The sequence below is a fragment of the Mesorhizobium sp. B2-3-15 genome, assembly GCF_006442875.1.
Taxonomy (GTDB): Bacteria; Pseudomonadota; Alphaproteobacteria; order Rhizobiales; family Rhizobiaceae; genus Mesorhizobium; species Mesorhizobium australicum.
Genome location: NZ_VFVO01000007.1, coordinates 168,990 through 282,357 on the forward strand (window position 1 = coordinate 168,990; position 113,368 = coordinate 282,357).

107 protein-coding genes, 3 tRNA genes and 1 pseudogene (1 of these 111 running past the window's edge) are annotated in these 113,368 nt (G+C 60.6%); 64 read left to right on the forward strand and 47 right to left on the reverse strand.

Translation table 11 applies throughout. The features are described from left to right. The first annotated feature begins 225 nt into the window (after positions 1-225). The 5 genes from FJ954_RS16150 to FJ954_RS16170 all read left to right on the forward strand — a co-directional run bounded on the left by FJ954_RS16150 (position 226) and on the right by FJ954_RS16170 (position 6,390). Positions 226-1,104, forward strand: coding sequence for an ABC transporter substrate-binding protein (locus FJ954_RS16150; protein WP_280739579.1), 879 nt, complete (start codon positions 226-228; stop codon positions 1,102-1,104). Positions 1,105-1,140: 36 nt separating this feature from the next. After that, positions 1,141-2,304 carry an ABC transporter permease gene (locus tag FJ954_RS16155; protein WP_140661947.1) on the forward strand — a complete coding sequence of 388 codons (1,164 nt, stop codon included), beginning with the start codon at positions 1,141-1,143 and terminating at the stop codon, positions 2,302-2,304. After that, positions 2,301-3,239: an ABC transporter ATP-binding protein gene (locus FJ954_RS16160; RefSeq protein WP_140661948.1), complete on the forward strand. Its 939-nt coding sequence runs from the start codon at positions 2,301-2,303 to the stop codon at positions 3,237-3,239. Before FJ954_RS16155 ends, FJ954_RS16160 begins: the two co-directional genes overlap by 4 nt. After that, positions 3,236-3,985, forward strand: a complete 750-nt coding sequence (locus tag FJ954_RS16165; RefSeq protein WP_015318237.1) for an ABC transporter permease — start codon at positions 3,236-3,238, stop codon at positions 3,983-3,985. Before FJ954_RS16160 ends, FJ954_RS16165 begins: the two co-directional genes overlap by 4 nt. Positions 3,986-4,248: 263 nt before the next feature. Then, positions 4,249-6,390, forward strand: coding sequence for a sodium-translocating pyrophosphatase (locus FJ954_RS16170; RefSeq protein WP_140661949.1), 2,142 nt, complete (start codon positions 4,249-4,251; stop codon positions 6,388-6,390). Between the two features lie 106 nt (positions 6,391-6,496). Here FJ954_RS16170 and FJ954_RS16175 read toward each other — a convergent pair whose 3' ends face one another. From FJ954_RS16175 to FJ954_RS16185, 3 genes are all read right to left on the reverse strand, one after another. Beyond that, a complete protein-coding gene (locus tag FJ954_RS16175; protein ID WP_140617050.1) occupies positions 6,497-7,480 on the reverse strand; it encodes a glycosyltransferase family 2 protein in 984 nt (327 codons plus the stop codon). A 16-nt stretch (positions 7,481-7,496) separates the two neighbouring features. Further along, positions 7,497-8,042, reverse strand: coding sequence for a dTDP-4-dehydrorhamnose 3,5-epimerase family protein (locus FJ954_RS16180; RefSeq protein ID WP_015318234.1), 546 nt, complete (start codon positions 8,040-8,042; stop codon positions 7,497-7,499). 154 nt (positions 8,043-8,196) lie between these two features. Next, positions 8,197-8,712 carry an outer membrane protein assembly factor BamE gene (locus FJ954_RS16185; RefSeq protein WP_140661950.1) on the reverse strand — a complete coding sequence of 172 codons (516 nt, stop codon included), beginning with the start codon at positions 8,710-8,712 and terminating at the stop codon, positions 8,197-8,199. Positions 8,713-8,826: 114 nt separating this feature from the next. On the opposite strand from FJ954_RS16185, the gene FJ954_RS16190 reads away from it, so the two are divergent. The 8 genes from FJ954_RS16190 (at position 8,827) to FJ954_RS31575 (ending at position 14,050) form a co-directional block, all read left to right on the forward strand. After that, complete coding sequence (locus FJ954_RS16190; protein WP_140661951.1) at positions 8,827-9,369, forward strand: ubiquinol-cytochrome C chaperone family protein; 543 nt, start codon at positions 8,827-8,829, stop codon at positions 9,367-9,369. A gap of 3 nt (positions 9,370-9,372) precedes the next feature. Further along, the gene (locus FJ954_RS16195) at positions 9,373-9,921 is read left to right on the forward strand and encodes a DUF177 domain-containing protein (RefSeq protein ID WP_015318231.1); all 549 of its coding nucleotides are present in this window, start codon (positions 9,373-9,375) and stop codon (positions 9,919-9,921) included. Positions 9,922-10,034: 113 nt separating this feature from the next. After that, complete coding sequence (gene plsX / locus FJ954_RS16200) at positions 10,035-11,105, forward strand: phosphate acyltransferase PlsX (RefSeq protein WP_041163469.1); 1,071 nt, start codon at positions 10,035-10,037, stop codon at positions 11,103-11,105. 9 nt (positions 11,106-11,114) lie between these two features. Further along, complete coding sequence (locus FJ954_RS16205) at positions 11,115-12,086, forward strand: beta-ketoacyl-ACP synthase III (protein ID WP_015318229.1); 972 nt, start codon at positions 11,115-11,117, stop codon at positions 12,084-12,086. 101 nt (positions 12,087-12,187) lie between these two features. Beyond that, positions 12,188-12,511, forward strand: coding sequence for an integration host factor subunit alpha (locus FJ954_RS16210; protein WP_010915609.1), 324 nt, complete (start codon positions 12,188-12,190; stop codon positions 12,509-12,511). Between the two features lie 215 nt (positions 12,512-12,726). Beyond that, positions 12,727-13,266, forward strand: coding sequence for a MerR family transcriptional regulator (locus FJ954_RS16215; protein ID WP_015318228.1), 540 nt, complete (start codon positions 12,727-12,729; stop codon positions 13,264-13,266). Positions 13,267-13,354: 88 nt separating this feature from the next. Beyond that, positions 13,355-13,657 (forward strand): hypothetical protein, encoded by a 303-nt coding sequence (locus FJ954_RS16220; protein ID WP_015318227.1) that lies wholly within the window; start codon positions 13,355-13,357, stop codon positions 13,655-13,657. Positions 13,658-13,912: 255 nt separating this feature from the next. Further along, positions 13,913-14,050, forward strand: coding sequence for a hypothetical protein (locus FJ954_RS31575; RefSeq protein ID WP_157163662.1), 138 nt, complete (start codon positions 13,913-13,915; stop codon positions 14,048-14,050). 272 nt (positions 14,051-14,322) lie between these two features. Here the strand turns inward: FJ954_RS31575 and FJ954_RS16225 are convergent, their stop codons facing one another. Then, positions 14,323-14,937 (reverse strand): hypothetical protein, encoded by a 615-nt coding sequence (locus FJ954_RS16225; RefSeq protein ID WP_140661952.1) that lies wholly within the window; start codon positions 14,935-14,937, stop codon positions 14,323-14,325. A gap of 273 nt (positions 14,938-15,210) precedes the next feature. Between FJ954_RS16225 and FJ954_RS16230 the strand changes: the two genes are divergently transcribed. Next, positions 15,211-15,495, forward strand: coding sequence for a helix-turn-helix transcriptional regulator (locus FJ954_RS16230; protein WP_015318224.1), 285 nt, complete (start codon positions 15,211-15,213; stop codon positions 15,493-15,495). 201 nt (positions 15,496-15,696) lie between these two features. Continuing rightward, positions 15,697-16,158, forward strand: coding sequence for a YbaK/EbsC family protein (locus FJ954_RS16235; protein WP_140617044.1), 462 nt, complete (start codon positions 15,697-15,699; stop codon positions 16,156-16,158). Positions 16,159-16,257: 99 nt separating this feature from the next. Here the strand turns inward: FJ954_RS16235 and FJ954_RS16240 are convergent. The 5 genes from FJ954_RS16240 to FJ954_RS16260 form a co-directional block, all read right to left on the reverse strand. Next, a tRNA-Pro gene (locus FJ954_RS16240) sits at positions 16,258-16,334 on the reverse strand. Positions 16,335-16,370: 36 nt separating this feature from the next. Next, positions 16,371-17,660 (reverse strand): O-antigen ligase family protein, encoded by a 1,290-nt coding sequence (locus tag FJ954_RS16245; protein WP_140661953.1) that lies wholly within the window; start codon positions 17,658-17,660, stop codon positions 16,371-16,373. After that, on the reverse strand, positions 17,657-19,192 hold the full coding sequence (locus tag FJ954_RS16250) for an undecaprenyl-phosphate glucose phosphotransferase (protein WP_140617042.1): 1,536 nt from the start codon (positions 19,190-19,192) through the stop codon (positions 17,657-17,659). Before FJ954_RS16250 ends, FJ954_RS16245 begins: the two co-directional genes overlap by 4 nt. Positions 19,193-19,278: 86 nt before the next feature. Continuing rightward, on the reverse strand, positions 19,279-20,409 hold the full coding sequence (locus FJ954_RS16255; protein WP_140661954.1) for a glycosyltransferase: 1,131 nt from the start codon (positions 20,407-20,409) through the stop codon (positions 19,279-19,281). Between the two features lie 10 nt (positions 20,410-20,419). Next, positions 20,420-20,983: a polysaccharide biosynthesis/export family protein gene (locus FJ954_RS16260; RefSeq protein WP_041163468.1), complete on the reverse strand. Its 564-nt coding sequence runs from the start codon at positions 20,981-20,983 to the stop codon at positions 20,420-20,422. Between the two features lie 253 nt (positions 20,984-21,236). Here FJ954_RS16260 and FJ954_RS16265 point away from each other — a divergent pair, with 253 nt between their 5' ends. Then, positions 21,237-23,555: an exopolysaccharide transport family protein gene (locus tag FJ954_RS16265; RefSeq protein ID WP_140661955.1), complete on the forward strand. Its 2,319-nt coding sequence runs from the start codon at positions 21,237-21,239 to the stop codon at positions 23,553-23,555. 80 nt (positions 23,556-23,635) lie between these two features. Here the strand turns inward: FJ954_RS16265 and FJ954_RS16270 are convergent, their stop codons facing one another. Then, entirely contained in the window at positions 23,636-24,865 is a 1,230-nt protein-coding gene (locus tag FJ954_RS16270) for a GNAT family N-acetyltransferase (RefSeq protein ID WP_140661956.1), read from the reverse strand. 89 nt (positions 24,866-24,954) lie between these two features. Here FJ954_RS16270 and FJ954_RS16275 point away from each other — a divergent pair, with 89 nt between their 5' ends. Further along, a complete protein-coding gene (locus FJ954_RS16275; RefSeq protein ID WP_140661957.1) occupies positions 24,955-26,013 on the forward strand; it encodes a polysaccharide deacetylase family protein in 1,059 nt (352 codons plus the stop codon). Between the two features lie 23 nt (positions 26,014-26,036). Here the strand turns inward: FJ954_RS16275 and FJ954_RS16280 are convergent, their stop codons facing one another. Further along, the gene (locus FJ954_RS16280) at positions 26,037-26,252 is read right to left on the reverse strand and encodes a DUF2842 domain-containing protein (RefSeq protein WP_015318215.1); all 216 of its coding nucleotides are present in this window, start codon (positions 26,250-26,252) and stop codon (positions 26,037-26,039) included. Between the two features lie 153 nt (positions 26,253-26,405). Between FJ954_RS16280 and FJ954_RS16285 the strand changes: the two genes are divergently transcribed. Next, positions 26,406-27,497, forward strand: a complete 1,092-nt coding sequence (locus tag FJ954_RS16285) for a COX15/CtaA family protein (RefSeq protein ID WP_140661958.1) — start codon at positions 26,406-26,408, stop codon at positions 27,495-27,497. 201 nt (positions 27,498-27,698) lie between these two features. On the opposite strand, the pseudogene FJ954_RS32370 reads toward FJ954_RS16285, so the two are convergent. The 3 genes and pseudogenes from FJ954_RS32370 to speB all read right to left on the reverse strand — a co-directional run. Beyond that, positions 27,699-27,806: pseudogene (locus FJ954_RS32370) on the reverse strand (3'-kinase); the annotation flags it as partial. Beyond that, the gene (gene argC, locus FJ954_RS16295; protein ID WP_140661959.1) at positions 27,806-28,732 is read right to left on the reverse strand and encodes an N-acetyl-gamma-glutamyl-phosphate reductase; all 927 of its coding nucleotides are present in this window, start codon (positions 28,730-28,732) and stop codon (positions 27,806-27,808) included. The pseudogene FJ954_RS32370 and the gene argC, both read right to left, overlap by 1 nt. A gap of 30 nt (positions 28,733-28,762) precedes the next feature. Further along, complete coding sequence (gene speB, locus FJ954_RS16300; RefSeq protein WP_015318212.1) at positions 28,763-29,770, reverse strand: agmatinase; 1,008 nt, start codon at positions 29,768-29,770, stop codon at positions 28,763-28,765. A 123-nt stretch (positions 29,771-29,893) separates the two neighbouring features. Between speB and FJ954_RS16305 the strand changes: the two genes are divergently transcribed. Next, complete coding sequence (locus FJ954_RS16305) at positions 29,894-31,102, forward strand: acyltransferase (RefSeq protein WP_140661960.1); 1,209 nt, start codon at positions 29,894-29,896, stop codon at positions 31,100-31,102. A 95-nt stretch (positions 31,103-31,197) separates the two neighbouring features. Further along, positions 31,198-32,256, forward strand: a complete 1,059-nt coding sequence (locus FJ954_RS16310) for a glycerophosphodiester phosphodiesterase family protein (RefSeq protein ID WP_140661961.1) — start codon at positions 31,198-31,200, stop codon at positions 32,254-32,256. A 66-nt stretch (positions 32,257-32,322) separates the two neighbouring features. Here the strand turns inward: FJ954_RS16310 and rpsI are convergent, their stop codons facing one another. From rpsI to FJ954_RS16325, 3 genes are all read right to left on the reverse strand, one after another. Beyond that, positions 32,323-32,805, reverse strand: a complete 483-nt coding sequence (rpsI, locus tag FJ954_RS16315; RefSeq protein WP_015318209.1) for a 30S ribosomal protein S9 — start codon at positions 32,803-32,805, stop codon at positions 32,323-32,325. 1 nt (position 32,806) lies between these two features. Continuing rightward, positions 32,807-33,271: a 50S ribosomal protein L13 gene (gene rplM / locus FJ954_RS16320; protein ID WP_010915638.1), complete on the reverse strand. Its 465-nt coding sequence runs from the start codon at positions 33,269-33,271 to the stop codon at positions 32,807-32,809. Between the two features lie 215 nt (positions 33,272-33,486). Next, positions 33,487-33,951, reverse strand: coding sequence for a PaaI family thioesterase (locus FJ954_RS16325; protein WP_140661962.1), 465 nt, complete (start codon positions 33,949-33,951; stop codon positions 33,487-33,489). A 154-nt stretch (positions 33,952-34,105) separates the two neighbouring features. Here FJ954_RS16325 and FJ954_RS16330 point away from each other — a divergent pair, with 154 nt between their 5' ends. The 6 genes from FJ954_RS16330 (at position 34,106) to FJ954_RS16355 (ending at position 38,445) form a co-directional block, all read left to right on the forward strand. Further along, on the forward strand, positions 34,106-34,930 hold the full coding sequence (locus tag FJ954_RS16330; protein ID WP_140661963.1) for an enoyl-CoA hydratase: 825 nt from the start codon (positions 34,106-34,108) through the stop codon (positions 34,928-34,930). A 4-nt stretch (positions 34,931-34,934) separates the two neighbouring features. Beyond that, positions 34,935-35,357 carry a VOC family protein gene (locus FJ954_RS16335; protein ID WP_140661964.1) on the forward strand — a complete coding sequence of 141 codons (423 nt, stop codon included), beginning with the start codon at positions 34,935-34,937 and terminating at the stop codon, positions 35,355-35,357. Further along, positions 35,357-36,139 carry an AAA family ATPase gene (locus tag FJ954_RS16340; RefSeq protein WP_140661965.1) on the forward strand — a complete coding sequence of 261 codons (783 nt, stop codon included), beginning with the start codon at positions 35,357-35,359 and terminating at the stop codon, positions 36,137-36,139. The genes FJ954_RS16335 and FJ954_RS16340 overlap by 1 nt, the downstream gene beginning before the upstream one ends. Continuing rightward, positions 36,136-36,657: a CoA-binding protein gene (locus tag FJ954_RS16345; RefSeq protein ID WP_140661966.1), complete on the forward strand. Its 522-nt coding sequence runs from the start codon at positions 36,136-36,138 to the stop codon at positions 36,655-36,657. The genes FJ954_RS16340 and FJ954_RS16345 overlap by 4 nt, the downstream gene beginning before the upstream one ends. 156 nt (positions 36,658-36,813) lie before the next feature. After that, the gene (locus tag FJ954_RS16350; protein WP_140661967.1) at positions 36,814-38,094 is read left to right on the forward strand and encodes an O-acetylhomoserine aminocarboxypropyltransferase; all 1,281 of its coding nucleotides are present in this window, start codon (positions 36,814-36,816) and stop codon (positions 38,092-38,094) included. 6 nt (positions 38,095-38,100) lie between these two features. After that, positions 38,101-38,445 (forward strand): cupin domain-containing protein, encoded by a 345-nt coding sequence (locus tag FJ954_RS16355; RefSeq protein ID WP_140661968.1) that lies wholly within the window; start codon positions 38,101-38,103, stop codon positions 38,443-38,445. Between the two features lie 50 nt (positions 38,446-38,495). Here the strand turns inward: FJ954_RS16355 and FJ954_RS16360 are convergent, their stop codons facing one another. Beyond that, on the reverse strand, positions 38,496-39,746 hold the full coding sequence (locus FJ954_RS16360; protein WP_140661969.1) for a cytochrome P450: 1,251 nt from the start codon (positions 39,744-39,746) through the stop codon (positions 38,496-38,498). 104 nt (positions 39,747-39,850) lie between these two features. Here FJ954_RS16360 and FJ954_RS16365 point away from each other — a divergent pair, with 104 nt between their 5' ends. Further along, positions 39,851-40,954 (forward strand): FAD-dependent oxidoreductase, encoded by a 1,104-nt coding sequence (locus tag FJ954_RS16365; protein ID WP_140661970.1) that lies wholly within the window; start codon positions 39,851-39,853, stop codon positions 40,952-40,954. A gap of 2 nt (positions 40,955-40,956) precedes the next feature. On the opposite strand, the gene FJ954_RS16370 is transcribed toward FJ954_RS16365, so the two are convergent. Then, positions 40,957-41,550, reverse strand: a complete 594-nt coding sequence (locus tag FJ954_RS16370) for a hypothetical protein (protein WP_140661971.1) — start codon at positions 41,548-41,550, stop codon at positions 40,957-40,959. A gap of 333 nt (positions 41,551-41,883) precedes the next feature. On the opposite strand from FJ954_RS16370, the gene clpP reads away from it, so the two are divergent. The 4 genes from clpP to FJ954_RS16390 all read left to right on the forward strand — a co-directional run bounded on the left by clpP (position 41,884) and on the right by FJ954_RS16390 (position 47,238). After that, entirely contained in the window at positions 41,884-42,513 is a 630-nt protein-coding gene (gene clpP, locus FJ954_RS16375; protein ID WP_015318198.1) for an ATP-dependent Clp endopeptidase proteolytic subunit ClpP, read from the forward strand. A 295-nt stretch (positions 42,514-42,808) separates the two neighbouring features. Then, positions 42,809-44,083, forward strand: coding sequence for an ATP-dependent Clp protease ATP-binding subunit ClpX (clpX, locus tag FJ954_RS16380; protein ID WP_013532190.1), 1,275 nt, complete (start codon positions 42,809-42,811; stop codon positions 44,081-44,083). A gap of 274 nt (positions 44,084-44,357) precedes the next feature. Then, on the forward strand, positions 44,358-46,769 hold the full coding sequence (gene lon / locus FJ954_RS16385; protein WP_015318197.1) for an endopeptidase La: 2,412 nt from the start codon (positions 44,358-44,360) through the stop codon (positions 46,767-46,769). Between the two features lie 196 nt (positions 46,770-46,965). Beyond that, entirely contained in the window at positions 46,966-47,238 is a 273-nt protein-coding gene (locus FJ954_RS16390; protein ID WP_015318196.1) for an HU family DNA-binding protein, read from the forward strand. 85 nt (positions 47,239-47,323) lie between these two features. Here FJ954_RS16390 and FJ954_RS16395 read toward each other — a convergent pair whose 3' ends face one another. Beyond that, on the reverse strand, positions 47,324-48,346 hold the full coding sequence (locus FJ954_RS16395; RefSeq protein ID WP_140661972.1) for an aldo/keto reductase: 1,023 nt from the start codon (positions 48,344-48,346) through the stop codon (positions 47,324-47,326). Between the two features lie 186 nt (positions 48,347-48,532). Here FJ954_RS16395 and FJ954_RS16400 point away from each other — a divergent pair, with 186 nt between their 5' ends. Both FJ954_RS16400 and FJ954_RS16405 read left to right on the forward strand, forming a co-directional pair. Then, the gene (locus FJ954_RS16400) at positions 48,533-49,099 is read left to right on the forward strand and encodes an SIS domain-containing protein (RefSeq protein ID WP_140661973.1); all 567 of its coding nucleotides are present in this window, start codon (positions 48,533-48,535) and stop codon (positions 49,097-49,099) included. Between the two features lie 3 nt (positions 49,100-49,102). Further along, on the forward strand, positions 49,103-49,846 hold the full coding sequence (locus tag FJ954_RS16405) for a creatininase family protein (RefSeq protein ID WP_015318193.1): 744 nt from the start codon (positions 49,103-49,105) through the stop codon (positions 49,844-49,846). 45 nt (positions 49,847-49,891) lie between these two features. On the opposite strand, the gene FJ954_RS16410 is transcribed toward FJ954_RS16405, so the two are convergent. The 3 genes from FJ954_RS16410 to FJ954_RS16420 all read right to left on the reverse strand — a co-directional run bounded on the left by FJ954_RS16410 (position 49,892) and on the right by FJ954_RS16420 (position 53,670). After that, positions 49,892-50,809: a carbohydrate ABC transporter permease gene (locus FJ954_RS16410; RefSeq protein WP_023773222.1), complete on the reverse strand. Its 918-nt coding sequence runs from the start codon at positions 50,807-50,809 to the stop codon at positions 49,892-49,894. Between the two features lie 6 nt (positions 50,810-50,815). Beyond that, on the reverse strand, positions 50,816-51,937 hold the full coding sequence (locus FJ954_RS16415) for a sugar ABC transporter permease (RefSeq protein WP_015318191.1): 1,122 nt from the start codon (positions 51,935-51,937) through the stop codon (positions 50,816-50,818). A gap of 68 nt (positions 51,938-52,005) precedes the next feature. Then, entirely contained in the window at positions 52,006-53,670 is a 1,665-nt protein-coding gene (locus FJ954_RS16420; RefSeq protein WP_015318190.1) for a sugar ABC transporter substrate-binding protein, read from the reverse strand. Between the two features lie 276 nt (positions 53,671-53,946). On the opposite strand from FJ954_RS16420, the gene ugpC reads away from it, so the two are divergent. Genes ugpC through rbsK form a run of 3 tightly spaced genes read left to right on the forward strand, consistent with a single transcriptional unit; the run spans position 53,947 to position 56,410 of the window. Next, entirely contained in the window at positions 53,947-54,996 is a 1,050-nt protein-coding gene (gene ugpC / locus FJ954_RS16425; protein ID WP_015318189.1) for a sn-glycerol-3-phosphate ABC transporter ATP-binding protein UgpC, read from the forward strand. A 27-nt stretch (positions 54,997-55,023) separates the two neighbouring features. Then, positions 55,024-55,476 carry an RbsD/FucU family protein gene (locus FJ954_RS16430; protein ID WP_140617019.1) on the forward strand — a complete coding sequence of 151 codons (453 nt, stop codon included), beginning with the start codon at positions 55,024-55,026 and terminating at the stop codon, positions 55,474-55,476. Between the two features lie 4 nt (positions 55,477-55,480). Further along, positions 55,481-56,410, forward strand: coding sequence for a ribokinase (rbsK, locus tag FJ954_RS16435; RefSeq protein WP_140661974.1), 930 nt, complete (start codon positions 55,481-55,483; stop codon positions 56,408-56,410). A gap of 70 nt (positions 56,411-56,480) precedes the next feature. Here the strand turns inward: rbsK and FJ954_RS16440 are convergent, their stop codons facing one another. After that, entirely contained in the window at positions 56,481-56,996 is a 516-nt protein-coding gene (locus tag FJ954_RS16440; protein WP_015318186.1) for a hypothetical protein, read from the reverse strand. 312 nt (positions 56,997-57,308) lie between these two features. Continuing rightward, positions 57,309-57,385: transfer RNA gene (locus tag FJ954_RS16445), tRNA-Asp, on the reverse strand. 217 nt (positions 57,386-57,602) lie between these two features. Between FJ954_RS16445 and FJ954_RS16450 the strand changes: the two genes are divergently transcribed. The 7 genes from FJ954_RS16450 to FJ954_RS16480 all read left to right on the forward strand — a co-directional run bounded on the left by FJ954_RS16450 (position 57,603) and on the right by FJ954_RS16480 (position 67,587). Further along, positions 57,603-57,678: transfer RNA gene (locus FJ954_RS16450), tRNA-Val, on the forward strand. 285 nt (positions 57,679-57,963) lie between these two features. After that, entirely contained in the window at positions 57,964-59,529 is a 1,566-nt protein-coding gene (locus FJ954_RS16455) for a type I restriction-modification system subunit M (protein WP_140661975.1), read from the forward strand. Beyond that, positions 59,526-60,782, forward strand: a complete 1,257-nt coding sequence (locus FJ954_RS16460) for a restriction endonuclease subunit S (RefSeq protein ID WP_140661976.1) — start codon at positions 59,526-59,528, stop codon at positions 60,780-60,782. The genes FJ954_RS16455 and FJ954_RS16460 overlap by 4 nt, the downstream gene beginning before the upstream one ends. Before the next feature lie 6 nt (positions 60,783-60,788). Beyond that, a complete protein-coding gene (locus FJ954_RS16465; RefSeq protein ID WP_140661977.1) occupies positions 60,789-61,478 on the forward strand; it encodes an abortive infection family protein in 690 nt (229 codons plus the stop codon). Continuing rightward, complete coding sequence (locus FJ954_RS16470; RefSeq protein WP_140661978.1) at positions 61,462-64,338, forward strand: type I restriction endonuclease subunit R; 2,877 nt, start codon at positions 61,462-61,464, stop codon at positions 64,336-64,338. The genes FJ954_RS16465 and FJ954_RS16470 overlap by 17 nt, the downstream gene beginning before the upstream one ends. A 63-nt stretch (positions 64,339-64,401) precedes the next feature. After that, a complete protein-coding gene (locus tag FJ954_RS16475; RefSeq protein ID WP_140661979.1) occupies positions 64,402-65,340 on the forward strand; it encodes a restriction endonuclease in 939 nt (312 codons plus the stop codon). Between the two features lie 231 nt (positions 65,341-65,571). Beyond that, the gene (locus FJ954_RS16480) at positions 65,572-67,587 is read left to right on the forward strand and encodes a hypothetical protein (protein WP_140661980.1); all 2,016 of its coding nucleotides are present in this window, start codon (positions 65,572-65,574) and stop codon (positions 67,585-67,587) included. A gap of 279 nt (positions 67,588-67,866) precedes the next feature. Here FJ954_RS16480 and FJ954_RS16485 read toward each other — a convergent pair whose 3' ends face one another. After that, a complete protein-coding gene (locus FJ954_RS16485; protein ID WP_181177827.1) occupies positions 67,867-68,817 on the reverse strand; it encodes an ABC transporter substrate-binding protein in 951 nt (316 codons plus the stop codon). Between the two features lie 221 nt (positions 68,818-69,038). Between FJ954_RS16485 and FJ954_RS16490 the strand changes: the two genes are divergently transcribed. From FJ954_RS16490 to FJ954_RS16515, 5 genes are all read left to right on the forward strand, one after another. Then, complete coding sequence (locus FJ954_RS16490) at positions 69,039-70,007, forward strand: Rieske 2Fe-2S domain-containing protein (protein WP_140661982.1); 969 nt, start codon at positions 69,039-69,041, stop codon at positions 70,005-70,007. Between the two features lie 14 nt (positions 70,008-70,021). Next, the gene (locus FJ954_RS16495; RefSeq protein ID WP_140661983.1) at positions 70,022-70,912 is read left to right on the forward strand and encodes a hypothetical protein; all 891 of its coding nucleotides are present in this window, start codon (positions 70,022-70,024) and stop codon (positions 70,910-70,912) included. After that, positions 70,913-72,379, forward strand: a complete 1,467-nt coding sequence (locus tag FJ954_RS16500; RefSeq protein ID WP_140661984.1) for a hypothetical protein — start codon at positions 70,913-70,915, stop codon at positions 72,377-72,379. It abuts the gene before it with no gap. 980 nt (positions 72,380-73,359) lie between these two features. Beyond that, on the forward strand, positions 73,360-73,911 hold the full coding sequence (locus FJ954_RS16510; protein ID WP_140661986.1) for a recombinase family protein: 552 nt from the start codon (positions 73,360-73,362) through the stop codon (positions 73,909-73,911). Between the two features lie 553 nt (positions 73,912-74,464). After that, on the forward strand, positions 74,465-74,989 hold the full coding sequence (locus FJ954_RS16515; RefSeq protein WP_140661987.1) for a hypothetical protein: 525 nt from the start codon (positions 74,465-74,467) through the stop codon (positions 74,987-74,989). Positions 74,990-75,019: 30 nt separating this feature from the next. On the opposite strand, the gene FJ954_RS16520 is transcribed toward FJ954_RS16515, so the two are convergent. Next, on the reverse strand, positions 75,020-76,282 hold the full coding sequence (locus FJ954_RS16520; RefSeq protein WP_140661988.1) for a hypothetical protein: 1,263 nt from the start codon (positions 76,280-76,282) through the stop codon (positions 75,020-75,022). Positions 76,283-76,937: 655 nt separating this feature from the next. On the opposite strand from FJ954_RS16520, the gene FJ954_RS16530 reads away from it, so the two are divergent. After that, entirely contained in the window at positions 76,938-77,384 is a 447-nt protein-coding gene (locus FJ954_RS16530; protein WP_140661990.1) for a MucR family transcriptional regulator, read from the forward strand. 145 nt (positions 77,385-77,529) lie between these two features. After that, positions 77,530-79,551 carry an acyltransferase family protein gene (locus tag FJ954_RS16535; protein WP_140661991.1) on the forward strand — a complete coding sequence of 674 codons (2,022 nt, stop codon included), beginning with the start codon at positions 77,530-77,532 and terminating at the stop codon, positions 79,549-79,551. Between the two features lie 478 nt (positions 79,552-80,029). Here the strand turns inward: FJ954_RS16535 and FJ954_RS16540 are convergent, their stop codons facing one another. Next, positions 80,030-80,545: a superinfection immunity protein gene (locus tag FJ954_RS16540; protein WP_140661992.1), complete on the reverse strand. Its 516-nt coding sequence runs from the start codon at positions 80,543-80,545 to the stop codon at positions 80,030-80,032. After that, positions 80,542-81,165, reverse strand: coding sequence for a DUF4339 domain-containing protein (locus FJ954_RS16545; RefSeq protein ID WP_181177829.1), 624 nt, complete (start codon positions 81,163-81,165; stop codon positions 80,542-80,544). Before FJ954_RS16545 ends, FJ954_RS16540 begins: the two co-directional genes overlap by 4 nt. An 83-nt stretch (positions 81,166-81,248) precedes the next feature. On the opposite strand from FJ954_RS16545, the gene FJ954_RS16550 reads away from it, so the two are divergent. Then, entirely contained in the window at positions 81,249-81,509 is a 261-nt protein-coding gene (locus FJ954_RS16550; RefSeq protein WP_140661994.1) for a helix-turn-helix transcriptional regulator, read from the forward strand. Here FJ954_RS16550 and FJ954_RS31580 read toward each other — a convergent pair. From FJ954_RS31580 to FJ954_RS16615, 14 genes are all read right to left on the reverse strand, one after another. Next, positions 81,445-81,915 (reverse strand): hypothetical protein, encoded by a 471-nt coding sequence (locus FJ954_RS31580; protein WP_181177838.1) that lies wholly within the window; start codon positions 81,913-81,915, stop codon positions 81,445-81,447. The two genes, FJ954_RS16550 and FJ954_RS31580, sit on opposite strands and share 65 nt — an antisense overlap. Beyond that, a complete protein-coding gene (locus FJ954_RS16555) occupies positions 81,915-82,280 on the reverse strand; it encodes a DUF3768 domain-containing protein (RefSeq protein WP_140661995.1) in 366 nt (121 codons plus the stop codon). The genes FJ954_RS31580 and FJ954_RS16555 overlap by 1 nt, the downstream gene beginning before the upstream one ends. Before the next feature lie 100 nt (positions 82,281-82,380). Further along, entirely contained in the window at positions 82,381-82,989 is a 609-nt protein-coding gene (locus FJ954_RS16560; RefSeq protein WP_140661996.1) for a hypothetical protein, read from the reverse strand. Positions 82,990-83,369: 380 nt separating this feature from the next. Next, positions 83,370-83,891: a hypothetical protein gene (locus tag FJ954_RS16565; RefSeq protein ID WP_140661997.1), complete on the reverse strand. Its 522-nt coding sequence runs from the start codon at positions 83,889-83,891 to the stop codon at positions 83,370-83,372. A 64-nt stretch (positions 83,892-83,955) separates the two neighbouring features. Further along, positions 83,956-84,600 carry a hypothetical protein gene (locus FJ954_RS16570; protein ID WP_140661998.1) on the reverse strand — a complete coding sequence of 215 codons (645 nt, stop codon included), beginning with the start codon at positions 84,598-84,600 and terminating at the stop codon, positions 83,956-83,958. Between the two features lie 354 nt (positions 84,601-84,954). Further along, the gene (locus tag FJ954_RS16575; protein WP_140661999.1) at positions 84,955-85,980 is read right to left on the reverse strand and encodes a hypothetical protein; all 1,026 of its coding nucleotides are present in this window, start codon (positions 85,978-85,980) and stop codon (positions 84,955-84,957) included. Next, positions 85,977-86,318 carry a helix-turn-helix domain-containing protein gene (locus tag FJ954_RS16580; RefSeq protein WP_210242401.1) on the reverse strand — a complete coding sequence of 114 codons (342 nt, stop codon included), beginning with the start codon at positions 86,316-86,318 and terminating at the stop codon, positions 85,977-85,979. The genes FJ954_RS16575 and FJ954_RS16580 overlap by 4 nt, the downstream gene beginning before the upstream one ends. Before the next feature lie 256 nt (positions 86,319-86,574). Beyond that, positions 86,575-87,615, reverse strand: coding sequence for a site-specific integrase (locus FJ954_RS16585; RefSeq protein ID WP_246681075.1), 1,041 nt, complete (start codon positions 87,613-87,615; stop codon positions 86,575-86,577). A gap of 509 nt (positions 87,616-88,124) precedes the next feature. After that, complete coding sequence (locus FJ954_RS16590) at positions 88,125-88,895, reverse strand: SDR family NAD(P)-dependent oxidoreductase (protein WP_140662001.1); 771 nt, start codon at positions 88,893-88,895, stop codon at positions 88,125-88,127. Between the two features lie 30 nt (positions 88,896-88,925). Further along, positions 88,926-89,921 carry an ABC transporter permease gene (locus FJ954_RS16595; protein WP_140617016.1) on the reverse strand — a complete coding sequence of 332 codons (996 nt, stop codon included), beginning with the start codon at positions 89,919-89,921 and terminating at the stop codon, positions 88,926-88,928. A 117-nt stretch (positions 89,922-90,038) separates the two neighbouring features. After that, positions 90,039-91,079, reverse strand: coding sequence for a sugar ABC transporter substrate-binding protein (locus FJ954_RS16600; RefSeq protein WP_140662002.1), 1,041 nt, complete (start codon positions 91,077-91,079; stop codon positions 90,039-90,041). Positions 91,080-91,118: 39 nt separating this feature from the next. Then, complete coding sequence (locus FJ954_RS16605) at positions 91,119-91,883, reverse strand: ATP-binding cassette domain-containing protein (RefSeq protein ID WP_140662003.1); 765 nt, start codon at positions 91,881-91,883, stop codon at positions 91,119-91,121. Continuing rightward, positions 91,880-93,046 carry an ROK family transcriptional regulator gene (locus tag FJ954_RS16610; protein ID WP_140617015.1) on the reverse strand — a complete coding sequence of 389 codons (1,167 nt, stop codon included), beginning with the start codon at positions 93,044-93,046 and terminating at the stop codon, positions 91,880-91,882. Before FJ954_RS16610 ends, FJ954_RS16605 begins: the two co-directional genes overlap by 4 nt. 192 nt (positions 93,047-93,238) lie before the next feature. Continuing rightward, positions 93,239-94,543, reverse strand: a complete 1,305-nt coding sequence (locus FJ954_RS16615) for a M23 family metallopeptidase (RefSeq protein ID WP_140662004.1) — start codon at positions 94,541-94,543, stop codon at positions 93,239-93,241. Between the two features lie 301 nt (positions 94,544-94,844). On the opposite strand from FJ954_RS16615, the gene FJ954_RS16620 reads away from it, so the two are divergent. Both FJ954_RS16620 and FJ954_RS16625 read left to right on the forward strand, forming a co-directional pair. Then, positions 94,845-95,846 (forward strand): sterol desaturase family protein, encoded by a 1,002-nt coding sequence (locus tag FJ954_RS16620; protein WP_140662005.1) that lies wholly within the window; start codon positions 94,845-94,847, stop codon positions 95,844-95,846. Continuing rightward, entirely contained in the window at positions 95,843-96,982 is a 1,140-nt protein-coding gene (locus tag FJ954_RS16625) for a GNAT family N-acetyltransferase (protein ID WP_140662006.1), read from the forward strand. The genes FJ954_RS16620 and FJ954_RS16625 overlap by 4 nt, the downstream gene beginning before the upstream one ends. Before the next feature lie 39 nt (positions 96,983-97,021). Here FJ954_RS16625 and FJ954_RS16630 read toward each other — a convergent pair whose 3' ends face one another. Then, a complete protein-coding gene (locus tag FJ954_RS16630; protein ID WP_015318177.1) occupies positions 97,022-97,489 on the reverse strand; it encodes a peroxiredoxin in 468 nt (155 codons plus the stop codon). Between the two features lie 95 nt (positions 97,490-97,584). Here FJ954_RS16630 and FJ954_RS16635 point away from each other — a divergent pair, with 95 nt between their 5' ends. Next, the gene (locus tag FJ954_RS16635) at positions 97,585-100,965 is read left to right on the forward strand and encodes a DUF3971 domain-containing protein (protein WP_140662007.1); all 3,381 of its coding nucleotides are present in this window, start codon (positions 97,585-97,587) and stop codon (positions 100,963-100,965) included. A gap of 76 nt (positions 100,966-101,041) precedes the next feature. Here the strand turns inward: FJ954_RS16635 and tyrS are convergent, their stop codons facing one another. Then, entirely contained in the window at positions 101,042-102,295 is a 1,254-nt protein-coding gene (gene tyrS / locus FJ954_RS16640; protein ID WP_140662008.1) for a tyrosine--tRNA ligase, read from the reverse strand. Positions 102,296-102,637: 342 nt separating this feature from the next. On the opposite strand from tyrS, the gene FJ954_RS16645 reads away from it, so the two are divergent. Together FJ954_RS16645 and FJ954_RS16650 are read left to right on the forward strand one after the other, a co-directional pair. Beyond that, positions 102,638-104,281, forward strand: coding sequence for a glycosyltransferase family 39 protein (locus tag FJ954_RS16645; RefSeq protein ID WP_140662009.1), 1,644 nt, complete (start codon positions 102,638-102,640; stop codon positions 104,279-104,281). 31 nt (positions 104,282-104,312) lie between these two features. Beyond that, entirely contained in the window at positions 104,313-105,134 is an 822-nt protein-coding gene (locus FJ954_RS16650) for a phosphatase PAP2 family protein (RefSeq protein WP_140662010.1), read from the forward strand. 83 nt (positions 105,135-105,217) lie between these two features. Here the strand turns inward: FJ954_RS16650 and FJ954_RS16655 are convergent, their stop codons facing one another. Continuing rightward, positions 105,218-105,892 (reverse strand): alpha/beta hydrolase, encoded by a 675-nt coding sequence (locus FJ954_RS16655; RefSeq protein ID WP_015318172.1) that lies wholly within the window; start codon positions 105,890-105,892, stop codon positions 105,218-105,220. Positions 105,893-106,146: 254 nt separating this feature from the next. Between FJ954_RS16655 and FJ954_RS16660 the strand changes: the two genes are divergently transcribed. The 8 genes from FJ954_RS16660 (at position 106,147) to sufA (ending at position 113,286) form a co-directional block, all read left to right on the forward strand. Then, complete coding sequence (locus FJ954_RS16660; protein ID WP_140662011.1) at positions 106,147-107,307, forward strand: cysteine desulfurase family protein; 1,161 nt, start codon at positions 106,147-106,149, stop codon at positions 107,305-107,307. 28 nt (positions 107,308-107,335) lie between these two features. Then, complete coding sequence (locus FJ954_RS31820) at positions 107,336-107,485, forward strand: hypothetical protein (protein WP_181171053.1); 150 nt, start codon at positions 107,336-107,338, stop codon at positions 107,483-107,485. Between the two features lie 41 nt (positions 107,486-107,526). Further along, positions 107,527-109,044, forward strand: coding sequence for a Fe-S cluster assembly protein SufB (gene sufB, locus FJ954_RS16665; protein WP_140662012.1), 1,518 nt, complete (start codon positions 107,527-107,529; stop codon positions 109,042-109,044). A gap of 31 nt (positions 109,045-109,075) precedes the next feature. After that, on the forward strand, positions 109,076-109,831 hold the full coding sequence (gene sufC, locus FJ954_RS16670) for a Fe-S cluster assembly ATPase SufC (protein WP_015318168.1): 756 nt from the start codon (positions 109,076-109,078) through the stop codon (positions 109,829-109,831). A 40-nt stretch (positions 109,832-109,871) separates the two neighbouring features. Continuing rightward, positions 109,872-111,140, forward strand: coding sequence for a Fe-S cluster assembly protein SufD (gene sufD / locus FJ954_RS16675; RefSeq protein ID WP_140662013.1), 1,269 nt, complete (start codon positions 109,872-109,874; stop codon positions 111,138-111,140). A gap of 5 nt (positions 111,141-111,145) precedes the next feature. Further along, on the forward strand, positions 111,146-112,390 hold the full coding sequence (locus tag FJ954_RS16680; protein ID WP_140662014.1) for a cysteine desulfurase: 1,245 nt from the start codon (positions 111,146-111,148) through the stop codon (positions 112,388-112,390). A gap of 21 nt (positions 112,391-112,411) precedes the next feature. Next, positions 112,412-112,804, forward strand: a complete 393-nt coding sequence (locus FJ954_RS16685) for an SUF system Fe-S cluster assembly protein (RefSeq protein ID WP_140662015.1) — start codon at positions 112,412-112,414, stop codon at positions 112,802-112,804. A 101-nt stretch (positions 112,805-112,905) separates the two neighbouring features. Beyond that, positions 112,906-113,286 (forward strand): Fe-S cluster assembly scaffold SufA, encoded by a 381-nt coding sequence (sufA, locus tag FJ954_RS16690; protein ID WP_140662016.1) that lies wholly within the window; start codon positions 112,906-112,908, stop codon positions 113,284-113,286. A gap of 33 nt (positions 113,287-113,319) precedes the next feature. Here the strand turns inward: sufA and FJ954_RS16695 are convergent, their stop codons facing one another. Continuing rightward, a protein-coding gene (locus FJ954_RS16695; protein WP_140662017.1) for a GFA family protein crosses the window boundary here: on the reverse strand, positions 113,320-113,368 show its end. Its footprint extends 449 nt past the window's final position; only the last 49 of its 498 coding nucleotides appear in the window; its start codon lies beyond the right edge, outside the window — the gene reads right to left on this strand; it ends in the stop codon at positions 113,320-113,322.

Sequence of the window (113,368 nt, forward strand, 5' to 3'; positions counted from 1 at the left end):
CACCCTCGTGGCATTATTCACCCGATAGCGGCCAATCGCCAGCCCGCTGTTGCCGCCAGGCCCAAATCGGCGCGTCCGGAACAAAAATATTGCGCTGGTCCCCCTTCTTATGAAACCGTGTGCCCCGACTGGCCGTTGAAGCCATGCTCATATGCGGCCACCGCATTCCGGTTTACAGCAAGGGGTTTCACAATGTTTTCAGTCAAGGTTCTGGCCAGCGCGGCGATGGCGCTCGCCATCACGGCGGCTTCCGCGAGCGCTCAGGTCGTCGTCTCCTCGAAGATTGACACCGAGGGTGGCGTGCTCGGCAACATTATCCAGCTCGTCCTCAACGCCAACAATATCAAGACCACGGACCGCATCCAGCTCGGCGGCACGCCCGTGGTGCGCAAGGCGATCACCGCCGGTGAGATCGACATCTATCCCGAATACACCGGCAACGCCGCCTTCTTCTTCGAGAAGGCCGATGATCCCGTGTGGAAGGATGCCGCCAAGGCCTATGAGACGGCCAAGAAGCTTGACTACGACGCCAACAAGATCGTCTGGCTGTCACCGGCACCGGCCAACAACACCTGGGCGATCGCCCTGCGCAAGGAAGTGACGGACGAGAACAAGCTCGTCACGCTGTCGGACTTCGGCAAATATGTCGCCGGCGGCGGCAAGGTGGTCCTGGCGGCCTCCGCCGAGTTCGTCAATTCGGCGGCAGCCCTTCCGGCCTTCCAGACTACCTACGGCTTTACGTTGAAGCCGGACCAGCTGATCACCCTCTCTGGTGGCGATACGGCGGCAACCATCGCGGCCGCCGCCAACCAGACCAGCGGCGCCAATGCTGCCATGGTCTACGGCACCGACGGGGGCATCGCGCCATCGGGCCTCGTGGTGCTGACTGACGACAAAGGCGTGCAGCCGGTCTATCAGCCGGCGCCGATCATCCGCGAGGCGGTGCTGAAGGAGCATCCCGAGATCGAAACGCTGCTGAAGCCGGTCTTCGCCAAGCTCGATCTCGTCACGCTGCAGGAGCTGAACGGCCGCGTGCAGGTCGGCGGCGAGCCGGTCAAGGGCGTCGCCGAGGACTTTTTGAAGAAGAACGGGTTTTTGAAATAGCGACGCGTCGATAGCGACGTCAGGGCGAGGCGCCTTATGGCCCCGCGTTTCGATAAGCTCGGCGTGGTCATCGCTGCACTCGCTGCTTACGCCGCGTCTCTCGCGCCGTTCGCCACCTTCCGCGCGAACCGCATCGTTCCCGGCCAGGCACGCTCTATCGTCGAGGCGCTGCCGCAGGCTATAGGGCCGTTGCTGCTCGCAATCATTGTCGCGGCGGCAATCATCGCGCTCCTCAAAACGCCGCTCGTCTTGCGCCTTGCGGCGAGCGTCGTGACGCTTGTCGCGCTGGCGCTGCTCATCGGCGTCGCCGGCACATTCCTCACTCCAGCCGGGAATACCTTTGCTCGGGTCTCGCCGGCATCCGGCTTCTGGATTCTCATCTTCGCCTTCACGCTGTTGCTCGCCGACGTGCTGACCCGGCTCAACCTGTCGCCCTCGGCGCGCGTCGGCGTGCTTGTCGTTGCGGCGCTGGCCATCGGCTTGCTGCTGATTTCGGGACGCTGGGACAGCCTCTCGATCCTCAAGGAATACTCCAACCGCGCCGACAGCTTTTGGGCCGAAGGCTCCAAGCATGTGACCCTTGCTCTCGGCTCGTTGCTTGCCGCCGTGATCGTCGGCCTGCCGCTCGGCATCCTGTGCCACCGTGTCGAGAGCCTGCGGGCCGGCGTCCTCAACGTCTTGAACATCATCCAGACCATTCCCTCGATCGCGCTGTTCGGGCTGCTGATCGCGCCGCTTGGCTGGGTCGCGGCCCACGTTCCGGGGGCCGCCGCGCTCGGTATCAGGGGCATCGGCACGGCGCCCGCCTTCGTCGCCCTGTTCCTCTATTCGCTGCTGCCGGTGGTGGCCAACACCGTGGTCGGCCTTGCCGGCGTGCCGCGTGCCGCCAATGACGCGGCGCGGGGCATGGGCATGACGGACCGCCAGCGCCTGTTCGGTGTGGAGTTTCCGCTGGCCTTTCCGGTGATCCTCACCGGCATCCGCATTGTGCTGGTGCAGAATATAGGCCTTGCCACCATCGCCGCGCTGATCGGCGGCGGCGGTTTCGGCGTGTTCGTCTTCCAGGGGGTCGGCCAGACGGCGATGGACCTGGTGCTGCTTGGCGCAGTGCCGACCGTGGCACTCGCCTTTGCCGCCGCCATCATCCTCGACGCCGTGATCGAAATGACCGCCACCAAGCGCAGGGTTGAAACGGCATGATCGAAATCGAAGGCATCACCAAGCGCTATGACGCGACCACTGTCGTCGACGACGTCTCGATGGTCGTCGAGCCGCGCACGGTCTGTGTCATTGTCGGCACCTCGGGCTCCGGCAAGACGACTCTGCTGCGCATGATCAACCGGCTGGTCGAACCGACCGCCGGCGTCATCAAGCTCGATGGTGCCGACAATCGATCGGTGCCGGGGTACGAACTGCGCCGCAGCATCGGCTACGCCATCCAGGGCCACGGCCTGTTTCCGCATCGCACGGTGGCGCAGAACATCGCTACCGTGCCGGTGCTGCTTGGTTGGGACAAGGCACGCATCAAGTCCCGCGTCGACGAGCTGATGACGCTCTACCAACTCGACCCCCAGGAATTTGGGCCGCGCTACCCGCATGAACTGTCCGGCGGCCAGCAGCAGCGCGTCGGCGTTGCCCGCGCGCTCGCCGCCGAACCCAACGTGCTGTTGATGGACGAGCCGTTCGGCGCACTCGACCCGATCATCCGTACCAAGGCGCAAGAAGATCTGCTGGCAATCCAGAAGCGCTTCGGCACCACCATCATCCTCGTCACTCATGACATGGAGGAGGCCGTGCACATGGGGGACAAGATCGCGGTGATGGATGCCGGCAAGCTCGTGCAATATGCAAGGCCGGCGGAGATCCTGGCGAACCCAGCCAGCAGCTTTGTCGAAACCCTGGTCGGAGCCAGCGAAAAACCATTCAGGCTACTGTCGCTGGGGCGGGTACGCGATGCGGTGGAGCAGGGCGGCGCCGAAGGCGAGGCGATCCCCGGCGACGCCAGCCAGCGTGACGCGCTCGCGGAACTTCTCTGGTCCGGCAGGCCGGCGCTGCCGGTGAAGGGTGCCGACGGCAAGCCGATCGGCCGCGTCACCGTCGACGGACTGATCAAGCGCGCGGCGAGGCCGGCATGAAGGCCTGGCTGCCGCTGCTGCTCAGGCTTGCGCTGGTGGTGTTGCTTGTTGCCTTCATCACCAGTCCGGGGTGGTTCGAGCCGTTGCTGAAGCCGCTGACCGAAAACAACGCTCCCGTAATCTACAATCAGGGCAGCCTGCTAACGCTGACGCTGCTGCATCTGCGCACCGTGTTGATCGCGACCGTCGCCGCCACCATCGTCGCGGTGGCGCTCGCCATCCTCGTCACCCGGCCGGCTGGCGTCGAATTTCTGCCGTTGTCGCGCAGCCTGGTCAACATCGGCCAGACCTTTCCGCCCGTGGCGGTGCTGGCGCTCGCCGTGCCGGCAGTCGGCTTCGGCGAGAAGCCGACGCTGATCGCGCTGTTTCTCTATGGACTGCTGCCTATCTTCGAGAACGCACTGACCGGGTTGACGACGCTGCCGGCTAACGTCGTCGAGGCGGCGCGTGGCGCCGGCATGACCGGCTGGCAAAGGCTCACCAAGGTCGAGTTGCCGCTCAGTGCACCGATCATCCTTGGCGGCATAAGGCTCTCCGTGGTGATCAGCCTGGCCACGGCCACCATCGGCTCGACGGTGGCCGCCAAGACACTCGGTGAGGTGATCATCGCCGGCCTGCTATCCAACAATCTCGCCTTCATCCTGCAGGGCGGCCTGATCGTGGCGGCCCTTGCCGTGCTGATCTATGACGGACTGTCGGCGGTAGAGCGCTACACGGCGCGCCGGATGGGTCGCGAAGCGGAATGATCCTCGGGGAGACGGAGGTCTTGCCTCGGATGGTTCCCTAGCGTGATTTCAATCGATCTAAATCGAAGGCCCTTTCGGCTCTGCCGTCGCGGGTTTTGCCTTTTGGACGAAAGCCGGGCAAAAACTGAACAATATCTTGACGTTCGCGGCCCTGTTTCGCATACACCGATGCGAAGAGGTGGATTCCGCGCGCGGAATCCGGTCTTTGTCTCAACGGCCCAGGGAGGGGTTCTTTTGGGCCAACAATCGAGGAAAATTCGGCAATGACCATTATTTCCGCCGTCATCGCCTGCGGCCTGCTTTCAATCCTATACGCCATCTGGGCGACACGTTCGGTCCTCGCGGCCGATCAGGGCAATGCACGCATGCAGGAAATCTCCGCCGCCATCCGCGAAGGCGCCCAGGCCTATCTGGCGCGCCAATACACCACCATCGCCATCGTCGGCGTGGTCGTGCTCGTGCTCGCCTGGTGGCTGCTGTCGATCACCGCCGCCATCGGCTTCCTGATCGGCGCCGTTCTGTCGGGTGCCGCCGGCTTCATCGGCATGCATGTTTCGGTGCGGGCCAATGTACGCACCGCGCAAGCGGCTTCCAACAGCCTCGCCGCCGGCCTCGACATCGCTTTCAAGTCGGGCGCCATCACCGGCATGCTGGTGGCCGGCCTCGCTCTGCTGGGCGTTTCCATCTATTATCTCGTCCTGACCCATTTCATGGGTCTTCAGCCAAACGATCGTATCGTCATCGATTCGTTGGTCTCGCTCGGCTTCGGCGCCTCGCTGATCTCGATCTTCGCCCGTCTCGGCGGCGGCATCTTCACCAAGGGTGCCGATGTCGGCGGCGATCTGGTCGGCAAGGTCGAAGCCGGTATTCCGGAGGATGATCCGCGCAACCCGGCCACCATCGCCGACAATGTCGGCGACAATGTCGGCGATTGCGCCGGCATGGCCGCCGACCTGTTCGAAACCTATGCGGTGACGGTTGTCGCCACCATGGTTCTCGCCGCCATTTTCTTCGGCGGCACCGCTGTCCTCGGTGCGGCGATGCTGTATCCGCTCGCCATCTGCGGCGCCTGTATCCTGACCTCGATCGTCGGCACCTTCTTCGTCAAGCTCGGCTCCAACGGCTCGATCATGGGCGCGCTCTACAAGGGCCTGATCGTGACCGGCCTGCTGTCGATCGTCGGCCTCGGCGTCGCCACCTCGGCCACGCTCGGCTGGGGCGAGGTCGGCACCGTCGCCGGCATGACGATCACCGGCAAGAACCTGTTTATCTGCGGCCTGATCGGCCTCGTGGTGACCGGGTTGATCGTGGTGATCACCGAGTACTACACCGGCACCAACAAGCGCCCGGTCAACTCCATCGCCCAGGCGTCGGTGACCGGCCACGGCACCAACGTCATCCAGGGCCTCGCGGTCTCGCTGGAATCGACGGCACTTCCGGCAATCGTCATCGTCGGCGGCATCATCGCCACCTACCAGCTCGGCGGCTTGTTCGGCACGGCGATCGCCGTCACCACCATGCTCGGCCTCGCCGGCATGATCGTGGCGCTCGACGCCTTCGGCCCGGTCACCGACAATGCCGGCGGCATTGCCGAAATGGCGGGCCTTCCCAAGGAAGTGCGCCGCTCCACCGACGCGCTCGACGCGGTCGGCAACACCACCAAGGCGGTAACCAAGGGCTACGCCATCGGTTCGGCCGGCCTCGGCGCGCTGGTGCTTTTCGCGGCCTACTCGAACGACCTGAAGTTCTTTGCCGCCAATGGCGACAAATATCCCTACTTCCAGGGCATGGGCGAAATCTCCTTCGATCTCTCCAACCCTTACGTCGTCGCCGGCCTGATCTTCGGTGGCCTGATCCCCTATCTGTTCGGCGGCATCGCCATGACGGCGGTCGGCCGCGCGGCGGGCGCCATCGTCGAGGAGGTGCGCAAGCAGTTCCGCGAGGATCCGGGCATCATGGCCGGCACGTCCAAGCCGAACTATGCGCGTGCGGTCGATCTCCTGACCAAGGCGGCGATCCGGGAGATGATCATCCCGTCGCTGCTGCCTGTGCTGGCGCCGCTCGTCGTCTATTTCGGCGTGCTGCTGATCTCGGGCTCGAAGGCGTCCGCCTTCGCCGCGCTCGGCGCCTCGCTGCTCGGCGTCATCGTCAATGGCCTGTTCGTCGCCATCTCGATGACCTCGGGCGGCGGCGCCTGGGACAACGCCAAGAAGTCGTTCGAGGACGGGTTCACCGACAAGGACGGCGTCAAGCACCTCAAGGGCTCCGAGGCACACAAGGCTTCGGTGACCGGCGACACCGTCGGTGATCCCTACAAGGACACCGCCGGCCCGGCGGTCAACCCGGCGATCAAGATCACCAACATCGTGGCGCTCCTGTTGCTGGCCGTGCTCGCGCACGGCTGAGCGGGAGCGGTTGAAAAAACCCGCGGGGAGCGATCCCCGCGGGTTTTTTCATGTCAGCTGACTGGTCGCTTGGTCCGGCATCTGGGCGCCGCGTGCGCGACAGCCGCTATTCTCCGGTTTCTTCCCGCTTGCTGCCTCTGCGGTACATAGCCAACAGATCATCCACGGTCGGCTCCCGTTCAGGCATGGGCGGCAGGCCGCGTACCTTTCGAAGCATGGAGACAAAAGCACCGCGTTGGTATTTGCGGCGAAACTCGACGGATCTCGGATGAACGCCGCATGCAGCCCAAACCCTGCGTTTCAGATAACTGGATTTCTTCAGGCGAGACGGCACCGCCGCCGCGGCAAGAACGTTGACACGCAGGTCGTCCGGTATGCGCATGCGGTCGATGAGTTCCTCCTGCTCCATTGCCGTGTCTTCGAGATAACTGCCGCTGCGCTGGCCGGAGAAGATACTCAGCACCGTCAGGTGCGGCATGGTCGCGATCACGGCTCCCTTTCGCCAGGCCCGGAAGAGCCAGTCCTGCGAACTTTCGCATGAGCATTCGCTGGCAGGCCGCCAGGGGCCGAGCCAGTCCAGCGACGCCCGCCTGACCACCTGTGCCGATCCGTATCCGGCCGTGACGACGGGATCGTAAAAACCGTCTTTGCCCATTCCGTAAATCGAGGTCTTGAGAGCATCGTCTCTCGTCCGCACCGGTTCGATGATGGCGCCACGAGCGATGACGACATCCGCGCCGGTCGCATCGATCCATCCCGTGGTTGCCGCCAGATGATCCGGAAACCAGAGGTCGTCGTGATTGAGCACGGCGACAAGCCGGCCGCGCGCCCTGGCAAAACCGATATTATTGGGGCCGGATTGCTCGCCGAAATTGACGGGCAGGTCGATATAGAAGATGCGCGGATCGGCGAATTCGGCGATGATCGCCGGTGTCTCAGGGCGACAGTCGTCGCCGATCACCAGAATTTCAAAATCCTGCAGCGTCTGGCGCAAGACGCTGAACAGCGTCTGTCGCAAGGCTGCGGGACGATTGTGGGTGGCGATCACCACCGAGACGAGCGGCACGCGCTGCCCTGTTGCATCGAACAAGCGCGATCCTTCCACGCTACACCAGCTTGTAGGGGATTTGTTCGGTGTCCGGTGGCAGGCGCCAATGGTCGGGCGCGTCGTAGGCATAGGCCTTGTCGACGAGATTGAGCAGCAGGGCGATCTCCGGCCCGAGTGCCGTCACGCCGTGCCACACGCCTGGCGGGATTATGACGATCGCCGGCCGCAACGCGCCGAGTATCTTGTGCCACACCGTGCCGAAACTGGGCGAAGCCTTCCGGCCGTCATAGAGCGATATGCGGACGCTGCCGGCACAGCAGAAGAGCCGATCCAGCGTCACCCTGTGCGCATGCCAGCCGGTTACCGCGCCTGGATACATCGTGCGTTGAAACACCTGGCCGACAGGCGATGGATCAAGTCCCCACTCATCCCGAAAGACCTCGGTCAGATAGCCGTTGGATGTAGCGACCGGCCTGATTTCCTTGATTGTGACGCCATCGATCGACGGCGGATCGATGGCAAGCCAGTCTGATGTCACCGTCTGCCGGTCGGGTGTCCCGGTCGCCATCCAGCCAACCGGCATCGCATGGTCGTCACTGCTCATGTCCAAATCCCCCAGCCTGACGGTTTGATATGGGTTTGCCCCATCACTGGCAAGCCGGGCCCCGTTAACAAAAACCCGTGGGATCGCTCCCACGGGTTTTTGGTCGCCTGAGACATTTCTGTTCCCCAAAGTCAGGGAAGCAGGATTCTAGGGATCAGGGGGTGCCGCCGCCGGGAATGCCGGGCGCCAGCTTGCTGGCGCCGTTGATGATCTGGCTGAGGAAGTTCTGGTCCTTGCCGCCGGTTGGCGTGGTGCGCGAAATGAAGTCGAAGATCTTGCCGTCCTTCAAGCCGTAATTGGCGATCTGGGTGACGCGGCTGTCCGGGCCGAAATAGACCGCCAGCACTTTCTGGTCGACCAGCCTCGGCTTGTCGAACGCGACGTAGCGCTTGCGCGTCTGCGAAATATAGTAAAACGCCTCATTGTCGAAAGTCGCCGTGGTCGACGGCGTGCCGAGTGCAAGGAGCACCTGCTCGCGGCTGGAACCGACCGGCACGGAATCGATCGCCTGCTGATCGAGGACATAGCCTTGCGTGAACGTCTCGCTCGGATTGAGGTCGCCGATCATCTTGTTGGTGTGGCATGCCGACAGCGCCGCTACGATAGCCAGCAGCGAGATCGCGCCGGCAGCCCTGGAATTGAAACCCAACTTGAAATTCAGCGCGCGCAACAACAATTCTCCATTATATCGCCGCAACTTGCGCTGGGCCGCAAAACCGGTAAACCAGCTTGCTTGCCGATGCAACAAGGCCAATTCAACAAACGGTCCCCGGAGACCATCCCCATGTTCCAGCGCCTTTTTGGCCGCGAACGCCACGCCAACCGCGCCATCACCGACGCGCTTTACGCACAAATCGTGGCGGCGGCGCGGCAGACTGGTTTTTATTCCCACTGGAATGTGCCGGACACGCCGCTTGGCCGTTTCGAGATGCTTTCGCTGCACATGTTCCTGGTCCAGCACCGCTTGCGCGGAGAGGACGGCGTGGCGCAAGAGATCGCGCAGGTGCTGATCGACGAATTCTTTCTCGACGTCGATCATTCGCTGCGGGAACTGGGCATTGGTGACGTGGGTGTGCCAAAACGCATGAAGAAGCTGGCGAAGATGTTCTATGGCCGCACCGCCGCCTATGATGATGCGCTGGAACGAAACGACCATGACGGTCTGACCGCGGCACTTGCCCGCAATGTCCGTCCCGACGCCGGCGGCTGGCCGGAAGCGTCACGTTTGGCCGGGTATGTCGCCGACGCCAGCCGGCAACTGAGTGCGCAGCCGACCGAATCGATCGTTGCCGGCACTGTGGCGTTTCCCGTAGCCAACGGAGGCTGATCGATGAAACACGTGGATATGCAAAGTCCGGTATCCTTTTTCGCCAATGTCGCGCGTCTGCCGCACAAAGGGCTGCCGGTTGTGATCGAGGCCGATGCCGCGCAGCGCGCGGCACTTGCCGAGACCCATGGGCTGCTGTCGGTCGAAGCCTATCGCGCCGAACTGCTGGTTACGTCATGGAAGCGCAACGGCGTTAAGGTCAGCGGCCGTGTCGAGGCGGACATTACCCAGGCCTGCATCGTCACGCTCGACCCCATCGAAGCGCATGTTGAAGAGCCGTTCGAGGCGCTGCTCTTGCCCGAGGACTCCAAACTCGGACGGCAGGGATTCGAAGGTGGCGGCGAAATCCTGCTCGATGCCGACGGCCCCGACAGTCCCGAGACATTTTCGGGCGACACCATCGATGTCGGGGCACTTGCCGAACAGTTCTTCGGCTTGGCCATCGATCCGTATCCGCGCAAGCCTGGCGCCTCGATTGGCACCGATGACGACACCGGACCGGCCGAGAATGAATTTCAGCAAAAACTGCGATCCTTGCTGCGAAAATCCTGAAAACCTCGCTCCCGACGGAAAAGTCGGTTGTGCGACAGCCTAAAACCGCTATTTTCGCCGAACCTTTGCGATCACTAAAACGACTTGCCGCCTAACCGTGAGATGAATACCGCGTGATCAGGATTTCCATCGATGCCATGGGCGGCGATCACGGACCAGCCGTGGTCATTCCGGCGCTCATGACGGTCGCGACCCGCCGTCCCGACATCCGCTTCGTCATCTACGGACGTGAGGAACTGGTGCGCCCGGAACTCGCCAAATTCCCCAAATTGGCTGAGGTCAGCGAGTTCTTCCACTGCGAGATCGCGGTCAGGATGGATGACAAGCCGAGCCAGGCGCTGCGCCATGGCCGCTGGAAATCGTCGATGTGGAAGGCGGTCGAGGCGGTAAAGTCGGGCGCTGCGGATGCATGCATCTCCGCCGGCAATACCGGTGCGCTGATGGCGATGTCTAAATTCTGCCTGCGCACCATGGCGACCATCGACCGCCCGGCGATCGCGGCATTATGGCCGACATTGCGCGGCGAAAGCGTGGTTCTGGACGTCGGCGCCACCATCGGCGCCGACGCGCACCAGCTCATTGATTTTGCCATTCTCGGCACCGGCATGGCGCGTTCCGTGTTCGGCATCGCCCGACCCACGGTTGGCCTGCTCAATGTCGGTGTGGAGGAGATCAAGGGCCAGGAAGAGGTCAAGGAGGCGGGACGCATGTTGCGCGAAGCCAATATGGCCTCGATGAATTACCATGGCTTTGTCGAAGGCGACGATATCGGCAAGGGTACGGTCGACGTCGTCGTGACGGAAGGCTTTGCCGGCAATATTGCTCTCAAGACGGCGGAAGGCACCGCGCGCCAGATAGCTGGCTATCTACGCGCCGCGATGAGCCGCACCCTGATGGCCAAGATCGGCTATGTCTTTGCCAAGGGCGCCTTCGACCGTCTGCGCGAAAAGATGGATGTCGGCCGCTCCAATGGCGGCGTCTTCCTGGGGCTGAACGGCATCGTCGTCAAAAGCCATGGCGGTGCCGACTCGGACGGTTTCGCCGCGGCGATCGAACTCGGCTATGACATGGTGCGCAACAATCTGCTTGATCGCATCGAGGCCGACCTCGACCTGTTTCATGCGCGCAACCCGCATGCCCTGACATCAAGGAAATCCGACGTCGTTACCGACGCAAGGGAATAGGAAAGAATTTTGATCAGATCAGTTGTGCGCGGCACGGGCGCCGCGCTGCCCCGCCGCATCATGAAGAATGCCGATTTTGAAGGTATGGTCGAGACCTCCGACGAGTGGATCGCTCAGCGCACCGGCATCCGCCAGCGCCATATCGCGGCTGATGACGAGACGACGGCTTCGCTGGGCGAGGCCGCGGCGCGTGCCGCCCTTGCTGATGCGGGATTGACCCCGGGCGACATCGATCTGGTCGTGCTGGCGACCTCGACCCCCAACAACACGTTCCCGGCTACCGCGGTCGAGATCCAGAACCGGCTCGGCATGCAGCACGGTTTTGCCTTCGACATGCAGGCGGTATGCTCGGGTTTCGTCTATGCGGTGACGACAGCCGATCTCTACATCCGCGGTGGCCTTGCAAAGCGCGTGCTGGTGATAGGCTCGGAGACCTTCTCACGCATCCTCGACTGGAGCGATCGCTCGACCTGCGTGCTGTTCGGCGATGGCGCCGGTGCGGTCGTTCTGGAAGCCGGTGAGGGGGCCGGCACGATCGCCGATCGCGGCGTCCTGGCGGCCAGCCTGCGTTCCGACGGCTCGCACAAGGAAAAGCTTTTCGTCGACGGCGGACCGTCGACGACGGGCACGGTCGGTCATCTGCGCATGGAGGGACGCGAGGTCTTCAAGCACGCGGTCGGCATGATCACCGATGTCATCGAGGCGACCTTCTCGGCCGCCGGTATTACCGCCGACGATCTCGACTGGTTCGTGCCTCACCAGGCCAATAAACGGATTATTGACGCTTCAGCCAAAAAGCTCGGGATAGCTGAGCAAAAGGTGGTGGTGACCGTCGATTTGCACGGTAACACGTCGGCTGCTTCCGTACCGCTGGCGCTGTCGGTGGCCGTCGCCGACGGCCGCATCAAGAAGGGAGATCTGGTGCTCCTGGAGGCGATGGGCGGCGGCTTCACCTGGGGCGCCGTTCTGGTTCGCTGGTAAGTGCAGAACGGTCCGGTTTCGGTCCTTGACCTTGCCGGATCAATTACTTAGGCTCTGCCGTTGTTGTGCCGATTTTATGTTTGAGCTGATGGGACGGTCGCATGGGGGGAAAGACACTTACGCGCGCCGACCTTGCCGAGGCCGTCTACCGAAAGGTCGGTCTGTCGCGCACTGAATCCGCCGAACTCGTCGAGGCGGTGCTGGATGAAATCTGCGAAGCGATCGTGCGCGGCGAGACGGTGAAGCTGTCGTCCTTCGCGACATTTCATGTCCGCTCCAAGAATGAGCGGATCGGGCGCAATCCCAAGACCGGGGAGGAAGTACCGATCCTGCCGCGCCGGGTGATGACCTTCAAATCGTCCAACGTCCTGAAGAACCGCATCCTGCGTTCCCACCAGAACAGCAAGGCCAAGGGCGGCAAATAGCCTCCATTGCACGGTTGAAAACCGGCTCCGCGACAACGGCGGACTTGAATATTGCTTCACAAACCGCTGAAATAAGACCCGATTCGGCAGCATGGCCGGATGGGTGTTCTGGCTTGTGATCGATTCCGCACCTGCGGAACAAGCTCTTCTCATTGTTGAGCGGGATCTCGTCGGAGCACCGTTCCGGGCTACACGCCAGCGTGAGGATTTCGCCCATGGACAAGAGCCCTGACGCCTTCCGCACCATCAGCGAGGTCGCTGAAGATCTCGACCTGCCACAGCATGTGCTGCGTTTCTGGGAGACGCGCTTCAACCAGATCAAGCCGATGAAGCGTGGCGGCGGCCGCCGCTACTACCGGCCGCAGGATGTCGAACTGATCAAGGGCATCCGCCATATGCTCTATGACCAGGGCTACACCATCAAGGGCGTGCAAAAGCTGCTGCGGGAAAACGGCAATCATTTCCTGGTCGCCATCGGCAATGGCGACATGGCCGCCGTCGAGGCGATCTCGCAGCGCAAGCAGGCCGATCAGGTGCCGTTGACGCCGGCAGCCCAGCCGCGCGGCGGAGATGACGAACTGGTTGGCCAGCCAAGGGTCAAGCCCAGCCGCCGCTTTTTCGGCCTGGGCAAGGGCGACGAGGAAGGTCCGGTTGCGCCGGACGCGTCGAAGCTCTCGCGTGACAACCGCGCGCTGCTGCAGGAAGCGCTGTTTGACCTCCTGGAATGCAAGCGCCTGCTCGACCAGGTGCGCTGACCGCCGCGAAGCGCTTTAAAGCCTCGAAACTGGAACTCGCTTTGGGGTGAGGCGTTACGTTTCCTTCTGCAAGACAAGGAAACGCATGATGGCATCATTTTCGACCCTTTCGGACATCGACCTCGAAAAGCAGGTCGCGGCTCTCTCGAGGGAACTCGCCGCGTTGCGCAAGGCAGTGTCGAAGCGGGGTGGCGCTTACTATGAAGACGGCCGTGATGCTGCTCTTGATACGTATTCGGATCTTGCGGAGCGTCTGCGCGATGCCATGCCGGCAATCCGCAAACAGGGCAGGGTGATCGAGAAATCGGCACGCGAACATCCGGCGGCGGCCGCAGCGGTCGGCCTTGTCGTACTCGGTCTGGTCGCCAGCCTGCTGTTCAGCCGGCGCTGACTGCTACCCAAGAATTTCCAGAGAGAAAATGGCGGCTCGCCCTCCGGCGCGGCCGCTATTCCCATTGACGTCAGCGGTTTGCGATACCGCTCCGGAATCTGGCCGAAGCGCGTCGGCGTAGAGGCGCACGGCACCGCTGTGCTGCCGGTGCAGAAAGGCGGATCGATCGATCCGCCACAGCCGCTCGATTCCGCGGCGATGGCCGGGTTTGTCCAGTAGTCCCGGCCTGGCATTGTGACCAGGAGAAAACCAGCCTTGGACAAGAAGCCAGGGCTGGTCTTCTCGTTGCGGTGCTTAGGCCTTGTTGCCCATCTTCTTCATGTGATGATGGTGGTGGCGATGATGGTGACGGTGATGATGGTGGTGACGATGGTGATGATGCTTTGCCATTGAGGCCGCGTCCGCGCTTGTCGCGCCGACCACCGGCACCGCGAAAGCGATTGCAGCTGCAAGCCCGAGGGCCGAGAGGAGGGATTTCTTCATTGGATCGTTTCCTTTTTTGCAAGCAGGTACGATCGGGCCGATATCCCGACCGCCGCGAACGGAATTACGCTCCTGAATTTTTTCGTCAGTATTTCCCGATTGTAGAATCTTGTTTCTGAACTGTTTCCCAGGAACCGGCTTCCTGCCCCATGATTGCCAGGGCCGAAGCCGGCTGCTTTGGCTTACATGGGCGGGATCACACCATTGTTTCCGACCACGACGCGGCTGGAACTCAGCGTGCCGTCCGCCTCGCGCTGAGCGGTAACGAAGACCGTCGCACTTGGTTTGAGATCGGTCGGGGCGGCCGGCGCGAAAGTCACGACAGGCGTTCCGTCGGGGATCGAGATATTCTTCGTCTGCCCATTGTCATAGGTCAGCGTCACGGCACGCCCGTTTATGTCGGTGACGTCCGCGACGGTGCCGTTGGTCATGCGGCTGTTCGGCTCCAGGTCCCAGGGGCGATCACCCTCTCCAGTGCCTTTCAAGGCCGCTGGAAAGACCACCACTTCCAGCGCGCCGCTGCCGCCGTCAGCCTTGGAGACGGAGGCGATGCCGACGAAATCGCCCTGCTTGATGTCTTTTACCGATGCGTTGGCGACGCCTGAAAGCTTCCAGCCGTCTTTCAGCTTGATCGCGGCCGTGTCGCCTTGACGGGTTTTCACGGTCAGCAGCGACGGCTCGAAACTGACCACCGTGCCGCGCACGCGCAATGTGTCCGCCGCCTGCGCGCTGGCCATGACGATGCCGGAAAGCATGGAAATCGTGCCGAGCACGAGGAGAGGTGTCTTGAGGCTCATTGGAGTATCCTTTGGGAAAGGCTGGCTGGAAGGAATGGTTCACGCCAGCGACGTCGAGATAACGAACGGGTGGGGCGAAACTGCCGGGCAAAACCCGCTCGCGCGTTCAAAACAACTTGATCGGGACAGGGCGTGGCAGCCCCATGGCATCCGGGTCACGATGCCGTGACGGCCAGATTGGCGCTTGGCAAATCGCTGGCGAGAGGGCATCTTCCTGCTCGTCTCAGGCAACATCCCATTTTGATCAAACGCTTTCAGCCAACGGAGTTGCCAATGCCCAACAATGCAAAAAGCCACGCCCCCTCCGAACCATTAGCCAACGAGATCGGACCGGACTACAACGCCCTCAGGGCAATGCGGGAAACGCGCGGGTACAGCCTCGAAGCGCTTTCGCTGACCTGCGGCCTCTCGGTCGAAGAAATCGAGGATATCGAGAGCGGCCGGGCGGCCGACCCGGCGAAGCTGCGTCGTATTGCGTCCGCGCTTCGTCTGCCGCAGGAAGCTCCTATTGCTTCCGCCGTACCGACGCTGGCCGCACAAGGCCGGCCTCAGGCATAGAATCGGCGCCAGGCATGCGCGAGAAACCCGCCAAGGTCCGCTTGGCGGGCTTCTTGTGGATGCCATGGCGTTCGCCTGCAGGCCGGGCTTGCCGATTTGCAGAACTTGCCGGTTTGCAGATTGCACGTGTCCATATGCGCGGCACCCATCCGCGCCAATCGCATCCGCCGTGCAGCGGGTCTGAACCGTGAGTTTTTCGACATGAGCCTGGATTCCGTCGGTGCCTTCTTCGCGGCTCGCGCGCCTGATATCGAGGTCGTCGTCACGCAATCAAGTTCGGCGACGGTGGCGCTGGCGGCGGAGGCGCATGGTGTGTTGCCGGCGCAGATCGCCAAGACGATCTGCCTTCGCGTCGGCGAGCGCACCATGCTGGTCGTGACCAGCGGCATCGCCAGGCTCGACAACCGCAAGTTCAAGGACCAGTTTGGCGGCAAGCCACGCATGCTGGACGCGCAAGAGGTTGTCGCTGCCACGAGTCATCCGGTCGGCGGTGTCTGCCCGTTCGGCCTGCCGTCGCCGCTGCCGGTTTATTGCGACGTCTCGCTGCGCCAATTCGACGAAGTCGTCCCCGCCGCCGGCGCCACCAATGCCGCTGTCCGGATTGTACCACAGCGCATGGCCGATCTTACCGGTGCCGAGTGGGTCGATGTGTGCCAAGCGTAGCGCCGGATCCAATCCAGAGCCGGCGGGCAAAGGAACACGCGATTCGAAAATTGGGTGATGCGGCAGGGCGGACTTTTGGGGGCAAGTCCTGCTTCAAAATGGTCGGAGTGGCCGGATTCGAACCGACGACCCCTTGACCCCCAGTCAAGTGCGCTACCGGGCTGCGCTACACTCCGGACCGGTCGCGATGTATCGTGATAACCCGGCTCGGGTCAACCGAAATTCGGCGTTAATCGTGCCGGTGCCGATGTGATGGCTGGTGGACCCGGCAATACCGGCCGCAATAGCCGCTGATGGCGGTATTCGAGCGCTATGGCGCCCCAGATCAAGCCGAGCAGTAGATACATATGGCGCCAGTGGTCGATGTCGATGAAGGTGCCGAGCCCGACATTGCCGATGAAGGCGACGTAGGCGCATAGGAGGTAAGGCTGCCATGGCCGGTCACGCAGCAGGATGCGGAATCCGGCTGAGATCGTCCAGATGACCAGCGTCAGGAACGAGACGAAGCCGAGCCAGCCATAGTCCATCAGCATCTTCAGCCAGATGTCGTGTGTGTCCTCGCCGAAGATCGTGCCGAAGACCAGCGGCCCGATGCCGAACGGGTGCTCCATCGCCATCTGGAAACCGAGCGTGTAGCGGGCAAAGCGGCCCAGGCGTGCGGTGTCGTAGCTCTGTTCCAGATGCGCGCGGTTGGAGAACATCTCCGACACGCCGGGCAGTTGCAAGATGACGACGATGGCGATGGCCAGCAGCGACAGCGCGGCGATCGTCATGATCACCACCCGGAGCCGGAAAATGCCGCTGGCGCTCTGCAGGAACAGGCAGCCGGTGAGCAGGATGGCCGAGACCGCGAACATGCCCCAGGCACCACGCGAGAAGGAGAAGAAGATGCCGGCGCTGATGATCAGCAGCGGCACAGCCAGCAGCGGCATGCGCGTGACTGGGCCCGTCAGCAGCAAATAGAGCAGATAGATGCCGGGCAGCACCAGGAACGGCCCGAACACATTCGGGTCCTGGAAGGCGCCGGCGGCGCGGTCGTATTTGGTGAAAATTTCGGCACCGGGGAAGGCGTGGAAATAGCCCGCTATGCCAAGCAGCGACGTCGCCACCGCCGAAACGACATAGGCATTGAAGATCAGCCGGTAGAGGTTCGGCTGCGTGGCCGTAACCGATGCGAAAAACACCGCGCTGAAAGCGAGAAACAGCGACACGGCAAGATAAAGCGGGGTGTTGGCGAGATCCGCCATCTGCGTCATGGAAATCATGCCGCCGATGTTCATCGTCACCAGCAGCACCAGAAGCGGCATGGCCGCGCGCGATATCCTCAGGCCGAACAGCGCCCAGATGGCGATCAGCGCGGCCATGTAGATTTCGTAAGGCGCCGGCTCGCTGATGACGAAGCCCGACAGAAGAATGCCGAGCACGACCGCGCTCGAGGAGATCAGCGTGATCAGCTTGGCGTTGACCGCCGCACGCGGCAGATCATGGCTGATCGCGCTCAATAGGCGTTTTCCGTGTTCAAGAGCCGGACCGGCGTCAGGAACAGGATCCGCAGGTCGAAAAGCAGCGACCAGTTCTCGATGTAGTAGAGGTCGTATTCCGTCCGCATGCGGATCTTTTCATTGGTGTCCATCTCGCCGCGCCAGCCATTGATCTGCGCCCAGCCGGTGACCCCGGGCTTGACCTTGTGGCGCGCGAAATAGCCGTCGACCACCTCGTTGTAGAGCAGGTTGTGCGACTGCGCGGCAATGGCGTGCGGGCGCGGACCGATGAGCGACAGTGAGCCCAGCAGCGAGTTGAAGAACTGCGGCAGTTCGTCGATAGAGGTCTTGCGGATGAAGCGGCCGACACGGGTGACGCGCGGATCGTTCTTGGTCACCGTCTGCTTGGCGGTCGGATCCGACCGGTCGGTGTACATGGAGCGGAACTTGTAGACCTCGATGATCTCGTTGTTGAAGCCATGCCGCTTCTGCTTGAACAGCACCGGTCCCTTGCTGTCGAGCTTGATGGCGATCGCGGCGGCCAGCATGACAGGCGAGAACACGACGATGCCGATGAGGCTGAAGATGATGTCGAAGGCGCGCTTGGCGACCGAATCCCAATCGTTGATCGGCTTGTCGAAGATGTCGAGCATCGGTACTGAACCGATGTAAGAATAGGCGCGCGGACGGAATTGCAGCGCGTTGGAATGCGCCGACAGCCGGATGTCGACCGGCAGCACCCACAGTTTCTTCAGCAATTGCAGCACGCGCGATTCGGCGGTTAGCGGCAACGACACGATCAGCATGTCGATGCGGGCAATGCGGGCGAATTCGATCAGTTCCGAAATCGTGCCGAGCTTGGGATAACCGGCGACGAGGGATGGCGAACGCTTGTCGTTGCGATCATCGAAGATGCCGCAGATGCGGATGTCGTTGTAAGGCTGCTTTTCCACCGAGCGGATAAGCACTTCCGCCGCCTTGCCGCCGCCGACGATGACGGCGCGCCGTTCCATGCTGCCATCGCGCGCCCAGCGCCGGATCAGCCTCGACATCACCAGCCTGAGACCGTAGAGGCAGATGAAGGCGACGACGAACCAGGTGCCGAACAGCAGGCGCGAATAGTCTTGCGACATCTTCATGGCGAATGCCGTCAGCGCCATCAGCGCGAAGGTGCCGGCCCAGACCAGCAGGATGCGCCCAAAATTGGCGAGCGGCCGCATCAGGGACACCACCTGGTAGCAATCGGTGACATCGAGCAGCACCACGGCGAGGAACGATGCGGCGGCGATCGTCAGCGGATATTGCCAGGCGAGATAATTGAAGAATCCGACATAGTAGAAATAGACGCCGAGCCCCGAAACGAACAGCACCGCGAATTCGACCATGCGCAGCACGCCGCTGACCATGATCGGCGACATCGTATCGCGCCGGTATTGCGACGCGACCTGCCGGGCAACGTCGTTCATGCCGCCGGGCTTGTCGCCATCGGCAGGCCCGTCGAAGTGACGCACCGCTTCTGATGAAAAGCGGTGCGCGGGGTCGATCTCGTTCATGGAACAGTCCGCAAGCTTCCCAAGGTGATTAGCAAAAGAGAGCTAAGAAACCCTTGAAACAACCTGTGGCTTTGGAAGGGCCCGAGCTAACTTGCGAGCGCGGCGAAGTAGGCCTTCTCGATTTCGGCGGCCATGACGTCGGCGCCGAAGCGCGCCCTGAGCGTGGATTCGTCAGGCATCAATCGGCGATAGGTGGCAAGGTCGCCCAGCGCCTGGCTCATTTTGTCGGCGAGCTCGGCCGGATCCGGGCGAATCAGGGCGGGGGAGCTTGGACCGAAAATCTCCGGTATGCCGCCGACCGAGGTCGCGATAACAGGTCTTGCCGCGGCAAGTGCCTCCAGCACGGTATAGGGCATGGCTTCCGCGCGCGAGGGAACGACGACGAGCGCCCCCAGCACAAAGGCCTCCCGGGCCGGCATTGGCGGCAGGAAACGGACATTGTCTTCAAGCCCGAGGCGTTTCACCTGCGCGTGGTAGCGGGGCAGGTCGTCGCCGTCGCCGACCATCACCGCACTCGGTGCGCGGCCGAGCCGGGGAGCGGCGGCGGCCAGGGCATCGATGAAGATATCCGGGCCCTTGAGGTCCCGCATCATGCCAATATAGAGCAAATCAGCCGCATCGGCCCTGGCCGCTACAGGCTCGAATTCGGTGGTGCGAAGTCCATTGTAGACCAGCGTGTTCGGGATCGGCGGTTCGCCCACCTTCCTGCGGTAGGTCCGCCGCTCGTAGTCGGAGACGAACAGCAGGCAATCGGTGAAGCGCGCCATGAGATACTCGAGCGCGAAGAACAGCTTTCCGGTGGCTGTGTTCTCGTCATAGTGGAGAGAGCCGCCATGCGGCGAATAGAGGCGGGCTACGCGAGACCTTGATACCCGCAACAATGAGCCGAACAGACGGGCATAGGCGCCACCCTTGGCGCCATGTCCGTGCAGCACGTCCGGCCGCAATTCCTTGATGATCCTGTAGGTGCGCCGGGCCGAGGCGAGGTCGCCCGGGCCGACGTGACGCTGCATTGGCGTACGATGAACGCCGAGCGCCAGCATGTCCTTCATCTGCCCGAAAAGATGCTCCTCGAATTCACCGCCGGTGGTCGAGTCGCAGACGATGCCGACCATGTGGCCGGCGGCGACCTGCGCTTCCGCCAGGTCGCGCACGTGCCGGAAAATTCCTCCCACCGGTGAGCGAAAGCAGTGGACGATCCTGAGCTTGTCCGCCACGAGGTGTCTGTCAGAACAGACGTTCGCGGACGTAGACGGTATCTCCCGGCAGCAGGGGATCGGAGGTGACCACACGGCCAGTTATCACCTTGCCGTTGATATCGCGGGTGATGTCGACGCTCTCCTGGTTGGCGCGTGGCGTGAAGCCCCCGGCAATGGCGATGGCCTTCTGCACCGTCAGGCCGGGCACGTAGGAATACTGGCCGGCGGCGCCCACTTCGCCCATGACGAAGATCGGCCGGTAACGATCGATCTCGACCGAGACGTCGGGGTCGCGCAGATAGCCCTGCCGCAATTTGTCGGCGATCTCCTTTTCCATCTGCTGGGCGGTATGGCCCCGTGCCGGTATGGCGCCGACGAGCGGGAAGGAGATATAACCGGATTGGTCGACGCTGTAGCTGTTGGTCAGGCCCTCCTGTTCGAACACAGTGACGCGGACCCGGTCGCCTGCGCCGAGGCGATAGGGCTGTTCGAGGACCTCGTGGAAGGCGGCCGGCGTCGGCCGGTAGCTGGAACAGCCGGCGAGCATCGAAACGGCAAGCAGTGCGCGAAACAGGGAAGCAGTGCTTTTCATGACCGGACAGGTACCTTCGACTGGCCGCTGCGATGTCGCAGCAAACATCTGGGATCGGGTCCGTTATCATCCTGTTAGGGTTAATGGCCGGTAAAGGAGCGCGCCAATAGCGTTTTAGCAGGCAAGGTTTTGCTATTTTATCGATTTTTTGTCGGCCCCGGCAAAATCCTAACGGAAGCTTACCGTGGTCTTAACGGCTGGGTTACCATAGTTGTTTACGGTGCATGCTGATCCAGTTTCGGAGTAGGGATGCATGTCCGTTCAATCCGCGGCCGCAGACGTCGACGTTGATCTTAGGCAGCTCTTCGCCAGCCTGGGACGCAACTGGCTGCGGATTCTGGTCTTCGTTCTGGTGGTGACTGGGCTTGCCTTCGTGGCTGCATCGTTCGCGACCCGCCATTACAAGGCCCAGACGCAGGTGGAGATCGCCCCGCGAGAATCGGTCTACACGCGGCCCGCCAGCAGCAATCCAGACAGCGACAAGCCGATCCTCGACGAGCAGGGCGTTGCTACCCAGGTCCAGATAATTTCGTCCAACGAGATCCTCAAGCAGGTCGCGCAGAAGCTCGGCCTGTCGCGACTGCCCGAGTTTGACGAGACGATCAACATGTCGTCGCTGAGGCGCGTGCTGATCCTGCTTGGCCTTAAGAACGACCCGATGGATGTTCCGGCCGATGAACGTGTCCTGAAGAAGATGCGCGAGAAGCTCAACGTCTACGGCGTTGAAAAGACTCGCATCATTGCCATCGAGTTCTCCTCGGAAGATCCGAAGCTCGCGGCCGCCATCCCCGATGCCATTGCCGCCGCGTACATTGCGGGGCAGGGCGCGGCCAAGAGCGAATCGAACACCGCCGCCGCCGACTTCCTGGCGCCCGAGATCGCCGACCTGTCCAAGCAGGTCAGGGATGCCGAAGCCAAGGTCGCGGCTTACCGCTCGCAGTCCGACCTCCTGATGGGCGGCAACAATTCCACCCTGGCCACCCAGCAATTGGCCGAGCTGTCGACCGAGTTGTCGCGGGTGCGGGCCAACCGGGCCGCGGCCGAAGGCACGGCCGAGAGCGTGCGCAAGGCGCTGCAGAACGGCGGATCGCTGGATTCGCTGCCGGAAGTGCTGTCTTCCGATCTGATCCAGCGCTTGCGGGAGCGCCAGGTCGAGCTGCGCGCCAACATCGCCGATCTGTCGACGACGCTGCTCGACAATCATCCGCGTGTTCGCGCGGCCAAATCGCAACTGGCCGATCTCGACGCGCAGATCCGCAGCGAAGCCCAGAAGATCATGAAGGGCCTGGCGATGCAGGCCGATGCCGCCAAGGCGCGCGAAAGCCAGCTCGTCGCCGACGTCAACACGCTCAAGGCTGCTTCGGCGCAGGCCGGTGAGCAGCAGGTCGGTCTCGACGCGCTGCAGCGCGATGCCGCCGCCAAGCGCCAGCAGCTCGAACTCTACCTGACCAATTATCGCGAGGCGGCGTCGCGTCAGGATCGCAACTATATCCCGGTCGACGCCCGCATCGCCTCACCGGCTTCGGTCCCCGCAGAGCCATACTTCCCCAAGGTCGGGCCGATCGTCGGTGCTGCCGCCGCGGCTTCCCTTCTGCTGGCGGCCGTGTTCACGCTGCTGCGGGAGCTTTTCTCGGGCCGTGCCATGCGCCCGGCCAGGGGCGCGCGGTTTGAACCGATCGACGAGGTGACGATGCCGCCGGCCGCCTATCAGGAGCCGTCCACCGGCCGCGAACCGGCTGTCGCCACTGAGCGCGCCACTCGCACCGCCGACGTATCATGGCCCGAAACGGTCACGGAAACTCCGGCGCAGCCGCGGCCTGCCGCCGAGTTCGGGCCCGTCGCCAAAGCGGAGCCTATCGCCGAGCCTGAACCGTTGGCCAAATCCGAATCCTTGACCAAATCTGGACCCGTGGCAGAGCCTGAGCCCATGGCTGAGCCGGAACCCGTGGAGGTTCGGCGGCCGCGCTCCGTGCTCGGCGAGATCGACGTCGAGAAGGCAGCCGAGAAGCTGATCGCCAGCGGGGCCGCGCGCGCCATATTCGTTTCCCCCGAGGGCGATGAAGCGGCGGCGTCGGCGATCCTGGTGGCGCGCGAGGTTTCCGACGCCGGACTGCGCGTCCTGCTGCTCGACCTCACTGCCTCAGGGGCTGCCTCGCGCCCGATGCTGGACAGCGGGCTTTTCCCCGGCATCACCAATCTGCTGGCGTCGCAGGCGCAGTTCAGCGACGTGATCCATGGCGACCTCTATTCCGACTGCCATGTCATCCCCGTCGGCACCGCCGATCCGGTCCGTGCCATGCGTGCCGCCGATCGGCTGCCGATCATAATGCAGTCGTTGACAACAGCCTACGATCTGGTGGTGGTCGAGTGCGGGCCGGCCGATGCACAAGGCATCAGCCGTTTGGGCGGCGAGGCCACCGAGGTGTTCTTGTCCATGCTGGAGGCCGACGACGAGGTGACGCAGGCCGCGGTCAAGCTGATCGAGAGCGGCTATCCCGACCTGACGCTGGTGACGCCGCTCGGCCACGAGCCGCCAGGCAATCCGGTGCCGGGGCGGCGTTCGGCTGCTTGAGATAACAGCTGTTCAGAGGCCCATCAGGTCTATTCGAGTTCCAGCGTCGTCACATCGAATATCCTGTTGGCGTATTGGGGCTAGTTTTCGTCTTCCGTGGGCACGGGCGCTGTCTGTCCAACGGCCTTGCGGCGCAGCAGCTTGGTGAGCTTCCAGATTGCCGGGCTGTTCTTGACAAAGGCCTTCAGCCGCGCGCCCTGCCGAAGCGCCTGTCCCAGCGCACGGCCCTTGAGCGTCAGCGGGACGAGGACCTCGAAATGCCGGGTTTCGATATCGCACCATAGCCGCTTGTAAGGTTCGTCTCCGACGGAGAAATCATAAACCGCGAACCCGCTCCGGCAGGCATCCTGGATGTTGTCGAAGAACAGGAAGTCCCCCGGGCTGGTGTGGGCAAGATCATCCTCGGCGATCGCTCCGAACTCGCAGATCAGCCGCCTGCCCGAGCGGCTCGCTCCGGTGACGGCGCGCAGCTTGCCGGCGACTTCCAGCCCGTGCAGCACGAAGCAAGGCTTGTCCTCGCCAAGTGCTTGCTTGAACAGCCCCCGGAAGAAGGCGCGTGTCTGGTCGTCACCGAAGACGTTGGCGATGCCCATCTTGCGGAAGCGCTGTTCCTTCATCTCGAAGAACGCGTCGAGCAGCCTCTCCACGTCGTCGGCACTGCTCGCCTCGATGCGCCGGTAGCTACCGACAGCCTCGAACTTGCGTGTCTGCGAACGATGCTTCTTGCGTTTGCGCTTGCCGCTGGCACGCAGCAGCAGCGCATCGAATCCGCCGCTGAGATCGACGGCCAGTGAAAGATTGGGGCTGGCGAAGTGATCGAGCGATGCCAGCGGATTGGCGGTGCCGTCGAGATCGGGCAGCAATCTTTCCAGCGCGATGAGATCGATATCGGGCCGGAATCTGGCGATCGCCGCGAGCATCGACTGGATGGCTGTGAGGTCGCCGCTGGCCAGCCATTGCGGTTCGGCGGCGCAGAAATTGCCATTGGCGTGGCGGCCGCCCATGAACTGGGCGACCCGCAACGGCCCGCGCTTGACCACCTCCAACGCCAGTGCGAGGGCCGGCTTGCCCTCCAGTTCCAGCGTGGCAATGAGCAGGTCGGGCCTGACCTCGGCGGCCCAGTTCAACACCCATGCCGCACTTTGCGCTGGAGCACAGAGCGCCGAACGACAGAACGTCGCATATGCCGCGAGCCCCTCGGCGGCGGCAATGGAAACCGACGGCCCCGCGGCATTTCTGGGTAGTGTGCGTGGCGTGGCCTGGCTCGCCGCGAGCCGCTTGCCATCAAATGACGCGGTTGCGTCAACCATACCTCAATCCTTAAGGCGTATTGATCCCGATTTGGGGGGCGCTCGGGCGTATTCCGTGCTTGGTTAGCCTAGGCGCAAAAGGTGAATGAATGATCGACGGTGGGGAGGCAATCCGGAAACTGGCGCTCAACGTCGCCCGTTATACCGGCCTCGCACCGCTGGCCAGGCCGTTTGTCGGCGGCATCGGCGCCATCCTGATGCTGCATCGCGTGACGGCGACCCCCGAAAAGCCCGAGAGCGTCAACCGACACCTCAACATCGCGCCCAGTTTCCTCGATGCCGTGATCGCCGACATGAAAGCGGGCGGCTATGCCTTCGTTTCGATGGATGAAGCGGTGGAGCGTATCAAGGCAGGCGGCAAGGGCGGCCGGTTCGCCACCATCACCGCCGACGATGCCTATCGCGACAACATGACCGAGGCCCTGCCGGTGCTGGAAAAGCATGGCGCGCCGCTTACCATCTATGTGGCGCCCGGGCTGATCGATGGCTCCGCCCACCTTTGGTGGGATGTGGTGGAGGATATCGTCAATGCATGCGACCGCCTGACCCTCGCCACATCGAACGGCCCTGCGGTGATCGATTGCGGGACCCCCGCCAGGAAACATCAGGCCATCGCCCGCCTGCATGCCTATTTCACCAGCGAGGTCCGCGAGGAAGACCTGCGGAGCGTGCTGCGCGGTCTCGCCGCGTCGCATGGTGTCGACGCCGACGCCCCGCGCCTGCGCACGCTGATGACCTGGGATGAGATCCGCACCGTCGCCGCGCACCCTCTGGTGGCGATAGGCGCCCACACGATCAACCACAGCAACCTGAAGCGGCTTTCCGAGGCCGATGCGCGGCGCGAGATCGGCGCCGTCAAGGACATGTTGCGGACCGGGCTTGGCGAGGAGCCGCGCCATTTCGCCTATCCCTATGGCTATGCCAGCGCCGTCGGCTGCCGCGAAGTGGGCTTTGCGCGCGACGCCTGCTATGCCTCCGCCGTGACCACCCGCCACGGCGTGCTGCGCGCCGAACATGCCGGCTTCCTGCATGCCTTGCCGCGCATTTCGGTCAATGGCCGCTACCAGAGCCTCGCCCACATCCGCACCATGCTGTCGGGCGTGACGACCCCGCTCGCCAATGCCGGCAAGATGCTCGTTACTATCTGACATACGGCCTGGCCGGGCAGGGCTCAGCGCTTAGTCCGCGGCTCCAGCATCAGCCATTTGATGATGCCCATTGCCGGCAGCACCCAGAGCAGGCCGCTGACGAGGAAGAACAGGAATTGCACCAGTGCGCCCGATTCCGACAGGCGGGCAACGGCGAAGATCGAGGCGACCAGCGCGTAGATGATGACCAGCGCCAACAGCAGGAACATTCCGATCAGTTTTTTCAGGCGAATGGGCATGTCTTGGCCTCGTTGATGGCTACCGCTTAGGCCGAACGCAAGGCACGCGCAACCCACGACACCGGGCGCGACGGCGTGCCGCGCTGCGCGGCCTTGCCAGCAGGAGTGCGATGGTTCACCAATCCGCGACATTCAACCTGCCGGGACATATCCATGGCCGCCATCACCGCCGCCGCGCCTTATCAGGCCCGCGACCGCGACCTGCACAACCGGGCACTCGTGCGCGGCTGGCTCTACGTCGTGCTCCTGGTGCTGTTCGCGCTGGTGCTGGTTGGCGGCGCCACGCGGTTGACCGAATCCGGCCTTTCGATCACCGAATGGCAGCCGATCCATGGCGTCGTCCCGCCGCTCAACGACGCCGAGTGGCAGGAGGAATTCCAGCGCTATCAACAGATCCCGCAATACGCCGAACTCAACAAGGGCATGAGCGTCGAGGCGTTCAAGTCGATCTTCTGGTGGGAATGGGCGCATCGCCTGCTGGCGCGCAGCGTCGGCCTGGTCTTTGCCTTGCCGCTGCTGGTCTTCTGGGCGACGCGTCGCATCGAGCGCGGCCTTGGGCCGAAACTGGTCGGCATTCTGCTTCTCGGCGGCCTGCAGGGGGCCATCGGCTGGTGGATGGTGGCGTCCGGCCTGGTCGATCGCGTGTCGGTGAGCCAGTACAGGCTGGCGACGCATCTCACGCTGGCGGCACTTATCTTTACCGCGACCATGGTCGTCGCGCGTGGCCTTGCGCCGCATTCCGAGCCCGCGGCCGATCGCTCGACGCAGCGGCTGGCTGGTTTCATCGTGCTTCTGGCGCTGGTCCAGATCTATCTCGGCGGCCTGGTTGCCGGTCTCGACGCCGGCATGAGCTACAACACCTGGCCGCTGATGGACGGCCGGCTTATCCCCGGCGATCTGCTCGTCCTCGAGCCGGCGTGGCGCAATTTCTTCGAAAGTCCGAAAACGGTGCAGTTCATCCACCGGCTTGGCGCCTATACGGTCTTCGCCGTCGCGCTCTGGCACATGATCGCCACGCGTCTGCGTCTGCCCGGCTCAACGCATGCGCGACGCGCGACACTGTTGTTCGGTCTGGTGCTGGTGCAGGCTTCGATCGGTATTGGTACGCTGCTGATGCAGGTGCCCCTGCACATGGCGCTGACCCATCAGGCTTTCGCGCTCGTCGTGCTGGGCTTTGCCGCCGCGCATTGGCGCGGTACCAAGGGCGCCTATCCCTTACCCAACGAGATTGCCGTCGGACGTTGAGTGCAGCCGATCACATCCAGAATTCGTTCGACTGGGTCGTCTTCTCGCCGTCGAATTCAGCCTGACGCAGTGCGGCGGCGGATGGTGCCGATTTGTCCTGGTCGGCCTGGCCGCCTGGTCCTGATTTGCCTTGGCAACCCTGTCAGCGGCCTTGAGCGCATCGAGCCTGGCCTGGGCGACGGCGATATGCACCTGGCGGTCTGGGGAGCCGTCCTCGAGCCGCACCTTCCAGATGCCGCTCGAAAAGGTCTCGGCCATGAGTTCCGGTTCGCTGACCTTCGAGCGCGCTGGAAAGGCTGGTGCATCCATCAGAGACCGAGCATCAGGTCCATGTTCTGGACGGCCGCACCCGAAGCGCCCTTGCCGAGATTGTCGTAGACCGCCAGCAGCAGCGCCTGGGCTCTGCTGTCGTTGGCAAAGACATAGACCTTCATGCGGTTGGTGCCGTTGTAGATCTCCGGATCGATGTCAGGCACGCGTTCCAGATGTGCATAGGGCGCCACCTCGACCACGCCGCCATGGATCGCGGCGAAATGGTCCGCAATGGCGGCGTGAAGTTCGGCACCCGTCGGCACGCGGTCGAGGCCACCGAGCTGCAACGGCACCACCGTGATCATGCCTTGCGCGAAATTGCCCACCGCCGGCTGCATGATCGGATCATGCGACAGCTTCGCATAGGCCTTCAATTCCGGCACGTGCTTGTGCTGCAGGGTCAGGCCATAGGGCAGGAATTCCGAAGCGTCCTCGCCCTTGGCGACATAATCCTCGATCATCGGGCGCCCACCGCCCGAATAGCCCGTAATACCGTTGACCGCGATCGGGAAACTGGCCGGCAGCAGGCCTGCGGTGACCAGTGGCCTGAGCGTTGCGATCGGCCCCTGCGGCCAGCAGCCGGGATTGGCGACGCGCTTGGCCGTGGCGATCTTTTTCGCCTGCTCCTTGTCCAGTTCGGCGAAGCCATATTCCCAGCCTTCGGCCACGCGATGCGCGGTCGACGCATCGATGACCTTGGTGGTTTCATTGGCGATCAGCGAGACGCTTTCCTTGGCCGCATCGTCGGGCAGGCATAGGATCGCGATATCGGCGGCGTTGAGGAATTCGGCGCGGGCGGCCGTTTCCTTGCGGCGCTCGACCGGGATGGAAATGATCTCCAGATCGCCGCGCTCGGCAAGCAGCGCCCGGATCTGGAGGCCGGTGGTGCCGTGCTCGCCATCGATGAAGATTTTCGGTTTCATTGCCTGATCAAATTCCCTGATATCTCGAAACTATATGCCGTTGCCATGATTGACCGTGGCGCCATTGTGGTTGCCGTTGTTCAGCTCCTCGAGCCGGGCCTTTCGCTCGGCCAGCAGACCGAGATATTGCATGGCCACCATCGAGCCGGCGATCGCCGTTATATCGGCGTGATCGTAGGCCGGCGCAACCTCCACGACATCGGCCCCGACAATATCGACCTGGTTCAGCTGGCGCAGCGTCGACAGGATCTTCGCCGACGACGGGCCGCCCGAAACCGGCGTGCCGGTTCCCGGCGCATAGGCCGGATCCAGGCAGTCGATATCGAAGGTCAGATAGGTCTTCTTGCCACCGGTGCGATCGACGATCGCGTAGGCGATGTCGGAGGCGCGCATTTCCTCGATTTCATGACCATGGAGAATCTTGATGCCGAATGTGTCGGGCGCATGGGTGCGAATGCCGATCTGGATCGAGCGATCGGGATCGATGATGCCTTCCTTGACCGCGCGGCCGACGAAGGAACCATGGTCGATGCGCTTGCCGTCATCGGGCCATGTGTCCTGATGGGCGTCGAACTGCACCAAGGCCAGCGGTCCGTGGATGGCGGCGTGCGCCTTGAGCAGCGGCCAGGTGACGAAATGGTCGCCACCAAGCGTCAGCAGGAAGGCGCCCGATTTCAGGATCTTGGCCGCCTCGCGCTCGATCGTGCCGGGCGTCTTCTGATGGTTGCCCGAATCGAGCAGGCAATCGCCATAATCGACCACGGCAAGGTGTTCGAACAGATCGCGCGAGAACGGGTATTGCGGGTCGTTGTCGAGGATCGCGGAGGCGCGACGGATCGCCTGCGGCCCAAACCGGGCGCCCGGTCGGTTGGTGACGGCGGCGTCGAAGGGAATGCCCCACACCACCGCATCCGCGCCCTTCACGTCCTTGGTGTATTTGCGCCGCATGAAAGACAGCGCGCCGGAGTAGGTCGGCTCGAGGGCGCCACCCGTTTTGGAGCGGGCGGTGAAGGCATGGTCGATGGTGTTGGTCGCCATTACGGGTCCTCGTTTTCATCGGGGTGCAACAACTACAGAACCGGCATGGAAGATGCCAGTCACGGCTTGGGGAGACGAAACCGCGCCGCCCGGGTGCCACGGCAAGACAGGACTTGTATCATCATGACGCAGACCGCGTTTCTTAATCCGTCGGATGCCGTGGTGTCGACCCACACCGGTACGATCGCCGGCGATCGGTTCCGGGTTCTCGATTCGTGGCGCGGCATCTGCGCGCTGCTGGTGGCGCTGTTTCATTTCCCGACCGCCTCGACGGTCTCGCAGAGCAGCTTTATCGGTTCGTCCTATCTCTTCGTCGACTTCTTCTTCGTCCTTTCCGGCTTCGTCATCGCCTCCAGCTATGCCGATCGACTCGGCCGCACTCAGGAGGTCTGCCGCTTCGCGCTGGTCCGTTTCGGCCGCATCTATCCGCTGCATCTGGTCATGATTGCCGCCTTTGCCGCCTTCGAGCTGCTGCGGCTCGTGCTGCCGCAGCTGCATGGCACGGGTGCTGCTCCTTTCACCGGTGGCTTCGACCTCAGGAGCTTGGCTGCCAATCTCCTTTTGCTGCAAGGTGTCGGCTTCGAGGATCGGTTGACCTGGAACGCCCCGAGCTGGAGCATCTCGGCCGAGTTCTTTGCCTATCTCCTGTTTGCCGGCGTGCTCTTCATCGCCGGCGCGCGCGCCTGGATATGGTTCGTCGCCGCCGCTGTCACCGCGCCGCTGTTCCTGCTCGGCTTCTCCACGCATCATATGGATGTGTCCTATGATTTCGGCTTCATCCGCTGCCTCTACGGCTTCTCGCTGGGCGCCCTGCTGGCCTGGTTTCAGCATGATTCCATTGCAGGAGCGCGACAGGTTCTGGCCGCAAACGGCCCGAGGATGAGCTGGACTGTTGCCGAAATCGTCATGGTGGTCGTCATCGCTCTCTTTGTCTCGCTGGCGGGCGACAATGACGCCGGCATCGCCGCGCCCCTGGTGTTCGCCTTGGCGCTGTTTCTCTTCGCCCATGAAGGCGGCTGGATCAGCGCGTTGCTGAGGACGCCGTTGATGCTGACGCTCGGCGCGCTGTCCTATTCGATCTACATGGTCCACATCTTCGTTCAGGCGCGCCTGATCAATGTCGCCGGGCTGGTCGAGCGCAAACTCGGCCTCGGCCTGGTTGGCGACATCGTACTGCGTGGCGAGCCCGCGACCGGCTTTGGCGCCGGCTGGACGGGGACCGTGGCGATCGTCGTCATGCTTCTTACCACCATAGGTGTCTCTTGGATCACCTGGCGTTTCGTCGAGATGCCTGCGATGGCCTGGTTCCGCCGGCTGTCGAAACGCATCTGAGGCGAGATATCGCGGCAACCGCTAGCCGGCTTCGTTCACCCAGATGTCACGGGCATCGCCTATTCCCGGCTCGATCCGGAATGGAGCGATTCTCGATGCAGACCTTCTGGCCGAGCCTTCTGCTTTCCGTCACGCTGGCGGCTTCCGCCAGCCAGTCAATGGCCGGCGAAACCCGCGCCAGGCAGATCCTCGACCGCTTCGAACATGCCAACCAGTGGCGCGACCATGTCATGGTGGCCGCCCATCGCGCCGGCAGCATGCAGGCCGGCAAGACGCTCTATGCGGAAAACTCGCTTGCCGCCGTGGAGGGCTCGATCGCGATCGGCGCCGAAATCGTCGAGGTCGACATCCGGCGCTCGAAGGACGGCGCGTTCATCGTCATGCATGACAGCTGGCTCGACCGCACGACGACCTGCAAGGGCGAGGTCATCAACTACACGCTGGCCGAGTTGAAGAGATGCCGGCTGGTGATCGAGGGCACCCATGCCGTCACCAACGAGACCGTCTCGACATTGCGCGAGATGCTGATGGCGACACGGGACAGAATCCTCATCAATCTCGACAACAAGCTCGAGGTCGGCGATCTCCCGGGCATGATCGCGGTGGCGCGCGACCTCGGCATGGCCGAGCAAGTCATCGTCAAGGAAAACCTTTGGAACCAGAACAGGATCAGCACGGTGAAGGCGGCCATGACTGCCGCAGGCGGTGGCTTCCAGTTCATGCCGATCATCGCCGATGACGCGGTCCATGATGCGGGCTTCGCCTCGACGGTCGACCACGTCTTCGCGCCGCGCGCGATCGAACTGATCAACTGGCGGGCGGGCGCCGAGACGCTGACCGAAACCGGCGGGCCGCTGTTCAGCACGCGCATGCGCGCCGAGGCGGTAAGGGGCGACTGGCACATCTGGGCCGACACCTATGCCATCGTCAACAAGCCAGGCGGCTTCCTCGCCGGCGGCCGTGGCGACGAACTGGCGGTCCAGGCCAGCTTGCCGCGCGAAGCCTGGGGCTTCTGGGCCGATCGTGGCGCCACCATCATCCAGACCGACGAGCCGAAAGCGGCGATCGGCTGGCTGGCGGCGAATGGTTATCGGGTGCCCTATGCCGGCACGGGCGAACGCATCGAGCCAGCCGCGACCGCCAGCATCAATTGAACCGCCGCGTCCAAGCAAAAAGGCCGCCCGGAGGCGGCCTTTTCGATTGTCCGAAATTCGAACCGCTTAGCGCTTCGAGAACTGGAAGGAACGGCGGGCCTTCGCCTTGCCGTACTTCTTGCGCTCGACGACGCGGCTGTCGCGGGTCAGGAAGCCGCCCTTCTTGAGCACGGCGCGCAGCGCCGGCTCGTAATAGGTCAGCGCCTTCGAGATGCCGTGACGCACCGCGCCGGCCTGGCCGGAAAGTCCGCCGCCGACGACGGTGGCGATGATGTCGTATTGGCCCGAGCGGTTGGACGCGATGATCGGCTGGTTGAGGATCATCTGCAGGACCGGACGCGCGAAATAGGTCGCGAATTCCTTGTCGTTGACAACAATCTTGCCGGAACCCGGCTTCACCCAGACGCGCGCGATGGCGTTCTTGCGCTTGCCGGTGGCGTAGGCGCGGCCCGACTTGTCGAGCTTCTGGACGTGGACGGGGGCGGCGGCCTGCGTGTTGGTGTTGCCGGTGGCGGCGCCCAGTTCTGCGAGCGAGGAAAGCTCAGCCATCTTATGCGACCTTCTTGTTCTTGGAATTCAGCTTGGCCACGTCGAGGACTTCTGGCTGCTGGGCGACATGCGGATGCTCGGCACCTGCATAGACGCGCAGGTTCTTCATCTGGCGGCGGCCGAGCGGGCCACGCGGAACCATGCGCTCAACGGCCTTCTCGACGACACGCTCGGGGAAACGGCCCTCGAGCAGCTGACGCGCGGTGCGCTCCTTGATGCCGCCGGGGTGGCCGGTGTGCCAGTAATAGACCTTGTCGGTGAACTTCTTGCCGGTGAATACCACCTTGTCGGCATTGATGACGATGACATTGTCGCCGTCGTCGACATGCGGGGTGAAGGTCGGCTTGTGCTTGCCGCGAAGATGATTGGCGATGACAGTGGCGAGACGGCCGACGACGAGACCCTCGGCGTCGATCAGGATCCACTTCTTCACCACATCCGCAGGCTTCTGCGAAAAGGTTGTCATGTTTTCTGCTCTCGGTTCTGACCTTCGGGAGTGAAGGCGTTTCTTGTTGCTTGGATTGGCGAAAGACGCTTGTCATCAGCCAATAACAAAACGGCGGCCTTTGCGGGCCGCTGCTTCGTGAAGGCTTATAGGCGAGCGGAGTAACTGCGTCAAGGTAGCGGAAAAGTCCTGTAGCGCAGAAAAGACTGTAGAAACAGCACGTTGGACTAAAGGTATTATTTTACCACATTGGCGGCGCGCTGCGGCGGGATCGAGTAGGTGCCTGTGGCATGCGCGATCGTGTGTCCTTCGGGGCCGGCGACGATGTCAATGTCGAACACCATCAGGCTCTTGCCGAGCTTCAGGATGCGGCAATGGCCGTCGATCGGCCCGGCCTCGGCCTTACGCACGAAATTTATGTTGAGGTTGGTGGTGACCGAGAGCGCATCCGGCCCGGCATGGCTGAGCACGCAGACATAGCCGCCAATGTCCGCCAGCGTGAACAGGGCAGGGCCGGACACCGTGCCGCCGGGACGCAAATGCCGTTCACCGGCATTGAGCCGTACGATGCAGCCGCCTGGAAACACGTCGATCGCCTCGTAGGCGGCGGCACTCTCGTTGAGTTGGGGAAAGACGGTTTCCATCAACAAATTGATCTGCGTTGCGGTCAGCACCGGCTTGAGGTTGGTCTGGGCGGGCATATCGGTCTCTCGTTCTGCGCCAAGCCTGTATGGGCGCAGCCGGGTGTTTCTGGCAACATATACATCATGCTGGCGCAAGCGATGGGTGTTGGACGAAACCCGATCCGATATTAGATACTCTGCCGGCATCACCGGAATCGCGGAGACCTTAGCCATGGCCGAAATCCTTGCCATCAAGCCTGCTGCCGCCGACGAGGGCCCGGTCACGACAAGACGGGAGAAGGGCGTGCTGCGCCTGACGCTCGCCAATCCGCCCGCCAATGCCCTGTCGCTTTCGGTGATGGTGGCGCTCGTGGCGGAGTTGGAACGCGCCAAGGCGGACAAGGCCGTTCGCGTTATTGTGCTGTCGGCGGCCGGCAAGGTGTTCTGCGCCGGCCACGACCTCAAGGAAATGACCGCGCGGCGTGCCGATGCCGATCGCGGCAAGGCCTTCTTCGAAGAGACCTTTGCCGCTTGCGCCATGCTGATGCAGACGATCGTGCGCCATCCCTTGCCTGTCATCGCCGAGGTGGACGGCCTGGCGACAGCCGCCGGCCTGCAATTGGTCGCCAGCTGCGACCTGGCGATCGCCTCGCACGAGGCGACCTTCTGCACGCCGGGCGTCAACATCGGCCTGTTCTGCTCGACGCCGATGGTTGCGCTATCGCGCAACGTCTCGCGCAAGCAGGCGATGGAGATGCTCTTGACCGGCGAGACGATCGACGCCGCGACCGCCAAGGAGTTCGGCCTCGTGAACCGGGTCGTGCCGCGCGAGTACCTGAATCAGATTGTCACCAAATACGCGCAAACCATTGCTTCCAAATCCACTTTGGTGATCAAGACCGGCAAGGAAGCTTTTTACGCGCAGGCCGAGATGGGCTTGGCCGATGCCTATGCCTATACCGGCCGAGTCATGGTCGAAAACATGCTGGCGCGGGACGCGGAAGAGGGCATCGGCGCCTTCATCGGCAAGCGCAAGCCGGAATGGGCGGACGAATAGGATCATGGAACCGCGCGTCTCCATCATCACCATCGCCACCGACGATCTGGATCGCGCCGTGCGCTTCTACGAGGCGATGGGTCTGAAGCGCCACGCGGGGATCACCGACGGTGTCGCCTTCTTCCAGATGGGCGGCGCCATCCTCGGCCTGTTCCCGCGCCCCAGCGCCGAGGAGGACTCCGGTATCACCTTCGCCCAGGCGCCCTCGGCCGTCTATCTCGCCTACAACACCCGCTCCGATGCCGAGGTCGACGAAGTGCTGGCGCAGGCGGAAAGGGCCGGCGGGCGCATCATCAAGCCGGCCGGCCGCGCCTTCTGGGGCGGCTGGTATGGGTACTTCGCCGATGCCGACGGGCATGTTTGGGAGGTGGCTCACAACCCGGCCTTTCCGATCGCGGACGACGGCACGATTTCGCTGCCTGATTGATGGCCTACCGCAAGCAACTGACACGGCTCAAGGCACCGTACCTCAAACGGATTTTGCTCGACCGGGAGCGGGTTACGGACTGGGAGAAGTATCCGTGGAACCTGCCGCTGTTTCGCGGCCACGCGTTCGAGCTCGAATTCACCACGCCCATCACCATCATCGTCGGCGAGAACGGCACCGGTAAATCCACGCTGCTCGAGGCGATCGGCGCGCTGGCCGGCTATGACGAAGCGGGCGGCGGCAAGGGCTACCGGCCGGTCGACCATTCCGGCGCCATCGACGAGAGTGGCGCCGCACTGGCCAACACATTCCGTAGCCACTGGTTGCCAAAAGTCACTGCCGGCTGGTTCTTTCGCGCCGAATCCTTCTACTCGGTGGCCCGCTACCTCGACCAGGCAGCGCTGGAAGATCCGTTCAAGCCACCGCCGCCGGATTTCCTGTCCTGGTCGCATGGCGAAGGCTTCATCCGCTTCTTCGAGGAGCGCTGCCGCAGGCAAGGCATCTATATTCTCGACGAGCCCGAGAGCGCGCTTTCGCCGACGCGCCAGATCGAATTGCTGAAGATGCTGCGGCGCATGGACCAATCGGGCACCGCGCAGGTGATCATGGCGACCCATTCGCCGCTGTTGATGGCCTGTCCCGGCGCGCAGCTGTTCCGCATCAGCCGCTTTGGGCTCGAGCCTGCCGACTTTCGCGATACGGACCACTTCCGCATGCTGCGCGATTTCAGCAATGACCCGGATGGTTTTCTCGCCGAGGCGTTGTATGAGGACGAGACATGAATCACGATAGCTACGACAACGCCTATATCGGCGGCATCCTCAATTCGGTGAAGTCGATCGCCATGGTCGGGGCGTCGGCCAATGATGTCAGGCCGAGCTATTTCGTCCTGAAATACCTGCTGGCCAAGGGGTTTTCGGTGTTCCCGATCAATCCTGGCCAGGCCGGCAAGGAAATCCTCGGCCGAACGACCTATGCCAGGCTGGCCGACATACCGGAGCCGATCGACATGGTCGATATTTTCCGTAATGCCGCGGCGGTCCCGGGCATCGTCGACGAGGTATTGCAACTCGATCCCTTGCCGAAAGTCATCTGGATGCAGCTTGGCGTGCGCCATGACGAGGCAGCCGCCCGCGCCGAAGCGGCCGGCATCAAGGTGGTGATGAACCGCTGCCCCAAGATCGAGTATGGCAAGCTGTCCGGCGAGATCGGCTGGACCGGCGTCAATTCCGGCGTGCTGTCGTCCAAGAAGCCGCTGATGCGCCAGGGTTTTCAGAGTTTCGGCGTGCGCCAGAAATAGGCGCGGCGCAGAGGCGCAAAATTATTCCGCGGAACGCCGCATTATCCTGCGGTGTGATTGAAGGATCGGCGCCGAAAGGTATTTTCTTCTTTGCATTCGCACGTCGCCTTCGCCAAGAATGCGCGGCCAATTTAGGAAGTTCAAAGGGAGGTTTCAGTGACCCGTTCGCCAGGTTTCAACACGCTCGCCGTCCATGCCGGCGCCAAGCCCGATCCGGCCACCGGCGCGCGCGCCACGCCGATCTACCAGACGACCTCCTTTGTTTTCGATGACGCCGACCACGCCGCTTCGCTGTTCGGGCTAAAAGCTTTCGGCAACATCTACACCCGCATCATGAACCCGACCCAGGCAGTGCTCGAAGAACGCGTCGCGGCCCTCGAGGGCGGCACGGCCGCCCTTGCGGTTGCTTCTGGCCATGCCGCGCAGGTCATCGTGTTCCACAATCTGATGCAGCCCGGTGACAATTTCGTCGCCGCCAACAAGCTTTACGGTGGTTCGATCAACCAGTTCGGCCATGCCTTCAAGAATTATGGCTGGGAGGTGCGCTGGGCCGAAACCAATGACATCTCGACCTTCGAGAACCAGATCGACGACAGGACCAAGGCGATTTTCATCGAGAGCCTGGCCAATCCGGGCGGCACCTTCGTCGATATCGAGAAGATCGGCGACATCGCCCGCAAGCACGGCCTGCCGCTGATCGTCGACAACACGCTGGCCTCGCCCTATCTGATCCGGCCGATCGAGCATGGCGCCGACATCATCGTCCACTCGCTGACCAAGTTCATGGGCGGCCACGGCAATTCGATTGGCGGCGTCATTGTCGACGGCGGCACCTTCGACTGGTCGAAGTCGGGCAAATACCCGATGCTGTCGGAACCGCGCCCCGAATATGGCGGCCTCGTGCTGCACGAGACCTTCGGCAATTTCGCTTTTGCCATCGCCGCGCGCGTGCTCGGCCTGCGCGATCTCGGCCCGGCGATCTCGCCGTTCAATGCCTTCCTTATCCTGACCGGCCTCGAGACCTTGCCGCTGCGCATGCAGCGTCATTGCGACAATGCGATCACCGTCGCCGGCTGGCTGTCCAACCACCCCAAGGTCGCCTGGGTGAATTATCCCGGCCTGCCCAGCGACAAGAACAACGCGCTGCAGAAGAAATATTCGCCGCTGGGCTCCGGCGCCGTGTTCACCTTCGGCCTCAAGGGCGGCTACGAGGCGGGCATCAAATTCGTCGAGGCACTCGAACTGTTCTCGCACCTGGCCAATGTCGGCGACACCAAGTCGCTGGTCATCCACCCGGCATCGACCACGCACCGCCAGCTTTCCGACGAACAGAAGGTCAAGGCTGGTGCCGGACCCGACACGGTGCGGCTGTCCATCGGCATCGAGGATGTCACCGACATCGTCGCCGACCTCGAACAGGCGCTCGCCAAGGTCTGACCTGATATGACCGCGTTTCTTTCCGTCGACACCAAAGGCGTCGAACCCGAATCCGGCGCGCCGGCGCCGGATCGCCTGATCTCGGGCGATCCGAAATTCCGCACCTGGAATGTCGAGGAGCGCGACGGCGGCCTCTATGCCGGCATCTGGGAATCGACCCCGGGCAAGTGGCGCATCGTCTATGAAGAATGGGAGTTCTGCCACATTCTCTCAGGTGTTTCGGTAATCGCCGAAGAGGGCGGCCAAGCGCGCACCGTCAAAGCCGGTGACAGCTTCGTGCTGCGGCCGGGCTTCAAGGGAAGCTGGGAAGTGCTTGAAACGACTCGCAAGGAGTATGTGATCAAGGTTTGAAGCTTGATCACATATCGAGAATCCGATCGGATTTCCGGGCAACTCGCTAGCTAAAAATCGACGGCAAGTCGTTCCAGCCCATGGAAATGGTAAGTGTCGCGGAAGCGTGGCTGTTCGGCGAGATGCAGTTGCGGGTGCCGCTCGAACAAGGTCCTCAGCGAAACCTGCAGTTCGAGGCGGGCCAGCGGCGCACCGATGCAGAAATGGATGCCGGCGCCGAATGATACATTCTTCTGGTCGGTGCGCTCCGGCCGGAAGGTCTGCGGTTCGGCGAAGGCATGCGGATCATGATTGGCCATGCCAAGCAGAAGTCCGATCGTCTGGCCCGGCCGCACGACGATGCCGGGCGCGATTTGGATTTCCTCATAGGCATAGCGCATGAACATGTGCAGCGGCGCATCGAAACGCAGGCATTCCTCGACCGTTGCTGCCGTCACTTCGGGTGAGGTAAAGAAGCGGCGCGGGTCGCCGCCTTGTGCCAGGATGGAGTGGATGGCATTGCCGGTCTGGTGCACGGTTGCTTCGTGGCCGGCGTTGAGCAGCAGGATGGCCGAGGAGACCAGCTCGTCCTCTGACAGTTTCTGGTCGTCCTCCTGGGCCGAGATCAGCAGCGACAGCAGGTCATCGCCCGGCTTCTTGCGCCGTTCGGTCACGTAGCCGCGCAGGAAATCGGAAAATTCGCCCGCGGCACGGTTGGCCGTCTCCTCGGTCTCACGGGTGCGGCCATGGATATACATGGCGACCATTTGATGCGACCAGTCGAGCAGTCGCGGCCCCATCTCCACCGGCACGCCAAGCATTTCGGCGATGATGGTGATCGGCAGCGGGGAGGCGAAGGCCGGCAGGAGGTCGACGGCTTTGCCAGGTTCGAAACGATCGATCAATTCGTTGGCGAGCGCCTCCACGCGCGGCCGCAACCGTTCGACCTGACGGGAGACGAAAGCCCGGTTGACCAGTGTTCTCAGCCGCGTATGGACCGGCGGCTCCAGCTCCAGCATCGAATTGGCTTCGATGCTGTCGAATGCCTTGAGATGGGTCCTGTCTTGTCCGACACCGCGGCTGTCGGGGATGCCGGCCGGGTTCTGTCGGCCGAAACGGCGGTCGCGCAACAGCCGGTTGACATCGCCGAAGCCGCCAAAGCACCAGAAGCCGAACTCTTCCCAGAAAAACGCATTCGAGGCTTCGTGCAGGAGGCCGTACGCCTCGTAAGGATTCAGGAAGAAAGCCGGTTCGCGCGGGTCGAGTCTGAGCCGGCGAGTGGCTGGATCAAAGGCCAGATAGGAGAGCGTCGATTTGGTCATGCCAGACCCATAGCGCGGCTTGCCAGCCCGGTTCCAGACCGTATGTTGCGTCCGGCAGCCCGATGCATTGAGCCAGCCAGCAGGGTTGCGGAAGGTCTGAACGGATGAATGTGATCGTTGTCGGCGCGGGTATCGCCGGTCTGTCCACGGCGTGGTCGCTGGTCAAGGCGGGCCACGCCGTGTCGGTTGTCGAGCAGGGGCCGATCCCCAATCCGCTGGCGGCATCGGGCGACCATCACCGCATCATCCGCCGCGCCTACCGCGCTGGAACCGGCTATGGGCTGCTGATCACTGAAGCCTATGAGGCCTGGGACGAGCTGTGGGCCGATCTCGGCGAGAACCACCTCGACGCGCGGGGCTTCGTCTGCGTTTCGCGCGAGCCCGGCGACGAGGCCGAGGAATACCGCGAGGGCCTGGAAGAGGGAAAATTCCCTTTCGAATTGCTGGGACCGGAGGCAGCCGTCGAGCGCTGGCCGTTCCTTGAGGCCGGCTCGTTCCGCTACGCCTATTTTTCGCGCGAGGGCGGCGCGCTGCATTGCCGCAAAATAGCGGCCGGGCTGGCCAAATGGCTGCGTGCCAATGGAGCCAACGTCTACGAGCACAGCAAGGTGACGGAGATCGATGGTGAGGCCGGCCATATCGTGCTCGAATCCGGCGAGACGATGCAGGCTGACCGCATCGTCGTTGCCGCTGGCGCCTGGGTGCTGAAACTATTCCCCGAACTCGGCGGCGAATTGAAGACCTTTCGCACCGCGCTCGCCTATGTCGAGCCGCCGGCCGATCTCAAGGCCGCCTGGGAGGCGGCGCCCGTCATTCTCGATGTCGGCGGCACGACCGACGGCTATATGATCCCGCTTACGCGGGGCGCCGGCATGAAATTCGGCTCGGGCCTGCACAAGGTGCCGACCAGCGACGCCGACTGGAACCGCGAGCCGGTGCCCGGCGAGGGCGAGGCGATCCGCAACCTGTTTTCGCCGCCGATCGCCCGCATCGAGGAGTACAAGGTGACCGAAGTGGTCACCTGCGCCTACACGTTCACCGATGACGAGAGATTCCTGGCGCATGAGACCGGCAAGTGCCTGGTCGTCTCGGCGTGCTCGGGTCACGGCTACAAGTTCGGCGCGGCGGTCGGGCGTCGTGTGGCCAAAGCCATTGGCGATGGCGATGTCGTCGGTCTTAAGGCCTGGCTGCGGGCCGAGGTGGCCTAAGCCTAGTCCTGGCAGTGCCTTGGAATATGCACCCGCCGCCAGCCGGATGAGCCTTCGCGCACCAGCACGCGGCGCGGGACGGTCTGGTACGCGGCGGGAATATCGATGACGCGCCTTTGCTCGGGCCGCACCAGCACCTCCTCGGCGATGCTGTCATATTGCGCCGGAATGACGACGCGCCGCGTGCGCTCGGGCTGTATCACCACCGTCTCGGCGACGCGTTCAAAGCGTGCCTTGTGCCAAACCTTGCACAACACGCGGCGGCCATGGATGACGCGCCATTTCCAGGAATAGCCGCCGCTATCGACCCTGACGGTGTGGTAGACGGTCCTGGTGGCCGCAGGCACCACTTCATACCGAACCTGGGCCGGCACAGTCACCACCACTCGCTCGCGCGTGCCATAGATCGGCGGATCATAGTCGACGATCTGCTGGCCGGGAGGGCTGACCATGACGTCTTCGTAGACCGTGTCGTAAACGGCCGGTGTGTGGACGGGCTCGTAGCATTCGACGGCGCGACCACCGGCCGCCGTTTGCGAAATCGAGCCGAGCATGGTCATCCCTGCAATGGTGAAGCATGCGGTTTTCCCGGACATGGCACTCCCCGTCTGAACTGTAGGCACAAGTTCAACGTTGAATTGTAGGGGAAGCCGTTGCGGAGAAAAGCGGTTTTGGCGCATTTCGTTAAGTGACGAGGTTAAGAAACTGCTACCCTGGCGGGGCCGGTCGGTATTTGAGGTCGGCGTGGCATCAGCTGCTGCTAATTCTTGCCCGGAAGCTTGATTCGACTTACCCAGATGGCTAGGACGGGTCGGCCTTGCACAAGGATGAGCCGGCATCCTATTTACATCTTAACGATCCAGAACCGATTCTGCCCGAGCTGCCAGCTGTCCGGCGCCGGAATCCCACCGCGAGACAAGAGATAACTGATGAAGAATCCCGTCGAAACCTACATGAACCTCGTTCCGATGGTGGTCGAACAGACCAATCGCGGCGAGCGGGCCTACGACATTTTCTCGCGCCTCCTCAAGGAGCGCATCATTTTCATCACCGGTCCGGTCGAGGACGGCATGGCGACGCTGGTCTGCGCGCAGCTCCTGTTCCTCGAAGCGGAGAACCCGAAGAAGGAAATCAACCTCTACATCAATTCGCCGGGCGGCGTCGTCACCTCGGGCATGGCGATCTACGACACCATGCAGTTCATCAAACCGGCCGTGTCGACGCTGTGCATCGGCCAGGCTGCCTCGATGGGCTCGCTGCTGCTGACCGCCGGCCACAAGGACATGCGTTTCGCCACGCCGAACGCCCGCATCATGGTTCACCAGCCGTCCGGCGGCTTCCAGGGGCAGGCGTCCGATATCGAGCGTCACGCCCAGGACATCATCAAGCTGAAGCGTCGCCTCAACGAGGTCTATGTCAAGCACACCGGCAAGAGCTATGAGGACATCGAGAAGACGCTCGACCGCGACCATTTCATGACCGCCGACGAGGCCAAGGATTTTGGCCTGATCGACAAGGTCATTTCGTCGCGCGAGGCGGCCGAGGGGGCGTTGGCATAAAGGCTAGTTGGCAGTTGGATGGCACCATCACGCGCTTTTGGCGTGTCTTGCGTCATTTCGGCCACAATTGGCTGTTCCCTCGGAGGTCGGGATTGCCTACGTTAAGGCTATGTTGATTTTCGACGGCTTAGCTTTGCGTGGGGAAGCTGCGAATCATTGCCACGTTTTCTGATTTGTGTTTCGTACGGAATACGTTGCGGGAGCCGGAAGACTGGCGGCGGCGGATTCCCGCGATAAATAGAGTATGCGCCCTTTCAGCCAGACCATCGGCGGGCGGCCATGAAAGGACATGAAAATGAGCAAGGTCGGCAACAACAGCGGTGATTCCAAGAACACGCTTTATTGCTCGTTTTGCGGCAAGAGCCAGCACGAGGTGCGCAAGCTGATCGCCGGTCCGACGGTGTTCATCTGCGACGAGTGCGTCGAGCTGTGCATGGATATCATCCGCGAGGAGAACAAGACCTCGATGGTGAAGTCGCGCGAGGGCGTGCCGACCCCGCAGGAGATCCTCAAGGTTCTCGACGACTATGTCATCGGCCAGCCCTACGCCAAGCGCGTGCTGTCGGTGGCCGTCCACAACCACTACAAGCGCCTCGCGCATGCTGGCAAGAACAACGATGTCGAGCTGGCCAAGTCCAACATCCTGCTGATCGGCCCGACCGGCTGCGGCAAGACGCTGCTGGCACAGACGCTGGCCCGCATCATCGACGTGCCCTTCACCATGGCCGACGCCACGACGCTGACCGAGGCCGGTTACGTCGGCGAAGACGTCGAGAACATCATCCTGAAGCTGTTGCAGTCGGCCGACTACAATGTCGAGCGCGCCCAGCGCGGCATCGTCTACATCGACGAGATCGACAAGATTTCACGCAAGTCAGACAATCCCTCGATCACCCGTGACGTGTCGGGCGAGGGCGTTCAGCAGGCGCTGCTCAAGATCATGGAAGGCACGGTCGCCTCCGTGCCGCCGCAGGGCGGCCGCAAGCACCCGCAGCAGGAGTTCCTGCAGGTCGACACCGCCAACATCCTGTTCATCTGCGGCGGCGCCTTCGCCGGGCTGGACAAGATCATTTCGGATCGCGGCAGGAAAACCTCGATCGGCTTCGGAGCTGTCGTCGCCTCGCCGGAGGATCGCCGCACGGGTGATGTTTTCCGCCTGGTCGAGCCCGAGGATCTGTTGAAGTTCGGCCTCATTCCGGAGTTCGTCGGCCGTCTGCCGGTCCTGGCGACGCTGGAGGATCTCGACGAGCCGGCACTGATCCAGATCCTGACCGAGCCGAAGAATGCGCTGGTCAAGCAGTACCAGCGCCTGTTCGAGATGGAAAATGTCGATCTGACCTTCCACGAGAACGCGCTTTCGGCGATCGCCAAGCGCGCCATCGAGCGCAAGACCGGTGCGCGCGGCCTGCGTTCGATCATGGAAGCGATCCTGCTCGACACGATGTTCGAACTGCCGGCGCTCGAAGGCGTGCGCGAGGTTGTGATTTCGGAAGAGGTGGTGACCGGCAGCGCCCGGCCGCTCTACATCTATTCCGAACAGAAGGAAAAGAAGGGCAATGTCAGCGCCTGATATGGCACTTGGCCCTATATTTTTATGGAACGGCGCCCCTGCGGCGCCGTTTTGCTGTGAGGAACCGGCACAGCGTCGCGATGGAGTGGATTGGGGACGATGTTAACTCTTGATCTTTGCCCTGCCTGCCTCCACCTAACACGAGAAGGCCGAGGTGCCCGATTTCTGTGCTGTAAAACTCCCGTCATAAACGGTGGTAGGCGGAACGATCCCCGGTCGTTAATATGAGATTCGCGGTTGGCCTGATGGTGGCCGCGACATGAAAGGTTGGACAATGGCCAAAATATCCAAGGCTCCCAGCGACGGCGTCTTCGCGGTCCTCCCACTGCGCGACATCGTGGTGTTCCCGCATATGATCGTTCCGCTCTTCGTCGGGCGCGAAAAGTCGATCAAGGCGCTGGAAGAGGTGATGGGTCAGGAAAAGCAGATCCTGCTTGCCACCCAGATGAATGCCGCCGATGACGATCCCGAGCCCGATGCGATCTTCGACATCGGCACGCTCGCCAATGTGCTGCAATTGCTGAAGCTGCCCGACGGCACCGTCAAGGTTCTGGTCGAAGGCGCCTCGCGTGCGAAAATCGTCTCCTTCACCGACCGTCCCGACTTCCACGAGGCCAAGGCCACGGCGCTGGTCGAACCGGAAGAGGAGGAGGTCGAGGTCGAGGCTCTGGCCCGCTCGGTCGTCACTGACTTCGAGAACTACGTCAAGCTGAACAAGAAGATCTCGCCCGAAGTGGTGGGTGCCGCTAGCCAGATAGACGACTATTCCAAGCTCGCCGACACGGTTGCCTCGCATCTTGCCATCAAGATCCCTGAAAAGCAGGAAATGCTGGCCACGCTTTCCGTCAAGGAGCGGCTGGAAAAGGCGATGGGCTTCATGGAAGCCGAAATCTCCGTCCTGCAGGTGGAGAAGCGCATCCGCTCGCGCGTCAAGCGCCAGATGGAGAAGACGCAGCGCGAATACTACCTCAACGAGCAGATGAAGGCGATCCAGAAGGAGCTCGGCGAGGGCGAGGACGGCCGCGACGAGGCCGCCGAGATCGAGGCTCGCATCAAGAAGACCAAGCTCTCCAAGGAGGCCCGCGAAAAGGCGGATGCCGAATTGAAGAAGCTCAGGACGATGTCGCCGATGTCGGCCGAATCGACTGTCGTGCGCAACTATCTCGATTGGCTGCTGTCGATCCCGTGGGGCAAGAACTCCAAGGTCAAGCAGGACCTGGCCTACGCGCAGAACGTGCTCGACACCGATCACTTCGGCCTCGACAAGGTCAAGGACCGCATCGTCGAGTACCTTGCCGTGCAAAGCCGCCAGAAGAAGCTGAAGGGGCCGATCCTGTGCCTCGTCGGCCCTCCCGGCGTCGGCAAGACCTCGCTCGGCAAGTCGATCGCCAAGGCGACCGGTCGCGAATTCATCCGCATGGCGCTTGGCGGCGTGCGTGACGAGGCCGAGATCCGTGGCCACCGGCGCACCTATATCGGCTCGATGCCCGGCAAGGTCATCCAGTCGATGAAGAAGGCCAAGAAGTCCAACCCGCTCTTCCTGCTCGACGAGATCGACAAGATGGGCCAGGACTTCCGTGGCGATCCGTCGTCCGCGCTGCTCGAGGTGCTCGACCCCGAACAGAACTCGACGTTCATGGACCACTACCTCGAGGTCGAATACGACCTGTCGAGCGTGATGTTCGTGACGACGGCGAACACGCTGAACATCCCTGCGCCCCTGATGGACCGCATGGAGATCATCCGTATCGCCGGCTACACCGAGGACGAGAAGATCGAAATCGCCAAGCGGCACCTGATGCCGAAGGTGATCCGCGATCACGCGCTGCAGCCAAAGGAGTTCTCCGTCGGTGAGGACGCGATCCGCGCCATCATCCAGACCTACACCCGTGAAGCGGGCGTCAGAAGCCTGGAGCGCGAGCTGATGAAGCTCGGGCGCAAGGCGGTGACCGAGATCCTGAAGACGAAGAAGAAGACGGTGAGCATCACAGCGGCGAACCTCGCCGACTATCTCGGTGTTCAGCGCTACCGCTTCGGCCAGGTCGAGGCTGACGATCAGGTCGGTGTCGTCACCGGTCTTGCCTGGACGGAAGTCGGCGGCGAGCTGCTGACGGTCGAAGGCGTCATGATGCCCGGCAAGGGCCGCATGACGGTGACCGGCAATCTGCGCGACGTCATGAAGGAATCGATCTCGGCGGCGGCCTCCTATGTCCGCTCGCGCGCCATCGATTTCGGCATCGAGCCGCCGCTGTTCGACAAGCGCGACATCCACGTGCACTTGCCGGAAGGCGCCACGCCGAAGGACGGTCCGTCCGCCGGTGCCGCCATGGCCACGGCCATCGTGTCGGTGCTGACGGGTATTCCGGTGCGGGCGGATGTGGCGATGACTGGCGAGATAACGCTTCGCGGCCGCATCTTGCCGATCGGCGGCCTCAAGGAGAAGCTGCTCGCCGCACTGCGCGGCGGCATCAAGAAGGTGCTGATCCCGGAAGACAACGCCAAGGATCTGGCGGAGATCCCGGACAACGTGAAGAACGGCATGGAAATCATTCCGGTCTCACGCGTCGGTGAGGTGTTGCGCCACGCGCTGGTGCGGATGCCGGAGCCGATCGAATGGGTCGAACCGGTCAATCCGCCGGCTTCCACGGACACCAGCGATGACGCTGGAAAGTCGCTTGCGCATTAGTTTTTTCTAAGGTTGCAGCGCACAAACAGAAAGCCGGGCCTCGCGCCCGGCTTTTTCATGTGAAAAACCCCGGAATTCCGGGCTTTTTCCGCTTTTTTCCTGCCTTTTCGACTTGGTTGCGGGAACGCTTCTTTCTAAAGTCCGTTTCCTGCCGGATGAGTCGTGAGTTCCGGTGTTCTCATGGAAGGGAATTTTTATGAACAAGAACGAACTGGTGTCCGCTGTCGCCGACGCCGCGAGCATTTCGAAGGGTGACGCGCAGTCTGCGGTCGATGCAGTGTTTTCTGTCATCTCCGGCGAACTGAAGAAGGGCGGCGATGTCCGGCTTGTCGGCTTTGGCAATTTCACCGTGTCAAAGCGCGCCGCATCCACCGGCCGCAACCCGCAGACCGGCGCCGAAGTGAAGATCCCGGCGCGCACCGTGCCGAAGTTCTCGGCCGGCAAAGGTCTCAAGGACGCCGTCAACTAAGCGCGTTTTTATTTTTGAAAAAAACCAGAAAAGCCGGGCTTGCCCGGCTTTTCTTTTTCGGCGTATTGGGCCGGACGGTAGCTCCTCAAGCTGTCGGGGCGTCGGCGCGCATGAGGCCTTCGTTCTTGAGGTCAGCCCAGAGCGCTGCAGGGAGTTTCGCGTCCAGGAGCGAGCGGTTGCTCTCGACCTCTTCAGGCCGCTGACCGCCGGGGATGACCGAAACCACCGACGGGTGCAACAGCGGGAACTGCAGGGCGGCTTCGATCAACCTGACCCCATGGCGCTTGCAGACGGCCTCGATGCGCGCCACGCGATCGAGCACATCCTGCGGCGCCTCGGAATAATTGTAGTAAGCGCCGGGCTTCGGTCCGGTGGCCAGGATGCCGGAATTGTACGGGCCGCCGAGAACGATGCCGATGCCGCGTTTCTGGCATAGCGGCAGGAACGATGTCAGCGCCTCCTGTTCCAGCAGCGTATAGCGCCCGGCAAGCAGGAACAGGTCGAAATCGCCGCGCTCGGCCAGGGTCTGGGCCACCTGCCATTCGTTGATGCCGCCACCGAACGCTTTGATGACGCCCTGGTCGCGCAAGGCGAGCAGGCCATAATAGCCCGAACGCATGAACTCTTCGATGCGCCGTTCGGACGCCTCCTTGCTGCCGTGGGTGAAGACATCGACATCGTGCACGAACAGGATATCGATGCGGTCGACGCCAAGCCGCTCCAGCGAGGCCTCGAACGAGCGCATGACACCGTCATAGCTGTAATCGTAGACCTCCTTGCGCGACGGCGTGTCGAAGAACTTGCCGATGCCGGTGCGCTCTTCTAGCGGGCAGGCGCGCATGATGCGGCCGACCTTGCTCGACAGCACGTAGTCATCGCGTTTCCTGGACCGCAGGAACGGGTTGAGGCGCGTTTCCGACAGTCCGAGCCCATAGAGGGGCGCGGTGTCATAATAGCGGCAGCCGGTCGCCCAGGCGGCCTCCAGCGTCGCATTGGCATCCTCGTCGGAGACGGCGCGGTAAAGATTGCCGAGCGGCGCTGTACCGAAACCCAGCTCCGTGAAGGTGATGCCGCCATTGCCGATGCGGTCGAAATGCCGTGTCTTCATGTCCTGAAATTTCCCGGATTGATTTGTCTGACATGACACTATCACGCTCGTGGCTTGGCAAAAGCGCCGCTGAGCGTTGGACACGCATTTTCCCGGTTGCTAGCATGAACGAAATCAAGCTGTTCCGGGGAAAAGCGTGATCAGGAATTGCCAATCCAATTCGATTGCCGGCGCGCAGGCGCGGCCGTGAGCAACTCCAGCTCGGAGATGTTCAAGACCGCGCTCGATGAGCTTGGCGCGGTGCTGGCGCGCGTTGATGGCGATCGGATCGACGCCGCCTGTGGGATGCTGGTCGATGCCAGACAAATCGTCGTCTATGGCTGCGGCCGCGAGGCCCTGCAGGTGAAGGGCTTTGCCATGCGGCTTTATCATCTGGGCCTGCCGGTTTCGGTCGTCGGCGACATGACCACCCCGCCTGTAGGGCAGGGCGATGTCCTGCTTGTCAGTTCCGGACCCGGCGAAACCTCGACCGTACTCACCCTGATGCGCATCGCGCGCGAGGCAGGCGCGACCGTCCTGCTCCTGACCGCCCAGGCAGGCGGCAGCGCCGCAGGGCTGGCCGATTTGACGCTGCTGATCCCGGCGCAGACCATGGCCGACGACCAGGGGCCGCAAAAGACGTCGGTGCTGCCGATGGGCTCGGTGTTCGAGGGCGCGTTGTTCCTGCTGTTCGAGACCATGGTGCTGAAACTCAGGGAGATGACCGCGGCGTCGCCGGAAGCCATGCGCGCCCGCCACACCAACATGGAATAGATCATGCGCTATGAACTGATGCTGCCGCACCAGATCCGAAAGGCAATCGCCCAGAATTGGCCGGTCGCGCTGCCGCTCGGCGTGCTGGAATACCATGGCGAGCACATGGCCGTCGGCATGGATACGCTGGCAGTCATCAAGACGCTGGAGCTGTTCGAAAAAGAGAGCGATGTCGTCATCCTGCCGCCCTTCTACTATGGCGCGGCGAGTTACGCGGTGGCACCGCCGGAAGGCAGCGGCTCCGTCCAGGTCGGCGGCAATCAACTGGCGCCATTCGGCGAGGCGCTGTTCTACAGCCTGCTGCGCATTGGGTTTCGCAACATCCACGCCATCATTCATCACCAGACCGAGAATTTCGCCGCCGGCATGCCGACGGATCTCGCCTTCAAGACAGCAGGCAGACAGGCGATCTTCCGCTTCCTCGAGAAGCAGCGCGGCGAGGGCTGGTGGGGCTCCGAGACAATGGCCGACTACTATGCCGGACATGCCGAGGGCGAAAACTTCTTCAACTGGGTGCAGGTGCATCCGCTGATGCCGGCCGCCATGAACGGCAAATATCCGTTCGACCATGCCGGCATCGGCGAGACATCGCTGATGCTGGCGCTATGCCCGGAAGCGGTGGACGCCGCGCATTTCGCGGACAACAAAAGCTGGTATACGGCAACTGCGGCGGAAGCCTCGGCAGCACTTGGACAGAAGGGCGTCGCCATGATCATGGATCATCTGCGCGCGATCCTGAAGGCTTAGATTAGCGCGACCTTTCTCCGACCGAGGGGAGGTGAAGACGCCCGGTCACTTCACCGCGCCAGCGGTCATGCCCATGATCAGGTAGCGCTCCAGGGCGATGCCGATGACGGCAAGCGGCGCGATCGCGGCCGTGGCAAGGGCTGCCATCGACCACCAGTTGATGCCTTGCGAGCCCGTCTGGCTGGCGACCATGACGGGAATAGTCTTGGCGTCCGTGGACGTCAAAAGGGCGGCGAAGAAGTACTCGTTCCAGCACAGCACCATCGCCAGGATGAAGGCGGCCACCATGCCCGGCAGCGCGATCGGCATGACAATACGGAAAAAGGCGCCCCAGATCGACAGGCCGTCGACGAGGGCTGCTTCCTCGAGTTCGACGGGGATGGAATTGAACTGGTCGCGCATGATCCAGATGACGATCGGCAGCACCATCAGCGTGTAGAGCAGGATCAGCCCGACGCGGGTGTCGAGCAATCCGACTTCGCGGTAGAGCACCAGGAAGGGCAGGGCCAGCACCACCGGCGGCAGGATGAGCTGCGACAGGAAGAAGAAGGAGATGTCCTCGTTCTTGAACCAGGCGAAATGGTAGCGGTAGCGGGTCAGGCCATAGGCGGCGAGGCTGCCGATGATGATCGCCAGGCTCGACGCGCCAACCGAGGTGATGACCGAATTCATGAAGCGCTTGAGGAACTCGTCGCGCACCGTCGATGTCTGGAAGATCGAGTCCGGCGACAGGCCAAGCGATCGCCAGCCTTTCCAATCCGGCTGGAAGTCGACGAACGGGATCAGGTGGCCCTGGGTGACATCCACCGCCGTCTTGAAGGATGTGGTGATGGTCCAATAGATCGGAAACAGGCAGATGAAGCCCCAGCAGGCGAGCGCGCCATAGATGAAGACGCGGCTGGCGAGGAAGCTCGCCGGCGAGCGGATTTCGGATGCGACGTAGTCGGTGGTCTGAACGCTCATCTCTACCTAATTCACATTGCGCACGAAACGGCTGGCGAACTTCAACAGCCAGGTCACGAACACCACGATGATGACGAGATAGACCATCGCCAGCATGGTGCCATAGCCAACATTCGAGCGGTCGCGGTATTCGCGGTAGATGAAGCTCGAGACCGAATCGGTGGCGCCGCCCGGACCGCCCGAGGTAACCGTGATGATGATGTCGGCAAGCTTCAGCTTGAAGATGATGCGCAGGATCACCGCCGTCACCGACACCGGCAGCATCAGCGGGAAAGTGACCTGCCAGAAGGTTTGCCAGGCCGTGGCGCCGTCGACCCGTGCCGCCTCCAGCACCTCGCGCGACATCGCCTGCAGCCCCGCCAGCAGCATGATCATCATGAACGGGATGAAGGTCCAGGCGTCCAGCAGCATGATCGAGATGCGGGCGGTGATCGGGTTCGAGAAGAAGGCCGGGTCTTCCCAGCCGAGATGGCGCGCCAGCGTGGCTGCCGGTCCAAAGCGGTATTCCATCAGCGACTTGCCGATCATCCACGACACCGCGACCGGCGACAGCATGAGCGGCATCAGGAACACCACCCGGAAGAACTTTCGAGCCCGGATCTGCGCGTTGAGGAGCAGTGCCAGGCCAAAGGCGATGACATATTCGACCAGCACCGCCAGCACATAGAGCACCATGTTGAACAGGGCGTTGCGGTAGTAGGGGTCGGCGAGCATCTGCCAGAAGTTGTCGAGCCCGTTGAACCTGCGGCCGCTGAAGGAGGAGAGGTTCCAATCGGTCAGCGCGATGTAGAAGCCGAACAGGGTCGGGAAGATCACCATCGCAATGGTGAACAAAAGGGCCGGCAGCAGGAACAGCGCGCGCTGGCCGTCCTCGCCGCGTGTCAGAACCTGGCCGATGCCGATCGCCACACCCCACAGCACATAGGCGTAGACCACGGGCCGCCATGTCTCGAAGCCGATCGTATCGACCTCGGTCTTGTAGAGGATCTGCACCACGATCGTCGCCAGCAGGCCGAGCGTGGCAATCGCCATCAGCGCCCAGCCCAGACGCCTGCGGCCCGGCGGGATCAGATCATAGGGGGCGGCGTCTGCCGGCCACTGGGTCGCGGTCGAAGTCTGGTCAGTCACAAATCTCGCCCGTTTGGAAGGGAAGCTGTGGCCCGGCGTTGCCGCCGGACCACGGTTTATAGGGCAGCCTACATGCCGAGCGAGGCCTTGTAGAGCTTGATCTGCTTGTCGCGGCCGATCTGGTCGGTCAGCTTCTCCCAGGCGGCTGCGATGGCATCGGCGCCTTCCTGCGCCTTCATCTTGCCGGCGAAGGTGTTGGCCAGGATATCCTCGGCGGCGCTGTAATACTGGAAGATGCCGGGGATGCGCGGCTCGATCGCCGCGTTGGGATGGTTGTAGCTGTCGCCTTCCGACTTCAGGTATGAGGTGATGAACGCCTCGTCGTAGCCGGCCGCCACCCACTCCGGAATGTCGAAGTGCGAATTGCGGTAGGGCTGGAAGCCCGACGGATACATCGCCGTCCAGATCGACAGGTCCTTGCCGCCGAGATGGGCGGCAGCCGACCATGCCGCCTTCTTCTTCTTTTCGTCGCTATCGACGCGGGCCATGACATAGACGCCCCAGCCGAGATAGGCGCAGTTGGGCGAATAGTTCGGGCCGCTGGCGAGCTTCTCCCACTTGCCGGTCTTGGAGTTGTAGACATCGTCGGAGCCCGGCAGGATCGAGAAGCCGGTGACATCGCCGATGACCGAGCTGTCATTGGTCTTGACGTTCGAGCCGACGTCGCCCCACCAGGGGATCATCGAGCCGGTGCCGGCCAGGAACTGCTGGAAGGCGGTGGTGTTCGGGTCGGCATTGATCTGGTCGGCCGGCTCCGACGGCAGGGCGTCGATGACGTCCTGGATGGCGCGTACCCAGGCCGGATTGTTGATGCGTGGCTTCATCGTGTCGGCGTCGAACAGCCAGGCCTTGTCGTCGGGATGCTTGGCGTAGGCGGTGGCACGGCTGCCTAGGAAGTAGAAGCCGAACCCGCCCCAGGGCTTGGGCGCGTCGAGGTAGCCGTAGACATCCTGGCCCTTGAACTTCTTGCCCTTGAGGAACTTGGTCACGGCCTGAACCTCTTGCCAGGTCTTAGGCACGCCCCATTCGCTCGTCGCCCCGCCATCCTTCCACTGCTTGGCGAGGTCGGCATCGGCAAACACGTCGGTGCGGTAGTTGAAATTGTGCGCGTCGCCGTCGATGGTGACCCGATACTGCTTGCCATCCCATGTGCCGACGGGCGGCTTGAGGTAGTTGACGAGATCGTCGAAGTCGATCTGCTTCTTGACCCAGTCGGGCATCTCCGAAGTCAGACCCTTGCCGCAGACGTCGCCCTCGAACGGCGCGCCCATCTCGATGATGTCGAAGTCGACGGTGCCGGTGGCGATCGACTGCTGCAGGCGGGCGTTGTAGTCGGCCTGCGCCAGGTCGATCCAGCTGATCTTGGCGCCGGTATAGGTCTCCCATGGCTTCAGGAAACCACGGAACAGCACATTGTGCAGGTTCTGGTTGTTGAGGCCCATGAAGGTGAGCTCGACGCCGGCGAACTCGCCTTCCTTGACATTGGCCTTGGTCGCCTCCAGGCAAAGCTCGCCGACCTTCTGAAAGTCGGCGTCTGTCGGCTGGCCTTTGCCAACCCCGGGGATCTGCAGGATTTTCGAGCGCAGTTCGCTTGCGGCGGAAGCCGGGCGCGTCAGCGCGCCAAGTCCGGCGCCGGATGCGGCGGCGATCGCGGCCATCGAGGCCGCGCCCTTCAATATGTCGCGCCTTGTGGCGCCGGCACGTACCAGTTTGTCGTAAAGACCTACTCGCATGGACTATTTCCTCCCAGAACGTTAGTCGTGAATCGAAAGTGCCAATCGTGCCGGGCGCTGGCCTTTTAGAAGCGAAATCAGGACCCCGGCCTGCGTCGCTTCGCGTTCCGTTTTTTCGGGTAGAGTACCGGCGTTCGGATTGGCGCTCGTCACTATTCTCACAACCAAACGCCGTGTCAACGAGGACGGGTTTTTATCTATAAGAGACCGACTTGCCCTGACCGGTCGCGTTGGTTAGCTTCTGCGCCTGCGGCCAGTGGAGCCGATGGGGGAACGATGGCTCAAGTCGCGATCAGCAATGTGGCCAAGGCGTTTGGAACCGTCAAGGTTCTGCACGAAGTCAGCGTCGACATTGCCGATGGCCAGTTCGTCGTGCTTGTCGGCCCGTCCGGTTGCGGAAAGTCCACGCTGCTCAGGATGGTGGCGGGGCTGGAGACCGTCTCCGGCGGCACCATCGCCATCGGTGACCGTGTCGTCAATCACCTGCCGCCCGCAAAACGCGACATCGCCATGGTGTTCCAGAACTATGCGCTCTACCCGCACAAGACGGTCGAGCAGAACATGGCCTTCGCCCTCAAGCTGCGCAAGACCGATCCGGCCGTGGTTGCCGAGCGGGTCAAGCGCGCCGCCGACATCCTCGACCTCAGCCCCTATCTGAAGCGCTACCCGCGCCAGCTTTCCGGCGGCCAGCGTCAGCGCGTCGCCATGGGGCGCGCCATCGTGCGCAATCCGCAGGTATTCCTGTTCGACGAGCCGCTTTCGAATCTCGACGCCAAGCTGCGCGTCCAGATGCGCACCGAGATCAAGGAACTGCACCAGCGGCTGAAGACCACCACCATCTATGTCACCCACGATCAGATCGAAGCCATGACGATGGCCGACAAGATCGTCGTCATGCGCGATGGCCGCATCGAACAGGTCGGCGCGCCGCTGGAGCTTTTCGACCGGCCGGCGAACCTTTTCGTTGCCGGCTTCATCGGCTCGCCGTCGATGAACCTGCTCAAGGGTACCGGGCGCAAGGGCGGCGTCGAGATTGCCGGAACGCTATTCCCGGTCGCTCCGAACAACACCGTCGAGGAAGGGCGCTCCGTCGTCTATGGTGTGCGCCCCGAACATCTCGAAATCCATCCCGAAGGCGTGCCGGCGAAGATTTCCGTGGTCGAGCCGACCGGCTCGGAAACCCTGGTGTTCCTCCGCTTCGGCGACGGCGAGATGGTGGCGCTGTTTCGCGAGCGCCATGACTTCAAGCCCGGCGATACGCTGAAGCTCCGGCCAAGGCTCGACCATATCCATCTGTTCGACGCCGAGGCCGGCAAGCGTCTCTGATCTCAAACGCACTCCACGAGGACCATCATGCTCAAAGGGATCGATCCGTTGCTCAATGCCGACGTGCTCCAGGCATTGCGGGCGATGGGGCATGGCGACGACCTGATCATCGCCGACACCAACTTCCCGTCCGATTCGGTGGCGCGCCAGACGGCGCTCGGTCGGGTGCTGCGCATCGATGCGCCAGCGGCGCAAGTGGTCAAGGCGGTGCTGTCGCTCTACCCGCTGGACACGTTCGTCGATGATTCCGCCGCCCGAATGGAGATCGTCGGAAAGCCGGACGAGATCCCAGCCGTGCAGAAGGAAGTGCAGAAAGAGATCGATGCCGCGGAGGGCAAGTCCTGGCCGATGGTGCCGGTCGAGCGTTACGCCTTCTACGAGCGCGCCAAGCAGGCCTATTGCGTCATCCAGACCGGCGAACGCCGCTTCTACGGCTGCTTTGCCTTCCGCAAGGGCGTCGTGCCGCCGGATGCGGAGTAGCGGCATGGCCTCGGGCAAGCCGGTCGTCATCCTCGGTGTGTTTGTCGCCGACACGGCCTACAGGGCCCAGCGCCAGCCGCGCATGGGCGAAACGATCCTTGGCAATTCCTTCAAGCTGGGGCCAGGCGGCAAGGGGTCGAACCAGGCCGTGGCCGCTGGCAAGCTGGGGGCCGACGTCGCGTTCCTGACCCGCCTCGGTGTCGATGCCTTCGCCGACATGGCCAAGCGGACCTGGAAGGATGCCGGCGTGAAGAGCGCCGCCATCGACACGCCGGACAGCTACACCGGTGCCGCCTATATCTTCGTCGAGGAGGGGAGCGGCAACAATGCCATCATCGTCAGCCCCGGCGCTGCCATGCTGATCACGCCCGAGGACATCGAAGCCAATGCCGACCTTATCAGGGGTGCCGGTGTTTTCGTGACGCAGCTCGAACAGCCGATCGATGCCGCGATGCGGGCGTTGGAGATCGCGCGCGGGGCCGGGGTGACGACCATCCTCAACCCGGCACCGGCGGCAAAGCTACCCGACCGCATCTATACGCTCTGCGACTATCTTACACCGAACGAGACAGAGACGGAGGAGTTGACCGGGCTGAAAGTTTCTTCGGTCGACGAGGCCCGCGCCGCCGCCGGCAAGCTGCTCGAAAAAGGCGTCGGCACGGTCATCGTCACGCTGGGCGAAAAGGGCGCGCTCCTGCACACGAAGGATCGCTCCGAGCATGTTTCCGCCATCAGTGCCGGCCCTGTCGTCGAAACCACCGGCGCGGGGGACGCCTTCAACGGCGGCCTGGCCGCAGCACTTTCGCGCGGCGTGGAGCCGCTGGAGGCGGTGCGCTTCGCCTGCGCCGTGGCCGGCATTTCGGTGACCCGTCCAGGCACGGCACCGTCTATGCCGACATTGCAGGAGGTCGAGGCGTTGCTGGCCAAGCGCTGAGGCTGCTCAGGGTTCGCGGGGTCCCGGAGCCCAGACCGTTCTGGCCTCCGGGTCAGTGGGCGTTGAGAAGCTACTGCATGACGTAGCAGCGCTTTCCCTGGTCGGGAGCGGGATCGCCGAATGCATCGTTGTCGCATTGGACGCCATTGCGGAACACGTCCTGCGTGAACCGGCCGCGGGCGCCATACCTGACCACCTTGCGGCCATAGAAATCGCAGAATTCGCCTTCCTCGGCGCAGACCGCCCACTTCTCGCGGCGTGGCTGATCGTAGTCGTCGTTCGACTCGTCACGGTCGCGCTTCACGATGAAGCAGAACTTTTCCTTGCCCGGCGCGGGATCGCCGAAAACGCGATTCGAACAGGGTACCGCGTTGCGCTCGATGTAACGCGAGGTCGTGCGGCCCCTGGCGCCGTAGACGACCTCGGCGGGATAGGGCAGGCGGCAGATCTCACCCTCGCGAGCGCATCGCTGCAGCCGGTCGGCCGACGCGGCGGCGGGAAAAAGGACGGATGCGGCCGTCGTCGCGCCACCCAGGCAAATCAGCGTGAATATCGTGCGCGTGGAAATGTTCGGTGCAATTGACATTACGTCCTCCATGCCATTCCGGCAGCATACTGCAATGTGGCTGCCTGCGGCATGAATCGAGCGTTTTGTGGGCGATTGCGCAAGCAGATTCGCAACGACCAAGTCGTCCGCTGTCCGCAGGGCCTCTTCGTCCGTTGCTTGGCGACCCACACGAATCGCGTCGTGGATTCCAAGGCATCGCTCATGCAAGAGTGATTTTGGAGCCGAGAAGAACCGGGCCGAAGAAGGTCTTCGGACGCTGTTCCTGGAGAGATCTTTGACAATTTTGTCGGCATTTCCCCGGAGCCAAGGATCATCATCCTTGAGGGGAAATGGCGCGAGTGACGGGGCTCGAACCCGCGACCTCCGGCGTGACAGGCCGGCACTCTAACCAACTGAGCTACACCCGCGCATTGACGAGCACGTGTCAGCCGTGTTCGTCGTTGGGGCGCTGGATAAGGGGTTCGCTACCGGGTGTCAAGCGCACCAAACCATCATAACGCCAAACAGGAGAAGGTTTTTTGACAGCCGGCATTTTGTTCGCAAATCCGGCCTGCGAACAGGGCATCCCGCACTCATTTGGCCTTGCGAAGCAGGTCCCGACCGCTTAAAGGTCCGGCCCGGAGCGGGCGATTAGCTCAGTTGGTAGAGCGCTTCGTTTACACCGAAGATGTCGGCGGTTCGAGCCCGTCATCGCCCACCATTTTGTTTTCAAAGCAGAATTCGATGTTTTACCCTCCCTTAAAGGTAGGGGGCGTGAAGCCGCCTAGCTACAGGATAGCAACAGCCAACCGACAGATCGGGTGTGACCGGCTCACGAACTTGGGTGTGGGAAATTAGGTGGCGCGACTGCAACGTGAGCGGTTGGATTTGTCGACTGTGCAGTGCGCGAGCAACGCCAGTGTGGGACCAATTTCAGGGCCAGCCAGACAAATTCAGTGCGCATCGGCGCGCCTTACTTTAGGAAGGTCTCGTCAGGGGGATTCGCATGACCGATGCGCAAAAAAGAGAACTTGAAAAAGCGCTCTGGGGAATCGCGAACGATCTGCGCGGAAAAATGGATGCCGATGAGTTTCGCGATTACATCCTAGGCTTCATCTTTTTCAAGTATCTGTCAGAGCGCATACATTTGTATGCAAACGAGATTCTCAAACCCGATCACATTGAATTCACGGATCTCCGCGAGGGCAGCCAAGAGGGCGACGAAGTCCTCGACGCTGTTCGAGCGGAAGCCGTCGATGAATTAGGCTATTTCCTCAAGCCTGCCGAGCTATTCGCCTCCATAGCCGAGCGCGGCGGTCGCAAAGGTGATAACTTTATCCTCGACGACCTCACGCGCATCCTTGAGAACATCCAGAAATCAACGATGGGCGCGGCAAGCGAGGAGGATTTCAACCACCTCTTTGAAGACATGGACCTAGGATCGACCAAGCTGGGGCGTACAGTCAGCGACCGCAACGATCTGGTCGCCAAGATTTTGACGAGGTTAAACGGCCTCGATTTTCGGCTGCGCGACGTGAACAGTGATGTACTGGGTGATGCTTATGAATATCTAATAGGCAAATTCGCCAGCGGCGCTGGGAAAAAGGCGGGGGAGTTCTACACGCCACAGGAGGTGTCGACGATTGTCGCCCGTATCGTCACAACGGGACGCGACCGACTACAACACGTATATGACCCTACGTGCGGGTCCGGCTCTTTGTTGCTTCGCGTGGCGCGCGAAGTTGGTATGCGCAATGTTGGGCAATTCCACGGGCAGGAACTCAACCGTACGACCTTCAACCTCGCGCGGATGAATATGATCCTGCATGGGGTGAGCTACCGCAAGTTCAACCTAAAGCAGGAAGACACGCTCGAACGGCCCCAGCATGACGGCAAATATGAAGCCGTTGTGGCCAATCCGCCTTTTTCGGCAAATTGGAGCTCCAATCCGCATTTCACGACTGACGATCGGTTCAGTACCTATGGCCGCCTCCCGCCTGCGTCCAAGGCGGACTTCGCCTTCGTCTTGCACATGATCCATCATCTTGCCGACAACGGTACAATGGCGGTGATCCTACCTCACGGCGCTCTATTTCGAGGTGGGGCGGAGGGCGAGATTCGCAAAATTCTCATCACTGAGCGCAACTATTTAGACGCCGTGATCGGATTGCCACCAAACATCTTCTACGGAACCGGGATTCCGACCTGTATTCTCGTTTTCAAAAAATGCCGCGAGGATCCGGGCAATATCCTGTTCATTGATGCCAGCGCGCATTTCGAGAGGGGCAAGAACCAAAACAAACTGAGCGATGAGGATATTCGTCGTGTCGTCGACACCTATCGCGCCCGGGTCAGCTCCGAACGTTATGCTCGTCTAGCTCCGATAAGCCTGATTGAAGAAAACGATTTCAATCTCAACATCCCTCGGTATGTGGATACCTTCGAGGACGAGGCGTTGGTTGACCTAGATGCAGTGTTGGCTGAGTTGAAGGAGATCGATGGGTCGTTGAAGGACGCGGACGAAGCGATTGCTTCATATTGCAAGGAACTCGGGCTGGAGGCTCCCGTATGAGTGCAGCCGAAGCTGGTCAGGTTCCTCAAATTCGTTTCCCTGACTTTACCGGCGAATGGAAACCCGCACGGGGTGGAGACGCTTTCGATCAGCGGCGGGAAGCTGGCGAAGACGGTTTGCCACTTTATTCGGTAACCATCGAACAAGGCATGGTTCGCCGCGATAGCCTCGATCGTGAAATAGCAAGCAGCTTAGCCGACGAAGGTAATCTGCGCGTCAACAAGGACGATCTCGCCTACAACATGATGCGCATGTGGCAGGGTGCGGTAGGCCGTGCGCCCGAAGACAGTATGGTAAGCCCTGCATACGTCGTTCTCGTCCCAAAAAACCACATTGTACCAGCGTTCTTCGATAGCTGGTTTAAACGAGCCCGTTCGATTTATCTTTTATGGGCCTATTCTTACGGCCTCACCAATGATCGTCTACGCCTATATTTTCGCGATTTCGGCAAGGTGCCGATGACGCTGCCCGAGAAGGCCGAGCAGCAGAAGATTGCCGATTTCTTTGGCGCGATTGATACCCGCATAGCTTTGCTGACACGTAAATGTGAGGCGCTGAAACGCTACAAAAGTGAAGTCGCGCGCCGCCTATTCGCCCGCGAACTCCGCTTCCGCCGGGACGATGGATCTGCGTTTCCAGATTGGGAAACGACGACCCTAGGGAACATTCTGAACTGGAAACGCACCAACAGCCTCTCCCGTGACATGCTTACCCCCGTTCCCGGCACCATCCAGAACATTCACTATGGCGACATCCATACCAAGTTTTCTATGCGGTTCAGCCAGAAGCAGCAGGAGGTCCCCTACTTGCTCGAAAGCGCTACCGCCGGTCCGATCCACCCTGAAGCGTTTTGTGAAGTCGGCGACATTGTGATCGCCGACGCCTCAGAAGACTATGCGGACATCGGTAAGGCAATTGAAATCGTGGAGGCCGCACCCATGTCGATCGTGGCAGGTCTCCACACTTTTTTGGCGCGCCCAAAGCCCGCCAAGCTCGCGCTGGGGTTTGGGGGATACCTTTTTCAATCCCCTTCCGTGAGACGCCAGATCAAGCGTCTGGCCCAAGGCATTTCTGTTCTCGGAATATCGAAAACACAGTTGGAAAAGGTAGTGATAGAACTGCCGCATATTGATGAGCAACGACGTCTTGTGGACTTCCTGTCCGTGCTGGATGACAAATTTGAACTGACGCGGGATGCAGTCATGTCAATGCGGAATTTCAAGCGCGGCTTGCTTCAAAAAATGTTTGTCTGATCGCTTATGCAAACTTTAATCGAATTGATCGAGCGGCATTCCGACGAGAACAGCGAACTGCGCTATTATATCAAGCACATTGAAGAATCCCAAGCTAACGAGGTTCAACATCCCGATATTTGCATAGAATGCTGTGCATCGTTGTTTCAGGGCGTGTCTAAGACCATTGTCAATCGATTGGACCCGCCGCAGGACCGAGAACAGTTCGAACGAGATTCTATTCAAAGGCAGGTCAAGAAAGCTCTGCGTTGTCTAGCGGCGAGTGACAGCTTGGTAGAGCTTGGCTTCCCAGTAGCTGTCGAAAATCTCGTGAGGATACTCGGTGAGTTGCGCAACGATCGCGGGGACATTAGCCATGGTCGCGCCGTCCCCAAAGAATTGCAGAGTGATCGCAGCCTTGCTCGATTGGTGCTCAACATTACCGAGGCCATCGTCCGGTACATGCTGGCAAGCTATTTTGCGCTCAAACCCGAACGGACGTTCGTCCCGCCGTATGAGGAGAACGAGAGGTTCAATGCGCTACTCGATGAGGCAAATGCGCTACCGGGTAAGCTGATCTATAGCAAAGCGCTCTATGACCAATTTGCGGAGGATTATGTAATTCGGCTCAAGGAATACAACGACGAACTAGATGCGCGGCGAGCCGATCTAAACCCCATGCTGGTTGGAGGAGAGGTCGGTGGCGACACAAAGTGAGGCGCAGCTTGAGGACGGTCTGATCGGCCGACTCGGAGCCCTCGGATGGGAATACGTCGCTATACGCGATGAGGTGGCGCAAATCGCTAACCTCAAAGTCCAGCTGGAGGCACATAACCGGCTGACGCTCACCGACAATGAATTTGCGCGCGTTCTGAATCATCTCGATAAAGGAAATGTATTTGACCGTGCCAAGACACTGCGTGATCGTTATCAGCTTACGCGCGAAGACGGTTCGGTCGTCTTCATAGAGTTTATGAACGTCAAGGAATGGTGCAAGAACCGCTATCAGGTGACCAACCAAATCAGTGCAGATGGGGCCTATCGTACCCGCTATGACGTGACCTTGCTCATAAATGGCCTTCCTCTCGTCCAAATCGAGTTGAAGCGGCGGGGGCTGGAACTCAAGGAAGCGTTCAATCAGGTAAATCGCTATCACCGGCACGGTTATCCCACTGGACGGGGGCTATTTCAGTATATTCAAATATTTGTTATATCCAATGGTGTGAATACCAGATACTATGCAAACAATCGAAAACAAAGCTACAAGCAAACATTCACTTGGTCCGGGGAAAACAATATTCCGCTTAATCAGTTAAGCGATTTTGCGGATGTATTTCTCGACAAATGTCATATTTCAAAAATGATAGCAAAGTACACGGTTCTGCATGAGGGTGACCGTCAATTAATGGTGCTTCGGCCTTATCAATTCTACGGGGTCGAGGCAATCATAGACAGGGTGAAGAATAACCCGGCCAAGGGCGGCTATATCTGGCATACCACAGGCTCTGGCAAAACCCTGACCAGCTTCAAGGCATCGCAGGTGCTGACCGAGATGGCCGAAGTCAGCAAGGTGGTTTTTGTCGTCGACCGCGCGGATCTGGACTATCAGACAACGCGCGAGTTCAATGCATACAGCGAGGGTAGCGTCGACGGGACCAACAATACCAACACGCTCGTCCGTCAATTTACCGACGAGCATACGCCGCTAATCGTAACCACGATTCAGAAGCTGAACGCAGCGATTTCTAAATCACAATTTTTGGAACGGATGGCCCCGCTGCGGGACCGGCGAATCGTTTTTATCTTCGACGAATGCCACCGCTCACAGTTCGGCGAGACGCACCGCAGGATCACGCAATTTTTTATCAACCGTCAGATGTTCGGATTCACTGGCACCCCCATCCTCAAGGTCAACGCGAACAAGAGCGAGGCGATCGCACGGACAACCAATGACCTCTTCGGCGATTGTCTTCACAGTTACGTCATCACTGACGCAATCCGGGACGGAAATGTACTTCGGTTCTCGGTGGAGTATTGGGGCAAGCTAAAGCGACGGGACGGCTCGCTTATCGATGAGAAGGTTGCTGGGATCGACACTCGTGAATTTTTCGAAAATCCGGATCGGATCGAGAGCGTGGTCGATTGGATTGTAGTGAATCACGACCGCAAGACGCACAACCGCGATTTCACCGCGATGTTGGCCGTGGGGAGCGTCGACGCACTCACGCAATACTACGATTTGTTCAAAACGAAACGCGAAGCTGGACTGCACGACCTTCGCGTAGCCACCATATTCACATCTGCGTCCAATGAAGACGATAAGGATGCAAATGGGCTCATTGCGGAGCCGGAATTTGATATCCCGATCGATATGCATAACCAAGGCCACAGCCGCGATAAGCTGCACAGCTATATCGCTGATTATAATGCGACTTATGGAACGAACTTCTCTGCGCGAGATAATCAGGGGTACTATAGTTATTATAAAGATATCTCGAAGCGTATAAAGGAACGGGAACGAGAGAATTTCAACGACAGGGACCGTGTCGACATCCTCTTGGTGGTCGCTATGTTTTTGACGGGCTTTGACGCGAAAAAAGTCAACACGCTTTATGTCGATAAGAATTTGCGTTACCACGGCCTGATACAGGCCTACTCTCGTACCAACCGCGTCCTCAATGAGGTTAAGTCTCAGGGCAATATTGTTGCGTTTCGTAATCTAAAGGATGCTACAGACGAGGCCGTCCGGCTGTTTGCCGATAAGGACGCGAGCGAGACAATCCTAATCGCCCCTTATGAGGAGCATGCCGCCAAGTTCAATTCAGCAGTTGCAGTGCTTCTCATGCTTGTTCCCACCGTCGATAGCGTTGACAAACTTCCGGATGAGAACGCCAAATTGGCATTCGTAAGCGCATTTCGCGATCTAGCGCGGGTGAGGAACGTGCTTTCTGTCTTCGCTCAGTTCAAGTGGTCAGACTTAGATTTGGATGCGCAAACCTTCGATGACTTCAAGAGCAAGTATCTCGACATTCATGATCAAGCCCGAAAGCGGGATCAGACCGAAAACGCGTCGATCATTAACGACATTGATTTCGAGTTGGAGTTGATCCGGCAAGATAAGATCAACGTCGCTTACATCCTTCAACTCCTGACGAACGCAAATGTCGGTTCCACCGATAGGGTGGTGCGGGATCAGCGAGTAAATGACATCCTAAATATCGTCGCTTCTGAGCCCTCATTGCGCAGCAAACGTGAGCTGATCGAGAAATTCATTCAGCTACACATGGCTACGCTTAGTGCGAGCAAAAGCCTTGATGAGGAGTTCAAAGCCTTTTGGCATTCGGAACGTGAAAACGCTCTTGAGGCAGTATGCCTAGAGGAGGGTCTCGAGCGAAAGCAGCTCAACCATTTAATGCAGCTCTACGAATTTACGGGCCAAACACCGGAGCGGGAAGATGTGGTGGGGGCTTTGACAGTTAAGCCGCGCATCCTTGAGCGTCGCAAGGTTATCGATCGCATTGTCGATAAAATGACGTCGATAGTACGTACATTCGATTCAGACACAGGTGACGTCTGATCTAAGCAGCGAGTTGACCCAAGTTGCGCCGATTGCGACGGGCATAGATTTTTGGGGGTTCTGGTGCCCATTCCTGACTATCAATCACTCATGCTGCCACTCCTCAACATTGCGGCGGAGGGGCAGAAGCGAGTTGCCGATGTTGAAGAGCGGATCGCTGATGATTTTGGGCTGACAAGGGATGAGAGGCAAGAATTGTTGCCTAGCGGTCGGCAACGTATCCTGCACAACCGCATTCATTGGGCAAAGTTCTACATGACCAAGGCGGGTTTGCTCGGGTCACCAGCCCGAGGCTGTTTCGTGGCAACTGAAGCTGGCAAAATGCTGTTGGCCGAAAATCCGGTGCGCGTGGACGTAAAAATGCTCTTGCAGCGTCCAGAGTTTCGCAAATTCTACAAGGGCGAAAATGACTATCACAATAACGCCGGTCGTGGCAGCCACGTAGTTGTAAGTGCGACTGAGCTAGATACCGTCGCCACCACGCCCGAGGAACAAATCGAAATCGCCTTCCGATCCGTCCAGCTCGCTTTGCGAGCGGAACTGCTTGAGCGCGTTGTCCAAAATAGCCCTACCTTCTTTGAGCAACTAATCGTCGATCTTCTCGTGGCCATGGGTTATGGGGGATCGCACAAAAGTGCCGCCGCTCAGCTCGGCCGTTCTGGCGACGGGGGTGTCGATGGCGTGGTCAATGAAGACCCTCTCGGTCTTGATCGTGTCTACGTGCAGGCTAAGCGTTATGTAGAAACCAACACGGTGGGACGTCCGGATGTGCAATCATTTGTTGGAAGCCTCGTAGGATTGGGAGCCACCAAGGGTGTATTCGTGACGACTTCGACCTTCAGTTTGCAGGCGCACGATTTCGTCAAGCACCTCACTCAGCGCGTGATCTTAATCGACGGTCAGCGCCTCGGTGATCTAATGATTGAGCATAGCGTCGGGGTTAGGGTGAGCCGTGCCCTAGAGTTTAAACGCCTCGATGAAGACTTCTTTGCCGAGGAGTGAACCATTTTGCCACGGCAGGCTCTGTCGCGAAGAAGCCGCTGATGGGTGCTGCCCAACCGCCTGCGACGAGGTCGCACCAAGAACCATCGCCCGGTTGCACCATGGTCTCCCCCCTTCAGCCAATCGGATCGCCCGATTCAGCTGCCAACGTTCGGCAGCACTGCTGGTTGCTTCTACTTAGCCGTGCTACCCCAGTGACGCAAGCTCGAAACCCTGAACAGATGGCGCACCATGGCAACCAGTCGCGAACGGTTCTCTCTTGCTCTTGAGCGGCTTAAGCCGAGTGACTGGGAGCACTTTGAAGTTCTGGCCTCGACATTTTTGGCGTCAGAATTCGGCACGCTGCGCACAATGGCCGCGCCCGGCGGCGATGGGGGGAGGGACGCTGTACTTTTCAGCCCGGAGGGGGAGCCCGAGACCGCTTTTCAGTACTCGGTGACGCCCCAGTGGGCGAACAAAATAAGGGCAACCGTAAAGCGACTTGAGCAGACCGCCCCGCAGACCCGAACGCTTATCTATGTGACCAACCAGACAATCGGAGCTCGTGCAGACAGTCTTCGCAAGGAGCTTAGGAAGGCGAACATTAGTCTTGATGTTAGAGACGCGTCCTTTTTCTTGGAAAGGGCGGATGAGGATATAGCCCGCTCCAACGCAGCTGCTGCGTTAGCATTTCGCTTCGTGGACCCCTTGCTCGCCGACGCAAAAGTCTTATCCGGGCATGGAGTGCTAAATAGCAAAGAAGCAAACACCGCTTTGTTGTATATCGAGATGCAGCAACAAGACGATGCTGCAGGGAAAGGTTTAACTCGGACCTGTTTCGAGGCGCTCACGAAGGCTGCGCTTCGCGACACGACGCCGGACGCGCGAATGCCCAAAAGTGAGGTGTACAAACGTGTTCAGGCATCGCTGCCTCAACACTCGCCACAAACGTTACAGCGCTTCGTGGACGCGGCGCTGCATCGCCTAAAGCGAAAGGCAATATCTCAGCGGTCGGGCGTTACCGAAGATGAATTTAATATCAATCACTTGGAGTTGGAGAGGCAGAAAGACGCCGCTGCTCGGCTTCTGACCATGCATAATGCTTTTGAACGCGACGTGACCGACATAATTGGTGGGGCCTCCGGTGCTAACGTCACTGATATGCAATTGTTGATGGCGTCGGTTCATAAAATTTTGCAGATATACTTTTTGAAACGCGGCGAAGAATTTGCAGCTACCGTTGCGTTGAACGCTGACCCGCCCCTTCATGAAGACGATCTAAGAAAGATTGTTCGGGATCATTTCCCAGCTAGGGCGGTTAGAGGTCGTGATCCGCAGGCGTTTGGATTACACGTCGTGAGTACACTTCTGGCCACACCAAGTGAAGGCACTCGAGGATATCTTCGTTTGCTGTCAGACAGCTATACGCTGATGTCTTTCCTCAGTGCTACGCCAGATGTTGAAGCGGCAACTCGCAAGCTTTTCAGCAACGGCACGATGTGGGTAGACACGGGCATGATTCTACCCATTCTCGCTGAGACTGTGAACGCTGATGAGCAGCCGTTCACCAATCTCTTTCGACAAGCCCGGCAATGCGGAATACGTGTGCACGTAACTTGGGGTGTTGTCGAGGAGATCGAACGTCACCTCAACCGATGCCGGGCATATTCATTCAGTACTAGATGGGAAGGTGAGGTTCCCTATGTCTATGCCAGATATATATTTTCTGGAGGCAAACAAGATTTCTTTCGTTCATGGCTGGAGAAGTTTACCGGCCCCGTAAACCCCATTCAGGATCTGGGGGAGTTTCTATCTGATGAGTGTGGATTTCTGGTTGGGGACGATTTCGACATATCTGGCGTTCCAGCCGAAATTAGAGAAGGCCTCACCGAATATTGGAGAGGAGTGCACGAGGGTCGGAGGAATATACCCGGTCAGGAGTATAATGTTCACATCGACCAGCTTACGAGGCACGATGTAGAGAATTGCCTGATTGTCCTCTCAGAGCGCCGCAAGGACAAGAAAATCCTCTCAAAACTAGGCAATAGTAGTTGGTGGTTGACGTTGGACCGAGCCGCGGGGAGAATGTCGAACGCCCTGCCATCTAAATTGTCCAATGAGATCGGGCACCCGCTAGTGATTTCGCTTGATTTTCTCATGCGATACATTGCTTTTGGACCGATCGAGAGAAGTCTTCGCGAGAGGAATGGAGCAATACCCGTATCTTTGCTCAACCTATTATGGAGGTGGTGCCACCCGATCTCGTGAAGGTTGCAATCGGCGTGAGGGAGTCGTCAGCCGGGCTATCGGAGAGACTTATCAACAGACGGCTTCGTGATGCGCTTGACGTCGAGCGCGCGAAGTTAGGCCCACTCCATGGAGCTGGACTTGAGGGCGTCACTGAGGCACTTTTGGGAGGCTACTAAACTTAGCCAAATCGGCCTACGTCAGGGTATGCCCTGAGGTCACGAAACCCCACTCCCGAGGCTCAATGTATATCGGAATCGACACCGACACCCGAAGGAATCCGAAAGTGGACCTCCGCCTTTAGTTGGCAGCTAAATCAAACACAAGGTGGTTCTGATATCCAGTTACAGACGAGAACGCCCCGCTCTTTGCGGCTAGCGCGGCAATTGCTGCCCAACGCGCCTCAAGCATCCTGCCGGTTCCGGTAATCACCCGATTTTCTATCAGAACGCTTCGAGCGAACAGGAGCTCTTCAGGAGTCGTGTCCGGGCTTCCCTGCATAATAAGCTGATGAGCACGCTCAAAGCCGGGTCCAACATATGCCCGACATCCTTCGACTGTTGCCGCTACGAACTTGGCGAGCACATCCCTGCGGTCCCTAAGTGTCGCGCTTGTTACTTCTAACAGGTAGCCATAGTCGTCGAAACCGTAGTCAAATAGAGGAAATACCTTCGGTGCCACCCCCGCCTTCTCAAAGCGCCACGGTTCGCTTGAAATAAAGCCTAGTACCGCAGCTTTTTCATCAGCGAGAACGGGTTCAAGACGGCCGGTGTAAAGGCGCAACTGCGCATCCGACCATCCGAAGGTTGTCTTAAGCTGGGGCCACAATGCGAGCTCGCTATGACGCGACGCATAGATCGGAGTATCTATCAACTGTGCAGGGCTATTCGTTCTCGTGCTGTCTTTTCGCGAAATCACGGCCATAGGGGATCTGTCGAATATCGCGGCTATGGCGAGTATTGGGACATCGCGATCATTGAAGAAGAAGACATCCTGAGAAAATGATCCAATTATAACATCTACTTTGCCCGCCAGTAGCAAAGACCTCGTATCTATTTGAGGGCCGCCGACCAAGATTTGTAGATCGATTTGTTTCTTATTATAGATGCCGTCGGCTATGGCCTGATAGAAGCATCCATACTCAGCACTTGGAAACCACGATAGCTGGAGCCGAATTGTATTGTCGGCCAGCGCGTGCGTCCCTATCAGGATCGTCGCCAAAAACCCAAAAACCGCGCCCCATTTGGACATCTTCCACATCCTCGTTAAAGAAAACGGAGAAAAGGTACTCGATCTATTGCCAATTCGCCACCAGAACATGTTATTCCGGCCGCGCGTCGAGCCTCTCGTCTCGTGCGAACAGCTTCATTTATATAGACATTTATGGCACTTGGGCCTAGACTTGGATTGTGCAATAGAGCAATTGCGATCAGCAGATGAACTGGTTATGATGCGCAAAAAGGATCCAGCAGATGGATTATGTCTCAGGAATCGAGACCGTCTTTCGCAACTTCTGGTATCCAACATGGCGGCTAGACCAGCCTGCGGAAACTCCAACGAAGGTCGATCTGGTTGGAGAACCGATCGTCGTTTTTGGCTCGGGTGACTCTGTGGGCGCGGTGCGAGGCAGATGCCCACACCGCGGTGCAGATCTCTCAAAGGGATTCGTTCAAGGTAATGCGCTTGTTTGTCCCTACCACGGAATGCGCTTTGGCCCTGACGCAAGTTGTGCTCAAAAGGTCGAGGGCGGTCCAAGTGTTCGGTTAGTTCAATCGCGACTTCTAAACCTGCAGAAAGACAGGTTTTTTCTCTGGGCGTCGCCGAGTACCGCCCATCACGACATGATGCGGGTCGCGGAACACATTGATATCACAAAGCGGTACTTTATCGGCGGTCCAATGTTTTGGTCGGCGTCGGCACCACAGATGGTCGACAACTTCTTGGATGTTGCACACTTCCCGTTTGTACACAAAGAAACGCTCGGAGCCGAGACGACGTCATCGAACAATCTTACGGTGCTGACCAGTGACGAATTGTCGTTCTCATTTACCTATCGGCATTTAGCGAGGCGGATTATTGGGAAGCTCGGAAGTTCCGATTCCGTATCGAGAACGCTGACGTACCGTTTCATTCCACCATTTAACGTGTCGATAAGAATTCATTACGACGAAGTCGAAGATGAAGATCAGATCCTGCTGTTGGTCGTTCCGCTTGGCCCGGGTCGTTCAATGTTTTACAAAATTGTGTCTACCGGCAACGTCCCGGAAGTCGACGTGAGAAAAAAGGAAGCGGACCTACAGCAGGCCATGACCGCCGAGGACCGAGAGGTTTGCGAGGCATTACCCGACCGTATGTATCTCGGACAATCAGAAATTAAGCTAGACTTCGATGAACCCGGAGCGTTGCTCAGAGAAAAGTATGCAAGGATTATTGCTCAATGAGATAGGAGGCGACGTTGTCATACCCCGTGGAAGTGATGCTCATCATAAACCCGCCGCTGGATTACGCCAGTTGGGACGAAAAGCTCCAAGCGAATAGAGCGCATTCGGTCGTAAGGTTTCACGACCAGCTTTCGAGGTACAACAAAGCAGGAAACGTGAAGTGGGCTTGGGGTTCCTATCCGTTATTTAGCGCATTCAATGCGCGGATAAATTTAAGTAGCTTTGTTGTCGTGTTTTCCGCCAAGGATATGGAGGAATATAAGACGTTTATGGCGGAGTGCCCTCTTTCTGACAATAGCGTATTTATCACGATTCCTTTGGTGTCCCTCGCCGACGATTTCGAAGAAGACGAACGGACTCGAGAGTCGTTGCGTAAGTTTCATAGCGACAAAGCATCCACAGCCGAAATTAATCGTGTTCGCGCCTCCTATCTCAAGCCGCCATCCTACTTTGATGAAAAGACGGTGGCACCTATCAATCCGCCAAATGTGCATACGAACTTTAGCGACTCCTCCGAGGCCGGTGTGTCCTATCTGCTTTATGGGGTGGGTCCTGAGGGCAGCGCCCATTGGTCTGACCTTAAAAGGGCGATCTACTCGGAAAAAGTATTTTGGTGGTATGCCTATGCAGGTGATTTGATAAAGCGTGGAAAAATAACGCACGGATGGTCTGTGTCGCCGTTCTGCGACGTAATATCTGTGCGTCAAAACTGCAAAGGTGGCGTGGTTATTCTAAATGCGATGGATATGAACGAACTTACAGAGTTATACCGTTTCAATCCATTGTTCGACGAGGCAGAGTTTCTGTCAATATCTCTTCGGTGTATAGCACGGCAGCGGGAGGCAGACATTTTACTTGCTAAGAAGTTTTCCAAGGCATCGTCGGCAAAGGGCAAGCGGTCGTAAATGACCATCGACTACGCTGACATTCAGGGGAGGGTGCTGCCTCCTCAGAATTTTTGTGTCCAGTCGGTCTGCTTCCGACGCATAATCGACGTTGCGTCGGCACGACAGGCGCTGGCTAAGTTGGTTGGCGAAATTACGACAGCACAAAATGCGATCGATGACTTTTTGGCTGCGGACGATGATCGCAGACGCGAGTTGAGTTTGGTCAACGTCGGTTTGACCTATGCAGGGATGCTGGCACTTAATTCAAGAATGTCCGGTGTCAGTTACGAGGCGTTTAAAGAGGGCCTTGCCGCTCGCAGCCGGATCATAGGCAGTCAGCGGCCGGGCGGACACGCTGAAATCGACAAGTGGGAGGTCGTTGACGGCAATTGGCCGGGGGCTGAAGAGAGAACTGCACACCTCATTGTTCTTGTTTGTGGCTTTGACCGCGCCGCAGTCGCACGTAAAGCGTTCCGAGTTTGTCGTTCCCTTTCGGGTACGACGCCCGTAGGCTTTTCATCCAGCGTTCTGCCCGGTGAGGATCGAGGAGCCTATCTAGGAGAAAGTTCCGCAGAGTTACGCGAACATTTTGGGTTCCTCGACGCAATAAGCGAACCTCTAAAAGCCGACAAAGATGGTGTAGACATCATATGGCATAGGCGACCACAAAGCGACGTCGCAAAGTTGGAACTCGGTCGATTTCTGGTCGGCCTGTCCGGTGGGCGCACAGAGCCGTTGGCGGGTGGTGTGTCGTCGAATTCGCTCGCTGGGATCTTCCGCGGTGGAAGTTTCCTAGTGTTCTTGCGGCTTCATCAGGACGTCTATCGCTTTCATCGTTTCTGCACCGCGGCATCATTGTGGATGTCTGACGAGCATGGTCTATTCATTCCGCCGCTGTCGATCGCTGAGCAACTGGTTGGCCGCACAATCGATGGCCGCCCGCTAGTGCCGTACAATAATTCGGATATTAATGACTTCTCTTTTGGCGGTCGTTCTGCCTCGTTCTGCCCTCACAGCGCCCATATCCGGAAAGCTAATCCCCGATCTCCTGACCGCTTTTCCCCCCGAGCATTAACTAGGCGCGGCATGCCTTACGGGCCAAAGTCGCCTTCATCTTTTGAAAGGCCAATTCAGGACTATGTGGAACGGGGAATGCAGTTCATTGCACTCATGACATCGATTGAGGAACAATTTGAAGCGACTATGAGGCGAATCAATGGTGTCGATCAAATCCACCAAAAGCAGAACGGGAAACAGGCGCTGTTGAAGGCCCGCATAGTGGATGGACTAGTCGGATCGAATTTTGAAGGGACGGACGATAGGTACATAGTACTGAGATCGCGGGATAAACGAAAAAAGAAAATAAGTGTTACGGTTAACCCACGAACAATATCTCCGTCGTGTAGCGGATGGTGTTGGCCAAACGCGGGGGGGTACTTTTTCCTGCCGACTATTGCTGGCTTTAGGCAATTGATATCGGGGTAAGAATCATAATAGTCGGAGTCGGCACAAGTGATATTTGACTGTTCGACTTTGCCAGAGCCGTCTGCCTACAGACTGCTTTCGTCTGTCATCATACCTAGGCCAATTGCGTGGGTCGTTACGATCGGAGGCGCTGGTCAGACCAATGTTGCCCCGTTTTCCTTTTTCAACTTGTTTTCGTGTGATCCACCAACGGTCTGTATAGGGATAAACGCTGGATCGGAAAACGAAAAAGACACAATCAGGAACATTAGGAAAACGCGCGAGTTGGTAATAAATATGGTGCCTGAGGCTTTATCTCGGGCGATGAACGTAACAGCTATTGGATTTCCATACGGCGTCGATGAAATGCAGGAGGCGAGACTCACGCCAGAGAAGTCACAATCGGTACGGCCGCCAAGAATTGCGGAGAGCCCAGTATCAATTGAGTGTAATGTTAGGCGAATAATTAGAGTAGGGAGTAAAGATGCGATTGTAGTTGCGATGCCGTCTGTTGTCCGTGTGAAAGAAGAATACGTTATTGATAAAGAAAATGCTATCATTAATATAGGAGAACTCTGTATTGTCGGGAGAGTCCAAGGTAGTGGTAAATACATCCGCCTTACGGATTCATTCGATATGCCTCGATTAACTATTGCGGATTGGCCGCGAAAAGACGCCTAGGATTCAAGATTGCCGGTCATCGCGGCGGTATTGTGATGTACACTACCGCAATCACAGTTCGCGAAATTGTGACCAAGATCACACCTGTCCGCAGTGCCGTCCGCTAGTCGAGGCTGCGACCAAAAATTGAACCGAGGCCAATTTGCCCCTCGCTCCGATTTGATAGAGATGAGGCTTTCAAATTTCAACAGGGCCATTCGATCATTGGGGTATACCCCCCCGTGACGTAACACCGCTGTGGTCATCAGGCGTAACATCTGGGTTGACATCGACTATTTGTGACAGGGTAGCGTAAGGCCTAAACCTTGAGGTGACAGGCTATGGCTCGCATCGGTTACGCTCGCGTCAGCACTGCTGACCAAGACCTCGAAACGCAGCTCGTCAAGCTGAAAGCTGAGGGGTGCGAGGTCATCCGCTCGGAGAAGGTGTCGGGCGGCAGCCGTGACGGCCGCGCCGAGTTGGCGACTATCCTAGACTTTCTTCGTCCAAGCGATGAGCTCGTGGTGACGCGCCTTGACCGGCTCGGCCGCGACACCCGCGACGTGCTCAACCTGATACACGAGTGCGAACAAAAAGGAGCTTTCGTCACGGTGCTCGACCCGCATGTTTCGACACGTGGCGAAATGGGCCACATCGTCCTGACGGTACTTGGCATGGTCGCGCAAATGGAGCGACGGTTTATCAAAGAACGCCAACGGGACGGCATTGAGCAAGCCAAAGCCCAAGGAATCTACAAAGGCGGCAAACAGAGGTTTGATAGAAACGCGGTGGCGGTCCTTCGCGATGAAGGCAAGAGCCCGACGCAGATCGCGAAACTGGTGGGCTGCTCAAGGATGCAAGTTTACCGAATTCTCGCTAGTGTCTCAGTTTGAACTTCGAACGATGCCATCCGCATCCGCCAACCGACTGTCGCCACGTGCCGAACTCCTATATGTTTTACCGGACAGCATGGGAGGGATGGACATGCAACCCTACGAAAAGGTCGTTCATGAAAGGCGGGGCGCTCCGGGTAATTCCTATATTGTATCCTTGTTCTGGGACCCTGCCGACGGCGCGATAAAGGTACGAGAATACAGAACCGCCCGCCGTCGCGAGTCCAGACAAGTTCGAAGCTTGCCAGAATTTCTGGCGCTTACGAATCCTCGATGGCCCGATATGTACAAGAAGGCGCAGGGGAGAGTGAGGCAGGCTCTTCTCACCATGATAGTCAAAAGCGGTGGGGAACTAGTAGAGGATCTGGACGTCCACCGGACCTGAAAGCCGAAGCGCCCCGCCCGAAATTCACGACTCTGAGTAACCGTCAACGCGCTCTGATGCACTTTGGGGCGTAGCTTCGTCATCTACCTAGCCACTCCTCCTATAGGCTCTTGCTGGCACGTAGCGGTCAACGTATTGGTATGCGTCGCCCCTAATACACAGTGCCGAATGGATACTGAAACGACTGCCATTTCTGCTTTCACCAACGATCAGTGGCTTCATGCCTTGACCGCTGTCAACGCATGGCGTGGACGTTGCCTTGATTTGTTTGCGCGGAGCGAGTCAGCCGTTAGCGAGACGCTTCTTGTGCTGGCGAATAACACGAGGAACGGCGCTGTAGCGAAGTTGCCTCATCTGGTCGGACATCGCTTCGCAGAATTAGCCGCTTTGATTGGGCCGACTGGCACCTTTGCTTCCGAGGGGAAGGCATCTGCGGCCGCACTGTTGGCCTTTCATCCACATGAGGGTTTGCGCGCGTCTCTGGCGCATGGTGTCGGTAAAGTTGTTCTCGACCAACAAGGGAGTTGGTTGCTCGTGCTGCGGACTCTTACGTTCCGATCCAAACAGCCGGAACGCACAGTCCTTGTCATCGAACAGAACGAGGCTGACGAAATAGTCAAATCGCTCCAAACCGCAGGGCGGCGGCTCGTTGCGGAATTAGGGAACCTCCGACGTGCTTTAGGCTCGACCTGAACGTTGGGTGGAACGATCACTGAGAAGGCGCTAACCGCGCTCCAGTGTGGCTTCAGGCATCGAAGAGATCATTTCCTCGAAAGCCGCAAAGAAATCTGACAGGTTTTCGGCGTCGCCTTCCCTGCCGCTATGGTCCCGTTGATCCTCAAAAGGATAATAGATCATCGCAGCTTCCGATGCTCTGAGCTCCGCTGCAGAGATATCTGTCACACCCCAGCGTAAATGCTTGTTCTCTCGCCTACGACCACGCCATCCCAGTTCGTAAAAGCGCTTCATGTAAGCGTTCACGAACGCCAGATTGCCGGTGTGGTTCAAGACCGCCTTGAAACGAGGATTGATCTTGAGCGTCTGACCACCGTCTATTTTTGCATGACGTTCCAGAGCCTTGGCATCCAGTTCAGATGTACCGACGACCAATAGAGGAAGCGAACTTCCACCAACCGGAATGATAGCGTCGAACGCGCTACGCTTGGCGACGTGCCGCTCATTCCAGCCAAGCTCATGAAGCCGAGGATAGACGAGTGTGTCGAGCAGATCGCGACAGGCCGGAGATACAAGCGAGCGAAGCCGCGCTGGTGTAATCAGCGGCATTTTCTCCGGCAGGAAATCGCTCGTGACATATGCACCGGTCACACAACTCTGATCGACCCCCGGCCGAAAGTATTTTACGCGCCAGTGGAAACCGGTGGAATCCGGATCGACGACTGCATATGCGACGGGGCCGCTGTGCACTTCCTCCGCAAAGGATTGGGCGGCGGCAAGATCGGATGCGTTGAAGTAGTCCGATACAAGCATAATTCCAAAGTTCCCAGAACGCAGTCTCTCTGCCATTTTCGACACAATTGAGAGCCCCGGGGCCGTGTCAGCTTGAACCGCGACCAGCCACTCGACGATGCATTCGTCAAGGCTGACTAAATTCGTGCGAAGCGAAAGCTGAGGTTTGGTTTGCTCGAAACCTGTAAGGAATCGATGCGTATAGCGCACGATCTTCTGCCAGCTCATTGTCATCAACGCTTTGCGATAGCGCGCAAGTTGGCCTTGCCAAACTTGTATCCCGGATTCGAGAGAGAACTTAAACTTCACCTCGATAAGCCATACCATCCCGGCCTCATCGACGGTCAACAAGTCCGCGCTTCCGTTTCCCCCACCGCGACCAGCATCATGCAGCGTAAGCTCATGAGCCCAAAACAATGTGTGAGCCGCCGGTGCGCCTCGAAACGGAGCAGGGAAAGCGTCGGGATTATTGATAAGCTGCTGGTGGAAATCGGCCTCGTTCGCGAAGTGCCGGGACATTAGGTTTGCCCAGCTGCGGAACGACACAGTCCAGGATGGACGAACGAACACGATGGCCAAAGGCTACGCTTGGTCCACCTAGGGGTGACAGCCGCTAGTTCACCGAATTGCATAGCCACTATCTTCAAACCTTGGCCTTTCGCCACCCAGCCCACCACGCTTCCCATTCGGAGCAGAACCATCTCTCGCCGCGCACCGGATTGATACGGGTGGCGGAGTAATATGCTTGACCCGGCACGTGATAGATGTGCTCGCCGCGATCATTGATGTTTCCCTTGATGTCACACCCAGCGTCGCGCAGCGCACTCCGGGTGACTGACGTACCGGCATAGTGAACTGCTGGAAGCCCATGCTGCGATACTGTCGCAATGTAGCCGATGGAGGCTCCGCCAAGCAGCGCTAGAGAAATCGGAAGGCGAGCCCGATAGACCGAATGCCACCATGACGTTCGCCGCCGTTGAACAGGCTTCCCCATGCCCATCGCTCCCGGCACGAGTATGCGCCGCGCTAGGCAAATACTCAAGAAGAAAGGAGGAGCGTTTACGCTGCTGCACATAGGGCTTCCGTCTTGACGCGCTAAAGCTCGCGCGCGGACTGGTATTTCGGAGCAAAGTGCGTAAAGGATCTCCGAAGCTACGCACCTTAGGAGCCATCTGTGACAGATAACGTTTTGAACCCACAAACCCAATTGCTCGAACTCACAGCAGATATTGTCTCTGCTTATGTCAGCAAGAATGCTGTACCTGTCGCATCACTCCCCGAACTGATTCAAAGCGTGAATTCGTCACTGTCGAAAATTGGGCATCCGGTCGAACCTGAGAAGCCACTTCAGTCTCCCGCGGTGAACCCGAAGCGGTCTGTGTTCCCCGACTACATCATCTGTCTTGAAGATGGGAAGAAGTTCAAATCGCTTAAGCGCCACCTGAGTGTGCACTACGACCTGACGCCCGATGAGTACCGGGCCAAGTGGGGATTGAAGTCGGACTATCCTATGGTAGCGCCAAACTACGCGGCCCAGCGGTCGGCGATGGCCAAGTCCAGCGGGCTTGGACGAAAAGCAGCGGCTAAGCCAGCCAAGCGTCGAAACAAGGCGCAGGTCTGATTGGGGCAAAGGAAAATGCCAATCCTGCCATTAGTTCCGCACGTGAGTTCGAGCTCGCCCTCGACTATGGTGCGCCGCACAATTTCGTGTTGCGGATGCGAAGGGTCTCATCTAGAATTGCTTCTATGCGAGGCTGGAGCTCAACATGACCAATCGCGAGGTTTGGCTCGATGCTGCAAAAGGTGTGGGCATACTGCTTGTGGTGTCCGCCCACATTGCAGGGGCTGGTAGCAGTTGGTGGGACGGCGCTTTCGCAAACGCGGTATTGCTTTTTCACATGCCGCTATTTTTCGTGATATCCGGCTACGTCTATAAGCCTGCAGACCGCAGCCAGCTCTTTTGGAAGAAAGTCACGAGCCTTCTCGTCCCATACGTGGCTTTTTTGTCGTTTTTGACGATAGCAGTAATCGCTCGTAACATCTTACTGCACGAGGCTCCTGCGCCTTGGGAACTTCGAGAAATGGTGGTCAACGACCTCCTTGGCGGTATGCGCCTATGGCAGGACTTCGGCGTATTCTGGTTCGTGACCTGTTTGTTTCTTACCCAGATCGTCTACAATGAAGCTGCGACTTGGGCAAAGGGTCCAGGCACTTTGCGGATGGTCGGATTTATCGCGGTCTGCATCGTGCTTGGCTACGCAATTCAGACCCACTGGCCCATGAACCGTTCACCTTGGGCAGTCGCGGCGGTGCCCATAGCGTTGTGCTGCTACTGGTTTGGTGATCTGCTTCGAACGCACCAATTCCGTCTTCGCACCTTGTCCCTTTTCGTCGCAACGGTTGGCGTTGTCGCGCTCGCCGTAGCAGCGAACGGGGCCGACATTCAGTTCAACATGAAGTATTCAATCTTCGGCCCTCCTGTCGTGGGTCTCCTGATAGCGCTGGCCTTGTCGGTTACGGTACTCATGTTGGTGCGGAGAGCAGCGGCGATAGCTGCCATTTCAGCGCCAATGGCCAAGCTCGGAGAGGCGTCGTTGGTCATTATGTTCTTGCATCAATTTTTCCATTTCTCTCTTCGCAGCGTGGGAGTGGCCAACGAGGCCGTCATCTTGCTCGCGGCGGTATTTGGCCCTTACGTGATATACCTACTGTTAAAACGGTCTGCATGGCTTTCCCCTTGGTTCCTAGGGACCGGCACCGGTGCACCCGCCCGTGCTATCGCGTGGATCCGCAATGGGCTCGGCTGGCGGCTCGAACAATATCGAGCCGACGCGGTCCGTTCACTGAAGCCAGAAGTCGCGAAAGCTTTGATCGCCCTAAGATGGCCGCTCAGGCGTAAAGGGAGGCCCCATTCTCTGTCTGCGGATTTGATCGTCTCGCTAACGTCGTATCCGAAGCGCTTTTCGACCTTGCATTTGACGCTGCGTTGTCTTCTCACTCAGACGGTTGCACCGGACCGCATCATCCTTTGGGTTACTGCCGAGGATGCGGGCCAATTGCCCGCGTCAGTAACAGACCTGAAATCTCATGGGCTCGAAATTCGATTTTGCAGGGACATCCGATCTTACAAAAAGATCGTTCCAGCGCTGCTGGCTTTCCCGACGGCCTACATCGTCACGGCAGATGACGATGTCTATTATTCCGCAAAGTGGCTCGAGGAACTCGTTGAGCACGCGGACGAACGAACTGTAGTCTTCCACCGAGGCCACGCAGTGGCGTTCGACGATGGCGGGCAAATTGCACCGTACAATAAGTGGAAGTATGACGTTGCCGACACGGCTGGGATGCTTTTCCCGACCGGCGTAGGGGGAGTGCTCTACGGGCCTAAATCGCTATCGCCAGAAGCCGTGGACGAAGAGATGTTCACGAAGCTCTGTCCCCAAGGCGACGATCTCTGGCTGTTCTGGATGGGGCGTCGCGTAGGGAGCACTTACGTCAAAACGCCGGGGCGATGGATTGAATTTCCGTGGAAAGGGTCGCAGGACTCGGCTCTGCACTTGAGCAATGTCGGCGCTGGCAGAAATGACCATCAGATCAGCGAACTCGCCAGCCACTTTGGTGTCCCTCATATCAATGGACTGTCTCGGGAGGATCTTGCGCGGCTACCCTTCAGCGCGGAGCAAATGCTCGCCACCATCCAAAAGGCTGTCGATAAAAAAGGCGTACTCACCCCAGAAGAAAGCAGGCAGTTGTGGACCACAGGCAGCTTGGATTCCCCTGAGGCTTAGCTAAGGCTGCGGTCTTTAACACGGCTCGACTCTCGCATTGGACGGCATAGGCGCTATGCAATCTACCTTGCGTCAAATTCGGATTCCATGCAACTCCAGACCGGTTCCGAATTGTTCGTAGGTTAGCCGGATTACATGTACTGATTGTTGATGAAGCAGGCAGCGAAACGCTTTATTGTGCGCCGCCAAACCGGCATACGTCGAACTCAGACCCACTAATGCGCAGCAACACCGTTAATCGATGAGGCGGGGTTCCCTTAGGCTGCGATTTGACTGATTTTCGATTGGCGATGGTGAGGGGTGGCCCGACGAACGCGTCGGCTCGACCGACCGAAGCAACCCCGCTTGGCGTGTTCGCCCGCTGGCGGCCCCTGTGCGGCCTGTAAAACAGCTATCGAGGCTTTACGCCGGGTTGATTTTTCGTACTTTCAGCACTTGCAACTTACGCGCGCTAAAAGTGCGAATTGCAACCTAGTTGTCAGCCGCCCGCGATGAGGTCGCGCAGGCGCTCGAACTGCGCCCTATCGATGGCCCCGTCGTCGAGAAGCTTTTTCAGTCGCTCAAGCTTTTCAACTGCGTCCTGCGGCGAGGACGGTGCGGATGGTGGTTGCAACAGGGCCGCTGGATTCTCAATCCGAATCCGCTGAACGTCATTGGCGAGAAGGTTCAGCCCAGACTCACCGCCGTTCGTTCCACCGGGATCGTTAGTAATGTGGATCGCCTTGAAGGACCAGACCAGACAGCCAAGCCAAACGATGCCGGTGCCAGAGAGCGTTGTGCAGAGGACTAGGATCAGCCACCTATTCGGGTGGCCCCGCACGAACGCGATGATCGCTGGTAGCTCATAAACGATTGCCAGTATGAGGAAGAAAATGACAAACGCGATTCCTGCATCGAGGTTGTCGGCGGCCGCGTAGACGGGGGTCGATGTTGCGACCGCTAGGACAACAGCGGGCAGGACTGCCTTGCGCGGGAAGATACCTCTGAAGTTCATGATCCCATCAGCGCCCTAGTGACGCCAAGCAAAACCACGAAACTGCCCAGCCAAATCCAAAGGGGTGTCCAAGACAGGCGCATCACGAAACTGCGATGAAGCAAATAGCCCGCTGGGATCAGGAGCAGAAATGGGACCATAACCTTGGTAGGGCTGACGATGTTGACCCCCCGCAGCTCTTTGGCGTCGAGGAAAACCAGAAGCAGCGACACTATCAAAATAGCAAATCGGACTACGTTGATCATCCTAGGCAGGTCACCGGAGCCACCTGCGACGACCATCGCGGTGACTAGGACCGCGCCTAGGAGGGGAAGAAACGCCAAGAGGTAAGCATAGGCCTTGGATGGCTCTGGTATTGCCGATGCACTAGGCCCTGCACGTCTCTTTTCGGCCGTGCCCGGCAATTGAGGCGGCCTCGAGACCGGCGGGAGCGGCGGTGGCGGAGTCGGCTGGGGTGTCTGCAATTGCGTCTCATTCGCGGGCTTCCACTGCTGCCCAAAACTCGCCGTCCAAACTCTCGTACCTGCATCGATCAACCGGTTCGCAAGCATCAGGTTGAGGTCTGTCTCGCTCACCGGCCCAACATGAGTGCCGTCCTGCTCATAGTACCATTCAGTCATTCCCATCCCCGTACTGTGCCCTCGGTCCATTTACATATTATAATTGATAAACTCAACGCTCGAATTCCTCGATTGGTGGCCGCATGGAGATGCGAAAACTGGTCGGGGAGAATTTTGCGCGCCTGCGCGCAGCCAATGGCCTCACGCAGGAGCAGGTTGCTGAGCGCGCCAATGTCAGCCAGCAGTATGTGAGCGGCCTCGAACGGGGTGAGCGGAACCCGACCATCGAAACCCTGCAGGCCATCGCGAGCGCGCTTGGCGTTAGCCATGTCGAACTCGTCAGACCGATTGATCAGGCCGGTTCGTTGACTGAGCCGCCTCCCGAGTCATCGACCAAAGAATAGCCGTCACCAAGTCGGCCTCAGGCGCGTTGCCGTCGAAAACCCCGAGCAAGTATGTCGCCTTGTCGTGTTGCTCGGCGTCGTTACCAGCTGGATACCGACAAACTGCCAGCAACAGTTTTCCCTCAAGATCGCTTGCTGCATCCAAGCGCCGGATTTCATCCAAGGTGGCAGCGCGCCGGAGTTTGACAGGGTCGGTTTCACGGCTGACTCGGCCGAGGTCGGAGAAAGCGGCGCAGTGCTCGCACATGGCTTTCATTAGGGCCGGAGCCACATCTTGCCAGCGTTCCTCGAAGGTGCTGGTAGCAGCTTCGCTTGCTTGGCGGCGCATCAAGGGCAGAGCGGGCGCGAGCCCCAGTGCCGATAATGCTCTGATTAACGCCCGACGTGACAACAGGCGGCTGCGCATCAGTATTCCTCCGAGAGCATGATGGTCAAAACGCGAGTGGTGACTGCCGGGTCGGCTGGGTCATCCGAGCCGAACTGCATGGATTTATCGTAGTAGTCGATCTTCCAGATGACCGTCTTGCCGCCGACTTCGATCACGGCGCAGTCGTGCTCGCCGTGGGGGTCGTTGTCCTGGTCGAAGTGATCAAAGCTGGCGACCGCCGCGATGATGGCGGCACGGATCTCTGCGGGAAGGCCGGTGATGCCGACGGTCAACACGACGCGACCGCCTTGCCCTGTTTTACGCAGGCTGTCGTTCAAGCCAGCGATACGCTGTTGCCGGTTGCCCCGTCCACATGTCCCGCTGAAATTGCATTCCGCTGCCATCAAGCGAATCCTTCATCCTGGCCGCTGCCGCGACCGTGTTCCTGCCAATGAATGTTGGGAGGGTGGGCGGCAGCCTAAGCGATGCCGCCCGGTCGATAGCTCAATCCCGGTGATCTGGGTGAAGCAAGGCGATGTGGTTCAGCTTGCGGGTGAAGGCAGGCATTTCGAGCCAATCGCGCCAGCGCAGCGTGAGATCTTCGGGGCTGATCTTGGTGACGGTGGCCTCGTACCATCCCTGAAACGCGCCCTCGGTGGCTAGGACAAGGCTGCCGACCTCGATCTTGTCCCAGTCGGTCGGCCGATGCGGTTCGGGTCGCTTTGGGCCGCCCTCTGGCGCGGCTCCGCCGGAGGCCTTCTTCGATTTGCCGGGCGCGGGCCGATCATCGGCGGCGCGGGTTGGAAAGCGGTAGCCGGGCGGCAGGTGCGTAGCGATGGCGTCATACACCGTGCGCTTCACGAACGGCACAAAGGCTCGGCCGCTCTCGAACACGCGGCCCTGCGGCAGCTTATCGGCCAGACCTTTCAAGTCGCTGGCATCGGCAACAGGCAGGGCAGCCATTCCCATCATCCCTGCGGCTTTCTCCGCCAAGCCGACTTCGGCCTCGCCAAACCACGACGCGTGCGCCTTGCCCCCATCATCGAGGCCTAGCACGATAAGGGCGGGCAAAGCGGCAGCGGGCGCGCCGGTGGAACCTGCGAAATGAGTCATTCAATTCTCCAAAATGAAAGAGGCCCCCGAAGGAGCCTCATGGTTTGATTTTCAGATGATGGTCGGCGGTGTCGGCGCAGGGCCGCTGGCGGCAACAACCGGGCATAACGCCCTATGACTAAAGTGCCCAACAGCTCACCTTTCGGCGGTTTTAAGGGTCAAAATTGCCCGACCGACTGCGGCATATCATATAGGACTATATACCTATTGTCAAGACCCCCGCTTTAAATCAGCCACCTGCGGCAGCGTGACGTCCCGCCGATGCCCCCATTTTCAAAAGCTAGAAAGCAGTGGGCTGCAGCCAGTGTCGATGCCCACCGAGCGTTCTTTGGCCGCTCGGTGGAGCCCTGAACGTGAGTGTCGCGCTCCTGGTCGAAGCGCTAAAGCTCCTGCAGCCAACGGGAAGTTATTTTAGCGGCGCGGGATTTGGGCTCCCTGACGATCACTCGAACTTTGAATCCGTGCTCAAGATCGAACATCTCAGAGCTCGAAACCTTGACCTGCCCGTTCTGCCTCGTGATATCGACTGCTCCCCTCGGCAGAACCTGCAATACCAACTCCTTTATAAAAAAGTCGGGTTCGAGCCGTGCGCGGCGGTTGACGAGTTCTCCATAATACTCAGAGATCAACCAGCGGACCCTTTCTGAGCACCGCTCGCAGTTGGGGTCGTACATGGATCGCAGCACTTCTGCGAACCACTCTGCCCAACTCATCGGCGGGTATACCGCACCCCATTCTGCGAACTCGCCGATCAGAGCGTCGAATAGCCGGATCAGGCCCTTTGGAACGTCGCCCTGTGGGGAACTCTCTTTGGCTTCCTTCGCCAGCCATAGGACAAGGGCGCGTTGATCGGTAACGGTTTTGATCTTGTCGCGGGATATCTGGGGCGTCTTTTCAGTCATTGTCTTCTCCATCGAGGGTGTGTGACCGCTGGCCACATCACCCTTTACCCGCCGCTCCCTTGAATCATTTAGGCCGTGACCCGGAGCGCAGTCGCTCCGGGTCTACCGAAACGATGTCGCTGAGGTAGGCCTTCTCGGCTCGGCGTCCTTCCATTTCCGAATGTGTTCTAGGAAGGATGAACATCGCATCCACCCCGGCGCGAGGCGTCTTTATGCCTTTCACACCGTAGTCCACGACGAAGGGAAGATTGTCTTGGATGGGCCATGCATCGATGTGCCAAAGTGGGCGATCACGTCCGGTGTATCGAATTTGTTCGTGGTCGAAATGGTTGTCGAGCGTGGTTCTCATATTCGTACCCGGGGGCATGAGTGCGATAGCGTGGACATGTCGCCCGCCGTTGAGCGCGATGTCGCGAAAGTTTTGCTTGTGATATTTGTGAACGGGGTAGTCAGGAGTGCAGATCCATAGCGGCATCGCCGTGACCGGCACATTCCTCGGCTTTCGAAAACACCACCGTAGAATCTTCGCGTATACCGCCTCTATCGTCTCCTGCATCTGCTGCTCAACGTTGCTTGGCGATCCCCTGAGTTGGTTAAACATGAAGGTGAGCAGTGTCGGCTCCCAACCCCATTGCATGCGGTCTGTAGCCATTTTGGTGTAGCCGGTAATCAGGTCTCTGATCATTGAAGGTGGCACCGTGTTGTCCATAACCAAGGTTCTCCCGTAGTGCTGTGGGTTTGCTTTGAGTGGTTTAGGCGTGGCGGTGAGGGTGTTTGCCCTGTGGGAAGGTCTTCCCCGTCAGGGTGGGGTTGTGAGGTGGTCTCCTTCGTCACACCCTCGAAGGCTGCCCGGCCACTCCCACGCCCGAACCCGCCCATATGCGTTGCCTTCTGAGCAACGACACTGGCAGGCTCGAAGAACAGGTCACTCTGCGTGGCGACTCCACGGCAGGCGTTGCTGTTCGATGCTTTGAATTGGGATTGCGCCGAAGCGACCTCAGCCCTTTACGGGCGAGATGGCGACCAGAATCGAAGTAGGGTCACCATCTCGGCTGCATGTTGGCTAGTCGCTGAGAGTGCGGTCGCTCGTCTCGACCTCGGCGACCTTCACCGCGACAAACCTGCGAAATCCATCGTGAAGGGTACCGGCAGATTCGAACCAAAGAGACAGTAGCTGGTGCTCAGGCGACTCAAGGATCGTTGAGAGCTGCTCGTCGGTAACTTCAATATAAAGCACATTGGCCCCGTCACGCTTCAACTCAGATTTCGTTGAGGCAGAAATAGGCTCTGCTCCGTTTTTGCTGTTTGAGCCGTCATCAAGATCGGCGAAAGGATCGTCGGCGGCCGCTGGCTCGTAATCCATGCGCAAAAGAGCCTTCTCTTTGGCTGTCTTGCCAAGATATGGCAGTTCTTTGCATGCTGTGCGATAGAGCTTGTCGATGCCTTTGCGCTCGAGTTCCTGAAGGATGTTTTCGGGCCGGACCTTTCTGAGTTGACACAGTTCCAGACCGCGCGCGAGCTTGTAGGCGCGGTCATAGTCGTGGGACCAGCCAAAGACAAACCTCATGACCAAAAGCAGGGCCTTAGGGCGGTCTTTCCCTGTTCGGATAGAGTGCTTAGTAGCTTGCGACGCATTTGCTACCTCAACAAAGTCCTTCCAGAGGGCGTATCTGCGCTCAATTTCGTAGTAGGCTGCATACGCCGCTGCAGCGGTCGCGTGTAACTTTGCTCTGTATTTCTTCTCTCGGGGTGGGGTCTGAGCGCGGCACGTCAGCAGAACTGAGATAGGCGAAGTGCGTGCCTCTTCCACGGAAGGCACATCGATGGCTTTGATCCGATCTTTACCGCCTGCGTGCTCTTTGGAGATAGCGTGCAAAGTTTGCGTTACGCAAGGTTCTGAGGTGGATGAAGGCGGGGCGATCAAAACGTTATGGACTGAGTCGCCATCAACAGGCGTTGTGGCAAACGCACCAGCGGCAAGGGGCATCGCAGGCGAGATGATGCTCTCGCGAATAAGCTCCTCAAACCTACGTCTGCGTTCAGCTGGGTTGGGTACCCGAACTGAGTTGTTGCGGGTCGGAGCCTTCATGGTGCGCTCCTCTCGCTGGTGGAAGCGGACGTATTCTGCCGAACGAAGGCCAACAGATCGGCGTAGCGATAGCTGACTGAAGCGCCCACTTTCACGAACTTTGGGCCAACTCCTGTGACACGCCAATTCTGCAGGGTCTTTAAGCTAACATTCAGAACGACTGCCGCCTCCTTGGTGCGCAGCAGGTCGTCGAGGCGGTGCCGCCGGGAAGGCGTGGCAGTGCCATACTGCGGAAGGAATTCGCTCGCGTCAGTTCCCGCTTGGGTGGCCGCCACAAATGCTAGTCGCATGAGGCCCGCGCGGAATGCGGCGGTGGGGTCTTTCTTCGGGGATTTCATGCATGCAGCTCCTTGCGATAGGAGCCGAGCTGGGGGCAGCAACGTACAAAATGCCGTCCGCCAGCCCGACTCAATTTGAATTCGGACTTAGCGAGACGGCCGTCCGGTCATCCGGTGGTGCTAGTTAGGCACCATGACCTTGCCGCAGCTGACCGGGCTGTAGCGACAAGGCTCGCTGTCTCCAAGTTGCGCCACAAGGCCCAACAAATGCCCCGTAGGGCAAGCGGGATCCGATGGCGGACCCGTGTGGAGGTACTTAGGAAGGCCGGTTTTCAGTTTCAAGATCCACATTAGAAATGGCGCTTGAAACTGAGCGTTCGACAGGCTCAAGCTTGCGCTTCGCCGGATCGAGTAAGATGTTGATCTCTTCGCTCACCGCCTGTGCAGCGGAGGCCAACGCCTGATCGGGGCGATGAACATACCGGGAAGTCACCCCTCTGCCTTTGTGCCCGAGCAAACCGGCGATTGTACCGTCAGAATACCCAAGGCCCGACGCCGTGGAGGCAAAGGTGTGACGCAGCGTGTGGGGAGTCGCCCCGGCGATTCCTGCCGCTTTGAATATTCGTCGCGCCTCCTTGGCCATACCTTGATACGGGACTTTGCGCCTGCTTCCGGTAAAGGCAAACGGACTGCCAGCAACGCGGTTCTGAGCCCTCAAAACCATAACGGCTGAATCTCCGATTGGTCGAAGACTTTTCCCGGTCTTGGTGTCTTCTAGGCGAAGGCACTTCAGTTCGAAGTCGATTTCCGTCCAGCGAAGCCCGGTGATTTCGCCGATCCGGCACCCAGTCAAGCAGAGCAGCCTCACTATGTTGACCGCGTGAGGGTGAAACGGCTTTTCTTTGTCGTCCTTGCCTGCGACGAGGACAGCCCCCAGTCGCCCTAGTTCTTCGTTGCTCAGAAATCGTTGGCGGGCTTCGCTTCGAAACCGGCGTACCCGATGAACGGGGTTGTGCTGGATTATCCCTTCATCAACTGCCCATGTCATGATTCCGGACAATAAGTCGGCAACGCGGGCAGCCGTCGCTGGGCCACCCCTGACATTGGCTCGGCCACGTAGCTTAGTCTTTACCACCTTGGCCGTCTTGCCGGTAGTGATGTCGCTGATGAGTCGTTTAACGGCTCTGCTGTCGATCTCCTCCACGGCCTTCTTGCCCATGAGCGGTTTTATGTGGCGGCTAATACGGCCTTTGTCTGTAGCGAGTGTCGATGCCTTCTTAGGCCGGTTGAAGCGGGTTAGAATCGCTCCAGCCTCTGCCGCCAACATGTAGCGGTCGCAAAGGTCCGAAACGTTCATCGGTGGCGGTCTGTCTCGCTCAATAGCGGGATCCTGCCCAGCGGCGACCAGTCCAAACAACCTCTTTGCCTCTGAACGGGCCGTCTCAACCGTCCACGGTGCTCCAAGGCGGCCGATAGTGAACCAGCGCTGCCTGCCTTTGGTAGAATACTTGATGCAAAAGCTGGGGTGCTTGGATTGGCGGCGCACACCAAAACCGGGAACTGAACCGCGGCCAGAGTCCCAGATTGTCGAGTTCGGCTGCATTCGCTCGACATCAGTCTTGGTTAGGGGCATGACGATAATAGCTACAGATCAGCAACAGTGATGGCGGGAACTCTAAGGAACTGTAGGGTACCTGATAGCCGAAAAAAACAACAAAATCAATTGACCAGTGAAACCGACGGTGGTACCGGGAATGAGGCGTGGTTCGTTTACACCGAAGATGTCGGCGGTTCGAGCCCGTCATCGCCCACCATTCAAACTCACATTTCAAGTCAGCTGAGAGCCGGCCGCTGCGCGTCGCGGTATCACGGCGGCACCATACGGAAATCCTTGCCCTCGGGCAGCAATTGCCCGCCATCGACCACGATGGTCGTTCCCGTGATGTAGCTCGCATCCTCCGAGGCGAGGAACAGGAAGGCGTTGGCCACGTCGCGTGGGCTGCCGAGCCGGCCGAGCGGGATGGAATCCTCCATGTTCTTGATATAGGCGGCGCCGCGATGCTCCTGGATGGCTTCGGTGAGGATATTGCCGGGTTCGACGCCGTTGACGGTTATGCCATAGCCGGAGAATTCAAGCGCCGCGGCGCGAATGAAGCCGTTGATGCCTGCTTTCGTCGCCGAATAGTGGCCGTGGCCAGGGCTGGTGACGTGCGGGCCGGTGATCGAGGAGGTGTAGAGCATGCGGCCAAAGCGCTGCGCCTTCATCGGCACCAGGGCCGCGCGGCTGGCGTTGAAGGTGCCGCGCAAATTGACCGCCATGACGCGGTCCCAGTCGTCGGCGCTGGTGTTCTCGATCAACTGCCAGGGATAGATGCCGGCATTCTGGACGATGATGTCGAGGCGGCCATGGTGTTTCAGCGAAAGCGCCACGGCGGCCTCGGCGTCGCTCATTTGCGAGATGTCGGTGCGGATGAAGGGAACGCCAAGCTCATCCGCACTTGCCAGCCCGGCCTCGGTCTCGGAGTCGGCGAGCACCAGCCTTGCACCTTCCTCGGCGAAGCGCAGCGCGATGCCCTTGCCGATGCCGCGCGCGCCGCCGACGATCAGCGCCACCTTGCCTTCCAGTCGTCCTGTCATGCGAGCCGTCCTGTCACGCCAATCCCCGTCTCACGCCAATCGTTGGCGAATGGTTTGCTTGAATGCATCGAGCAGCACGGCCGCCAGCACCAGCAGGCCATGGATGACCTGGGTGAAGTTGGCGGGCAGGCCCATCAGGTTAATCGCCGTGTTGATGGCCGAAAGCAGGAGCACGCCGGCGTACACGCCGGGCAAGGTGCCGACGCCGCCCTTCAGGCTGACGCCGCCGATAACCACGGCCGCGAAGGCGTTGAACAGAAGGCCGACGCCCAGATTGGCGGTGGCGCCCGAGGTGCGGATCGCCAGCAGCCAGCCGGCCAGCCCTGCGATGGCGCCGGCGAGTACGAAGGCGATGATCAGGTTGCGGTTCACGCGGATGCCGGCACGGAAGGTCGCGGTTTCATTGCCGCCGATCATCACCAGGTGCCTGCCGAACGGGGTCTTGGCCATGATCAGCGAGAACACGACGAAACAGGCCACCGCGATCCAGGCGGTAAGCGGCAGACCGATCAGGCGCTGGATGCCGAACCAGCGGATGGCGGGTGCCAGATCCTGCGCCGAGCGGCCGCCCGAAATGACCAGCACCAGGCCGCGCACCCAGATGTAGGAGGCGAGCGTGATGATAAAGGCGCTCATCTTGACCTTGACCACGAGATAGCCGTTGAAGGCGCCGATGAGGCCGCCGACGGCCAGCGCCAGCAGCAGCGAGACCGGAACCATCAGCCATCCCGGGTGCAACTGCACGCCGAGGCCAATGCCCGAGGAACAAAACAGGATGCCCACCGCCATGGCGCTGAGAGCGGCGACGGATTCGACCGACAGGTCCATGTGCCCGGCAATGATGACCAGCGCCAGGCCGATCGACATCACGCCGAGCACGCTCGACGCCTCGATGATGTTGGCGAAGATGCCGAGCTGGAAATAGTTCGGGATGAACAGCGAGAAGACGACCAGGACAAAAAGCAGCATGAACCAGACGAGGTTGTCGAGGACGAACTCCAGGGCGTGGCGTGTGCGAGGGTTCATGTGTCGATCCGGTTGGCGTGCGGGATGAAGGCCGCGGCAGGTTGCCTGCGTCTCGTTTCATGCGGGCAGGGGCAGGGCTCCGGGCCTCGTATGGCCCGGAGCGGTCGGGCCGCCTGTCTATTCGACCGGCTTGACGGTATCCGTCGGCGGCTTCTGGTTGCCCCAGAAAGCCGGGTTGTCGACGTTTTCCTTGGTGATGGCGGCACCCGGGATCTTGATGTTGGGGCCCCAGGCTTCCTTGGTGAGGGTCGATTTCAGGCCAAGCACATCGTATTCGCCGGGCTTGATCTCTTCCTTCTTGACGACCTTGTCCATGAACATGGCGACGGCGGCGGCCTGTGCGTAAAGCGGCTGCTCGACTTCGACGTTGAGCCAGCCCTTGCGGATCAGGTCGAGGCCGACCGGTGCGCCGTTCGAGCTCATCAGCATGACGTCGCCCGGCTTCTTGCCGGCGGCCTCGAGCGAGGCGACGGCGGCGACCGACAGGTGTGCGGCATGGCTGAAGATCAGGTCGATGTCGGGGTTGGCCAGCATCTGGTCGGCAACGATGGTGCCGGCGTTGCTGGCCTCCCACTGCATGGCCGGCAGCGAGATGATCTTGACGTCTGGGAACGCCTTCATCTTCTCCTCGAAACCCTTCTGGATGTCGAGCGTGTAGGGATCGCCGGGATCACCAAGCACCTGCAGGACCTTGCCCTTCACCGAGCCGTTCTTGCCTTTCAGAAGCTTTTCGGCCTGCTCGGCGGCGACGTAGCCGATCTCGACGGTGCCCGCGACCGACGTGAAGTCGGACGGTGTCGACGTGATTTGGCGGTCGAACTCGACTACCGGAATGCCGGCCGCGCGCGCTGCCTCGATCGATGGTTTCAGCGCATTGAAATCGACGGCGGCCAGGATGATCGCCGCCGGCTTCAGCGCGATGACGTCGTTCATCTGCGATTGCTGCGCGTCGGTCTTGTTGTCGGCGTTCAGCGTCTTCATCTCGTAGCCGGTCTGTTTCAGGAACAGCTCCAGCGCGCTCACCGAGCCGGTCTGGAACTCGTCGAGCAATGTCGGCACCATGTAGTAGACGATACCCTTGGACTGGGCGAATGCCGGCGTGAGCGTGGCAAAGGCCAGTGCCAGGATACCGAAGACAGCAAGAAGTATTCGCTTCATGTCGTTGGCTCCCTGTTAAGCCGGACCCCTCTTTGTCCCTCAGCCCGCCGGTCCGGCACCGGCAAGCGTCTCTCCGGTGATCATGTTGATCACCGCATCGGGACTTGTCTTGTTGCGTGCGACATCGCCCGCCACGACGCCTTGCCGGATGACCACGATCCGGTCGGCGACCTGAAAAGCCTGCTGCATGATATGGGTGATGATGACGACGCCGATGCCCTGGCTCGCCACCTGGCGGATCATGTCGAGACCGCGCCGGGTCTGCTCGACGCCAAGGGCGGCGAACGGCTCGTCGAGAAGCACCAGCTTGCCGCCCCAATGCACGAAGCGGTTCAGCTCGATGGCCTGCCGCTGGCCGCCCGAGAGATGCTCGACATTGGTGCGCAGTGAAGGAATGCGGGTCCCGGCGCTGGCCAGCGCCTTGCCGACGACGGCTTCCATGGCGCGCTCGTCGAGCACCGGAATGCCGAGAACCTTTCTGGTGATCTCGCGGCCCATGAAGAAATTGGCCACCACATCGACATTGGTGCACAGCGACAGGTCCTGGTAGACGGTCTCGATGCCCGCCGCCTTGGCTTCCGCCGGCGACCGGGCCAGGAATTCCTTGCCCTCGAACAGCATGCGGCCGGAGGTCGGTTCGAGACCGCCAGCTATGATCTTGACCAGCGTCGACTTGCCGGCGCCGTTGTCGCCGAGCAGCGCCACCACTTCGCCCTTGCCGATGGAAAAGCCGATCCCCTTCAGCGCTTCGATCGCGCCGTAGTTCTTGGTCACGTTGTCGAGCACCAGCAGGGGTTCGCTCATGCGGCAATCTCCCTGGCCGAAAGTATGTCGCGGCCGCGCTCGCGTTCGGCGGCGAACATCTGGCCGAAGCGTGGCGACAACACCCCTGAAACGGCGAGCGCCGCCGCGCCGCGCAGCACGGCATGCTGGCCGCCGCTGGCGACGATGACGCGCGGCGTCTTGCGGTCCGCGCGGGCCGAAACCGAATTGTGCAGCGGTTCGGCCGCGTCCGCCAGGCGCTCGAGCAGTTCCGATGCCGCCAGGCCGCCGAGCACGACCGTCTCTGGATCGAAGAGGTTTTCGATGATGGCGATGGTGTTGCGGAAGGTCGGGCCGACTTGCGCCACCCAATCGGCGTCGCTGCCGGCCCGGCGGCCTCGCGCCTCGAGCGAGAGGTAGCGCTCGAGGCAGCCTCGGTTGCCGCAGGGGCAAAGCTCGCCATCGGGGACCACGGGAATGTGGCCGATCTCGCCCGCATTGCCCCAGGCGCCGCGCAGAACGCTGCCGTCATGCATCATCGCGCCGCCAAGCCCGACGCCGAAATAGAGATAGTAATAGTCGGAATGGCGGGCTCCGATGCCATAGAGCCGCTCGCCCATCGCGGCGGCGGCCATGTCGCTCTCGAAGAATGCTGGCAATCCCGTCGCGGCCGTCAGCCGCTCACGCAGCGCCACATGCTTCCAGCCGGTCATCGTGGTCGGGCCGACAAAGCTCATGGAGTCCACATCGAACGGGCCGGGAAGCGCCATGCCGACGCCGATGACGCGGCCGCCGGGCCGCTTGCCCGTCAGGTCGCGGACCATGGCGCCAATCTGGTCGAACGCGTGATCGGGCGTCGCGTTGGACGCTTCGCGGCGTGAACTCTCGATAACGTCGCCGCTGAGATTGATCAGCGCGGCGTCTATTCCAAGCGGCGTCAGGTGGATGCCGACGGCATAGCCGCCTTCCGGGTTGATGCGCAGCGTTGCCGGTGGCAGGCCACGTCCCTTCGGCTCTTCGCGCACGGACAGGATGTAGCCCTGTTCCTCCAGTTCGCGAACGATGGTCGACACGGTCTGCACGGTGAGCCCGACGTGCCTGGCGATGTCGCCTCGTGCAATCGGGCCATGACGGCGGATGGACTCAAGCACGATGCGCCGATTGTATGGCCGCCCGAACTCCTGATTGGTCCCCCGCAATGCCATGCCTTGCGCCCCCACTTGACGTAAGGTTCGCATCAAACATTTATTCAGTCAAATGGAATTCAAAAATAATCCGGAAGCTGAGGAGCCGCGATCCTATGACGGTTTACGGGGTGCGGGATACCGCATGACGAGGAGAGGTGTGCTCGACCGGGACCGACGGCTCCGGATTCAGCAAGCGAGCGGTTGATCTTCCTAGAGGTACTGGGCGACTTTCTTGCCGACGGTCAAGAAGCGCAGCGGATCGATCGCCTCGCCATTGTGGCGCACTTCATAGTGCAGATGCGGGCCGGTCGAGCGCCCGCTGCTGCCGGTCTTGCCGATGACGGCGCCGGCGTCCACTTTCTCGCCTACCGTCACGTCGATCTCGCTGAGATGTCCGTAGCGCGTGGCAAAGCCATTGCCATGGTCGATCTCGACCATGCGGCCATAGCCGCCATTCCAGCCGGCCTTGGTGACGATGCCGGGCGCGGTGACCTTGGCCGCCATGCCGATCGGTGCCCTGAAATCCATGCCCGAATGCAACGCGGCCGTGCCGAGAATGGGATCGGTGCGCACGCCGAACGGACTGGTGACGGAGTGGCCAGGGGCAGGGTTTGCAAGCGGCAACCGGCGCGCTTCCTTCTTGAGGTGATCGAGCGTATCCAGCGCCTCGTCCAGTTCCTTGACCTTGCTGTCGAAGATCATCGACGAGTCGAGCGGAATCAGCGGTCCGCCGACATCGCTTTCGTTCTTGCCGAAATCACTGTCGACCGGCAGTCCGGCCGTCTGCAGCGCCTGCTGGATGGCATCGGCGCTTTTGTAGGCGTTGTCCGCGAGCGTGTTGATGCGGCTGAGCTGTTCATTCTCGATGGATTTCAGCGACTGGTTGATCGAGACGAACAGCCTGTCGGCGCGATCGGCGGCTGAGTCGCTGGGCAGCGGATCGGTGCGGGTCGACCACAAGGAGAAGGGCCTTGTGTCGGCGGTGCCGAGGTCCGCGCCCAGGCTGGCAACCGCGTAGTTCCGCGCTGGCTGGCTGATGCTGCCGGTCACCTCGGCGCGCTTGTCCGGCTTGGCGGGCGCGGCCGGATCTTCGGCGGGCACCGTTCCGATATCACCTTCGGCGCGTTCGAGCAGTGGGCCGAGACGGCCATGCCGCTGGCTGAGCTGCGTCTGACGCTCGAGCAATTCGCTGACTTTGGTCTCCATCAGTTGCTGGTCGAGCAACTGCCTGCTGGTGATGCGGTCGACCTGGGCGCGAAGCGCCGAAATGCGGTCCTCGTAGGCCTGCTGCATGCGCGCCTGGCGCGCCGTGGTGGCGCCGATCAGGTCGTCGCGCAGCACAAGATAGGATGTGGCCAGGAGGTAGCCGATGGCAATGGCGGCGAGTGCTGAACCGATGAATGCCGCCAGCCAGGGGCGGATCGTGAAGTGCCTGATCTCGTTGCCCCGGGCGATGATGATCGTGTGCGATTCCTTGCGCCTGCCGAAGACTGCGGACTGACCGGTTGCGTTCACGGGACCAAGCTTTCGTTACGACACCACGACCGCCTGATTACACATTATTAGGGTTAACAAAGGCTTGCCGTATCGGCAGCGCGACGCCGAATGCACGCAATGCAGGCGAGAGGTTGCATGGAAACCGCCAGCTACGGCCGCTACGTCGCGAAATCGTTGGCGAGGAGCACCAATGTTCCGCCAGCAGCGGTCAGTCACGCGCTGAGCAAGCTCCAGGTTTCTTAACTGTATTCGATTGCATTTAATTGACTCTTTTCGAGTAAAGACCTGCTGGTATTTCGGATTCACCGTGGCGGTAGGAATGCTGGACGACCTGGTTGGCAAGATCCTCGACAAGATTTCGGGCACCAGTCTGCTGGCGACCGGGTTTTTGCTGCTGACGGCCCTTGTCAGCGCGCTCGTGGCTTATTGGCGCACGGTCGAGGAGAAGAGCTGGAAGGAATTTTTCGAGTTCGTCGTCCCCCATGAGGTCATCACCCATCCCTCCGCGAAGGCCGACCTGCTGTTCTGGATCACCAGGAAGGCCCTGATGCCTTTCCTGATGCTGCCCGCCGGAATTGTCTTCGTCACGGCGGTGGGCTACGGGACCAACTGGCTGTTTTCGACACTGTTCCAGTTTCAGCCGCCTCTGATCGAGGGGCCGGCAGGACCGGTGACGGTGCTGATCTTCACCATCAGCATGCTGCTCGCCTACGACATTTCCTATTATCTATATCACGTCGCCCAGCATCGCTACCCCCTGCTTTGGGAACTGCACAAGGTGCATCACTCGGCCGAGGTGCTGGTCGGGATCACCAAGGACCGGGTCCATCCGCTCGACGAGTTGATGAACCGAGCCTGGGACGGGCTCATCGTGGGGCTGTGCTTCGGCATTTGGTCGCTGATTTCGCTGAACCTTGTCGAACTGACCGTCTTTGGCGTTAACGTCTATGTCATGCGGAACATCCTGATGATGGATTTCGTCAGGCACACGCATTTCAAGATCTCGTTCGGCCCGCTCAACAACTTGATCCTGTGTCCTCATTGGCACCAACTGCATCACAGCGTCGATCCGCGCCACTACGACAAGAATTTCGGGCTGCTCTTCTCGTTCTGGGACCGGCTCTTCGGAACATTGTGCGTGCCGAGGCCCGACGAGGACTTCAAGTTCGGACTGGTCGACCGCGATGTGCGCGACTACCAGTCGCTCGCCGGCCTTTATGTCATGCCGCTGAAGCGGATGTGGGGTCATGTTGCCAGGCGCATCCGGCCTGGAAAGCGACAGCCACGGACCGCGCGACCATCGGAAGGGACACGGCCATGAACGCTCCCGTCACGCTCTCCATCCCGCGGACACGCGCCTTCGAAATCGTGACATCGGCGGTGCGCCTGGCCGAGATCGCACCGGCCTGGAGCGCGCTCTGGCAGCGGGCTGGCGGGCTTGTCTTCCAGCATCCCGGCTGGATCGCGGCCTGGTGGCGCACCACCCCGCATCAGGAGCGGCGCGCCCTCAGGATTGGGCTTGCCTGGAACGGCGACCGGCTCGAGGGCGTGATAGCGCTCGCGACCTTCAGGCGCTCCGGCATCCGCATGCTCGAATGGGCGGCGAAGGATCACAGTGACTATGGCGACGCGCTGGTTGCACCCGACAGCGACCCGCAGGCGATCTCCCGCCTTTGGCAGCATGTCTTCGATCAGGGCGGCTTCGACCTGATCTACCTCAACCGTCTGCTGCCAGATGCCGGGGTTCATGCCCTGCTGCACCCGGCCCATGGCAAAGCGCTTCGGCCCAACCACCGCGGTGAAATCAGCTATCGTGTCACTGGTCCCTGGCAGAGTGGGGCGGAATGGTTCGAGACGTTGTCGAAAAAGGGCCGGCAGAACTATCGTCGCGGCCGCAAATTCATGGAAGAGAGCGGCGCATTGCGTTTCCGTCTCCTGGATGCGGATGACCCGCGCGAGCCGGTGCTCGAGCGGGTCGCGACGCTGAAGCGGCTCTGGCTCGTTCGGCATGGCCGCGCTTCGGATCTGTTCGATGAGGGCTCGCCGGTTCTCGCCGCGCTTATTTCCGTGCTGGCCGACCTCGGGCTGTTGCGCATTTTCGTGCTGGAGCTTGACGACGCGATCATCGCGGTCTCGATCAACTTCGAGCAGCACGGCACGATGATGGCTTTCGTCACCACCTACGATCCCGAACACGAGCGCGCCTCGCCGGGTATGGTGCTGATGATGGACTACATCCAGTGGTCGCTCGACCGTGGCCTTGCCACGATTGATTTTCTCTGCGGCGGCGAGGATTTCAAGCGCCGCTTCGCCACGCAATCAGTCGCGCTGTCGTCGATGATGGGTGCGCGCGGCTTGCGCGGTCATCTCGCCGCACTGGCCGATCATGTGGACCATGTTTCGAAATCCTGGAAGACCCGGCGGCAGCCGAAAGCCGACGCGGTGCCTGACGAATAGCGCCACGATCGTCGTTCGCGTCGTGGGCTTTGGCGACGCTCAAAGCGCGCGAACGGCTTCCAGAACGGCCTCGGCATGGCCCTTGACCCGGACCTTGCGCCAGATCTTGGCGATCCGTCCGTCACGGCCGATCAAGAATGTCGCGCGCTCGACGCCCATGTATTTGCGGCCATACATCGATTTCTCGACCCACAGGCGGTAGGCCTCGATCACCTTGCGCTCCTCGTCGGCGGCAAGATCGATGGTTAGATCGTATTTCGATTTGAACTTGTCGTGTTTCTTGGCGCTGTCGGGCGACAGGCCGATGACGACAGCGCCGGCCTTCTCGAATTCCGGCTTCAGCCGCGAGAAGCTGATCGCCTCTTGCGTGCAGCTTGTCGTGTCATCCTGAGGATAGAAATAGAGCACGACTGGCTTGCCGGCGGATGCGGCTAGGCTGAGCGATCCGCCGCCGTCCCGCGGCAGATCGAATTGCGGCGCGGGATCGCCTACTTCGAGGTCAGCCATATCGATGCCCTTGTTTGAGGTTACGCGCGAAGCCACACCGATATAGTGTCGACCGGGGATTCGTCCACGAGCGAGTTTGTACAACGGAAGATTGCGTGGATCAGGAGCAACCGCAGCACGAGAAGATCCGGTTCAGGCGGGACGAAATCACCGACCTGGGGGCCCTGCCGTCCGCGTGCCGCGTCCCGCCTCTTGGCCAGGCGGCGATCGGCCGCGGCTTTCGCATCCTTTCGCGAGTGTTTGCCGGCGTGGTCGCGTTCATGCTGCTGGCCGCGACGGCGGTCTATCTCATCGGCCTTTCCGGCATTGGTTCTGACCGGCTGCGCGTCGAGGCGGAGAGCGCCATCGAGAGGCTGGCGGGCGTCGACGTCAATGTCGCGGTCGGGCCCGCCCGCATCACGCTCGACAGTTCAAGCTTCGTGGCGCTGCAGGTGAGCGATGTCAGCCTGAAGACATCGGACGGCAAACCCATGGCCGATGCCGGGCGTGTGCGCTTCGGCATCCGCCTGGTGCCGCTTTTGTGGGGCGAGGTGCGGCTGACCAGCGCCAGGATCTCCGATGCCCGCATCGTCATGGCGGCGATGCCGTCCGGCGGCGACTGGACGGCGGCACTGCGCAACGAGAACGGCCTCGTCGATCCGGAGAAGCTGTCGGACGCGGTGTTCGGCTACATCCATCGTGCGCTCGACGCCGTGCGGGAAGATTCGATGCGCCGGATCGATCTCAGCAATGTCGAGTTCGTGTTGCCCGACGCTGGATCGATCAAGCTGGTCAAGATCGCCGACGCCACCGTGGTTCAGTCGGGGCCGGGCGGCATGGAGTTCACCTCCGACGCCGACATCGACGGCAGGACAGTCACCGTTGTAGCTTCCGCCACCCGTAACATCGCGGCGCATCGGGTGACGGCGTTGGATGCCAGCATCAATCTGGCGGATGCCGGCGCCACCGCTGCCGGCTCCGGCAAGCTTGGTGCCGTCGCGCTGAAGTTGACAGGATCGGAAGGGTCAGGTGCCACCGCATCACGCTTGACCGCCGCCCTTTCGTCCACCGGGTCCGTGCTGGATCTTGGCACACGCGGGCTGCTGCCGGCGGATGCCGATCTCAATGCGACGCTTGTCTATGGCTCCAACAAGATCCAGGTCGACAGGCTGCTCTTGAAAACCGGCAGGTCTTCATTCGATTTCGGCGGCTCGATCGGGCCAAAACCAGCAACCGGGGTGGCTGGTGAGGAACCCTCCTACCGTTACGATCTGACCAGCGACGGTTCGACCTTGGCGCCATCGGAATCGCCTGAGCCCGCGCTGATGTTCCTGGCGCGCATCGCCGGCGTCTACCAGCCGCAAAGCCATAAACTGGTGGCCGAGCAGATCGCGGTTCGGTCCGCCGGGAGCAGCGAGGTGCTTGGCACCGCGGCTGTGGAATTCGTCGAGGGCAAGGCTCCCGGGATCAATCTGGCGCTCAACATCCATGACATGCCGGTCTCGCACGTCAAACAGCTGTGGCCGTGGTTTTCGGCGCGCAATGCGCGGCTCTGGGTGCTGAACAATCTGTTCGGCGGCCGCGTGGTCGATGCCAGCCTCCAGTTCCAGGTGGTGCCGGATCGCCTCGGCAATGGCGTGCCGCTTTCCGCCGACGAGGTCTTCGGCCGCTTCCAGATCGAAGGCGCGCGTTTCGACACTGCCGGCCGCATCCCGCCGATCCGCGACGCGGTGGGCGTGGTCGGATTCCACGGCAACGACGTCGACGTCTCCTTGTCGTCGGGCACCGTCTTCATGCCTAGCGGCCGCACGGTGGCGGCCAGCAATGGCACGCTGACGGTCAAGGCCGCCAACCGTCCGCCGGTCATCGGCGCACTCGACATCGATGTGGAGGGGGAGGCGCCGGCCGTCGCCGAGCTTGCCTCCTACGAACCGATCAACGCCATGCGCCATGTCGGCATCCTGCCTGAGGATCTTTCCGGCAGCGTCACCGGCCACGTCAAGGCGGACATTCCGCTGCAGTCGGGCGTCGATACGGCGAAGCTCGATTGGCTGGTGTCGCTCGACTACACCGGCCTGTCCCTAGCCAAGCCGTTCGAGGGGCAGGCCGTGACGGACGCGGACGGCTCGATCACGGTCGACCCGCAAAAGGCTGTCATTTCGGCCAAGGCATCGCTGAACGGCATTCCGGCCGAACTCGATCTCGTCGAGCCGTTGACGGATGACGGGCCGGCGCGCAGTCGCAAAGTCGCCCTGGTGCTCGACGACAAGATCCGCGCCGCCGCCATGCCCGGCCTGACGCCGCTGCTTGGTGGAACGGTGAAGGTCGCGATCGACAAGAGTGGTAGCGGCAACCAGAACGTTTCGGTCGACCTGACCAATGCCAGGCTGGACATTCCCTGGGCCGGCTGGAGCAAGGGGGCGGGGGTTCCCGCCAGCGCCACCTTCGTCATGACCAAGGCCGGCGACACCACGACGCTGTCCGACTTCGACCTCGGTGGCAAGACATTCTCCATCGATGGCGGCATCGTGCTGGTCAACGGCGCGCTGTCGTCGGCCAAATTCAGCAGGGTCACCCTGAACCGGGGCGATGATGTTTCCGTGTCGGTGAAGCGATCGGGCAAGGGCTATGCGGTCGGCATCAATGGCAATGCGCTTGATGCTCGTTCGTTGATCAAGCAGTTCACGTCCGATGTGGACACCGCGACCAAAACGACAGGAACAGACAATATTTCAGTCAGTGCGGACGTCAATCAGCTCACCGGTTTCCACGACGAGCAACTCTCCAACCTGAAGCTCGACTACAGTGCGGCCGGTTCGCGGGTGAACGGACTGAAGGTCAGCGCGACGGCGAGTTCGGGTGCCGCCATCGCCATCAGCAACACCACCGGCGACGGCAGGCGTTCGCTCAATGTGCAGTCGGCGGACGCCGGCGCCATCCTGCGGTTCCTCAACATCTATGAGCACATGGAGGGCGGATCGATCACGCTGGCGCTGACCGGGGCCAACGACGGGCCGATGAAGGGCAAGGTCGACACCAGCAACTTCTTCATCGTCAACGAACCCAAGCTCGCCTCCATCGTCTCGACCACGCCGGCCGGCGACAGCCGCAGCCTCAACCAGGCGGTGAAGGGCAAGCTCGACACGTCGCGGGTGAAGTTCGAGCGCGGCTATGCCGAAATCGACAAGGGCAGCGGTTATCTCCGGCTGACCAATGGCGTGCTGCGCGGCCCGCGCATCGGCACGACCTTCCAGGGCATCCTCTACGACCAGAACAACAATATGGATATGACCGGCACCTTCATGCCTGCCTACGGTCTCAACCGCATCTTTGGCGAATTGCCCATCGTCGGCGCGCTTCTGGGCAATGGCCGCGACCGCGGCCTGATCGGCGTCACCTACCGCCTCAGGGGCAATGCCAACAAGCCCGTGCTCGACGTCAATCCGCTGTCGGTGATCGCTCCGGGGATATTCAGGTCGATCTTCGAGTACCGCTAGAGCGAAACGGTTTTCCGCCCGCAATTGCCTCAAGACACATAGTTGGAGCCGTTTCCGGGAAACGGCTCCAACGGCCTTAGGCCGGCCTGACCAGGATGTGTTTTTTCCTGCCCAATGAAAGCTTTATGACGTTTTCCGGACTCAGATCCTGAAGCGTCACCAGCCGGCGGTCGTCGCCGACCGGCTGGTCGTTCAGGCGCACGGCGCCGCCCTGGATGTGCCGCCGTGCCTCGCCATTGGATGATGCCAGCCCGGCGCTGACCAACAGCGACAGGATGCCGACACCGGCTTCGAGCGCGGCCTTGTCCGCCTCGACGGTCGGCAAAGTGTCGGCGAGAGCGCCTTCCTCGAAAGTCTTTCGCGCCGTCTCGCTGGCCTGTTCGGCGGCCGCGCGGCCATGCAGATGGGCGGTGATCTCGGTCGCGAGAATCTTCTTTGCCTCGTTGATCTCGGAGCCGCCCAGCCGCTCGAGCCGTGCGACCTCGTCCAGCGGCAATGTGGTGTAGAGTTTCAGGAACCGGGCAACGTCGGCATCCTCGGTGTTGCGCCAGTACTGCCAGAACTCGTAAGGGCTCAGCATCTGCGGATCGAGCCAGACGGCACCCGACGCCGACTTGCCCATCTTGGCGCCGGACGAGGTGGTGAGCAGCGGCGTGGTCAGCGCATAGAGTTGCGCATCTTCCATACGGCGGCCGAGATCGATGCCGTTGATGATGTTGCCCCATTGGTCGGAGCCGCCCATCTGCAGGCGGCAGCCGAGGCGCTTGTAGAGTTCGACGAAATCATAGGCCTGCAGGATCATGTAGTTGAATTCGAGGAACGAAAGCGATTGCTCGCGATCGAGCCGCAACTTGACGGAATCGAACGCAAGCATGCGGTTGACGGAAAAGTGCCGGCCGACATCGCGCAGGAAATTGACGTAGTTGATCTCCATCAGCCAGTCGGCATTGTTGACCATGACCGCGTCGTTCGGGCCACTGCCGAATTTGAGGTAGGGCATGAAGTTGCGGCGGATGCCGGCAAGATTGTCGTCGATGTCTTGCGGCGTGAGCAGCTTGCGCGCCTCGTCCTTGAAGGAGGGGTCGCCGATCATCGAGGTGCCGCCGCCCATCAGCGCGATCGGCCGATGGCCGGTCTGCTGCAGCCAGTGCAGCATCATGATCTGGATCAGCGAGCCGGCATGCAGGCTCCTGGCGGTGGCGTCGAAGCCGATATAGGCCGTCACCGTCTCCTTGGCGAAGAGTTGATCGAGACCGGCATCATCCGAGGTCTGGTGGATGAAACCGCGCTCGCTCATCGTGCGCAGGAAATCGGATTTGAAGGCAGGCATGGTTTTTTCCCGAAAGCGTGTGCCCGTCCAGCGCGAGCAATGTGAACGCGCGCGTTTAGCACCCAAGGGCGATCAGCAAAAGTGGAATCCGGTTTTGCGCCTGATCGCGCGCCAACAAGGAGTCCGCGATCAGCAAAAGTGGAATCCGGTTTTGCGCCCGATCGCGCGCCAAAGAGGAGTCTACGATCAGCAAAAGTGGATTCCGGTTTTGCGGCCGGCGCGGATGGCATTTGCGAATCCTTGCCTCATCCATGCCGCTGGCGTAATGAGGCGCCGCGCAAGGGCAGCGCCCGCACGCCGCGACGGGGTCGTCCCGCAGATCAGATCCGGAAAGCTCCCGCGATGAACAGAAACTACCTCTTCCTCTTTCTGTTCAGCTTGGTCATGAGTTTCAGCGGCTTGGCGAGCCTTCCGCCGATCGACCGCGACGAGTCCCGCTTTGTCCAGGCGACCAAGCAGATGGTCGAAACCGGCGACTATATCGACATCCGCTTCCAGGATGTCTCGCGCTACAAGAAGCCGATCGGCATCTACTGGCTGCAATCGGCTGCCGTCGCATTGAGCGGCGAGGGCGCGGCCGCACCGATCTGGGTGTACCGCCTTGTCTCGATGCTCGGAATCGCGCTCGCTGTCCTGGGCATCGGCTGGACGGGCACAAAATTGTTCGGCGCCAATGCCGGCCTTGCCGCCGGCCTGATGATGGCGGCGATCTTCGCAACCGCCTTCGAGGGACGCGACGCCAAAACCGACGCCATGCTTCTGGCCTGCTGCGTGGCCGCGCAGGGCGCGCTGGCACAAGTCTACCTGGCGTCGCGTCGCAACGAGCCGGTGGCCGGCCATCTGCCGTGGATATTCTGGTTCGCGCAAGGCGTCGGGATCCTCATCAAGGGGCCCGTGGCCCCGCTTCTGTCACTGCTGACGGCGGCCGCGCTGTTTGCTTTCGAACGCGACTGGCGCTGGCTTTTGAAGCTGAAGCTCGTGCGCGGCGTCGCGCTCGTTTTGCTCATCGTGCTGCCCTGGGTCGCTTTTATCGGCTGGAAGAGCGGCGGCGCCTTTTTTCAGGAAGCCGTCGGCAAGGATATGCTGAACAAGGTCGCGTCGGGAGAGGAATCGCACGGCCTGCCGCCTGGCTTCTACATGCTAACCTATTCGCTGTTCATGTGGCCGTTCGGCCTGATCGCGGTCGGCGCCGGCCTGCAGGCCCTCAATCGTGTGCGCGACGATTTCAGGCTGCGCTTTTGCCTGGCATGGTACATTCCGTTCTGGCTGGTGTTCGAACTCATCCCGACCAAACTGCCGCATTACGTCCTGCCGGCCTATCCCGGCATGGCGCTGCTGATCGGCTGGCTGCTGACGTTGTCGCCGCAGGACGCCAATGCGCCGCTCAAGCGCTGGCAGCAGTGGTTGTGGTGGTCGACCGCGTTCGGTCTGGTGGTGGTCAGCCTCGGGCTGGCCGCGGTTTGTATCGGGGCACCGATCTACCTTACGCACAGTTTCTCCTGGTGGAGCATTCCTGCGGCAGCGTCAGCGCTGGGCGCCGGTTATCTCGCATTCTCCAGGCAGTTGCAGGTGCCGCTGCCTCGCATTGGAGCCACCGCCGCCTGCGCGGGCATCACCTATGCCTTGCTGTTCGGGGTCATCGCGCCGTCGCTGAAGCCGATGTGGCTGAGCCCGGCGATCAGGCAAGCCGTGCTTGCCAACCAGGCATGCGACACAACGGTGCTGGCCTCGGCGCGGTATCAGGAGCCGAGCTTGGTGTTTCTGGTCGGCACGAAAACGGTGCTGACCGATGTCGGAGGCGTGGCGGAGCACCTGCTCGCCGATCCTGCCTGTGCCTTGGGGCTGGCCCCGATCGGGGATGAGCAGAAGTTGAATGGCATGCTGTCGGTACGAGGCAGATCGGTGAGCCGCGTCGCTGAAATCGATGGCCTCAACTATTCGTCGGGAGACAAACTGTCGCTCGGCCTTTATCGTGTGGCCCAATGACGGCTGGGTCGATGACAGAGTCCAGTTTCAAATGCTCGTGAAATCACGCCCACCAGTTACCAGCTCCCTCCTCGGGATAGGACGCCGGTCCCTCGACAATTGTCGCGACACCCTGCGGATCGCAAGGCGGCGCCTCGCCGTTCGGCCCGCTCGCTATCCAAACATCTCATGGTGGGCGTGGGGACTGGTCTGGGTCTTTCTGACGGCAGCCGCCTTTGTTCGTCTCGATACGCCGGCGGGGGTAGCCCATGGCCAATGGTCGGCGGGTGCCGCCAGGCTTGCCGAATTCTTCACGCAGTTCGGACTGGGCGGCTGGTATCTCATCCCGTCCGCGCTTCTGCTTGTCGCGGCCAATCTGACGGATTGGCGAAGCCTCTCGCGGCGCGCGCTGATGCTGGTCTACAGTTGGACTTGTCTGGCCTTTCTGGTGCTGAGCGCCGTTGGCTTGTCGGGCCTGACCGTCAATGTCCTGAAATATGCCATTGGCAGGGCGCGCCCGCTCTACTTCCAGGATTTTGGCGTCCTTGCACTGCACCCGTTTGCCTTCGATGCGCGCTTTGCTGGCTTTCCGTCCGGCCACGCCACGACGATGGGCGCCGTGTTCGGTATCCTGCTGCTTTTGTTTCCGCGGCGTTGGTATATCGCCCTTGTGGTGACGGGCTGCATCGCCTCGACCAGGGTCTTCGTCGGCGCGCACTATCCAAGCGACACCGTCGCCGGCTTCGGCCTTGGCTGTGCCTTCGCGCTGGCGTGCGGACTGGTCTTTGCCAGGCTCGGTTTCATCTTCCGGTCGGCAGCTTCAGGATTGCCGGTCCGCAAATCATCGTTCCGGCTTATCGCCCCGGAAAAATAAGCTGCCGGACCGTACCGCAGCATATGGCGAGGCGGACATTGCCCGCCCGCTCATAGCCCCGCGAACACGTCTGGCCTGATGTCTTAACGCAGCCGCTTCGGCCTCGGATCGGACAATTCTCCCGCCAGCCGTCGATCGAGATAATCGGAGCATTCCTCGATCAAGAGATCGGCGTCGTTGGCGAAAAAGTGGTTGGCGCCGGGCAGGGTCTTCTGCGTGATGGTGATGCCCTTCTGCGTATGCAGCTTGTCGACCAGGCCTTGCACATCCTTCGGCGGCGCCACCTTGTCGGCGTCGCCATGAATGATCAGGCCCGAAGACGGGCAGGGCGCCAGGAAGGAAAAATCATAGGTGTTGGGCTGCGGTGCGATCGAGATGAAGCCCTCGATCTCGGGCCGGCGCATCAGCAGCTGCATGCCGATCCACGAACCGAAGGAATAGCCGGCGACCCAGCAGCTCTTGGAATCCGGATGCAGCGACTGCACCCAGTCGAGTGCCGCCGCCGCGTCCGACAACTCGCCGGTTCCATGGTCGAACTCGCCCTGGCTGCGGCCGATGCCGCGAAAATTGAAGCGCAGCGTGGTGAAATCACGCTTCTGGAACATGTAGAAGAGGTCGTAGACGATCTTGTTGTTCATCGTGCCGCCGAACTGCGGGTGCGGATGCAACACGATGGCAATTGGCGCGCTCTTTTCCCGCGAGGGCTGGTAGCGTCCCTCCAGGCGGCCGGCCGGACCGGTGAAAATGACCTCAGGCATGAAATACTCCACGTGACATACAAGTGCGCGGTGCCCGGAAAACTGTTCCTCTGGCCCCGCTTCCACAGACCTTGACGCAGGGCGAGCGTCTTCATAGAAGCTAGTTTAGAATTGTTCAAAACTGGGTGACCGAAACGCAATCGCCCGGTCGCCCTCGCCGCAAGCCGCGTAAATAGGACGGCTTGCCTTGGAATTTCAAGGAAATAACGCCATACGTCGGCGGAATGGCTTCTGACGGGAAGAACTGGACAAAAATGGCCGCGAGACGCGCCTATCTCGACTATAATGCCAGTGCGCCGCTGCTTTCAGCGGCGCGCGAGGCCATGGTCGCGGCGTTTGATGCGGCCAACCCTTCTTCGGTCCATGCCGAGGGGCGCGCCGCGCGCAGGCTCGTCGACAATGCCAGGCGCGACGTGGCGGCACTGGTCAACGGCAAGGCCGAACATGTCGTCTTCACTTCGGGTGCGACCGAGGCCGCCTCGGCGCTTCTGACGCCGGACTGGCGGATGGGGCGCGGCGCCATTCGCATGAGCCGGCTCTACGTGTGCGAGGCCGACCATCCGTGCCTGCTGAATGGCGGACGTTTCCCGGCAAGCCAGGTAACGCGGATCGGTGTCGACGCCGATGGCATCGTCAACCTCGACGCCTTGACCGCGGCGCTCGCCGGCCACGACAAGGCCGACGGTCTGCCGCTGGTGGCGATCCATGCCGCCAACAACGAAACCGGCGTCATCCAGCCGATCGATCGCATTGCCGAAATCGTCAAGGCGGAGGGCGGCATTCTTGTCGTCGATGCCGTGCAGGCCGCTGGCCGCGTCTCGATCGACATGGCGGCTGGATACGCCGACTATGCAATTCTATCCTCACACAAGATCGGCGGCCCCCAGGGCGCCGGTGCCATCGTCGCCGCGGCCGACCTGATGATGCCGACGCCGCTGATCAATGGCGGCGGCCAGGAAAAAGGCCACCGTGGCGGCACCGAGAACCTGCCTGGCATTGCCGGGTTTGGCGCCGCTGCACGAGAAGCCCTGGCCGGACTGAAGGCCGTCGGTGCCGTGCGGCAGCGTCGCGATGAGGCCGAAGCCATCCTGAAGACGCTGGTGCCGGACGTGGAAATCTTCGGAACGGGCGCGCCAAGGCTTGCCAACACGACATTCTTCGCTATTCCCGGCGTGAAAGCCGAAACCGCCCAGATCGCCTTCGATCTGGCAGGCGTGGCGCTTTCCGCCGGATCCGCCTGCTCGTCGGGCAAGGTCGGGCCGAGCCATGTGCTGAAAGCCATGGGGCACGGCGACAGCCTTGGCGCCCTGCGCGTCTCGGTCGGTGCCGCGACCGCCGCCGAGGACATCGAACTGTTCCGCACCGCGCTGGCAAGCATTGCCGCGCGTCGGGCGAGTAGAGAGAAGGCCGCCTAGCGGTTGGAGCATCGGACCGGAGAATCCGATGCTTGAGAAAAACGGATTTGGGCCTTTCGGCCTGGTAGAGCCGTGCGTTTCATGCTGGCCGGGTGAATTTCCGGTGGAGGCGCACTATATTGAACTTACGCTGCCGCGGATGCTGCTCGGGCGTCCATTTGGCGGTGCCATAGTTTGAAAACTGTCGGGCCTTGACCCCGGCGTGGATGGAGAACGCTTATGCCTGCTGTGCAGGACACGATCGATCGGGTCCGAAAGATCGACGTCGACCAATACAAATACGGATTCCAGACCGAGATCGCCGTCGACAAGGCTCCCAAGGGCCTGAGCGAAGACATTATCCGTTTCATCTCGGCCAAGAAGGACGAACCGTCCTGGATGCTGGAATGGCGCCTCGAAGCCTATCGGCGCTGGCTGACGCTGGAAGAGCCGACCTGGGCGCGCGTCAACTACCCCAAGATCGACTTCCAGGACATCTACTATTACGCGGCGCCCAAGAGCACGCCCGGACCGACTTCGCTCAGCGACGTCGATCCTGAGATCTTGAAAGTCTACGAGAAACTCGGCATTCCGTTGAAGGAGCAGGAGATCCTCGCAGGCGTCCAGAAGACCGACGCCTCGGAGTTCCAGGAAGCCAGCGACAACGTCTACAAGTCGGGCCGCGTCGCCGTCGACGCCGTGTTCGATTCTGTGTCCGTCGTCACCACCTTCAAAAAGGAACTGGCGCAGGCCGGAGTCATCTTCTGCTCGATCTCCGAAGCCATCCGCGAGCATCCCGAACTGGTGCAGAAATATCTCGGCTCTGTCGTGCCGACCTCCGACAATTACTACGCCACACTGAATTCGGCCGTATTCACGGACGGGTCCTTCGTCTTCGTGCCGAAGGGGGTGCGCTGCCCGATGGAGCTGTCGACCTATTTCCGCATGAACGAGAAGAACACCGGACAGTTCGAGCGCACGCTGATCATCGCCGAGGAGGGGGCCTACGTCTCCTATCTCGAGGGCTGCACGGCGCCGCAACGCGACGAGAACCAGCTTCATGCGGCGGTGGTCGAACTGGTCGCGCTCGACGATGCCGAGATCAAATATTCGACGGTACAGAACTGGTACCCCGGCGACGCCGAGGGCAAGGGCGGCATCTACAATTTCGTGACCAAGCGCGGCGACTGCCGTGGCGACCGTTCGAAGATTTCGTGGACCCAGGTCGAGACCGGCTCGGCAATCACCTGGAAATATCCAAGCTGCATCCTTCGCGGCGACGATTCCTCGGGCGAATTCTATTCGATCGCGGTGTCGAACGGCTATCAGCAGGTCGACAGCGGCACCAAGATGATCCATCTCGGCAAGAACACGTCGAGCCGCATCATCTCCAAGGGCATCGCCGCCGGCTTCTCGCAGAACACCTATCGCGGTCAGGTCTCGGCGCACCGCAAGGCGACCAATGCCCGCAATTTCACCAACTGCGACAGCCTGCTGATCGGCGACCAGTGCGGCGCCCACACCGTGCCTTATATGGAAGCCAAGAACTCGACGGCGCAGTTCGAGCATGAGGCGACGACGTCGAAGATTTCCGAGGACCAGAAATTCTACGTCATGCAGCGCGGCATCCCCGAGGAGGAAGCCATCGCGCTGATCGTCAACGGCTTCGTCAAGGACGTCATCCAGCAACTGCCGATGGAGTTCGCCGTCGAGGCGCAGAAGCTGATCGGCATCTCGCTGGAAGGCTCGGTGGGCTGACCAGCCCAGATAAATATTCAGGAAACAAAGAATGCTTGAGATCAAGAACCTGCACGCCCGCATCGTCGATGACGGCACCGAGATCATCCGCGGCCTGAACCTGACGGTGAAAGCCGGCGAGGTCGCCGCGATCATGGGCCCGAACGGCTCGGGCAAGTCGACCCTGTCCTACATCCTTGCCGGCCGCGAGGACTATGAGGTGACCGAAGGCGACATCCTCTACAACGGCCAGTCGATCCTCGAAATGGATCCGGCCGAGCGCGCTACGTCAGGAATTTTCCTCGCTTTCCAGTATCCGATGGAGATACCGGGCGTCGCGACCATGGAATTTCTCAAGGTGGCCATGAACGAGCAGCGCAAGGCGCGTGGTGAAGAGCCGCTGAAAATCCCGGAATTCCTCAAGCGCGTGAAGGAAGCCGCCGCCTCGCTCAGCATGGACATGGCGATGCTGAAGCGGCCGCTCAATGTCGGTTTTTCCGGCGGCGAGAAGAAGCGTGCCGAGATCCTGCAGATGAAGCTTCTGGAGCCGAAACTCTGCGTGCTCGACGAGACCGATTCCGGCCTCGACATCGATGCGCTGAAGATCGTCTCCGACGGCGTCAACGCGCTGCGGGCGCCGGACCGGGCCTTCCTGGTCATCACCCACTATCAGCGCCTGCTCGAGCACATCGTGCCCGACAGCGTGCACGTGCTCTACAAGGGCCAGGTCATCAAGTCGGGCGACAAGTCCCTGGCGCTCGACCTCGAAGCCAATGGCTATGCCGGCGTGATCGGCGAAGCCGCGTGAGATGCCAGGTCATTTTGTGCCAAAAGACGGGGCAAAGCTGATGAATATGCACACACAACCGCAGCGCACACCGGCCGAGACAGCGTTGATCGACGCGTTCGGCGACCGGCTGTCGCTGTTGCCGGGCGACGGCGCGGTGATGCTGAAGCGCGACGATGCCATCGAAGCGATCAAGCACGGCTTGCCGACGCGACGCATCGAATCCTGGCATTATACCGACCTGCGCCGCCTTTTGAACGCGGTGCCGGAGTTCGACCCGGCCGCCGCGGCGAAAGCCATCGCGCCAATCGTCGACGGTTCGACGGTTCTAAGCTTGTTGAACGGCGTATCGAGTGCCAAGGCGCCAGTTGTCGAGGGCGTCAGTGTCCAGCGCCTGTCGGAAAAGCTGATTGACGGCAGCATCGCGCCGGGCCTCGATCCCTATGGCAATGACGATGCCATCGGTGCGCTGAACACGGCTTTCGTTGCCGACGGCTACTTTGTCGAGGTCGCCGATGGCGCCGAACTGGAAAAGCCGATCGAGCTGCAGAATTTGCAGGCCGGCGGCCAGACCCATGTGCGCTTGGCCGTTCGCATCGGCGACGGCGCCAAGGCCGTCATCGTCGAGCGTCAGGTGGGCGAGGGCGCGGCGCTGGTCAGTTCTGTCAGCGAACTCGTGCTCGGCGAGGGCGCCGAGGTAACGTGGCTGATCGTGCAGGAACAGCCGGAGACGGCGACGCATCTGGCACAGTTCAAGGCCCATATCGGCAAGAACGCGAAACTGACGCTGTTCGTCATGAACGCCGGCGGCAAGCTTGTGCGCCAGGAGATCATGGTCAGGACGACAGGTGAGGGCGCCGACTTCCAATTGCGCGGCATCAACCTGCTCGCCGGCGACACCCACACTGACGTGACCATGGTGCTCGACCACTCCGTGCCGCACACGACCTCGACGGAGATCGTTCGCAACGTGGTGACGGGCAAGGCGCGTGGCGTCTTCCAGGGCCGCATCAACGTCCATCAATATGCGCAGAAGACCAACGCCAAGATGGCCTGCAACACGCTGTTGCTGTCCGACGATGGCGAGTTCTCGACCAAGCCGGAGCTCGAAATCTTCGCCGATGACGTCGTCTGCGGCCACGGCGCGACGGTGACCGAGATCGACCACGACCATCTGTTCTACCTGATGGCGCGCGGTGTCGACGAAAAGAGCGCACGCGGTCTGCTGGTCAAGGCCTTCGTCGCCGAGGTGATCGAGGAACTGGACGACGAGACGATTGTCGAGGCGCTGGAAGCGAAGCTCGACGAGTGGTTTGTGACGCACGGGTGAAGCTGATGAACGCACCGGGCAAGATTGGAGATTTCTACGACGTCGAGGCGATCCGCCGCGACTTCCCGATCCTGTCGCGCGAAGTCTACGGCAAGAAGCTGGTCTATCTCGACAATGGCGCCTCGGCGCAGAAGCCGCGGGTGGTGCTGGACACGATCCAGCACGCCTATTCCCAGGAATACGCCAACGTCCATCGCGGCCTGCATTTCCTGTCCAATGCCGCCACCGACGCTTACGAAAAGGCGCGGGAAACGGTGCGCCGCTTTCTCAATGCGCCAAGCACCGACAACATCGTCTTCACATCCAACACCACCTCGGCGATCAACACCGTCGCCTATGGCTATGGCATGCCCAATATCGGCGAGGGCGACGAGATCGTGCTGTCGATCATGGAGCACCACTCCAACATCGTGCCCTGGCACTTCATCCGCGAGCGGCAGGGCGCCAAGCTGGTCTGGGTGCCGGTCGACGATCTCGGCGTCTTCCACATCGAGGAATTCGAAAAGCGGCTGTCCGATCGCACTAAACTCGTGGCCATCACGCAGATGTCGAACGCGCTGGGCACGGTGACACCGATCAAGGAGATCGTGCGCATCGCGCATTCGCGTGGCATTCCGGTGCTCGTCGACGGCAGCCAGAGCGCGGTGCACATGCCGATCGACGTGCAGGATCTCGACTGCGATTTCTTCGTCTTCACCGGCCACAAGGTCTATGGTCCCTCGGGCATCGGTGTCCTCTACGGCAAGAAGGATAGTCTCGCCGGCATGCGGCCTTTCATGGGCGGCGGCGAGATGATCGAGGAGGTGACGGAAGACATCGTCACCTACAACGAGCCGCCGCATCGCTTCGAGGCCGGCACGCCGCCGATCGTCCAGGCGATCGGACTGGGCGCCGCGCTCGACTATATGGACTCTGTCGGTCGTGAGCGCATCGCCGCGCATGAGGAAGACTTGAAGACCTACGCCCACGAGCGCCTGCGCGCCATCAACTCGCTGCGCATCTTCGGCGATGCGCCCGGCAAGGGCGCCATCATCTCCTTCGAGCTGCAAGGCATTCATGCCCATGACGTGTCGATGGTGATAGACAGGCAAGGCGTGGCGGTCCGTGCCGGCACCCATTGCGCCCAGCCGCTGTTGAAACGTTTCGGCGTAACCTCCACATGCAGGGCATCGTTCGGCATGTATAATACCAGGGCAGAAGTCGACGCTTTGGCCGAGGCGCTTGAAAAAGCGCGCAAATTCTTCGGATGACGATTTTTTCGGGTGACGACCATGGATGATGTGAGCACCACCACCGAAACTACGCCGGAAGCCGCCGGCAACAGCGTCGTTTCCGCGTCGGCCATTCCCGCCGATGAACTGGCGCGGCTGACCGACGATATCGTCTCGGCGCTGAAGACGGTCTACGACCCGGAAATCCCGGCCGACATCTACGAGCTTGGCCTCGTCTACAAGATCGACGTCGAGGACGACCGCTCGGTCAAGATCGACATGACGCTGACCGCGCCTGGCTGCCCGGTGGCCGGCGAAATGCCCGGCTGGGTGGAAAATGCCGTCGGCGCCGTCGAGGGCGTCTCCGGCGTCGAAGTCAACATGACCTTCGACCCACCCTGGACGCCCGACCGCATGTCGGAAGAGGCGCAGGTCGCGGTGGGCTGGTACTAGCGCCGCACCTGGCACACTTGCGCCAGTGGTAAAACTTCACCATTTTAGGTCAGGAATCATTCGGCAGGCCTTGAACCTGCATGGAATGGAGAAGGAAAAACATGGGACGCTTTGCCGTCATCACGATGACCGAAAAGGCCGCCGACCGGGTGCGTGAGATCGTCGCCACGCGCGACAACGCGCATGGCATCCGCCTTGGCATCAAGAAGGGCGGCTGCGCCGGCATGGAATACACGGTCGATCTGGTGACCGAGCCCAACACAAAGGACGACCATATCGAGCGCGACGGCGCGCATGTCTATGTCGCGCCGGAAGCCGCCCTGTTTCTGTTCGGCACCGAGATGGATTTCGAGCAGACGACGCTGCGTACCGGCTTCACCTTCCACAACCCGAACCAGAGTTCGGCTTGCGGCTGCGGCGAATCCGTCGAACTGAAGCCGGCCGATCTCAAGGCGCTGGCCGAGGCGCGCGCCACGGCCTGATCTTCCTTCGCCCCGTTTACGGGGCGAAGAAAGCTAATCCACCCACATCCCCGTCCGCTTATGCCAATCGGCGATCGATTCC

What these genes read in the sequence shown, in the direction of transcription:
- FJ954_RS16150 (WP_280739579.1), top strand. Translation starts at nt 226, where the DNA reads ATGGCGCTCGCCATCACGGCGGCTTCCGCGAGCGCTCAGGTCGTCGTC.
- FJ954_RS16155 (WP_140661947.1), top strand. Translation starts at nt 1,141, where the DNA reads ATGGCCCCGCGTTTCGATAAGCTCGGCGTGGTCATCGCTGCACTCGCT.
- FJ954_RS16160 (WP_140661948.1), top strand. Translation starts at nt 2,301, where the DNA reads ATGATCGAAATCGAAGGCATCACCAAGCGCTATGACGCGACCACTGTC.
- FJ954_RS16165 (WP_015318237.1), top strand. Translation starts at nt 3,236, where the DNA reads ATGAAGGCCTGGCTGCCGCTGCTGCTCAGGCTTGCGCTGGTGGTGTTG.
- FJ954_RS16170 (WP_140661949.1), top strand. Translation starts at nt 4,249, where the DNA reads ATGACCATTATTTCCGCCGTCATCGCCTGCGGCCTGCTTTCAATCCTA.
- FJ954_RS16180 (WP_015318234.1), bottom strand. Translation starts at nt 8,042, where the DNA reads ATGAGCAGTGACGACCATGCGATGCCGGTTGGCTGGATGGCGACCGGG.
- FJ954_RS16190 (WP_140661951.1), top strand. Translation starts at nt 8,827, where the DNA reads ATGTTCCAGCGCCTTTTTGGCCGCGAACGCCACGCCAACCGCGCCATC.
- FJ954_RS16195 (WP_015318231.1), top strand. Translation starts at nt 9,373, where the DNA reads ATGAAACACGTGGATATGCAAAGTCCGGTATCCTTTTTCGCCAATGTC.
- FJ954_RS16210 (WP_010915609.1), top strand. Translation starts at nt 12,188, where the DNA reads ATGGGGGGAAAGACACTTACGCGCGCCGACCTTGCCGAGGCCGTCTAC.
- FJ954_RS16215 (WP_015318228.1), top strand. Translation starts at nt 12,727, where the DNA reads ATGGACAAGAGCCCTGACGCCTTCCGCACCATCAGCGAGGTCGCTGAA.
- FJ954_RS16220 (WP_015318227.1), top strand. Translation starts at nt 13,355, where the DNA reads ATGGCATCATTTTCGACCCTTTCGGACATCGACCTCGAAAAGCAGGTC.
- FJ954_RS16225 (WP_140661952.1), bottom strand. Translation starts at nt 14,937, where the DNA reads ATGAGCCTCAAGACACCTCTCCTCGTGCTCGGCACGATTTCCATGCTT.
- FJ954_RS16230 (WP_015318224.1), top strand. Translation starts at nt 15,211, where the DNA reads ATGCCCAACAATGCAAAAAGCCACGCCCCCTCCGAACCATTAGCCAAC.
- FJ954_RS16235 (WP_140617044.1), top strand. Translation starts at nt 15,697, where the DNA reads ATGAGCCTGGATTCCGTCGGTGCCTTCTTCGCGGCTCGCGCGCCTGAT.
- FJ954_RS16250 (WP_140617042.1), bottom strand. Translation starts at nt 19,192, where the DNA reads ATGAACGAGATCGACCCCGCGCACCGCTTTTCATCAGAAGCGGTGCGT.
- FJ954_RS16260 (WP_041163468.1), bottom strand. Translation starts at nt 20,983, where the DNA reads ATGAAAAGCACTGCTTCCCTGTTTCGCGCACTGCTTGCCGTTTCGATG.
- FJ954_RS16265 (WP_140661955.1), top strand. Translation starts at nt 21,237, where the DNA reads ATGTCCGTTCAATCCGCGGCCGCAGACGTCGACGTTGATCTTAGGCAG.
- FJ954_RS16270 (WP_140661956.1), bottom strand. Translation starts at nt 24,865, where the DNA reads ATGGTTGACGCAACCGCGTCATTTGATGGCAAGCGGCTCGCGGCGAGC.
- FJ954_RS16275 (WP_140661957.1), top strand. Translation starts at nt 24,955, where the DNA reads ATGATCGACGGTGGGGAGGCAATCCGGAAACTGGCGCTCAACGTCGCC.
- FJ954_RS16280 (WP_015318215.1), bottom strand. Translation starts at nt 26,252, where the DNA reads ATGCCCATTCGCCTGAAAAAACTGATCGGAATGTTCCTGCTGTTGGCG.
- FJ954_RS16285 (WP_140661958.1), top strand. Translation starts at nt 26,406, where the DNA reads ATGGCCGCCATCACCGCCGCCGCGCCTTATCAGGCCCGCGACCGCGAC.
- argC (WP_140661959.1), bottom strand. Translation starts at nt 28,732, where the DNA reads ATGAAACCGAAAATCTTCATCGATGGCGAGCACGGCACCACCGGCCTC.
- speB (WP_015318212.1), bottom strand. Translation starts at nt 29,770, where the DNA reads ATGGCGACCAACACCATCGACCATGCCTTCACCGCCCGCTCCAAAACG.
- FJ954_RS16305 (WP_140661960.1), top strand. Translation starts at nt 29,894, where the DNA reads ATGACGCAGACCGCGTTTCTTAATCCGTCGGATGCCGTGGTGTCGACC.
- FJ954_RS16310 (WP_140661961.1), top strand. Translation starts at nt 31,198, where the DNA reads ATGCAGACCTTCTGGCCGAGCCTTCTGCTTTCCGTCACGCTGGCGGCT.
- rpsI (WP_015318209.1), bottom strand. Translation starts at nt 32,805, where the DNA reads ATGGCTGAGCTTTCCTCGCTCGCAGAACTGGGCGCCGCCACCGGCAAC.
- rplM (WP_010915638.1), bottom strand. Translation starts at nt 33,271, where the DNA reads ATGACAACCTTTTCGCAGAAGCCTGCGGATGTGGTGAAGAAGTGGATC.
- FJ954_RS16325 (WP_140661962.1), bottom strand. Translation starts at nt 33,951, where the DNA reads ATGCCCGCCCAGACCAACCTCAAGCCGGTGCTGACCGCAACGCAGATC.
- FJ954_RS16330 (WP_140661963.1), top strand. Translation starts at nt 34,106, where the DNA reads ATGGCCGAAATCCTTGCCATCAAGCCTGCTGCCGCCGACGAGGGCCCG.
- FJ954_RS16335 (WP_140661964.1), top strand. Translation starts at nt 34,935, where the DNA reads ATGGAACCGCGCGTCTCCATCATCACCATCGCCACCGACGATCTGGAT.
- FJ954_RS16340 (WP_140661965.1), top strand. Translation starts at nt 35,357, where the DNA reads ATGGCCTACCGCAAGCAACTGACACGGCTCAAGGCACCGTACCTCAAA.
- FJ954_RS16345 (WP_140661966.1), top strand. Translation starts at nt 36,136, where the DNA reads ATGAATCACGATAGCTACGACAACGCCTATATCGGCGGCATCCTCAAT.
- FJ954_RS16355 (WP_140661968.1), top strand. Translation starts at nt 38,101, where the DNA reads ATGACCGCGTTTCTTTCCGTCGACACCAAAGGCGTCGAACCCGAATCC.
- FJ954_RS16360 (WP_140661969.1), bottom strand. Translation starts at nt 39,746, where the DNA reads ATGACCAAATCGACGCTCTCCTATCTGGCCTTTGATCCAGCCACTCGC.
- FJ954_RS16365 (WP_140661970.1), top strand. Translation starts at nt 39,851, where the DNA reads ATGAATGTGATCGTTGTCGGCGCGGGTATCGCCGGTCTGTCCACGGCG.
- FJ954_RS16370 (WP_140661971.1), bottom strand. Translation starts at nt 41,550, where the DNA reads ATGTCCGGGAAAACCGCATGCTTCACCATTGCAGGGATGACCATGCTC.
- clpP (WP_015318198.1), top strand. Translation starts at nt 41,884, where the DNA reads ATGAAGAATCCCGTCGAAACCTACATGAACCTCGTTCCGATGGTGGTC.
- clpX (WP_013532190.1), top strand. Translation starts at nt 42,809, where the DNA reads ATGAGCAAGGTCGGCAACAACAGCGGTGATTCCAAGAACACGCTTTAT.
- lon (WP_015318197.1), top strand. Translation starts at nt 44,358, where the DNA reads ATGGCCAAAATATCCAAGGCTCCCAGCGACGGCGTCTTCGCGGTCCTC.
- FJ954_RS16390 (WP_015318196.1), top strand. Translation starts at nt 46,966, where the DNA reads ATGAACAAGAACGAACTGGTGTCCGCTGTCGCCGACGCCGCGAGCATT.
- FJ954_RS16395 (WP_140661972.1), bottom strand. Translation starts at nt 48,346, where the DNA reads ATGAAGACACGGCATTTCGACCGCATCGGCAATGGCGGCATCACCTTC.
- FJ954_RS16405 (WP_015318193.1), top strand. Translation starts at nt 49,103, where the DNA reads ATGCGCTATGAACTGATGCTGCCGCACCAGATCCGAAAGGCAATCGCC.
- FJ954_RS16410 (WP_023773222.1), bottom strand. Translation starts at nt 50,809, where the DNA reads ATGAGCGTTCAGACCACCGACTACGTCGCATCCGAAATCCGCTCGCCG.
- FJ954_RS16420 (WP_015318190.1), bottom strand. Translation starts at nt 53,670, where the DNA reads ATGCGAGTAGGTCTTTACGACAAACTGGTACGTGCCGGCGCCACAAGG.
- ugpC (WP_015318189.1), top strand. Translation starts at nt 53,947, where the DNA reads ATGGCTCAAGTCGCGATCAGCAATGTGGCCAAGGCGTTTGGAACCGTC.
- FJ954_RS16430 (WP_140617019.1), top strand. Translation starts at nt 55,024, where the DNA reads ATGCTCAAAGGGATCGATCCGTTGCTCAATGCCGACGTGCTCCAGGCA.
- rbsK (WP_140661974.1), top strand. Translation starts at nt 55,481, where the DNA reads ATGGCCTCGGGCAAGCCGGTCGTCATCCTCGGTGTGTTTGTCGCCGAC.
- FJ954_RS16440 (WP_015318186.1), bottom strand. Translation starts at nt 56,996, where the DNA reads ATGTCAATTGCACCGAACATTTCCACGCGCACGATATTCACGCTGATT.
- FJ954_RS16455 (WP_140661975.1), top strand. Translation starts at nt 57,964, where the DNA reads ATGACCGATGCGCAAAAAAGAGAACTTGAAAAAGCGCTCTGGGGAATC.
- FJ954_RS16460 (WP_140661976.1), top strand. Translation starts at nt 59,526, where the DNA reads ATGAGTGCAGCCGAAGCTGGTCAGGTTCCTCAAATTCGTTTCCCTGAC.
- FJ954_RS16465 (WP_140661977.1), top strand. Translation starts at nt 60,789, where the DNA reads ATGCAAACTTTAATCGAATTGATCGAGCGGCATTCCGACGAGAACAGC.
- FJ954_RS16480 (WP_140661980.1), top strand. Translation starts at nt 65,572, where the DNA reads ATGGCAACCAGTCGCGAACGGTTCTCTCTTGCTCTTGAGCGGCTTAAG.
- FJ954_RS16485 (WP_181177827.1), bottom strand. Translation starts at nt 68,817, where the DNA reads ATGTCCAAATGGGGCGCGGTTTTTGGGTTTTTGGCGACGATCCTGATA.
- FJ954_RS16490 (WP_140661982.1), top strand. Translation starts at nt 69,039, where the DNA reads ATGGATTATGTCTCAGGAATCGAGACCGTCTTTCGCAACTTCTGGTAT.
- FJ954_RS16500 (WP_140661984.1), top strand. Translation starts at nt 70,913, where the DNA reads ATGACCATCGACTACGCTGACATTCAGGGGAGGGTGCTGCCTCCTCAG.
- FJ954_RS16510 (WP_140661986.1), top strand. Translation starts at nt 73,360, where the DNA reads ATGGCTCGCATCGGTTACGCTCGCGTCAGCACTGCTGACCAAGACCTC.
- FJ954_RS16515 (WP_140661987.1), top strand. Translation starts at nt 74,465, where the DNA reads ATGGATACTGAAACGACTGCCATTTCTGCTTTCACCAACGATCAGTGG.
- FJ954_RS16520 (WP_140661988.1), bottom strand. Translation starts at nt 76,282, where the DNA reads ATGTCCCGGCACTTCGCGAACGAGGCCGATTTCCACCAGCAGCTTATC.
- FJ954_RS16535 (WP_140661991.1), top strand. Translation starts at nt 77,530, where the DNA reads ATGACCAATCGCGAGGTTTGGCTCGATGCTGCAAAAGGTGTGGGCATA.
- FJ954_RS16540 (WP_140661992.1), bottom strand. Translation starts at nt 80,545, where the DNA reads ATGAACTTCAGAGGTATCTTCCCGCGCAAGGCAGTCCTGCCCGCTGTT.
- FJ954_RS16545 (WP_181177829.1), bottom strand. Translation starts at nt 81,165, where the DNA reads ATGACTGAATGGTACTATGAGCAGGACGGCACTCATGTTGGGCCGGTG.
- FJ954_RS16550 (WP_140661994.1), top strand. Translation starts at nt 81,249, where the DNA reads ATGGAGATGCGAAAACTGGTCGGGGAGAATTTTGCGCGCCTGCGCGCA.
- FJ954_RS31580 (WP_181177838.1), bottom strand. Translation starts at nt 81,915, where the DNA reads ATGCGCAGCCGCCTGTTGTCACGTCGGGCGTTAATCAGAGCATTATCG.
- FJ954_RS16555 (WP_140661995.1), bottom strand. Translation starts at nt 82,280, where the DNA reads ATGGCAGCGGAATGCAATTTCAGCGGGACATGTGGACGGGGCAACCGG.
- FJ954_RS16560 (WP_140661996.1), bottom strand. Translation starts at nt 82,989, where the DNA reads ATGACTCATTTCGCAGGTTCCACCGGCGCGCCCGCTGCCGCTTTGCCC.
- FJ954_RS16565 (WP_140661997.1), bottom strand. Translation starts at nt 83,891, where the DNA reads ATGACTGAAAAGACGCCCCAGATATCCCGCGACAAGATCAAAACCGTT.
- FJ954_RS16570 (WP_140661998.1), bottom strand. Translation starts at nt 84,600, where the DNA reads ATGGACAACACGGTGCCACCTTCAATGATCAGAGACCTGATTACCGGC.
- FJ954_RS16575 (WP_140661999.1), bottom strand. Translation starts at nt 85,980, where the DNA reads ATGAAGGCTCCGACCCGCAACAACTCAGTTCGGGTACCCAACCCAGCT.
- FJ954_RS16580 (WP_210242401.1), bottom strand. Translation starts at nt 86,318, where the DNA reads ATGAAATCCCCGAAGAAAGACCCCACCGCCGCATTCCGCGCGGGCCTC.
- FJ954_RS16585 (WP_246681075.1), bottom strand. Translation starts at nt 87,615, where the DNA reads ATGAACGTTTCGGACCTTTGCGACCGCTACATGTTGGCGGCAGAGGCT.
- FJ954_RS16590 (WP_140662001.1), bottom strand. Translation starts at nt 88,895, where the DNA reads ATGACAGGACGACTGGAAGGCAAGGTGGCGCTGATCGTCGGCGGCGCG.
- FJ954_RS16595 (WP_140617016.1), bottom strand. Translation starts at nt 89,921, where the DNA reads ATGAACCCTCGCACACGCCACGCCCTGGAGTTCGTCCTCGACAACCTC.
- FJ954_RS16600 (WP_140662002.1), bottom strand. Translation starts at nt 91,079, where the DNA reads ATGAAGCGAATACTTCTTGCTGTCTTCGGTATCCTGGCACTGGCCTTT.
- FJ954_RS16605 (WP_140662003.1), bottom strand. Translation starts at nt 91,883, where the DNA reads ATGAGCGAACCCCTGCTGGTGCTCGACAACGTGACCAAGAACTACGGC.
- FJ954_RS16610 (WP_140617015.1), bottom strand. Translation starts at nt 93,046, where the DNA reads ATGGCATTGCGGGGGACCAATCAGGAGTTCGGGCGGCCATACAATCGG.
- FJ954_RS16620 (WP_140662005.1), top strand. Translation starts at nt 94,845, where the DNA reads ATGCTGGACGACCTGGTTGGCAAGATCCTCGACAAGATTTCGGGCACC.
- FJ954_RS16625 (WP_140662006.1), top strand. Translation starts at nt 95,843, where the DNA reads ATGAACGCTCCCGTCACGCTCTCCATCCCGCGGACACGCGCCTTCGAA.
- FJ954_RS16630 (WP_015318177.1), bottom strand. Translation starts at nt 97,489, where the DNA reads ATGGCTGACCTCGAAGTAGGCGATCCCGCGCCGCAATTCGATCTGCCG.
- tyrS (WP_140662008.1), bottom strand. Translation starts at nt 102,295, where the DNA reads ATGCCTGCCTTCAAATCCGATTTCCTGCGCACGATGAGCGAGCGCGGT.
- FJ954_RS16645 (WP_140662009.1), top strand. Translation starts at nt 102,638, where the DNA reads ATGAACAGAAACTACCTCTTCCTCTTTCTGTTCAGCTTGGTCATGAGT.
- FJ954_RS16650 (WP_140662010.1), top strand. Translation starts at nt 104,313, where the DNA reads ATGCTCGTGAAATCACGCCCACCAGTTACCAGCTCCCTCCTCGGGATA.
- FJ954_RS16655 (WP_015318172.1), bottom strand. Translation starts at nt 105,892, where the DNA reads ATGCCTGAGGTCATTTTCACCGGTCCGGCCGGCCGCCTGGAGGGACGC.
- FJ954_RS16660 (WP_140662011.1), top strand. Translation starts at nt 106,147, where the DNA reads ATGGCCGCGAGACGCGCCTATCTCGACTATAATGCCAGTGCGCCGCTG.
- FJ954_RS31820 (WP_181171053.1), top strand. Translation starts at nt 107,336, where the DNA reads ATGCTTGAGAAAAACGGATTTGGGCCTTTCGGCCTGGTAGAGCCGTGC.
- sufB (WP_140662012.1), top strand. Translation starts at nt 107,527, where the DNA reads ATGCCTGCTGTGCAGGACACGATCGATCGGGTCCGAAAGATCGACGTC.
- sufC (WP_015318168.1), top strand. Translation starts at nt 109,076, where the DNA reads ATGCTTGAGATCAAGAACCTGCACGCCCGCATCGTCGATGACGGCACC.
- sufD (WP_140662013.1), top strand. Translation starts at nt 109,872, where the DNA reads ATGAATATGCACACACAACCGCAGCGCACACCGGCCGAGACAGCGTTG.
- FJ954_RS16680 (WP_140662014.1), top strand. Translation starts at nt 111,146, where the DNA reads ATGAACGCACCGGGCAAGATTGGAGATTTCTACGACGTCGAGGCGATC.
- FJ954_RS16685 (WP_140662015.1), top strand. Translation starts at nt 112,412, where the DNA reads ATGGATGATGTGAGCACCACCACCGAAACTACGCCGGAAGCCGCCGGC.
- sufA (WP_140662016.1), top strand. Translation starts at nt 112,906, where the DNA reads ATGGGACGCTTTGCCGTCATCACGATGACCGAAAAGGCCGCCGACCGG.